This window comes from Pelagerythrobacter marinus (assembly GCF_009827515.1).
Lineage (GTDB): Bacteria > Pseudomonadota > Alphaproteobacteria > Sphingomonadales > Sphingomonadaceae > Pelagerythrobacter > Pelagerythrobacter marinus.
This window is the reverse complement of the sequence record NZ_WTYO01000002.1, coordinates 502713-614985: the sequence shown is the minus strand read 5'-3', so window position 1 is coordinate 614985 and position 112273 is coordinate 502713. Positions and strand designations below refer to the sequence as shown.

The following is a 112273-nucleotide window of genomic DNA, read 5'->3' as shown; positions in this document are numbered from 1 at the left end:
CGAGGACGGCGACCGGTTCATCGAGATCTGGAACCTTGTCTTCATGCAGTTCGAGCAGTCGGCCGATGGCACGCGGGCCGACCTGCCGAAGCCCAGCATCGATACCGGCATGGGCCTGGAACGGATCGCCGCGGTCATGCAGGGCGTCCACGACAACTACGATACCGACACCTTCCGCGAACTGATCGCCGCGAGCGAGAGCCTGACCGGCGTCGCGGCCGAGGGCGATCGCCGCGCCAGCCACCGGGTGATCGCCGACCACCTGCGCTCGAGCGGCTTCCTGATGGCCGACGGCGTCCTGCCCTCGAACGAGGGGCGCGGCTATGTCCTGCGCCGGATCATGCGGCGGGCCATGCGCCACGCCCACCTGCTGGGCGCGCAGGAACCGCTGATGCACCGGCTCGTCCCCGCGCTGGTGACCGAGATGGGCCAGGCCTATCCCGAGCTGCAGCGCGGCCAGGCCCTGATCGAGGAAGTCCTGCAGCGCGAGGAAACGCAGTTCCGCCGCACGCTGGAAAAGGGCCTGCGCCTGCTGGACGAGGAAACCGCCGGGCTGGGCGAGGGCGGCGAACTTGCGGGCGAAACCGCGTTCAAGCTCTACGACACTTACGGTTTCCCCTACGACCTGACCGAGGATGCCTTGCGCGCGCGCGGCATCGGGGTGGACCGCGAGGGCTTCGAAGCGGCGATGGAGCGCCAGAAGGCCGCCGCGCGCGCTGCCTGGAAGGGATCGGGCGAGGCCGCCGACGGCGAGCTGTGGTTCGACATTGCCGAGCGCGAGGGCAGCACCGAGTTCACCGGTTATTCGGCGACCGAGGGCGAGGGCCAGGTGGTCGCGATCGTGCGCGACGGGGCCGAAGTGTCCAGCGCCGCCGCGGGCGACGAGGTGACCATCCTCACCAACCAGACGCCGTTCTACGGCGAGAGCGGCGGCCAGTCGGGCGATGCCGGGACGATCTTCACGCCCGAGGGGCTGAAGATCGCGGTGTCCGACACTTCGAAGCCGCTTGGCCGCCTCCACGCCCACCACGCGCGGGTCGAGAGCGGTGAAGTCGCCGTGGGCGACAGCGTGCACATGGCCGTCGATGCCGAGCGGCGCGACCAGATTCGCGCCAATCACTCGGCCACCCATCTCGTCCACGCCGCCCTGCGCAACCGCCTGGGCAGCCACGTGACGCAGAAGGGTTCGCTGGTCGCCGCCGAAAGGTTCCGGTTCGATTTCTCCCACCCGCGCCCGCTGACCGCGGAAGACATCGCCGCGATCGAGGCCGAAGTGAACGCGGAAATCCGCGCCAACGAGACTGTGCAGACCCGGCTGATGAGCCCCGACGAGGCGGTCGAGGCAGGCGCGCTGGCCTTGTTCGGGGAGAAGTACGGCGAGGAAGTGCGCGTCCTGTCGATGGGCCGCAAGGGCAAGGGCGACGACGGCCGGGAACGCAATTACTCGGTCGAGCTGTGCGGCGGCACCCATGTCGGCGCCACCGGCGACATCGGGCTGTTCCGCATCGTGTCCGAAAGCGCGGTGTCCTCCGGCGTCCGCCGGATCGAGGCGCTGACCGGCGAAGCCGCGCGCCAGTGGTTGGTCGGACGCGAGGAGGCGCTGAAATCGGTCGCCGGCACGCTGAAGGCCGCGCCCGACGAAGTCGAAACGCGGGTCGCCGCGCTGGTGGACGAGCGCAAGCGGCTCGAACGCGAACTGGCCGAGGCGCGCAAGCAGCTCGCGCTCGGCGGTGGCGGCGGCGCAGGTGCGCCGGCGCAGGGTGCCGCTGAAGAAGAAGTGGCCGGGATCAAGTTCTCCGGCCAGGTCCTCGACGGGCTGGATGCCAAGGAACTGCGCGGCCTGCTGGACGAGGCGAAGAAACGCCTCGGCTCAGGGATCGCCGCGGCGGTGGCGGTGAACGGCGGGCGCGCGGCGATCGCCGTGGGCGTGACCGACGACCTGACCGACCGGCACGATGCGATCGCGCTGGTGCGGCGCGGGGTCGAAGCGCTCGGCGGCAAGGGCGGCGGCGGCCGGCCCGACATGGCCCAGGGCGGCGGCCCCGACGGGGCGGCGGCGGGCGCGGCGATTGCCGCTGTGCGCGCCGCGATCGAGGAAACCGTGTCGGCCTGAGGCCGGGCCGGCTCGCCTGTCGGCGGGTTTACCGGCGCAAGTTGCTGGAATCGCGCGTTTCGGGCTCGCTCCCGCGCGGCAGGTCGCGCCCGCCGGTATCGGCCGGACGATCGGCATCGCGGCCCTGGCCGGACTTCGCGCTGCCGGCGACGTTCTGCGGCTTGAACTTCTCGTCGTTGGGGATCGGCTTGGTCGGGTCCTGGTCGCTCATGCTTTCGTCTCCTTTTGCCCCATCAACGAACGAAGCGGGCAAAGGGTTCTCGCATCCGTCGCGGGGCTACGTCGTCTCGACCGGGCCGGTTCGCAGCTTCGGCTTGTGCTCCAGCGCGCCTTCCTTCTGGATCCTTTCGCGCAGCTCGTCGCGCTTGGCATGGATGGATGCGATCACCGGCCCCATCGCCACGCCGATATCGGCCAGGACCGCTTCGGATAGCTGCAGCGAGCTTTCCAGCGTTTCGGGCACCGCGTGGCTCGCGCCGGCGCGGTAGAGCTCGGCCGCGTGGATCGAATCGCGCGCGCGTGCGACGATCAGCAGGTCGGGATAGTGCCGGCGCACCTTGGCCACGATCCGCTGGGCCAGGACCGGCTCGTCCATCGTCAGGACGAGCGCGGTCGCGCGATCGAGCCCGAGCCGTTCGAGCGAGTCGCGGCGCGAGGCGTCGGCAAATATCGCGTAATAGCCTTCGCGCTTGGCGCGCGCGACGATGTCGGCATCGGAATCGATCGCGACATAGGGCTTGTCGTGCACGGTGAGCATCTGCGCCACCAGCCGCCCGACCCGGCCCGCGCCGATGATGATGACGCGCGGTTCGCCGTCGGGCTGGACGGGCATGTCCACCCCCCCATCCACGCGCCGGGCGATTGCCCGGCCCAGCTTGGCGAGGAGGGGGGTGATCGTCAGCCCGATCGCGGTCACGATCTGCCAGAACTGCGCCGTGCCGGGCTGGATCAGCAGCGCCGAGCTGGCGGCCGCGAGCACGATCAGCGTCGTTTCCGAAGGGCTGGCCATCAGCACCCCGGTTTCCGCCGCCGTGCCGCGCCGCGCGCCCATCATCCGCAGCAGGACGCCGGTGACCAGCGCCTTGAATGCGAGGACGAGGACCACGGCGAGTGCGATCGAGCCGAGGTGCTGCCAGATCGTGGCGAGGTCGATGCTCATGCCCACGGTGATCAGGAACACGCCCAGCGCCAGGCCCTTGAACGGTTCCATGATCGCCTCGACCTCGCCATGATACTCGGTCTCGGCGATCAGCAGGCCCGCGATCAGCGCGCCGACGATCGGCGACAGGCCGACCACCGCGGTCGCCAGGCTGGCCCCGATCACGACCAGCAGCGTCGCGGCGAGGAACAGTTCCGGGCTCTTGGTCCGCGCCGCCTGGGCGAAGAGACGGGGCAGGGCGATGCGGCCGGCGACCAGCAGCACGGCCACCACCAGGCCGCCCTGCCACAGGGTATCGACCAGCCCCTCCCACCCTTCGGCCTGGGCATTGGGGGCCATGGCGCCGAGCATGAAGATGATCGGCACGATCGCGATGTCTTCGAACAGGAGCATGGCCAGCGCCGCGCGGCCGACCGGCGTGTGGGTGCCCGAAATGGGCAGGACGATGGCGGTGGAGGAAAGCGCCAGGGCCAGTCCCAGCCCGACCGCGCCGGTCCAGTACTGCCCCATCATCGATAGCGCGATGGCAAGGCAGCTGCCGATGATCAGCAGCTCCAGCGCGCCCAGGCCGAAGACGAGTTTTCGCAATTGCCACAATCGGTTGAACGAAAGTTCGAGACCGATTGAAAAGAGCAGGAGGATGATCCCGAACTCGGCGAAAGGCTCAAGCCCCTCCGGGTCGCTGATCGTTACGTGCCCCAGCCACGGGTATTCGTAGACCAGCTCGCCCAGCCCGAACGGGCCCACCGCGATACCGATCAGGATGAACCCGATCACGGGGGTGACGCGGAAGCGGGTGAAGACGGGGATGACGATGCCCGCCGCGCCCAGGATGACCAGCGCATCCGATAGCGCGGGGGTCGGTGCGATCTCGCCTGCCATTGCCTTGTCCTAGACCGGGCCGGCCGGCTTGTCACGACGGGGGGCCGGGTGGCCCCGCGCGTGGCCGGCCGCGACCCGTCAGCCGCCGCCGACCGTGTGCGGGCCCAGCGGCTCGCGCCGCGGGCGGGGCTTGCCGGGATGCTTCCCGGCCTCGTCCCATTCGATCCGGTAGAGGTCGAACCGCCGGTCGGCGAGGTTGCGCACCGTCCCTTCGGCCCGGGCCCACGACAGGTCGGCCAGGTTGATGTCGCTGATCGTCAGCGTCTCCACGTTCTCGCTCGCTTCCGCCGCGATCCCGTCGCGTGCGAAGGGGAAGTCGCACGGCGTGAGGATGCAGCTTTGCGCATACTGGATATCCATGTTGGCGACGTTGGGCAGGTTGCCGACATTGCCCGACAGCACGACGAAGCACTGGTTCTCGATCGCCCGCGCCTGCCCGCAATAGCGCACGCGCAGGTAACCCTGGCGGCTGTCGGTGCAGAAGGGGACGAAGATGATCCGCGCGCCTTCGTCGGCCAGGCGGCGGGCCAGCTCGGGAAACTCGCTGTCGTAACAGATCAGCACCCCGATCGGCCCGCAGTCGGTCGGGATCACGTCGATCGAATCGCCGCCGCGGATGTTCCACCAATACCGCTCGTTCGGGGTCGGGTGCACTTTCTCCTGCTCGTGCACCGATCCGTCGCGCAGGCAGACGTAGGCGACGTTGTGAATGTCGTCGTCCTCCATCCGCGTAGGGTGCGAACCGCCGACGATGTTGATGTTGTAGCGCATGGCCATGTCCGACAGGTCGGCCTTGATGCGCGGGGTATATTCGGAAAGCCGCTCAATCGCCTCGACCGGCGAGAGCTCGCGCTCCTCGAAGCTCAGCAGCTGGAGCGTGAAGAGCTCGGGAAAGACGATGAAGTCCGATTCGTAATCGCTTGCGACATCGACGAAATACTCGATCGCGCGCAGGAACTCGGCATAGTCGGACACGGCCCGCGCCTGCAGCTGGCAGGTCGCCACCCGCACCGCCTCCACCCCGCGCGGCAGGCGCTTCTTCACCGGCTGGTCGCGCTCGACGTAGGGGTTGCGCCAGACCATCATGACCGCGTTCGCCTCGGACTTCTTGTCCTCCGGCAGGTATCCGCGCATGATCCGTTCCGGCTCGAACCCGTTGGCGAGCTGGAAGCGCAGGACCGGGTCGTGCAGGCGCCCGGCCACGACCTGGTCGAGGTAATCCTCCGGCCCGTCCACCTTGCGCTTGTTGCGGCGATAGTGGGGCATTCGCCCGGCGAAGACGATCCCGGTCAGGTCGCGCTCTTCGGCGAGGGCGCGCCGTTCCTCGTAAAGGCGCCGCCCGATGCGCACACCGCGCACCTTGGGATCGACGCACATCTCGTAGCCGTAGAGCCAGTCGCCGGTCGGATCGTGCCGGCTGCCGAAGCCGTTGCCGGTGATCTCGTCCCAGGTATGGTCCTGGAAGGCGAGCGCTTCCGCGATCTGCATCGTTGCGCAATAGCCGACGACTTCCTCGTCCAGCAGGGCGACGAAGCAGCCTTCGGGAAAATTGTTGATCTGCCCCCGGATCTCGCCGTGGGTATAGGCGGGCATGTCCTCGTAGACGCGGCGGACGAGCGCGGCGATCCCGCGAATGTCCTTCGCCCGCGCGTTGCGGATTTCCAGCCGGCGCCTGCCGAACCGTTCGGGCGCCTTGCGGCGTGCCGCTGGCTTCTTCCTAGGTGCCTTGGCCACTGGCGGGCTTTCCCCCTTCCTTCATTGCCGGGACAATGCCGGAAGGGGGAAATCGTTTCACTTCCAGTTCGCCATCTCGGTTTCGAGGTTGTTCACGATCGCCTCGAAGAACTGCTCGGTCGTCAGCCAGTTCTGGCCCGGGCCGATCAGCAGGGCCAGGTCCTTCGTCATCTGGCCGCGCTCGACCGTGTTGATGCAGACTTTCTCCAGCGTTTCGGCGAACCGCACGACATCGGGCGTGCCGTCGAACTTGCCACGATACATCAGGCCGCGGGTCCAGGCGAAGATGCTGGCGATCGGGTTGGTGCTGGTCGCCTTGCCTTCCTGGTGCTGGCGATAGTGGCGGGTGACGGTGCCGTGCGCGGCCTCGGCCTCCACGGTCTTGCCGTCGGGCGTCATCAGAACGCTGGTCATCAGGCCGAGCGAGCCGAAGCCCTGGGCCACCGTGTCGGACTGCACGTCGCCGTCGTAGTTCTTGCAGGCCCAGACGAACTTGCCGTTCCACTTCAGCGCGGCGGCGACCATGTCGTCGATCAGGCGGTGTTCGTAGGTGATGCCGGCGGCTTCGAACTTGTCCTTGAACTCGTTGTCGAACACTTCCTGGAACAGGTCCTTGAAGCGGCCGTCGTATTTCTTGAGGATCGTGTTCTTGGTCGACAGGTAGACCGGCCACCCGCGATCGAGGCCGTAGTTCATGCTGGCGCGGGCGAAATCGCGGATCGAATCGTCGAGGTTGTACATCGCCATCGCGACGCCGCTGGACTGGAATTCGAACACGTCGAGATCGATCTTCTCGCCGTCATTCCCCTCGAACACCAGGCGCAGCTTGCCCGCGCCGGGGATCAGCGTGTCCTTCGCGCGGTACTGGTCGCCGAAGGCATGGCGGCCGACCACGATCGGATCGGTCCAGCCGGGGACGAGCCGCGGCACGTTGTCGATCACGATCGGTTCGCGGAAGACCACGCCGCCCAGGATGTTGCGGATCGTGCCATTGGGGCTGACCCACATCTTCTTGAGGTCGAATTCCTCGACCCGCGCCTCGTCCGGGGTGATCGTGGCGCACTTCACGCCGACGCCGTGTTGCTTGATCGCGTTGGCCGCATCGACGGTGATCTGGTCGTCGGTCTCGTCGCGCTTCTGGATCGACAGGTCGTAGTATTTCAGGTCGACGTCGAGATAGGGAAGGATCAGCCGTTCGCGGATCCACTTCCAGATGATGCGCGTCATTTCGTCGCCGTCGAGTTCGACGATGGGGTTCTTGACCTGAATTTTCTGCATGTCTGCCCTGTCTGTTGTCCTGGGAAGGTGTCGAATGGATTTGCGCGGGCTTTAGCAGAGGAGGGGGCGCGCGCAAGGGAAGGGCGGGCAGCCCGTCCCTTGCGCCCCCACGCGGCGCGCGCGGTGCCTTCCGGCCGGATACGAAAAAGGCGCCGTTTTCACGGCGCCTCTTGCGTTCGGTAACGGCCGGTACGTTCGGTCGCGGCCGGGGTGCGATGGTGGGCGTAGGAAGAGTTGAACTTCCGACCCCTGCGATGTCAACACAGTGCTCTACCACTGAGCTATACGCCCGAACCATCGGCGTGCCGCGTCGTGCGGCAGGCGCGCCATCTAGCGACTGCTCCGCCCCCGCGCAAGCCCTGAATCGGGCCCTTCAGACAGTGGCGTGAAGCCGGTCTTCGAAGACCCGTTCGACCTCCAGCACGAGATCGCGCAAGTGGAACGGTTTCGACAGGACTTTCGCCTGCGGCTGCTCGCGACTCGCCTTCAGCGTCACCGCCGCGAAACCGGTGATGAACATCACCTTGGTCCGCGGGCTGACCTCGTTGCAGCGCTGGGCCAGTTCGATCCCGTCCATTTCCGGCATCACGATGTCGGACAGGAGGAGGTCGAAATGCTCCGATTCGAGCAGGGGGAGCGCGTCGGTGCCGCGGTCCACCGCGACGACGTCGAAACCGGCGTTCTGCAGTGCGCGGGAAAGGTAGTCGCGCATCGCCTCCTCGTCTTCGGCGAGCAGGATCCTGAGGCGGTTGGTGATCGTCATGCCCGGGCTGTTATCGCACCCCGCTTAAGAAATCTTTCGCCACGTCGAGACTGCCCTGCTTTGACACAGGCCCGGCGATTACCCACAAGGGCGCGATGGACGGCCAGCAACCGGCGGACAATGGGCAGGGCGTCGCCTTCGGCGGCGCGATCCCCGGCGCCGACGGGCCCGCGTTCGAGCTTCACCTGCCGCGCGGCGCGCCGATCCCCGTGCTCGTCGCCGCGCCCCATGCCGGGCGCGTCTATCCGCCGGCCCTGCGCGAGCGGATGCGCGATGCCGATTACAGCGCCCTGCGGCTGGAGGATCGCCACGTCGACCGCCTCGCGCGCGAGATCGCGGCCGCCACCGGGGCCGGGCTGCTGGTCGCCCACGCGCCGCGCGCCATGCTCGACCTCAACCGTGCCTGCGACGACGTGGACTGGTCGATGGTGCGCGGCGGGTCGCCGCGGCCGGTCCGGCACTCGCTGCTCAACCGCCGTTCGCGCAGCGGGCTGGGGCTGGTGCCGCGCCGGCTGAGCGGGTTGGGCGAGATCTGGAAGGCGCCGCTCGAGCGCGGGGAGCTGGAGGCCCGGATCGAGCGGATCCACCGGCCCTATCACGCCGCGCTGGGCGACGCGCTCGACCGGTTGCGCGATCGCTGGGGGGCGGCGCTCCTGCTCGACCTTCATTCGATGCCCCCGCTGCGGCCGCGGGTTCCGGGCGAGCGGACGGCGGAATTCGTCGTCGGCGACCGGTTCGGCGCCTCGTGCGATCCGGCACTGGCGGCGCAGGCGCTGGGCTGGCTGGCCGGGCACGAGCGACGCGCGGCGCACAACCGGCCCTATGCCGGCGGCTATATCCTCGACCGTCACGGCGCGCCGGCGCGCGGGATCCACGCGATCCAGCTGGAGATCTGCCGCACGACCTACCTCGATGCCGCGCTGCGCGAACCCTCGGCCCGGGCGGGGGCGATCGTGCGCCTCGTCACCGGCCTCGTGCGCGAGCTGGGCCAGGCCGTGGCAGGGCTGGGCCGCGCGGGCGCGCAGCCGCTCGCCGCTGAATGACAGGGCTGAATGACGGGGGCGAAGAACGAGGCAGGATGACGGAGACGAATGACGGCGCGCAATAGCGCAGGGTCCGCATGCTGCGGCCAGCCGGGCAAGAAAAAACCACCTCGTGCGAAAATGCACGAGGTGGCCAAGGTTCAGGGAGGAGGTGCATCGAAATGCACCGATCGGGACAGGCCATGAGGGGGAGCGCCGTCCCGACGGGAACAATCTAGGCGCTGGCCGGGGCGGTTTCAACCCCGGCCGGCGCCGCCTGAAACCGGCTCGTCGCCGGTTCAGCCTGCCGCCGCGGGGGCGGGGATTTCCGGGCCCTTGCCCTGCTGCTGCTGGCGCGCGAAGATCGAGCGCATCAGGTCGAGCGAGAACATGTGGGCATTGATCAGGGCCAGCAGGCCGTTCTGGTTCCAGGTCCGCAGGACGTCGCCGCGCACTTCGCGCAGCTTTTCCTGGTTCACCATCTGGAAGCCGCGATAGACGTAGGGGTTGTCCGGGTTGGCCTGGAGCGAGATCGAGATCTCGCCGTCCATCAGCAGGTCGTGCTTCTTCAGTTCATCGACGAAGGCCTTGGTCCGCTGGCCGGCTTCCTCGAAGTGCTGGCAGAATTCCAGCACGCGCTGGGTCGCCTCGGTCGGCTTGCCCTCGTCGTCGAACAGCGCCTCGCCCTCGTCGAATTCGCCGACCGCCTCGGTCGTCGGGTCGAAGCACAGCGAAAGCTCGTCCGAATCCTGCTTCAGCCGCGCGAGCATGAACGGGTAGCGGCGGATATAGGCCGGCAGATAAACCGGATCGTTCACCTTGCCCTGTTCGTCGACGAAAGTGTTCACGCCTTCGTTCAGGCCCATCAGCGCCAGCGGCAGCGGGTTGTCGCCGGAGGAGAAGACGATCGGGAAATCGCGCTGGGCCTGGACGAACTCGTCCACCGTCAGCGGGATCGCGTGCTGGTTGGTGAGCCACTTGGCCGAATCGATGGTGCGCGTGTGCCACTTGGCGTGATCGCGGCTGTTGAGCGGCATCAGGTCGTTGTAAAACAAGGGCAGGTTGGGCTGCGGCGCGCTGGCCATGAAAATCTCTCCGGATCGCTAGGAATGTCTGCTCGGCAGGGAGCGGGCCCCGCGCCCTGCGCGCTTAGTTGCTGGGCGCTGCGGGCGCAAGCGTAACGAGCTTGCCCGGATTGAGCAGGCCGTGCGGGTCGAGCGCCTGCTTCACGCTGCGCATCATGGCCAGCGCGACCGGGTCGCCGAGGCGCGCCAGTTCGTCGCGCTTCATCTGGCCGATCCCGTGTTCGGCGCTGATCGAGCCGCCCCAGTCGGTCACCAGGTCGTGGACGAAGGCGCTGATCGCCTTGCCTTCGCCGTCTTCCCACGCGCCGCGCGCGGTGCCCGGCGGGGCGAGTACGTGGAAATGGACGTTCCCGTCGCCCAGGTGGCCGAAGGCGACCGCGCGGGTGCCGGGGAAGCGCCCTTCCACCGCCGGCACGGCCTGTTCGACGAAGGAGGCCATGCGTGCCACCGGGACGGAGATGTCGTGCTGCATCGCCGGGCCCAGCGCCCGCTCCGCCGGGGAGATCGAATCGCGCAGGAGCCAGAACTGTTCGGCCTGCCCCTCGTTCGCGGCGATCGTTGCGTCTTCGACCAGGCCGGCCTCGAACGCGGCGGTCAGCAGGCTCTCGGCCAGTCCGGCCAGCCCCTCGGCCTCGCCGGGGGCGGCGACCAGTTCGATCAGCGCGTGCCAGGCGTGCTCGCCGGCCAGCGGGCTGCGCGCGTCGGGCAGGTGGTCGAGCACGGCGGCTAGGCTGTGCGCCGGGATCACCTCGAACCCTTCGAGCTCGCCGCCCGCGCGCTCCTCGCAATGAAGCAGGAGACGGCGCGCATCGGCGATCGAGCCGAGCCCGGCCCAGAGCACCGCGCGCCCGCCGGTCTCGGGCAGGAGCCGCAGCGTCGCCGCGGTCACGATGCCCAGCGTCCCTTCCGACCCGATCAGCAACTGCTTGAGGTCGAACCCGCGGTTGTCCTTCTTCAGCGGGGTCAGGGCATCGAACACGCTGCCGTCGGCCAGCACCGCCTCCAGCCCGAGGACCTGCGCGCGCATCGTGCCGTGGCGCAGGACCTGCGTGCCCCCGGCATTGGTAGCGATCAGCCCGCCCACGGTGGCAGAACCCTTGCCGCCCAGGGTGAGGGGGAAGCGCATCCGCGCGGCCGCGGCCCCCTCGTGCAGCGATTGCAGGACCACGCCCGCCTCGCACACGGCCTGCTGCGCGTCGCGCTCGATCGCGCGGATCGCGTCCATCCGGCGCAGCGAAAGCAGCAGGGCGGTGCCGCTGTCGTCGGGCGTCGCCCCGCCGGACATGCCGCTGTTGCCGCCCTGGGGCACGATCGGCACGCGATGCTGCGCGCAGAGGCGCACGAGCGCGGCGACTTGCGCGGTCGAGGCGGGCGAGGCGAGCGCCAGGGCCTTGCCGCGATAGCGGCCGCGCCAGTCGGTCAGCCAGGCGTCCATCAGTTCCGGGTCGCGGGTCAGCCCGCGTTCGCCGAGCAGGTCGGCCGCCGCGGAGAGGAAGGAATCGGGATCGTGCATGGCCCCGCCTATGGCACAGGCGCGTCGCCCTGCGCCACACGTCGCGGCGCTTCGCCCCTGTTCCACCGCGCGCGGGCGGCAGGATTAAGGCTGCATTCAAGCGTTTGCGCTAGGACGCCGGGGCGAATAGGGGCATTGCCCAGGCCCTCTCGCCCCGACGCCCCGCCACGATGACGGAGACCGCGACCCGCGCCGATGACCAGTCCTGCCGTCCTGTTTGCACCGCTGATGCTGCTGTTCACGCCGCCCCTGCCGACCGGCGGGCAGGACGCGCATCTGCTGCCGCGGGCGGAGCAGCGCGATGCGCCGGGCGCGGACCGGGCTGCCCCCGGATGGCTCGCGATCGAGGCGGCACGCAGCGTCCCGGCACAGGCCCAGGTGCGGATCGAACAGCGCGTGATCATCCGCATCGGCCCGCGCAGCGACAGCGGGCGGCAGAACATGAGTTCCTTCGTCGCCCCGCGCGCCGCGCCGAGCCGGCGGGTGGTGGAGCGCGAGGCGGGCGAGTGCCTGCCGGTCGCCGCGATCGGCGCGGTCCAGCCTTCGCGCGACAACCGCCTGATGCTCTACATGCGCGACCGGCGCGTCTATGCCGCGCGGCTGGAGCGGTCGTGCTTCGCGCGCGATTTCTATTCGGGCTTCTACGTGGAGCGCAATTCCGACGGGATGCTGTGCGTCGATCGCGACAAGCTGCAATCGCGCAACGGGGTGAAGTGCGAAGTGCAGAAGCTGCACCGCCTCGTCGCCGAACGCGACTGACCCCCCGCATCGCCACCACATCGCTCCCACACATCGCCCTCACACATCCCCGGCCATTGCCGGGCCGGTGCCGGCAAAGGGCTTTCCTTGACTTTTGCGCGCGTCCCGCGCAAAGGGCGCGGCGATTGTGCAGGTGCGAAGCGCCTGCCAGGCTCTTTGCCCATGACCCGGACAGCACCTAACGCATGACCTTCGCCGATCTCGGCCTATCACCTGAATTGCTCAAGGCAGTCGAAGCCGCCGGCTATACCGAGCCGACGGCGATCCAGGCCCAGGCCATTCCGCCCGTGCTGATGATGAAGGACATCATCGGCATCGCCCAGACCGGCACGGGCAAGACGGCCAGCTTCGTGCTGCCGATGATCGACGTTCTCGCCAGCGGCCGCCGCCGGGCGCTGATGCCGCGCAGCCTGATCCTGGAGCCGACCCGCGAACTGGCCGCGCAGGTGGCGGAAAACTTCGAGAAGTACGGCACCAACCACGATCTCAAGATGGCGCTGCTGATCGGCGGCGTGCAGATGGGCGACCAGGTCAAGGCGCTGAACGAAGGCGTCGACGTGCTGATCGCCACCCCGGGCCGGCTGATGGACCTGTTCGAACGGGGCAAGATCCTGCTCAACGGGTGCGAGCTGCTGGTGATCGACGAGGCCGACCGGATGCTCGACATGGGGTTCATCCCCGATATCGAGTTCATCTGTTCCAAGCTGCCCGACACGCGCCAGACGATGCTGTTCTCGGCCACGATGCCGCCGCCGATCGAGAAGCTGGCCAAGAAGTTCCTCGACAATCCGAAGCGGATCGAGGTCAGCCGCGCGGCCAGCACGAACAAGGACATCACCGCCTTCAAGGTGCCGGTTAAGAGCCGCCAGAAGCGCGAGACGCTGCGCTGGCTGCTGCGCAACGACCTGGTCGAGACGGCGATCATCTTCGCCAACCGCAAGACCACGGTGCGCGAACTGAACAAGAGCCTGCAGAGCCATGGCTTCGCCAGCAGCGAGATCCACGGCGACATGGACCAGACCAGCCGCCTGCGCGAGCTCGACCGGTTCAAGGCGGGCGAGGTCAACATCCTCGTCGCCAGCGACGTCGCTGCGCGCGGGCTCGACATCAAGGGCGTCAGCCACGTGTTCAACTTCGACACGCCGTGGCACCCGGACGATTACGTCCACCGCATCGGCCGCACCGGCCGCGCGGGGGCCAAGGGCCGCGCCTTCACCTTCGTCGCGGAAGAAGATGCCGAGGCGATCGAAAATGTCGAGAAGCTGACCGGCTCCGAGATTCCCGTGTTCGGCAAGAAGGACGTTCGCGTCGAGCTGAAGCCGCCACCGGAAGGCCAGAACTCGGAAGGCAACAGGGCCGAAAGCAGGGACTCCGAGGGCCGCGAGTCCGGTTCCAGGGGCACCCGGAACGACGACGAGAAGCCGCGCCGCGCGCGCCGTTCGCGCGCCGAAGAGCGCGCGGAAGGCGGCGACAGCCCCCGCAAGCCGCGCCGCGAGAAGTCGGCTCCGCGCGGGGAGCGCCCGGAAAAGCGCCGCGGCCGCCGCGAGGACGATACCCCGGTGCCGCCGGGCGAGTGGAACGGGCCGCAGCCCGAGTTCCTGAGCGTGAGCGCCACGATCCGCTGATATTCGCAGCGCCGGCGCGCCCTCGCGTTGCGCCCGCATCCGCGCCTTTCCCGTCGCACAACGGCCCATAGGAAAAATCGAAAGCCCGCGCGCTCAGTGCGTTAGCGGCCGCCCGGGCACCGGCGCTTGCATTTGCCCGCCGGCCGTCCATTCTCTCGCGCCGGGATCAATGGCGGGAGACGAGACGATGCGCGCCGACAATGCGATCACGGTCATCCTGGCAGCGCTGGCCCTGCCCGGCGGGGCGGCTCTGGCCGCGCAGGACAAGCCGCTGACCGCCGTGCTGGCCGAACCGGTCGCCATCGAGCGTGCCGAGCCCGTCGCGGTGGTCCCCTTCACCCGCTCGCGCCACATGCTGGTGATCGAGGCGCGGGCCAACGGCGTCGCGCGCGAATTCGTGTTCGATACCGGTTCCCCCAGCATGATCTCGCGCGAGCTGGCCGATGAACTGGGCCTGCGAACGATCGGGAGCAATACCGGGCGCGATGCCAATGGGGCTCAGGTGACGATGGACTTCGTCGTCCTCGACCGGCTCGAAATCGGCGGGGTGACTTTCCGCGACGTGCCGGTGCTGGTGTTCGATTATGCGGCGATAGAGCTTGGCCCCTGCCTGTTCGACGGCGGCGTGATCGGGTCCGAGATCCTGCCCGGCAGCGCCTGGCGGATCGACGCGGGCGCGGGGGAACTGTCGATCTTCGCGCCCGGCGCCGTGCCCGCGGCGGAAGAGGGGGCCGTTGTCGCGCCGCTGCACCGCTTCGGCTATCCGCACGCGCCGGTGATCGATTACCGCGTGGACGAGATGGCCGACCGGCTCCTGTTCGACACGGGCTCCCCCGACAGCGTCGTGCTCTACGACCGGGCGGCCGCCTCCCGGCCGGTGCGCGCGGCGATCCGGCCCGGCAGCCTGGCGCGGGGCGAGGGCTCGCACGGGGTTTCGGCCGGCGGGCGGGGCGCGCCGGGGCCGCTCGAACGCTTCACCCTCGACAGCTTCGTCATCGGCGGCCGGCAGCTCGCGCCGGTCCGGGCGACCACGCGGGTCGTGCCGCCGAGCCTGGTCGGGACCGGGCTGCTCGCGAGCCATGTCGTGACGCTCGACTACCCGGGCGGGCAAGCGGTCTTTGCGCCCCGCGCCGACCCGGCGCCGGCGGCGGCCGAGGCGGGCTACGCGCTCGCGATCGCCGATGGCGCGGTGCGCGTCGTGCGCCTCTTCGCGCAATCGCCCGCCGCCCGCGCCGGCTTGCGGCTGGGTGACCGGATCGTGGCGATCGACGGCGTGCGCGTGCCGGCGATCGGCCCGGCCAGCCGCTGCGAGGCGATGGAGTGGCTGGCCGGCGCGGCGCGCCCGGGCGAGGCCGAACGGCTCACCGTCGTGCGCGGGGGCAGGGACGTTGTCCTCGCGATCCCTGCCGGCTAGCGATCAGCCGGCGCGCTCGAGGTAGCGGCCGACGTTCTTGGCCATCACGTCCAGCGGGGCATTGCCGCCCAGGACGACGGCATCGTTGAACGCCCTGAAGCTGTAGGCGTCGCCCAGCGCGGCCTGCGCGCGGGCGCGCTGGCGGGCGATCTCGCTGTGGCCGATCTTGTAGGCACAGGCCTGGCCGGGCCACGAGCAGTAGCGATCGACCTCGCTCGCCACTTCGTCGGGCTTGGACCCGTTGCGCTCGACGAAGAAGCGCCGCCCTTCCTCGCGCGTCCAGCGCTTGTGGTGCAACCCGGTATCGACCACCAGGCGGCAGGCGCGGAAGGCCAGGCTCTGCAGGTAGCCGAGGCGCCCGACCTTGAAATCGTCGTAGGCGCCCAGTTCGTCGGCGATCTGTTCGGCATAGAGCGCCCAGCCTTCGGAAAAGGCGCTGAACGACAGGATCGAGCGGATCAGCGGCAGCCGGTTCGAATATTCGCCTTCCCACACGTGGCCGGGGATCGTCTCGTGATAGGTCAGGTCGGCGAGGTCGTACTTGCGGTGCAGGTCGGTCGTGCGCAGGTTGATCCACATGCGGCCGGGGATCGACCCGTCCTTGCTGCCCGCGCCGCCATAGGCGCCCGGCGCGCCGGGTTCTTCGGCGAGCGGCAGGCGGCGAACCTCGAGGTTGGGATCGACCAGCGTGTTGAACGCGCGCGGCATCTGCGCCTTGATCCAGTCGATCCGTTCGTGGATGAAATCCATGATTTCCTTCCGCCCCGGATCGCCTTCGGCAAATTTGTAGCGGGGGTCTTCGGCCAGGGCGCGCATCCGCTCGCCCACGGTGCCCCGGGTATAGCCGATCTCCTTCAGGATCGGGTCCATCTGCCCGTGCAGCGCGGCCAGTTCGTCGAGGCCGATCTGGTGGATCTCGTCCGGCGAAAGCGTGGTCGTGGTCGCCGCGCGCAGGCCCCAGGCGTACCATTCGTCGCCCTGCGGCCGGGCCCACATGCCCGCCTCCGGCGTCGCCACCGCCCGCTGGGCGCGCAGCTCGGCCAGCTGGCGGCGCAGGGCGGCGGTCACCGGCCCGCTGACGAGGGCATGGGCCTGCCCGCGCCAGTCGCCCGCGATCCCTGCCTCGCGCGTGCGGCTGGCGAGCGATTCGACCAGCGTGCCGCCCCCGGCGGTCTCCGCAATGGTCTGTTCCATCTGCGAGATCGCCTGGTCGAGCAGGAAATCGGGCGGGACGAGGCCCATCGCGCGGGCATCGCGGATGCGTGCCAGCTCGCCGTCGAGCACCGCGGGCAGTGCCTCCAGCCGCGCGAGGTAGGCCTGTGCATCGGCGGCGTCGCGCACCGGGTGGGTCGTGTCCATGAAGCGCGGCATGTCGATGTAGGTGCCGACGTTCTGGATCACGACGTAGGGCGAATTGCGCCAGCTGCCGACCGCGACGTCGCCATAGGGCAGGGCGAACCCGTCGAGCGCGGTGGAATAGGCGCTTTCGACCACTTCGAAGCTGGTCCGCGTGTCGGCGTCGAGCGTCGCGGTGTCGAAGGCGCGCACCCGCGCAAGGTCGGCCCGCAGCGTCTCGGCATAGGCGCGCTGGCCGGCCGGCGACTGGTCTTCCAGCTGCGCGCGCAGCGCGGCGTGAACGCCGGTGTCCACGCCCAGCCCGGTCGCTCGCTCCGGCTCGTGCGCGAGGAGGTTGTAGGCCACGTCTTCCAGCAGGGCGGCACCCGTCTGGCCGCCGGTGGCGGGGCCGGCGCTTGCGGCGGTGGCGGAAAGCGCGCGCTGGCAGCCGCCCAGCGCGACCAGCGAGACGCCGGCGCCCACGCCCGCGAGGGCCTGGCGACGGGTGAGCGAAGTGGTGATCCGGGTCATGCCCGAATGTCTGGCCCGGCGGCCCGCGGGTGTCAAACGAACTGGTGCCGCGCGGCCCGCAGCGCTAGGGCCGCAGGCAGGAAATGGAGGGAGAACCCGCGATGGGCACCGTGCTTTCGATCGTCATGCTGGCCGGGATCGCGCTCCTGGTCGGGGCATTCATCCTCTGGCGCAAGGGCGGCTCCCCCCGTCAGGCCCTGCTGATGGTGGTCCTCGCGCTGGTCTGTTTCGCCAATGTCGCGATCTGGACCGTGCCGACATCGGACGGCGAGGCCCCGCTCGACCGGATCGAGCAGGGCGCCGCCGACTAGCCCGCCGTCAGTCCGGGATCTGCCAGACCACCGCGCTGCTGTAGCTGCCCGGCGCGCGGTCGCCCCGGGGGTTGCGCGCGGGATCGAACCGGGCGCGGCGCGTCACCAGGTCGCAGGTCGCCCGGTCCAGCTCGGCATGGCCGCTGGAACCGGTGATCGTGCAGGAACGGACCCGCCCGTCGGCACCGACCTGCAGCCGGAATCGCGCCACCCCGGTCAGCTCGCGGTTGATCCACGAACTGCGATAGTCCGCCTGGGTGATCCAGCGCGCCGGGTCGTTGCGCGGGCTCGCGGCGACCGCGTCCTGCCCTGCGCCGGCGCCCGGGGCGGACGCGGTGGACGGCAGCGGCAGCGGCGCGAGGTCGGTATCGAGCGTGACCGGCGGCAGCTCCACGTCGATCACGGCAATCTCGGTCCGCGTGCGGGGCAGGTCGATCGGCGGGGTCGGCGCGGGCAAGGGGCTGGCGGCCGAAGGCGGGTTCCCGGCCCGGGGTTCCGGCTCGGGCTCGGGCGGCGGGGCGACCGGCACGGTCACCGTGGTCCCGGTCAGGCGCGGCGGCTGCTCGATCACGCCGCTCGCCTGGAGGCCGACGAGCAGGGCATAGCCGAGAGCGCCGTGAACGGCGACGACGCCGGCGATCGACTTTGCGCGGTCCGCGCGCGACTAGTTATCGGTATAGGCCATGGGACATTCCTCTCTCCGGTCTGCCCGCGGCAAGCCGGGGCAGGTCCCTCCCGTGACAGGAATGATACAACGTGACCTGGTCGGTACCCAGCGATTTCGCGTTGCGTGCTGCAACCCGTCGCGCCGCGCGTGGTGCGGCGCCGGCCCCCCGTTACCGCCCGGTCGCGGCGGCAGCGGGGGTGGCGGTCACTTGATCGGGCAGTCGGGATCGAGCCGAAAATCGAGGTAGTTGTCGACCGAGGCCATCAGCTCGTCGATCTCGTTCTCGAAGAAGTGGTTGGCCCGGGGAATTTCCTCGTGGTGGATGGTGATGTGCTTCTGCGTGCGCAGCTTTTCCACCAGCTTGGTCACCGCGGCCGGCTGGACCACGGTGTCGGCCGCGCCCTGCACGAAGATGCCGCTGGCCGGGCACGGGGCGAGGAAGCTGAAATCGTACATGTTGGCCGGCGGCGCGATCGAGATGAAGCCGCGGATCTCGGGCCGGCGCATCAGCAGCTGCATCCCGATCAGCGCGCCGAAGCTGACCCCGGCGACCCATGTCACCTGCGCTTCCTGGTGGATCGACTGGACCCAGTCGAGCGCGGCGGCGGCATCGGACAGTTCGCCCACGCCGTTGTCGAAGCTGCCCTGACTGCGGCCGACGCCGCGGAAGTTGAACCGCAGCGTGGCGAAGCCGCGATCGACGAAAGTCTTGTAGAGGCGCTGCGTGATCCGCTCGTTCATCGTGCCGCCGCCCTGGGGGTGCGGGTGGAGGATCATCGCGACCGGCGCGCGCGGGCGCGGGGGCGGGGAGAAACGACCTTCGAGGCGGCCTTCGGGGCCGGGAAAGATGACTGAGGGCATCGGGGTGGCACCTGCTAGAGCTGACAACCGCGCGGCTGGCGCGCGCGAGGTGCCGGGCTATATAGTGCGCCGGAGCAAAATCGCAATCGCCGCCACGCCGGCCCGACCACGACGAGAGAGCCATCCCCGACCGCATCTACCTCGACCATGCCGCAACCACCCCGCTGCGCCCCGAAGCGCGCGCGGCGATGGAGGACGCCTTCGCCCTCTGGGCCAATCCTTCCAGCCCCCATGCCGAAGGGCGCAAGGCCAAGGCCGCGCTGGAGGACGCGCGCGAACGGGTGAAGCGCGCGCTGGACTGGGAGGGCGAAGTGATCTTCACGTCGGGCGCGAGCGAGGCGCTGGCGATCGCGCTCGGGCGGGCCAGAGCGGATCGCCGGGCCGCGAGCGCGGCCGAACACGACGCGGTGTTCCGTGCCGCCCGCGACGCCGCGATCCTGCCGGCGGACGGGGGGCGCATCGATTCCGCCGCGCTGGCGGCGGCGCTGGCGGGGCAGGGCCCCTGCGTGGTCGCGATCCAGCAGCTGAACCCGGAAACCGGCACGCTGATGCTGCCGGGCGACGGGCTTGCCGCGCAAGTCCGCGCGGGGGGCGGCCTCCTGCTCGCCGATTGCGCCCAGTCGGCGGGCAAGATCGCGTTGCCCGATTGCGACATGGCGGTCGTCTCCGCGCACAAGCTGGGCGGTCCGGTCGGGGTCGGGGCGCTGCTGGTGCGCGATTTCGCGCTGCTGGAACCGGTCGGCGGGCACGAGCGCGGCTATCGCGCGGGGACGGAAAACCTGCCCGCGATCGCCGGGTTCGCCGCCGCGCTGGAACGCGCCGGCGACTGGCGGACCGATGCGGCCGAGCGGCTTGCCTTCGCCGAAACCCTTGCCCCCGCGCGGATCGCGCCCGGCGCGGACCACGCGCCGCATATCCTCGCGCTCGCCCATCCGGCGATGAGCGCGCAGGCGCTGCTGATCCGGCTCGACGCGATGGGCTTTGCCGTTTCGGCCGGCAGCGCCTGTTCTTCCGGCACGCTGAAGAAAAGCCGCGTGCTCGATGCCTTCGGCGTGGCGGACGATGTCGCGGCGCGCACGATCCGGGTCAGCCTGGGCTGGAACACGACCGCCGACGAGCTGGAACGCTTCGCCGCGGCATGGACATCGCTGACGTGAAGGATATGGGCACAACCGAAGCCAGGGGCGCAGCCGGAAGGCCGGGGCGCGGCTGAAAGGCCAGGGCGCGACGGAAAGGAATCGCAGCACGATGATCTATCTCGATTACCAGGCCACGACCCCGCTCGCGCCCGAGGCGCGCGAGGCCATGTTGCGCTGGCTCGACGGGCCCGAAGGCACGGCTTTCGCCAATCCGCACAGTCCGCACCGGATGGGGCGGCAGGCGGCAGCCGCGGTCGAGGTCGCGCGCGAACGGGTCGCGGCGCTGCTGCCGCCGGGCGGGCGGGTGATCTTCACCGGCAATGCCTGCGAGGCGGTCAACCTCGCGATGCGCGGATCGGCCCCGCGGCGCAAGGCGGGCATTGCCTTCACGGCGGTCGAGCACGCGGCCGTGCGCGACACCGCGCTGGCGCTGGGCCAGGCGAGCGCGATTCCCGTGGGGCCGGACGGGGTGGCCGATCCCGATGCCCCGCTGCCCGCCGATGTCGGGCTGGTCGCGGTCATGGCGGTCAACAACGAGATCGGGACGATCCAGCCGGTCGACCAGTGGCGCGAACGCGCGCAGCGGGCCGGCGCGCTGTTCCTGTGCGACGCGGTCCAGGCCTGCGGCAAGATGGACGTGCCGGCGGCCGACATGATCGCGATCAGCGCGCACAAGATGCACGGCCCCAAGGGGATCGGCGCGCTGTGGGTGCGCGACGGGCTGGACCTCGACCCGCAAGTCACCGGCGGGCTGCAGGAGGGGCTGCGTTCGGGCACGCTCAGCCCCGCGCTCTGCGCCGGGTTCGGCGCCGCGGCGCAAGTGGCGCTGGAACGGCGGGCGGAAGATGCCGCCCATGTCGAGGCGCTGTGGAACCGCGCGCGCGAGCTGTTTTCGGGCTGGACGCTGAACGGCAGCGCCGATGCCCGCTGGCACGGCAACCTCAATATCCGGCGCGAGGGGCTGGATGTGGCCCGGCTGATGAGCGAGTGCCGCGAGGTCATGTTCTCCGCCGGCTCGGCCTGCGCCAGCGGGTCGGGCAAGACCAGCCATGTCCTGAGGGCGATCGGCCTGTCCGATGCCGAGGCGAAGACCGCGATCCGCGTCGGCTTCGGCCGCTATACCACGATCGACCAGCTCGAACGCGCGGCGGCGCTGATCGACGCCGCGGCCGAAGGGCAGCGCGCATGAGCGTGCGCGTCCGCTTCGTCTCGCCCCGCGGCGCGGTGACCGAGGCCGAGGGGGAAGAGGGCACGCCGCTGCTCGAACTTGCGCAGGCGGCGGGGATGCCGCTGGAGGGGACCTGCGAAGGGCAGATGGCCTGTTCCACCTGCCACGTGATCGTCGCCGCCGAATGGTTCGCCCGGCTGCCCGAGGCGAGCGAGGAGGAAGAGGACATGCTCGACCTCGCCGCCGGGGTCCAGCGCACGAGCCGCCTGTCCTGCCAGGTCCTGCTGACCCGCGCGCTCGACGGGCTCGAAGTGCGCATTCCCGCCGAGGCGCACGACATGAGCGTGATCTGAGCGGACGCGCGGCGGGGCGCATGCGACGGCTACCGTTATCGGCCGCGACCTGCTAGTCACCGCCGCCATGAGGGCTCAGGACATTCTCGCGCGCAACAACGTGCAGGTGCGCGGCGCTGGGGAGAGGACGATGGTCTTCGCCCACGGTTTCGGCTGCGACCAGACGATGTGGAAAGACGTCGCCAGCGCGTTCGAGGACGATTTCCGCGTCGTCCTGTTCGACTACGTCGGGGCCGGGCAGTCGGACCTCTCGGCCTACGATTCCGCGCGCTACGGCTCGCTCGACGGCTATGCCGCCGACGTGGTGGAAATCGGCCGCGCGCTGGACTTGTCGGGCGCGATCTTCGTCGGCCATTCGGTCAGCGCGATGATCGGCGCCCTCGCCCAGATAGAGGAGCCGGGCATGTTCACCGACCTGGTGATGGTCGGCCCCTCGCCGCGCTACATCGACGACGAGGGCTATACCGGCGGCTTCTCGCACGCGCAGATAGAGGAGCTGCTGGAATTCCTGGCCGAGAACCACCTCGGCTGGGCGGCCACGATGGGCCCCACGATCATGGGCAATGCCGACCGGCCCGAACTGGGCGAGCGGCTGACCAACAGCTTCTGCAGCACCGATCCGGACATCGCGCGCGAATTCGCCGGGGTGACGTTCTTCTCCGACAACCGCGACGACCTGGCCCGCGTCACCGCGCGGACCCTGGTGCTGCAATGCCGCGAAGACGTGATCGCGCCGCCTTGCGTGGGCGAATATGTCCACCGCAACCTGCCGAACAGCAGCTTCGTCATGCTCGACGCCAGCGGCCACTGCCCGAACCTGAGCGCGCCGGACGAGGTGATCAGGGCCATGCGCGCCTTTGTCTGAAGCCGGCCGTCCCCCCGACGATACCCCGGCCGAGGACCTGAAGGACCTCTACGACAACGCGCCGTGCGGTTACCTGTCGCTGTCGCCCGACGGGCGCGTGGTCAAGCTCAACCGTACGCTGTGCGACTGGATCGGCCGCGAGGAGGACGAGATCCTCGGCCGCACGGTCCACGAGATCCTGAGCTTCGGGGGCAAGATCGCGTTCGAGACCCATCTCGCCCCGCTCCTGCGTCTGCAGGGTTTCGTGCATGAGATCGCGCTCGACCTGGTCGATGCGCGGGGCAACAAGATCCCGGTGATCGCCAACGCGGCCGAGCGGCGGGGGGAGGGGGAGCGCCATCTCTTCACCCGTCTCACCGTGTTCAAGGCGGTCGATCGGCGCACGTTCGAACGCAGCCTGATCGAGGCGCGGATCAAGGCCGAGACCCAGGCCCGGGCGGAGCACGAGGCGATCGAGCTGCGCGACCAGTTCATCGCCGTCCTCGGCCACGACTTGCGCAACCCGCTGGCCGCGCTGGAGGCCGGGACCCGGCTGGTCAAGCGGTGCGAGGGGCTGGGGAAGCGCGAGCACCTGATCCTGCGCGAGATGGAAGGCAGCATCGCGCGCGCCAACCGCCTGATCGACGACGTGATGGATTTCGCCCGCGGGCGGCTGGGCGGCGGCCTGGCGGTGCAGAAGACCGCCGATGCGCCGTTGCAGCAGGCGCTGGAACAAGTGGCGGCGGAAAGCCGGGCGATCGCCCCGCGCCGCGAGTTCGACGTCTCGCTGGCGCTCGAGCGCGCGGTGGACTGCGACGCCGACCGCATCGGGCAGCTCGCCTCCAACCTGATGGGCAACGCGATTTCCCACGGCGCGCCCGACCAGCCGGTGCGGCTGGAGGCGCGGACCACGAACGACGAATTCATCCTGTCGGTCGCCAACGGGGGCGACCCGATCCCCGCGGCCGCGCGCGCGCGCCTGTTCGAACCGTTCTACCGCGCCGATTTCCGCGAAGGGCAGAAAGGGCTAGGCCTCGGGCTGTTCATCGCCAGCGAGATTGCGCGGCTGCACGGCGGCACGCTCGACGTCGCCTCGGACGAGCGTGAAACGCGCTTCACCCTGACCATGCCCCGCCGCGACCCCGACGCGGGGGACGCCGCGGCCGACCCGGCCTGAGGGCCACGCCAGACCCGGGCTGAAGGCCGCGCCCGATGCGAAAGGGCCCGCCGCGCGGTGCGACGGGCCCCGTGGGCGCGCTCCGGCAAAGCGGGCGCGCCATGTGCCGCGCAGGCAATCAGGCGGCCGCGCGATCGACGCCCTGGAGCCGCGAGATGATCGCTTCGGAGAAGGCCGGGATGTCGTCGGGGTTGCGGCTGGTGATGAAGTTGCCGTCTTCGGCCACTTCCTGGTCCACCACGTTGGCGCCGGCGTTCTTCAGGTCGGTGCGGATCGAGGGCCAGCTCGTCACCGTCTTGCCTTCGACCAGGCCCGCCTCGGCCAGAAGCCAGGGCGCGTGGCAGATCGCGGCGACGGTCTTGTCCGCCTCGGCGAAGCGGCGCACGAGGGCGACCGCGTCTTCGTCCATCCGCAGGACGTCGGGATTGATCTGGCCGCCGGGCAGGACGATCGCGTCGTAATCGCCGACCTCGACCTCGCCCACGGTGATGTCCACCTTCACGCTCTCGCCCCAGTCCTTCTGGTCCCAGCCGCGGATCTCGCCGTCTTCGAGGCTGGCGATCGTCGTGTCGATGCCCGCCTCTTCCAGGTTGTCGCGCGGGCCGGTCAGCTCGGACTGTTCGAAGCCGTCGGTGGCAAGGATGAGTGCACGTGCCATGGGGTTTCTCCTGTTGATTGCAGTTGCCCCGGCAACGCGTGGGGAAAGCGCGCCGTTCCGCTCTTCTAGCCGGCCCGTGGCGCTGCTAGGACCAGTGGCATGGCCACTCTGGAAGATGAAAAAGATCCCTTCGACGCGATCGTCGATGCACCGTTCGATTCCGCGCTGGAGGAACGGTACCTGGTCTATGCCCTGTCCACCATCACCGCGCGTTCGCTGCCCGACCTGCGCGACGGGCTGAAGCCGGTCCATCGCCGGCTGCTGTGGGCCATGCGCCAGCTGAAGCTCGACCCGGCGAGCGCGTTCAAGAAATCGGCCCGCGTCGTGGGCGACGTGATCGGCAAGTACCACCCGCACGGCGATGCCAGCGTCTATGACGCGATGGTCCGCCTCGCGCAGGATTTCGCCCTGCGCTATCCGCTGGTGGAAGGGCAGGGGAACTTCGGCAATATCGACGGCGATAACGCCGCCGCCTACCGCTACACCGAAGCGCGCCTGACGAAGACCGCCCTGCGCCTGATGGAGGGGCTGGACGAGGGGACGGTCGATTTCATCCCGACCTATAACGGCGAGGAAAGCGAGCCGGAGGTCTTTCCCGGCCTGTTCCCCAACCTGCTGGCCAACGGCGCCAGCGGGATCGCGGTGGGCATGGCGACCAATATCCCCAGCCACAACGTCGCCGAAGTGATCGATGCCACGCTGGAGCTGATCGACAACCCGCATGTCGAACATGCCCGGCTGATGGAGCTTTTCAGGGGCCCGGACTTCGCCACCGGCGGGCTGGTGGTCGATAGCCCGGCGACGATCTCGCACGCTTACGAGACGGGCCGCGGATCGTTCCGCATCCGCGCCCGGTTCCACGCGGCGGAGGCGGAGAAGCCCGAAGACCGCGAGGCGGGGATCGAGCGGCTGGGCGGCGGGCAATGGCAGCTCGTCGTGAGCGAGATCCCCTATCAGGTGCCCAAGGGCAAGCTGATCGAACAGGTCGCCCAGCTGATCGCCGACAAGAAGCTGCCGATCCTGGAGGATATCCGCGACGAGAGCGACGAGAACATCCGCCTCGTCTTCGTCCCGCGCAGCCGCAACGTCGATCCCGAGCTGCTGAAGGAATCGCTCTACAAGCTGAGCGACCTGGAAACGCGCTTCGGCCTCAACCTCAACGTGCTCGACGTCACCGAGGGCATGGGCCGCACGCCCATGGTCATGGGGCTGAAGGAACTGCTGACCCACTGGGTGCAGAGCCAGATCGACGTGCTCCAGCGCCGCAGCCGCCACCGGCTGGACCAGATCGCCCGCCGGCTGGAGCTGGTCGAAGGCTATATCGCCGCCTTCCTCAACCTCGACCGGGTGATCGAGATCATCCGCACCGAGGACGAGCCGAAGCCGGTGATGATGGCCGAGTTCGACCTGACCGAGCGGCAGGCCGAAGCGATCCTCAACATGCGCCTGCGGTCCCTGCGCAAGCTGGAAGAAATGCAGCTGCGGCAGGAAAAGGCCGACCTGCTGAAGGAACAGGACGAGCTGGAAAAACTGCTCGGCAGCCCGGCGCGCCAGCGCACCCGGCTCAAGCGCGACCTCGTGGCCCTGCGCAAGGAATATGCCGAGGATACCCCGCTGGGCCGGCGGCGGACCACCATCCGCGAGGCCGCCCCCGCGGTCGAGTTCAGCATGGACGCGATGATCGAGAAGGAACCGGTGACGGTGATCCTGTCGCAGAAAGGCTGGATCCGCGCGGCCAAGGGGCACGCCGATCTCGACAGCGAATGGAAGTTCAAGGAAGGCGACGGCCCGGCCTTCGCGCTCCACGCGCAGACGACCGACAAGCTGCTGGTCGCCGCGGACAACGGGCGCATCTTCACCCTGGGGGCGGACAAGCTGCCCGGCGCGCGCGGTTTCGGCGAGCCGATCCGCAACATGATCGACATGGACCCGGAGGCGCAAGTCGTCGGCCTGGTCGTCCACCGGCCCAGGGGGCAGCTGCTCCTGGCCGCGACGACGGGCAAGGGCTTTGCCGCCGCGACCGAGGAAATCCTGGCCGAAACGCGCAAGGGGCGCCAGGTCGTCAACCTCAAGGGCGGGGCGAAGCTGCGCGTCGTGCGCGAAATCGCCGAGGCGCACGATCACGTCGCGGTGGTGGGCGACAACCGCAAGCTGGTGGTCTTCAACCTCGAGGAACTGCCGATGCTCGCGCGCGGCCAGGGGGTGACCCTGCAGCGCTACCGCGACGGGGGGCTGAGCGATGCGACCACGTTCACCCTGGCCGACGGGCTGAGCTGGACGATGGGCGGCGAGACCGGGCGCACGCGGACCGAGAACGAGATCTGGCAGTGGAAGGTCGCCCGCGGCGCCGCCGGCCGCCTGCCGCCCCAGGGCTTCCCCAAGGACAACCGCTTCTGACGGGGCGGGACGCCGGCGCGATCGCCGCGCTGGCCCGCCCAGGGAACCGCCGACGAGGAATCGGCCGGCAGGGAAATCGGCCGGCAGGAAGCTGGCCCACACGGAAAAAGGGCCGGTCGCGGCAATCGCGCGACCGGCCCTTTCACGTTTTCTGCCCGGGCGGGGCCGGCGCGCCGGCTCCCGCATCGGGGACTGGCTCAGGCGCCGTCCTGGCCGCCCCGCGCGGCAGCGGTCTGCGCCGCGAGCGCTTCCTGGATCTGCGCCTGGGTGAACAGGACCATGAGCTGGCCGCTCTGGTTCACTGCGAAGTGTTCGCGCAGCAGGTTCAGGTCGCTTTCGGAACCGGTCACAATCACCGCGTCGCCTTCGACGCTCTTGACCACGCCGAGCGGCTGGTTGTCGGCCGTGATGACAGCGGCGGTTTCGACCAGTGCCGCGTCGCGCGCCTCGTTGGCGGCGGCAAGCCGCTGGTCCAGCATCGCGTCGAGATCGCCCTTGGTGACGGTGATCGTCGGGCCCTGCTCGCCTTCGCCGAAGGCATCGGCGGGCAGCGGGGCGCGGTGCTTGCCGGTGTCGACCGTCACGACGCCGTCGGCGACGCTCTCGATCGTGCCGACCGGGTTGCCTTCGGGGCCATAGACGGTCGCGCCCACGGCCACGCCCTGGGCGTGCGCTGCGGTGGCGAGGCCGGCGGCGGCGACGGCGGCGATGGCCATTTTCGAGAACTTCATAAAATCACTCCGTAACAATTCAAATCAAGGGACTTACACGCGCGCACTGGGCCCGCAGGAAATCGACCGTTCTGGAATACGGGGGCGCCGGCGGAGGTAATGCACCTCCCGCGCCGTGCCCCGCCATGAATAGCAGGAACCCCGAAACGCCCGAAAATGGGCGAACGGCTCCATCGCAAGCGTCGCAGGCGATGGCAACCGCCTCTTTATAGGGACGGCGACATTAAACCACGATGAAGCAAGATTCAGAAAGTCTGGAGCATTTTTTCAAGAATACGCTCGACTCTTTCGCGCGGCGGGAAGCCTTCGGCCACCCATTCGCGCTCGACCGCGCGCAGCAGCCGCGCGACTTCGGGCCCGGCGGCGACCCCGCGGGCGACGATCTCCCCGCCCTTGAGCGGCAGGCGCGGCACCTCCCACCCGATCAGCGGGGACGGGTCTTCGCCCGCCAGCAGCAGGCGGTCGATCGCGCATTCGCGCCCCTCGCGATAGGCAAGCGCGCGCGGATCCTCGCGGTCGGCGGCGCTGCGCGCGGCCGCGCAGGCGATCCGCTCGCGCTGGGCCTTTGACAGGCGCAGGCGCGAGGCGACCGTCTCGGCCACCGGCGGCAGGGCGGGCAGCAGCGCGGCGAGGCGCCGCACGGGATCGCGCGCGACGGCCGATGCCCGCTCCGCCGCGACCAGGCGGCGCAGCGCGGCGATCGTGGCGCGTCCGGCCTCGGGCAGGACGACCGGCAGCACGCCCAATCCATGCATCCGCTCGAGCGTGTCGGCGGGATCGGGCAGGGACAGCAGGTTGAGCAGCTCCGCCGCGACACGCTCGCGCGACAGGCCCTTGAGCATCGGCGCCAGCTCGGCGCAGGCCTGCTCCGCCTCCTCGTCCAGCCGCGTGCCGAAACGGGCCTGGAAGCGGAAATAGCGCAGGATGCGCAAGTGGTCCTCGCGAATGCGCTGGCGTGCCTCGCCGATGAAGCGCACGCGGCGCGCGGCGAGATCGTCCAGCCCGCCGAACCAGTCGAAGACCGTGCCGCTGTCGGGCGCGGCGTAGAGCGCGTTGATCGTGAAATCGCGGCGCGCGGCATCCTCGCGCCACTCGGTCGCGAAGGCGACGGTGGCGCGTCGCCCGTCGGTGGAAACGTCGCGCCGCAGGGTCGTGACCTCGACATTGCCGTCGGGCAGGACGGCGGTGACGGTGCCGTGCTCGATCCCGGTGGGGATCGCGCGGATGCCGGCCGCGCGCAGCCGGTCGATCACCGCGTCGGGCGTCAGCGGGGTGGCCGCGTCGACATCGTTCACCGGCTGGCCCAGCAGGGTGTCGCGGACCGCGCCGCCGACCCAGCGCACCTGGTCCGCGCCCAGCGCGGCGACCAGCGCGGCGAGGCCTTCGCGCCGGGTCCAGTCGGCCGGGGGCAGGGTGGAAGGCAGCGGATCAGGCATCGAACAGCGCCCTGTATTCGATCCGGCGCGACAGGTTGGCGATGATCGCCGCGGTCACGCCCCAGATGCGGAAGCCCTGGTGGTGGTATTCGAGATAGCGCCGCGTCGCGCCGCGCCAGAAGACCTCGTGCTCGCTCCAGTTCTCGCGCGCGAGCAGGACGTCGAGCGGGGCCTCGAACCAGGCCTCGACTTCGCCCGGATTGGGTTCCAGCGGAAGGTCGGGCGGGACGACGCCCAGAACCGGCGTGATGTCGAACCCGGTGCCGGTCTGGTAACGGTCGGTCGCGCCGATCACGCGGACATGCGCGGGCTGCATCGCCAGCTCCTCTTCCGCCTCGCGCAGGGCGGCTTCGATCGCGTTCTCGCCCGGGTCGATCTTGCCGCCGGGAAAGGCGACCTGGCCCGGGTGGTCGCGCATCCCGGCGGGCCGCTGGGTCAGGATCACGCCGGGTGCGGGGCGGTCGGTCACCGCGATCAGCACCGCGGCATCGGCCACCCGCTCGGCATCGGCGAAGCGTTCGTCGGACAGGAGATCGGGTATCTCGGCGCGGTGCCCCTGTTCGAACAGGGTCTGAAGCCGGTCGAACAGCGCGCTCATCCGGGCATCAGCGAGAACGTCTCGCCCCCGCTGGTCACGCGCGTGCCGTCGCCTTCGGCCAGCGCGATTTCGGCCAGTTGCAGCCAGGTGCTCCGGTTCAGCCGCGCCTCGCACCCGCGCCGCACGCCGAGGTAGATCGCCGGATTGTCCGCCGTGCCGGCGGCGCGCAGGCGGTGCGCGGGGCCGGCGATCACCAGGTCGTCGGTATTGAGGCGGAAGGCCAGCCCGCCGTCGCGGCGCACGACGTCGGTGGCGATGAAGGCCGCGTCCTCGACCGCGATCGCCAGTTTCTCGAACGGGGTCACGAGCCAGTGCCGGCCCGCGGCATCGCGCGTGAGCAGCCCGGCGAAGGCGCGCACCATCGCCTGGCGCGCGATCGGGCTGCCCTCGTGGAACCAGGTGCCGTCGGCGGCAATGCGCATCGCGCTGTCGCCGGTCTTTTCCGGGCTCCACTGCTCGACCGGCGGCAGCTTGCGCTGCGCGACCTGTTCGGCGACCTGGTCGAGCGTCAGGCCCGCGAGTTCGGGAGGCGGATCGTAAGGCATCGCCATCCGGTTGGCAGATTGCCGGGGGCGACTCAATCCTCGGCGCTCGGAGCCCCCTGCTCCGGCCAGGGCCCCAGCATCCCTTCGGCCGGCAGGATCGCCGGGTTGTCGCACCGCACCAGCAGGCGCGCCGGGTCGTAAGGGCCGGGGCAGCGCCAGCCCACCGTGGGGGCGGCGGAAAAGCCGAAGAAGCGGCCGTAGTACTCCGCATCGCCGATCATCACCTGCGGCAGGGCGCCCGGTTCCAGCGCGCCGAGCGCGGCGAGCATCAGCGCCTTGCCGAACCCTTCCTGCTGCCGCTCGGGCACGACCGCCACCGGGCCGACCATGATCATCGGGTGCGCGCGCCCGGCGGGATCGGTCAGCGCGACCGGCCAGAGCTGGATCGTGCCCACAAGGTATCCGGCATCGTCCGCCGCGGCGAAGCTGAGCGCGGGCAGCCACTGCGTCCCCTCGCGGATGCGATAGGCCGTGCGCGCGTGCCGGTCCGGCCCGAAAGCGCGGTCGAGCAGTTCCTCGACCAGCGCCGGGTCGATGGAGCCAAGGGGGACGATCGTTGCCATTGGCGCGCGCGGTTAGGCGCGCGGGGCGGCGGAGTCGACCAAATTCGCCTTGGGCCAGCCCCGCCCCGGCTTTGCACGCCCCGGCTTTGCACCGCCCCGGCTTTGCGCGCCCCGGCGGCCCGGCAGCCGGGCGGGGGCGGAAGGCGGGCGCGGGATCAGGCCGGCGCGATGCGGATCAGCCGGCCGTCGCCGTCCTCGAGGATCCACAGCGCGCCGTCGGGGCCCTCGACGATCTCGCGGATGCGGTTTTCCGACGGGATGCGGGCGACCTCGCGCGCGCTTTCGCCGTCGATCGCGACGCGCACGATCCCCGCCGGCTTCATCGCCGCGATGATCGCCTGGCCTTCCCATTCCGGCCACAGGCGGCCCGAGTAGAACAGGAAGTCGCCCGGCGCGATCACCGGGGTCCAGCCGATCGCCGGGGCGCGGAATTCGGGCCGGGTGGCGTGGGCGGGGATCGGATCGCCATTGTAATGCTCGCCGTTCGAGACGACCGGCCAGCCGTAGTTGGCGCCGCGTTCGACCAGGTTCAGCTCGTCACCCCCCGCCGGGCCATGCTCGAGATCCCACAGGCGCCCCTGGGCGTCGAACTGCAGGCCCAGGGCATTGCGATGGCCGTAGGACCAGATCTGGTCCGACGGGCTGCCGCGATCGGCGAAGGGATTGCCCGGCGCGGCCTCGCCGTCGAGCGTCAGCCGCAGGATCGAGCCGAGCGTGTTCGACAGGTCCTGCGCCGGCTCCAGTTTCTGCCGGTCGCCCGACGACAGGAACAGGTGCTGCCCGTCGGGCGCGATCGCGATGCGGTGCGAATAGTGGCCGCGCCCGGTCACCTTGGGCTGCTGGCGCCAGATCACCTCCAGCCCTTCGACCGCGCAGGCATCGGCCTGTTCGCAGACCAGCGTGCCCCGGCCCAGGGCCGCGCCGCGGGTGTCGCCTTCCCCGGCCTCGGCCCAGGTCAGGTAAATCGTGCGCCGGCCCAGCGTGTCCGCGCTTTCGGACGGCAGGAAGGCCACGTCGCCCAGGCCGCCCTGGCCGCCGTAATCGACTTGCGGCATCCCTGCGACCGTGCCGGTCCGCCCGGTCGCGGTATCGACGAACTTCATCGTCCCGCTCTTCTCCGTCACGAACAGGGTCGCGGTGCCCGGCGCGAAGGCGGCGGCCCAGGGCTCGTCGAACCTGCCGAAAGAGCGGGTTGCGAAATCGCCGCCTTCCAGCACCGACACCGGTTCCCCGGCGGCGGGGGCGGCGGCGGTCGACCCGGTTTCCCCGGACGGTTCGGCGCTGCAGCTTGCGGAAAGCAGCATGCATGGCGATAGGATAGCGGCAAGGATCGCGGTCTTGGTCATGTTCAGTGCAACTCCCCATCAGTCGTTCGGTGCAACGCCGCTGGTCGTCGGCGTGGACGAGGCCGGGCGCGGCCCCCTGGCCGGACCGGTTGTGGCGGCAGCCGTCGCGCTGTGCAAGCCGCGACCGGCCAGGCTCGACGATTCGAAGCGGCTCTGCGCCGGCTCGCGCGCGCGGATCGACGAGGCGATCCGGCGGCGCTGCGCCTGGGGCGTGGGGGTGGTCGAAGTGGCGGAGATCGACCGGCTCAACATCTTCGGCGCGACGATGCTGGCCATGACCCTGGCGGTCGCCCGCCTGGCCGAGGCGCTGGCGCGCGATCCGGACGAAGTGCTGGTGGACGGCAACCTGACCCCGCACGGCCGCCGGGCCGAATGGCGCTGGCCCGCGCGCGCGATCGTCGGCGGCGATGGCAAGGAGCCGGCGATATCCGCCGCCTCGATCGTGGCCAAGGAATGGCGCGACCGGATGATGGTCGCCGCCGCGCGCGAACACCCGCACTACGGGTGGGAACGCAACAAGGGCTATGGCACGCGCGACCATGTCGAGGCGCTGCGGCTGCACGGGCCGACCCCGCTCCACCGCCGCAGCTTCGCTCCCGTCGCGCAGATGGACCTGTTCGCCGCCCCGGCCTGACGCGCCGCCGGCGTTCGCGAACCCCCGGCTTTCGCGATGCAATTGAGTCCTTCGGGCAACACCCGCAGCATATCGAGTCGGGCCGAATCGCGCGGACTCAATATCTTGTGGGGGACTCCTTTCGTTCTCCGGCAAGGTCGGCACCGGCCGGATGCCACGCGCGAAATCGGTGCTTGACGCCGAGTCCGCTTGGACTCACCCTGTGGATAAATCTGCCAACGGGGGAATGACATGGGGGTCGTCGAGACGACGAAGACACGGGCGCTGCGCCGCGCGAAGCCGGTTGCCGCGCCGCGCGAACTGGCGCCCGCGCTGCCGCTGGGGGAGATCCTCGACGGCGATTGCGTCGAGGCGATGCGCCGCCTGCCCGATGCCAGCATCGACCTCGTCTTCGCCGATCCGCCCTACAACCTCCAGCTCGGCGGCGACCTCAACCGCCCCGACGGCAGCCACGTCGACGCGGTGACCGACGATTGGGACCGGTTCGACAGCTTCAAGGCCTACGACGATTTCACCCGCGCCTGGCTGACCGAGGCGAAGCGCGTGCTGAAGCCCGACGGCGCGCTGTGGGTGATCGGCAGCTATCACAACATCTTCCGCGTCGGCGCGATCCTGCAGGACCTGGGGTTCTGGATCCTCAACGACGTCGTCTGGCGCAAGGCCAACCCGATGCCCAATTTCCGCGGCACGCGCTTCACCAACGCGCACGAGACGCTGATCTGGGCGAGCCAGGGCGAAAAGGCGAAGTATCACTTCAATTACCGCGCGATGAAGACGCTGAACGACGAGCTGCAGATGCGCAGCGACTGGGTCCTGCCGATCTGCGGCGGGCAGGAACGGCTGAAGGAAGGCGGGCACAAGGTCCACCCGACGCAGAAGCCCGAGGCGCTGCTCTACCGCGTCCTGCTCGCCACGACCGAGCGGGGCGACGTCGTGCTCGATCCGTTCTTCGGCACCGGCACGACCGGCGCGGTCGCGCGCCGCCTGGGGCGCGAATGGATCGGGTGCGAGCGAGAGGGCGGCTATCGCCAGGCCGCGCTGAAGCGGATCGCGAAGGAGCTGCCGCTGGACGAAAGCGCGCTGACCACGATGCAGAGCCGCAAGACCGCGCCCAAGGTCGCCTTCGGCGCCCTGGTCGAGAACGGCTATATCGCGCCCGGCACGCAGGTCTTCGACAAGAAACGCCGCTGGACCGCGACCGTGCGCGCCGATGGCTCGCTGGCGTATGAAAAACAGGTCGGCAGCATCCACGGCCTGGGCAAGGACCTGCAGGGCGCGCCGAGCTGCAACGGGTGGACTTTCTGGCACTACGAAGTCGATGGCGAGGTCAAGCCGATCGACGCTGCGCGCCAGCTCTACCTCCTCGCGACCGAGGATTGATGCGCCGGGCGCGGCGCACGCTGTCCTACACGGCTCTCACCCGCTAGGCCGGATGCATGACCGTGATTCGCCCTGCATCGCGCCCGTTTTGCACCTGCTTCGTGCAGCGCGATTCTTTTGGTCCAGGACTGTGTAACATGCGGTCCATGTCTCAACATATCATCGGGCCGGCAGGGCAATGAGCGAACGGGTCTATCTCCAGCCGATCGGCCTTGCGGCGAGCCCGCAGGGGGAGGAAGGCGACTGCATCCGCCTGGGCGGGGGAATGGTCTATGCCCATCGCTTCGCCGCCGTCGTGCGGCGCGAGGGCGCGGTGGTGGAGCGCTGGCGCTTCACGCCCGAAACCGCGGCCGAGACGTTCGCCCGCCTGCCCGCCGGGCTCGACGCCGAGGCGGAGGAGCAATGGGCGAACCTGCGCCTGGCCCATCCGCCGCTGGAACTGGGCGCGCGGACCGTTCGGCTCGACCAGCCGCAAGTGGCGGGCATCCTCAACGTCACGCCCGACAGCTTCTCCGACGGGGGGCAGTTCCTCGACCGGCCCGAACACGGCCGCGACCATGCCGCTGCGATGCTGGAAGCGGGGGCCGCGATCGTCGATATCGGCGGCGAAAGCACGCGCCCGGGCGCGGCGGCGGTGTGGGAAGGGGAGGAGATCGAGCGGGTGATCCCCGCGGTCGAATACTGCGCCGCGATGGGCGCGGCGATCAGCGTCGATACCCGCCGGCCGGCAGTGATGGACGCCGCGCTCCACGCAGGCGCGCACATGGTCAACGACGTATCGGCCCTGCGCCACGATCCGCGCAGCCTCGAACTCGTCGCCGCGCGCGATTGCCCGGTGATCCTGATGCATGCCCCGGGCGAAGGCGACGACCTTCATGCCGGTGGCGATTACGACGCGGTCGTGTTCGACGTGTTCGACTGGCTTCGGGCGCGGCGCGACGCGGTGCTCTCGGCCGGCGTCGCGCGCGAGCGGATCGTGCTCGACCCCGGGATCGGCTTCGGCAAGTCGCTGGCGGAAAACCTCGCGCTGATCAACGCGCTGCCGCTGTTCCACGCGCTGGGCCAACCGCTGATGCTGGGCGCCAGCCGCAAGCGGATGGTCGGCGCGCTCAGCAACGAGGCCCCGGCGCACGAGCGGCTCGGCGGCAGCCTGGCGCTCGCGATCGCGGGGATGGACGCGGGGGTGCAGCTGCTGCGCGTGCACGACGTGGCCGCGACGGTCCAGGCGCGCAACGTCTGGCGCGGCCTGCGCGACGCGGCGCTGACCGACTTCTCGCAATTGCCCGGGGGGGGTGGCTAGGGCGCTATTGCGCCAGCGCGATCCAGCGGTCGAGCAGCGCGCCCGCCTTGCCGCTGTCGAGCGATTCGGCGGCGATCGCCGCGCCCTCTTCCCAGCCGCTCGCCCGGCCGGCGACGATCAGGGTGGCGGCGGCGTTGAACAGCACGGCGTCGCGATAGGGGCCGGGCGTGCCGTCCAGCAGGGCCTTCAGCGCGCGCGCGTTGTGCCGTGCGTCGCCCCCGCGGATCGCCTCCACCGGGGCGCTCGGCAGGCCGGCTTCGGCGGCTTCGACGCGGCGCATCTCGAAGTCGTTGCCGGCGACGTCGGCCAGCTCGTTGCCGCCGGCCAGGCTCAGTTCGTCGAGCCCCTCGTCGCCGGAAGCGATGAAGGTCCGCTCGGTCCCCAGCCGCGCCTTCGCCGCGGCATAGATCGGGACATAGGCGGGCCGGGCGATCCCGATCAGCTGCCGCCGCACCCCGGCGGGGTTGGACAGCGGGCCCATCAGGTTGAAGATCGTGCGCCGGCCCAGCCGCTGGCGGATCGGCTGGATGCGGCCCATCGCGGGATGGTGGTTCTTGGCGAAGAGGAAACAGATGCCGATCTCGGCCAGCGTCTTCTCCGCCGTGCGGCCCGCCGCCTCCATGTCGAGGCCCAGCGCCTCGAGCGTGTCGGCCGCGCCGGACTTGCTGCTCGCCGCGCGGTTGCCGTGCTTGGCGACCGGCACGCCGGCCGATGCGACCACCAGGCTGACGGCGGTGGACACGTTCAGCGTGTGGTGCCCGTCGCCCCCGGTGCCGCAGCAGTCGACCGCGTCTACGGGCGCGGCGACCGGGATCAGGCGGGCGCGCAGCGCGCGGGCGGCGCCGGCGATCTCCTCCGCCGTCTCGCTGCGTTCGGTGATCGCGATCAGGAAACGGGCGATCTCCTCCTCGCTCGTCTCCCCGTCGAGGATCCAGCCGAAGACTTCCTCCGCCTCGGCCTCGCTCAGGTGCGGTTCCGCCTCGGGCAGCGTCCTCATCCCGCGGCCCTTGCCGGCAGGCGGGGCTCGATCCCGCACAGGCGCAGGAAGTTGGCGAGCAGGGCATGGCCGTGATCGGTGGCGATGCTCTCCGGGTGGAACTGGACCCCGTGGATCGGCAGGTCGCGGTGGCGGAAGCCCATCACGCACGTGCCGTCGAGGCCCGGGGTCTCGCTATGCGCGTTGACCGCCAGCGCGTCAGGCACGTCCTCCACCACCAGCGAGTGGTAGCGGGTCGCGGTGAAGGGGCAGGGCAGGCCGGCGAAGACGCCGGTTCCGTCGTGATCGACCGGCGAGGTCTTGCCGTGCATCAGCCCGCCGCGCACCACGCGCCCGCCGAAATGCTGGCCGATCGCCTGGTGGCCGAGGCACACGCCCAGCAGCGGCCGGGCCGCATCGGCACAGGCGGCAACGAGGTCGAGGCTGATCCCGGCCTCGTTCGGGGTGCAGGGGCCGGGAGAGATCAGCACGCCTTTCGCGCCGCTGGCCACCGCCTCGGCCGCGGACAGCGCGTCGTTGCGTTCCACCCGCACCTCGGCGCCCAGCTCCATCAGGTAATGGACCAGGTTGAAGGTGAAGCTGTCGTAGTTGTCGATCACCAGTATCATCGCGCGCCGCCTTCGGCCGTTCGCCCGGCCCGATCAAGCAAGTTTAGGTTTCAGGCCGCCTTCCCGGCGAACCGGTCGGTCGCCCGCACCAGCCCGTCGACGATGCCCGGTTCGCTGGCGGAATGGCCGCCGTCGTGGACGATCCACAGCTCGGCTTCGGGCCAGGCCTTCTTCAGCGCCCAGGCCGAAGTGGGCGGGGTGCAGATGTCGTGCCGGCCCTGGACGATGATCCCGGGGATGCCCTTCAGCCGGTCCGCATTGGCGAGCAGCTGCCCTTCCTCGAGGAAGAAATCTTCCAGGAAGAAGCGGGCGCAGATGCGCGCGAAAGGCAGGGCCTTCGCCGGGTCGGCGAAGGTATCGAGCAGGCTCTCGTCCGGCAGGAGGGTGGCAACGCTGCCTTCCCAAAGCGACCACTCGCGCGCCGCGGCGAGCCGGACGTCCTCGTCGTCGCTCGTCAGCCGCCGGTGATAGGCCGCGACCAGATCGTCGCGTTCCTCGGCGGGAATCAGGCCGGAGAAGGCGTCCCACTGCTCGGCCATGATCTCGCTCGCGCCGTAGGAGTAGAGCCAGGCTTTCTCCTTCCGGCGGCCGAGGAACACGCCGCGCAGGACCAGCTCGCTGGTCCGTTCGGGGTAGGCCTGGGCATAGGCGAGCGCGAGGGTTGCGCCCCAGCTTCCGCCGAACACCTGCCATTCCTCGTGCCCGCACATCGTCCGCAGCCGCTCGATATCCTCGACGATGCGCCAGGTGTCGTTGCGCTCGATCTCGGCGAAAGGCAGCGACTTGCCGCAGCCGCGCTGGTCGAACAGGAGAACGTCGTACAGTTCCGGGTCCCACTGGCGGCGATGGTTGGGGCTCATTCCGCCGCCCGGTCCGCCGTGCAGGAACACGGCCGGCTTGGCGCCCGGCGTGCCGACCCGTTCCCAGTAGAGCGTGTGCCCTTCGCCGACGTCCAGCATGCCGCTGTCGTAAGGCTCGATCTCGGGGTAGAGCGTGCGTTCGTAGTCCATCGGCCTTCAGTCCTTCTCTTCGACCACCAGCATGGGCCCGAACCGGCTGCCGCTGTCCATCCGCTTGCGCGCGGGGTCCCACAGGGCGCTGACATTGCCGTCGAGGAACAGCGCGTCGGGCGTTTCGAGCTCGTCGCGGAAATAGCGGGCGAGCACGCCGAACGAGATCGGCTCTTCCGAAATGACGAAATGCGCCCGCCCGGCGCGGTCGACGCCGACCCCGTTGCGCACGGCCTTGCTCGGACCGTCCTCGGCGATCTTGGGATGGAGCTTGCCGTCGATCACGAGCATCGGGCCGCTCTGGGTGCCGAACTGGGGGCGGTCGGCGACATTGGCGTAGAAATCGTCGGCCGTGCGGATCTGCCACTTGCCGCCCGTGCCGTAGAACACGCCGTTGGGCTTCAGGTGGAAGTTGCCCGGCCCGTCGGCGCGGTTGAGCTCTTTCAGCCGCCGGCCATCCTCCACGTAGTATCCGATCGGCTTGCCTTCGCCGTCGTACATCCCCGCGTTCATCGCGAAGGCGACCGGCGCGGCATCGGCCGCCCGCTTGGCTGCGAGCGCGGCAAAGCCGCGATAGGGCGCGCCATCGGCCGGGCCCAGCACGGTCACGATCCGGTGCCGCGCGGGATCGGCGATGCAGTGGATAAGAGCGGCCCCTTCGAAGGTCGTGCTGTCGCAGGCGGAAGCCATCGCCGGCGTGGGTGTCGGGCTCGGCTCGGCCGCGGGACCAGGCTCGCTGTCGCTTTCGGCGACGCCGCTGCCGATTTCGGTCCGGATCACCGGCTCGCCTTCCGGCTGCGGTCCGCAACCGGTCAGGACAGTGGCCGCGCAGGGCGCCAGAAAGAGGAGGCGCCGCCGCCTCACTGGCCGAACCCCGGCTCCTGCGCAATCCGCGCGGCCTCGCGCGCGGCGGCGAGGAGGGCGCTCGCCTTGGCCTCGCACTCGCGTTGTTCGTAGGCCGGGTCGCTGTCGGCCACGATGCCCGCGCCGGCCTGGACGTGGAGAGTGCCGTCCTTCACCACGCCGGTGCGCAGGACGATGCAACTGTCGACCGAGCCGTCGGGCGCGAAATAGCCGACCCCGCCGGCATAGGCGCCGCGGGTTTCGGGCTCTATCCCGGCAATGATCTCGCAGGCCCGGATCTTGGGCGCGCCGCTGACCGTGCCGGCGGGAAAGCCCGCGAACAGCGCGTCGAGCGCGTCGAGATCGGGATCGAGCCGGCCGACCACGTTGCTGACGATATGCATGACGTGGCTGTAGCGTTCGATGGTGAAGCTGTCGGTCACCTCCACCGTGCCGCGGGCGGCCACCCGCCCGACGTCGTTGCGGCCGAGATCGAGCAGCATCAGGTGCTCGGCCCGTTCCTTCGGATCGGCCAGCAGGCTTGCCTCAGCGGCGCGGTCGGCCTCGACCGTGGCGCCGCGCGGGCGGGTGCCGGCGATCGGCCTGATCGTGACTTCCTTCGGCCCGTCGCCCCCGCCCCTGACGCGCACGAGGATTTCGGGGCTGGAGCCGACCACGGCAAAGCCGGGCAGGTCGAGGAAATAGAGGAACGGCGATGGATTGACCCGGCGCAGCGCGCGGTAGAGCGCGATCGGCGGCAGGGGGAAGGGGCAGGTGAACCGCTGCGCCAGGACGACCTGGAAGATGTCGCCGGCCGCGATGTAGCCCTTCGCGCGGGCCACGCCGGCGGCGTAGTCCTGCGCCGCGACCACCGGGGTCAGCGCCATGTCGGGCAGGTCCGCCGCGCACGCTTCGGCGGGCGGCGGCCCGGAAAGCCGCCGCAGGGTCTCGTCGATCCGCTCGCCAGCGGCCGCGATCGCCGCGTCGGGGGCGTCCTCCCCGGCCCAGAGCGGGGCAATGCAGAACAGCTCGTCGCCGAGGCTGTCGAACACCAGCAGGACCGTGGGGCGCACGAACAGCATGTCGGGCATTTCCAGCGGGCTCGCGGGTGCGCGTGGAAGCTTCTCGACCAGGCCGATCGTCTCGTAGCCGAAATAGCCGACCAGGCAGGCGAGCGCCGGCGGCAGTTCGGCCGGCACGTCGATCCGGCACCGTTCCACCAGCGCGCGCAGTTCGTCCAGCGCGCCGCCGGGGCAGGGCGCAAAGGCCTCGCGGTCGGCCTGCCAGCGGGCGTTGATCGCCGCGCTGTCGCCCTCGGCCCGGAAGACAAGGTCGGGATCGATGCCGAGCAGGCTGTACCGCCCGCGAACCTCGCCCCCTTCGACCGATTCGAGCAGGAAGTCGCCCCGGCCCGGATCGAACAGCTTCAGCGCCGCGCCCACCGGGGTTTCGGTATCGGCGACGACCCGCCGCCAGACGAGCGCGGGCCGGCCGGCCGCCAGCGCGGCGGCCGCGGCCTCGGCGTTGCGGAGACCGGGGGCGACCTGCGCCACCGGCTCAGTTCTGCCCGAGCAGTTGCTTGCGAACCGCCTCGATCGCGGTCTCGTTGCGTTCCACGCCCAGTTCCTGGCGCAGGGCGAGGCGCAACTGGTCGGCGTATTCGCTGCCGATCGCGCTGCCCAGCTCGCGCTTCACCTGGGCGAAGACCGGGTCTTCGCGGTCCACTTCGCCCGCCTCGATCTCGTCCAGGTCGACCACGTACCAGCCGTTGTCGTCGGGCGCCTCGAGCTTCTTGGTCGTGCCCTGGGCCATGCTGAAGAGCAGCGCGAGCGGGGCGGGGAACTGGCCCTGGAGCGCGGCCAGCTGCTGGCGCGTCAGGTTGACCGGTTCGACCCCGGGCAGGGCGGTTTCCTCCGCCTGCACGGCGGCGGCGAGGCTCGTCCCTTCCTTCGCTCGCTCCAGCACGCGATCGGCCGCGGCGCGCGCCGCGGCGGCACCGCGGTCGCGGCGCCAGGCGGCGATCACGTCGTCGCGGATTTCGGCCAGCGGCGCGGCGGCCGATTCGACGATCTGGCCTGCCTCGAAGACAAGATAGGTCTCGCCGCGTTCGATCTCCGCCAACTGGGGCTCGCCCTCGATCATCTGGAACGCGGTCTCGAGCGCCGGGCCGAGAACCTCGGGCGCGGTCTGTCCCGGCGCGCCATAGACATCGCCGCTGGCCAGGAGCGGGCGGGTCGTTTCGACGTCCACGCCGAGCTGGCCGGCGATGTCGCCCAGCGAGACGCCGTCGGTCAGCTGTTCCTCGATACTCGCGGCGAGGTCGGCCAGGGCGCGCTGGCGTTTCTCGGTCCGCAGCGTATCGGCGATTTCGCCGCGAACTTGCGCGAGGCTGCGCGCGGGGGTGCGCTCGACCGCGTCGACGCGCACGACGTGCCAGCCCAGCGCGCTGCGGGCCGGGGCGGCAAGCTCGCCGCGCCCGGCAGCGAAGGCGGCGCGGGCAACCTCGGCGGAAGCCTGCGCGGCATATTCGGCCTGCGACAGGGGGCCGAGGGCGGCAACGTCGAATCCGGCCTCGCGCGCGGCGGCCTCGAGCGATCCGCCGCCCGTCACGCGCGCGCGGATCGCGTTGGCGGCTTCCTGCGTCGGCACGATCAGCTGGCTCAGGCGGCGCGTTTCGCTGGCGGCATAGCGCGCGCCGTCTTCCTCGTAACGCGCGGCGATTTCCTCGTCGGTCGGCTCGATCCGGGCGTCGAGGTCCTCCGGGCCGAACACGGCATAGCGAATCACGCGCCGTTCGGGGCGGATGAAATCGTCGCGATTCTCGTCGTAGAACGCCTTCAGTGCGGCATCGTCGGGCGTGCCCTCGGGGGCGAACGCGCTCGACGGGAGCATGGCGATGCTGCCGCGGCGCCGTTCCTGCAGCAGCGCGGCATAGCGCGTTGCCAGCTTGTCGGGCGCCTGGGCGCCGAACACGACGGGCATCAGCAATTGCTGCGCCAGCAGGCCCTGCGAGATGTCGTTGCGGAAGGTCGCTTCCGAAATGCCGCGCGCGCCCAGCGCCTGGCGGAAGGTCGTGGTGTCGAATTCCCCGTTCGGGCCGCGGAACTGCGGGAAAGTTATGATCTCGCTGTTGACCAGGTTTTCGCCCGCGCGCAGGCCGTGGCGGCGCGCATATTCGGCGATCGCCGCGCGGTCGATCATCTGGTCGAGAACGTCGTCGAGCCCGCCCTGCGCGATGAAGGCTTCCATCGACATGTTCGGGTTCTGCTGGCGCACCTGGTCGAGCGCGTCGCGCGCGCTGGCGACGAGATCGGCCGAATCGATCTTCTGCCCGCCGACCACGGCGACCCGGTCGCCCCCGGCGACCCCGCCGAACGTCCCGGTATTGGCGACATCGCTGCTGGCGAAAGCGAACGCGATCAGCGCGAGGAAGGCCAGCGTCAGCGGAATGCCGAGCTTCGACTGGAAGAATCTGCGGAAGAACTGAAGCATACTGGGGGATGTTCCGTAGGCGAGGTGCGATTAGGGGTTGCGCTGTGCGGCGAGCGCTTTATCCGCCCTGCGACCTCCCGGCAACAGGTCGGCAGCGCTTTTGGCGTTGCAAGATGAAGCATCTGGCAGGCCGGGCCCGTCGCCCCATATTAAACGGCGACCGGAATCGTTGAAATCGGGACCAAGGAAGCGGGATTCGTCATGGCCGAACGGCCCTACATCGTTGGAAACTGGAAGATGAACGGCACGCGGGCCATGCTGGCCCAGGCGCGTGCGATCGACCGTGCGGCGCAGAACATGATGAAGGTCGAGGTCGCTCTGGCGCCGCCCTTCACGCTGGTCCACGCGACCCACCGCGAGGTGGAGCAGATCGGGGTGGGCGCGCAAGATTGCCACCCGGCCGACGACGGTGCCCATACCGGCGACATCTCGGCGACGATGGCCGCCGACGCCGGGGCCAAGTTCGTCATTCTCGGCCACAGCGAACGCCGCCAGAACCACGGCGAGACCGATGCCCTCGTGCGCGCCAAGGCGCAGGCGGCGCTCGCCGCCGGGCTGCGCGTCATCATGTGCTGCGGCGAGACGGAGGACGTGCGCGACGCGGGCAAGGCGGTCGAACATGTCACCGCCCAGCTGCGCGCCTCGCTTCCCGACACGCTGGAGCGCGCGGGCGAGATGCTGACCGTCGCCTACGAACCGGTCTGGGCGATCGGCACGGGCCGCACCCCCACGGTGGAGGATATCGGTGCCATGCACCGCGAGATCCGCGCCCTGCTGGTCGAGCTGTTCGGCGAGGAAGACGGCGCCGCTGTGCGCATCCTCTACGGTGGCTCGGTCAAGGCGGACAACGCGCGCGAACTGCTCGGTGCCGACGAAGTGGGCGGCGCGCTGGTCGGCGGCGCCAGCCTGACGGCGGAAAGCTTCATGGGCATCGTCATCGCCGCTGCCGAAGTGCACGAGGCCTGACCGGATCCGCCGCGCGCGGCAGCCAGCCCCTGCCGGCGCTTGATGCGCGGTCCCGCTGGCCCTAGTCCGCGCGACATGACACGCATTGCCATCTGCGCGCCGGGCAAGCGGCTCGAGCGGGAACACGCCGATGCGGTGGCCGACCTCGCGGCCGACCGCGCGGGCGTCGAACTGGTGTTTCACAAGCAGTGCTTCGCCCGCCATGGCCATTTCGCCGGCGACGACGCCACGCGGCTTGCCGCGCTGACAGAATGTGCCGACGACCCGGCGTTCGACGCGGTCTGGTTCGCCCACGGCGGCTATGGCGCGAACCGGATCGCGGCCGATGCCGTCGCCCGCATGGGGCCGGCCGCGCGCGACAAGGCTTTCCTCGGCTATTCCGACACCGGCTATCTCCTCGCCGCGCTCTACCGCGCGGGCATCGGCCGTCCGGCGCACGGGCCGATGGCGGCGGACATCCGCCGCGACGGGGGAGAAGGCGCAGTGATGCGCGCGCTCGACTGGCTCTGCGGCAAGGACGACGGCCTCGAAGGCGGACTGGAGCGGGGCGGCGAGGGGTCGCCCGCGGTCGCCTTCAACCTGATCACCCTCGCCATGCTGTGCGGCACCGAGCTGATGCCGGATCTTGCCGGGCACGTCGTCATGGTGGAGGAAGTGTCCGAACACCTCTACGCCGTCGATCGCCTGTTCTTCCACGTCACCCAGCACCTGGCGGGCATCGCCGGCCTGCGCCTCGGCCGGATCAGCGACGTGCCGGAGAACGATCGCCCGTTCGGTTCGAGCGAGGAGGATATCGCCCGCTACTGGTGCGACAGGGCCGGCATCCCGTATCTCGGTTTCGCCGATATCGGGCACGACGGCGGCAACAAGATCGTTCCTTTCGGGCTTGCCCGCGCGCCCGGCCGCGCATAGTTGCCCGCCGCGACAAGGAGATCGTTATGCGTGCATTCGTTTTTCCCGGGCAGGGTAGCCAGAAAGTCGGAATGGGGGCGGAACTCGCCGCGGCGAGCGGCGCCGCGCGCGAGGTTTTCGAGGAAGTCGACGAGGCGCTGTCGCAGGGCCTTTCCGCGATCATGCGCGAGGGGCCGGAAGACCAGTTGACCCTGACCGAGAATGCCCAGCCGGCGATCATGGCCAATTCGATCGCCACGCTGCGCGTTCTGGAGCGCGAGTTCGGCATCGTCCTGGCCGAGAAGGGCGACTGCGTCGCCGGGCACTCGCTGGGCGAATACTCGGCGCTCTGCGCGGTCGGGGCCTTCTCGCTTGCCGACACGGCCCGATTGCTGAAGCTGCGCGGGCGCGCGATGCAGGCCGCCGTCCCGGTCGGCGAGGGCGCGATGTGCGCGCTGCTGGGGGCGGATCTCGACAAGGCCCGGGCCCTGGCCGATGCCGCGGCCCAGGGTGAAGTGTGCCAGGTCGCGAACGACAACGATCCGGGCCAGGTCGTCCTCTCGGGCCACAAGGGTGCGATCGAGCGTGCGGTGGCCATGGTGAAGGACCACGGGATCAAGCGCGGCGTCCTGCTGCCGGTCTCGGCACCCTTCCACTGCGATCTCATGCGCCCTGCCGCCGATGCCATGGCCGAGGCCCTGGAGAAGACCGCGCCGGGCCCGTTCGCCCTGCCGCTCTATGCCAACGTCACCGCCGGCGAGGTCAGCGATCCGGCGCAGGAACAGCGCCTGCTGGTCGAACAGGTGACCGGGCGCGTGCGCTGGCGCGAAAGCGTCCTGGCCATGCGCGCTGCCGGGGTCGACGGCTTCGTCGAGCTGGGCGGCAAGGTCCTGGGCCCGATGATCGGCCGCATCGACAAGGAAGCCCCGGCCACCAGCGTGATCACGATGGCCGATATCGAAGCCCTCGCGAAGGAGATCGGATAATGTTTTCGCTCGAAGGAAAGACGGCGCTGGTCACCGGCGCGAGCGGCGGGATCGGTTCCGCCATCGCCTATGCCCTGGCGCGGCAGGGCGCGCGCCTCGCGCTCAGCGGATCGAACAGCGGCAAGCTGCGCGCCTTCCGCGAACAGATCAACGACGAGGTCGGCGGCGACCACGTGGAAATCACCTGCGACCTGTCGAACCCCGAACAGGTCGAGGAACTGGTGCCGGCCACGGTCGATACCTTGGGCCGGATCGACATCCTGGTGAACAATGCCGGCGTCACGCGGGACAACCTGGCCATGCGGATGAAGGACGAGGAGTGGGACGCGGTCATGCGGATCAACCTCGAGGCCGCTTTTCGCCTGATGCGCGCGGCGGCGCGCCCGATGATGAAGGCGCGCGGCGGCCGGATCGTCAGCATCACCAGCGTGGTGGGCGCCACCGGCAATCCCGGCCAGATGAACTATTCCGCCGCCAAGGCGGGCCTCGTCGGCATGTCGAAGAGCCTGGCGCAGGAGCTTGCGAGCCGCGGGATCACCGTCAATTGCGTCGCGCCGGGCTTCATCCGCACCGCCATGACCGACCAGCTGCCCGACGCGCAGAAAGACGCGCTCAACGCCCGCATCCCGATGGGCCGGATGGGCGAGGGCGAGGACATCGGGGCCGCGGTGGCCTATCTCGCCAGCGACGAGGCGGCCTATGTCACCGGGCAGACGCTGCACGTCAACGGCGGCATGGCGATGCTTTCCTGACAGATTTATCCCCAAGGAATCGGGACGGCGGGGCTTTGGTCCTTGCCCCGTCCGGCCTCGGGACTAAGGATATTCGCAACATTCCGGCGCTCGCGGGCGATTCCGGCCGCGGACCCGTCCCCGGGGACCCTGGTCTCCGCCGACTTTCGCCCACCCGGGCGTCGGGCCGTCTGAGAGCGCGACGTCCGTGAGCGCAAAGGGGGAATTGATACGCGATGAAGGCCACTATCGAACGCGCAACGCTCCTCAGGTGCCTCAGCCACGTCCAGTCGGTGGTGGAGCGGCGCAACACGATCCCCATTCTCTCCAACGTGCTGATCGAGGCGGCCGATGGCGGCTCGCTGAAGGTCATGGCGACCGACCTCGACCTGCAGGTGGTGGAGAACATGGCCGCCGCCTCGGTCGAAAGCTCGGGCGCGATCACGGTTTCGGCGCACCTGCTGTTCGATATCGCGCGCAAGCTGCCCGAAGGCAGCCAGGTGAGCCTCGAGACGGCCGAGAACCGGATGACGATCAAGGCCGGCCGCAGCCGGTTCCAGCTTCCGACCCTGCCGCGTGACGATTTCCCGGTCATCGTCGAAGGCGACCTGCCGACCAGTTTCGAGATCCCGGCCAAGACCCTGGCCGAGCTGATCGATCGCACCCGCTTCGCGATCTCGACCGAGGAAACCCGCTATTACCTCAACGGCATCTTCCTCCACGTGTCGGAGGAAGACAAGCCGGTGCTGAAGGCCGCGGCGACCGACGGGCACCGTCTCGCGCGGTTCACGATCGACCAGCCCGACGGCGCGCAGGGGATGCCGGACGTGATCGTGCCGCGCAAGGCCGTGGCCGAACTGCGCAAGCTGCTGGAGGAATCGCTGGACGGCAACGTCCAGGTGGATCTCTCCGCCAGCAAGATCCGCTTCACGCTGGGCGGCGAGGGCGGCGTGGTGCTGACCAGCAAGCTGATCGACGGGACGTTCCCCGACTACAGCCGCGTGATCCCGACCGGGAACGACAAGCTGCTCAAGCTCGATCCGCGCAGTTTCTACGAAGGCGTGGACCGCGTGGCGACCATCGCCACGGAGAAGACCCGCGCGGTCAAGATGGGGCTCGACCAGGACAAGGTGATCCTCTCGGTCACCAGCCCGGACAACGGCACCGCGGCCGAGGAAGTGCCCGCCGACTATTCGGCCGAAGGGTTCGAGATCGGCTTCAACGCCAATTACTTGAAGGACATCCTCAGCCAGATCGACAGCGACACGGTCGAACTGCACCTGGCCGACGCAGGCGCGCCGACGCTGATCCGGCAGGATGCCGGCAGCCCCGCGCTCTATGTCCTGATGCCGATGCGGGTCTGACGGCCCGCGCCCGCCCGCGGGGCGGGCGGCTCAATCGGGATTGGCGCCCGGGCAGGGCCGCGGGCAGCCGGGCCTATTCGCGGGCGCGGATCATCGCCTCGACATCGACGAATTTCTCGCGCGGGGCGCCCTCGCGCGCGGCCCGGGCCTCGGCCTCCTCGATCTTCTTCCAGTCGCGGAAGGTGACGACCTCGATCTCGCGCTCTTCGGCGAGCCGGTCGAACCCGGCGCGCCCTTCCTTGCCGCGCGGTCCGAGCGCGCCGCCGTCCATGTCCTCGGCGATCTTCTCGACCACGCCGAAGCCGTCGGGGCGGTTGGTCCCGATCGTCCCGGTCGGGCCGCGCCGGGCCCAGCCCACGCAATAGAGGCCGGGCAGGATCCGCCCCTCGTCGTTCGCGAAGCGGCCCGCGCGCTCGTCGAACGGGACGCCGGGAATCGGCGAGCTGCGATAGCCGATGCAACTGATCACGAGATCGGCCGGGACGGTGTACGTCTCCCCCGTTCCGACCGCGCGCCCGGCCTCGACCCGGGTGCGCTCCAGCTCGATCGCCTCGACCCTGTCCTTGCCCAGCAGTCGCACCGGGCTGGCGAACATGTCGAAGTCAATCTCCACGCTCTTGTCCGCCCGCTCGCTCTCCGGGAACGCGGCGAAGCTCCGCAAGTGCGCGACGGACTTGCGCAGGCCGGGTTCGAGCAGCGCGTCATCGGCCTCGGGCGGAAGATCGGACGGTGCAACGCGGGGACTGGCGCGTTCCAGGTGCATCAGTTCGCCCAGTTCCTTGGGCGTCATCATGATCTGGTGCGGGCCGCGCCGCCCGACGATGGTAATCGTCGAAATCGCCGCGGCGCGCAGCGCGTCGAGCGCGTGGGCGACAATGTCGGACCCCGCGAATTCCGCCTCGGTCTTGGCGAGGATGCGCGCCACGTCGAGCGCGACGTTGCCCATGCCGATCACGACCGCGTGGCGGCCGGAAAGATCCGGCGCGAGCCCGGCAAACTGCGGGTGGCCGTTGTACCACCCGACGAAGGCCGCGCTGCCGAAGACATTGGGCAGCGCCTCGCCCTCTATCCCCAGCGCGCGATCGTTGGGCGCGCCGGTGGCGAACACGACCGCGTCGTAGAGCGATTGCAACTCGGGCACGGTGACGTCCCGCCCCACCGCGACATTGCCGACGAAGCGCACGTTCTCGGTCAGGGCCGTGGCCTCGTAACGGCGGCTGACGCCCTTGATGGACTGGTGATCGGGGGCGACGCCGGTGCGGATCAGGCCGTAGGGCACCGGCAGCATGTCGAAGATATCGACGCGGATCTCGTCGCCCCAGTGTTTCTGGGCAGCTTCCGCGGTGTAGTAGCCCGCAGGGCCCGAGCCGACGATGGCGAGGTGCCGCATCAGGTGGCGGGCCGCCCGCGGGCCGTGCGTGTCGCGTCTACCGGCTGCGCCCTGGCTGCCATGCACCCTCTTCTTCTTGCCCGTATCCGAACGGGCGATTCATGCACGTGCCCACGCGCCTTGGCAAGCGCGCTCGCGCGGCAGGAAATTGCCGAATCCTGCCCTTCGATTAACCGTTTTTTCAAGGGGTCTGGCGCATGCGGGCGGCATGGTGGTGGCGTCAGCAAGAACCGCGAGTGAGCCCGAGGCGCCCGGTTCGATGCTTTGGGCCGGTCCCGCGACGCATGCCGATGCGCCGGACCGTGCCCAGCCGCCGCTGCGCGCCGTGCCCGATGAACGCCGCCAGCGTCGCGACCGGCGCGAGGTCAAGCGCAACAAGGTTGCCGCGGTGGCGAAAGCGCCGCCGATCGTTCCGCCCCCGTTTGCCTGGATGAGCGTGGCGATCGCCGCCGCTTTCGCGATTTCCGGGGTGATCGCGCTCTCCGCGCCGCCCGCCGCCTGCATCGTCGCCGCGCTGCTCGGCATCGGGACCGCTGCGCTCGGCCGCCCGGTCAATGCCTGGGGCGACGGCGCGGCGCTGCCCGTTCCGGCCCGGCAGGGGCTGGCCGTCGCGCTTGTCCTCCTGTCGTCGGCCGGGGTCGGGTTCGGCCTGGCGGAGTGGATGTATTCGGGATCGCTCGACTGGCGCATCGGCGTCGCCGCGCTGGTCACGGTCAATATCCTGTTCGCCGCCCTTCTCAGCGACCGGATCGTGCTGGTTTTCATGAGCAAGCTCGGCTGCTGGGCCCCTGTGGCGCTTGTGGACGGCTCGTTCTATGCATTTTCCGGCCTGGCGATCGCCGCGATCACGAGCGGGCTCGTGGCCAGTTACCAGCTGCGTTTCGAGCGGGCGCGGGCCGAAGAGGAAGCCGCGCTCGCCCGCGTTCGCGACCGGGCGCAGAGCATTCTCCAGGACTACGAGGAAACGGGGCAGGGCTGGTTCTGGGAAACCGACCGTCGCGGACGGCTCACCTACCTCTCGCCTTCGGTCGCGCGCGCGCTCGGGCGCGCCGAAGACGAACTGGTCGGGCGCGCGTTCTCGCGCCTGTTCGATCTCGGCGACGAGAACCGCGAAGGCGAGCGGACGCTGACGTTCCACTTGTCCTCCCGCTCCTCGTTCGAGGGGCTGGCGGTCAAGGCCGCCGTTCCCGACGAAGAGCGTTGGTGGTCGATCAACGGGCGGCCGGTCTATGACGGTTTCCGCAATTTCTGCGGCTTTCGCGGTTCGGGCACCGACCTGACCGAGAAGAAGCTGAGCGAGGAAAATGCCAAGCGGCTCGCGCGGTACGACTCGCTGACCGGCCTGGCGAACCGTTTCCAGATGTCGCAGACGCTGGAAAAGATCGTCTGCAGCCCGCAGGAAAGGGAGCGCGAGTGCGCGATCTTCCTGCTCGACCTCGACCGGTTCAAGCACGTCAACGACACGCTGGGCCATCCCGCCGGCGACGCCTTGCTCAAGCAGGTCGCCCAGCGGCTGGAACGGGCCGTGGGCAAGCAGGGCCGCGTGGGGCGGCTCGGCGGCGACGAGTTCCAGGTGATCGTCCCCGGCCGGGTCGAACACGAACAACTCGGCCACCTGGCGCAGGAAATCATCCACGCCCTGTCGCAGCCCTATTCGATCGACGGGCAGCGGGTGGTGATCGGATCGTCCATCGGCATTGCCGTCTCGCCCGATCACGGCGTGACCAGCGAGGCGCTGATCCGCAACGCCGACCTCGCGCTGTACGCCGCGAAGGACGCCGGGCGGGGCCGGTGCCATTTCTATTCCAGCGACCTCCACAGCGCGGCGGAGGAACGCAATGCGCTCGAACAGGACCTGCGCGATGCGATCGCCCACGGCGGGCTGGAACTGTTCTACCAGCCGGTGGTGGACGCGAGCAGCGAACGGATTGCCGGGTTCGAGGCGCTGCTGCGCTGGAATCATCCGCGGCGCGGCTGGCTCTCGCCCGACAAGTTCGTGCCGATTGCCGAGGATACCGGCCTCATCGCCGCGATCGGCGAATGGGCGATCCGCACCGCCTGCAGCGCGCTGGCCGAATGGCCGGAGGAAGTGCGCTGCGCCGTCAACGTCTCGCCGCTCCAGTTCGCCAGTCCGCAGCTCCCGGCGATCATCACGAACGCGATCGCCCAGGCCGGCATCGATCCTTCGCGCCTGGAGCTGGAGATTACCGAGAGCGTCTTCCTCAACGACGACGAGGGGACCGAGGCGATGTTCGCCGCGCTCAAGCGCATCGGGGTGCGCCTGGCGCTCGACGATTTCGGGACCGGCTATTCCTCGCTCGGCTATCTGAAGAAGGCGCCCTTCGACAAGATCAAGATCGACCAGAGCTTCGTGCGCGGCGCCACGCGGCCGGGGAGCCGGAACGGCGCGATCATCGCCTCGATCACCAGCCTCGCCCAGGCGCTGGGAATGGACGTCACGGCCGAAGGCGTCGAGACGCTCGACGAGCTGGACCTCGTGCGCCAGCACGGCTGCACCCATGTCCAGGGCTATATCTACGACAAGGCGCTGAGCAGCCAGGCGGTGGAAGAACGGCTCGCGAACGGCCTCGCGATGGAAGCGGTCGGCCCGCGTGCGGCCCGCGCCCCGCGCAAGACGATGCTGCGCAAGGTCGTGCTCGAACACGCGGGGCAGCACTACGCCGGCACCGTCCGCAATGCCTCGACCGAGGGCGCGATGGTGGAGGGGCTGTGGAACGTCCCGGTCGGCACGCGCTTCCGCATTGCCCTGTCCGATACGCTGACGGTCGATGCGACGAGCCGCTGGTGCATCGACAACCGCATGGGCGTGCAGTTCGACCGCCCGATCCCGCTCGACATCGACGGCGCCCGGCCCCCGGCGGAAGAGCCGCGCAAGGCCCGCGCCTGACCGCCATTCCCGCTGCGATGGGGGCGAGCCAACGTCTCCGTCGTTGCAGCTTTCCGGCCGGGGTTATAAGGGGCCGCGATGACTGATCTTGGCCTTATTCGCAATTTCTCGATCATCGCGCATATCGACCATGGCAAGTCGACGCTCGCCGATCGGCTGATCCAGGTCTGCGGCGGGCTGACCGAGCGCGAGATGAGCGCGCAAGTCCTTGATAACATGGACATTGAGCGTGAGCGTGGGATCACGATCAAGGCCCAGACCGTGCGCCTCAACTACACCGCCCGGGACGGCCGGACCTACGAGCTCAACCTGATGGACACCCCCGGCCACGTCGACTTCGCCTACGAGGTCAGCCGCAGCCTCGCCGCGTGCGAGGGCGCGCTGCTGGTGGTCGATGCCGCGCAGGGGGTCGAGGCGCAGACGCTCGCCAATGTCTACCAGTCGATCGAGCACGATCACGAGATCGTCCCCGTCATCAACAAGATCGACCTGCCCGCGGCCGAGCCCGACAAGGTCAAGGCCGAGATCGAGGACATCATCGGCCTCGACGCCAGCGACGCCGTGCTCACCAGCGCGAAGTCCGGCATCGGGATCGAGGACACGCTGGAGGCGATCGTCGCCCGCATCCCGCCGCCCACCGGCGACCGCGACGCAGCCCTCAAAGCCATGCTGGTCGATAGCTGGTACGATCCCTACCTCGGCGTGGTCATCCTCGTGCGGGTGATGGACGGCGTGCTGAAGAAGGGCCTGCAGGTCCGCTTCATGCAGGGCGGCACGCAGCACCTGGTCGACCGGGTCGGCGCCTTCACCCCCAAGCGGGTGGACCTGCCGGAGATCGGCCCGGGCGAGATCGGCTTCATCACCGCGCAGATCAAGGAAGTCGAACAGGCGCGCGTGGGCGACACGATCACCACGGTGAAGGGCGGGGCGGACAAGGCCCTTCCCGGGTACAAGGAAGTCCAGCCCGTGGTCTTCTGCGGCCTCTTCCCCGTCGATGCCGCCGATTTCGAGAAGCTGCGCGAATCGATCGGCAAGCTGCGCCTCAACGATGCGAGCTTCAGCTACGAGATGGAAAGCAGCGCCGCGCTCGGCTTCGGCTTCCGCTGCGGCTTCCTCGGCCTCCTCCACCTGGAGATCATCCAGGAACGGCTGAGCCGCGAATACGATCTGGACCTGATCACGACGGCGCCCAGCGTCGTCTATCGCCTGCGACTGGGCAAGACGAAGAACGAGGAAGCGAAGACGATCGAGCTGCACAACCCGGCCGACTATCCCGATCCCAACCGGATCGAGTGGATCGAGGAGCCGTGGATCAAGGCGACGATCTACACGCCCGACGAATACCTCGGCGCGATCCTCAAGCTGTGCCAGGACCGCCGCGGCATCCAGACCGACCTCACCTATGTCGGCGGCCGCGCGCAGGTGACCTACGAGCTGCCGCTGAACGAGGTGGTGTTCGATTTCTACGACCGCCTGAAATCGATCAGCCGCGGCTACGCCAGCTTCGATTACGAGCAGATCGGCCTGCGCGAGGGCGACCTCGTCAAGATGAACATCCTGGTGAACAACGAGCCGGTCGATGCCCTGTCGCTGATCGTCCACCGCTCGGTCGCCGAAGAGCGCGGCCGCGGCATGTGCGAGCGCCTGAAGGACCTGATCCCGCGCCACCTGTTCAAGATCCCGATCCAGGCCGCGATCGGCGGCAAGGTCATCGCGAGAGAGACGATCGCCGCGCTGCGCAAGGACGTGACGGCGAAATGCTACGGCGGCGACATCACGCGCAAGAAAAAGCTGTTGGAAAAACAGAAGAAGGGGAAGGCGCGGATGCGGGAGTATGGCAATGTGTCGATCCCGCAGGAGGCGTTTATCGCGGCGCTGCGGATGGGGGAGGAGTGAGATCCGGTCTTGTTCCTGACGAGATGGGGGGAAGAGTGTCAGGCCAATCAGACGACAAGAATAGAGCCGTACGTCGGACTATACTTCAGGATAGCCCGACCGAGACAGATCAATTCTCTGGCCGCGGACACGCACGGACCGCCTATGCTCTTGCAAGGGCCATCTCACAGTTTAGGTCCGGCGACCACGCTGTCGGAATCGAAGGCTCATGGGGCTCAGGCAAATCCTCCATCGTCCGAATGGCTAAGACGGCGCTTGCTGAGGTTGATGCGGGACGCACGTATCACATATTTACATTCGATCTTTGGGCGAACCAGACCGGACATTTCCGAAGAGCATTTCTCGAAGCATTGTTGAGCTGGGGTTCGAAGGAGTTCCCTGATAAAGGAAGCGCTATTGACGAATGGCGTAGGAAGATCGAAAGCAAAAATCAAAAGATAGAAACAAACAATTACAAGAAATTCAGTAAGTTTGGACTCTTTACTGTTATATTTCTATACCTGACGCCGCTTTTGTATTTGTGGCTTGCGCCGACAGCGCTCCGAGATTCCACTGGCGCGGTCAAGTTCAACGCGGGTGCCGCAGCGGCGGGCATATTGCTTGGAATCTATGTTGTGTCATTCCTCATAGCCGTCTGGAGGCGCTTGCCTTCAGAGCGGACGTCGGCACGTTGGGTAGAAGCGTTTTCGCAAGTGATCTCGATCTTTTCGCGAGACGCGGAGGTGAGGCGGGTAAATCAGACAATACGGGACGAAGATCCGACTCAATATGAATTTACAAAGATATTCAGAGAGATTTCGGCGAGGCTGCAGGACAATCAGAATCGCTTGATAGTAGTTTTCGACAACATAGACCGGCTGCCATCGAAGCGAATTCCGGACGTATGGTCTGAAGTTCGAGGAGTCTTCTATGGTGAACACTTCGGCGCTGAGACCGATGGAAGCATCATAGCCATCGTGCCGTATGCTGAACGAATTGCGCTCAGCGCTATGGGCGGCGAATGTGCTTCGCCGCCTCCAAGCGAGTCGAGTATCATTGCTGGCGATGTGTTCAGAAAATCGTTCGATATCGTGTTCAATGTTTCGCCTCCGGTACTTTCAGACGCGTCAACGTTCTTTCGAGAAAAGTTCATTGCAAGTGTCGGAGATCAAATCTCTCTAGACTCGATCAAAAGAATTTACCGCATTTTCAATTTAAACATCGAGTCCTCGAATGCACCTCCGACACCACGCCAGGTGATATCGTTTATCAACGATGTAGCAAGCTATTGGGAACAGTGGGAGGGCGCTATCGCACCCGAGTCTGTCGCGGTATTTGTCGCGAACAAGACAAAGCTTCTTTCCGACCCGGGTAGTTTGCGGTCCAGCGATACGATCGATCCTCGGATGGTTCAGCTCGCGAACCAGCCCGACATTTTCCGAGATCTGGCTTCATTAGCGTACAATGTCGATCGCGATTTAGCCTTCCAGGTTCTCTCGCACGTTCAAATCCAACGAGCTTTGACGGTAGATCAGCCGGACTTGCTTCAAGAACTCGCAGATTCCGCATCCGTGAATGGATTTGCGGAGAACTTGAACAGGCTCGTCGATGAATTGAGCCAGGACTGGGGGTCCGAGAATCTGACGGAGCTCAGCGCGGCCATTTCGAATATTGCAGCAGTCAACATCGATCGCACAGACTTGGAGTACAGCCAAAAGACGTTGGCAACAACATTACAGGCGGTGAAGGCCTTCCCCTTCGCTCAGATGCCGAGTTTGTCAGGACTATGGAAGGCTTCTGCCTTCATCGAAGAGGCTACACTGCCCAGCTTCGTGGGAGCCATGGTCCGAGCGATAAATGCTGGACTACCCGCAGAACCCGCGAAGCAGACACTTCAGCATGGGCGGTCTTGGATCAAGATCGTCGCGGCGATCTGTGATGCCGTGAAGTCGGCGAAGGGCACAGACGCGGTGAGCAAGGTGCTGCCGACAATTGTGCTGCCTTCAGGTTCCGCTGCGGTCCTAGGCGCGGCGCTTGATTGTGATGAAACCGACTACCACATTCGCCAGTTCAAAAGACCTGCGAATGAAAAGGACATCGTTGCAGCGCTCGACCAGTATGCAACGGGAAGTGACTTCTTTTCCTACATGTGGGCTGAGCTGTCGCACCTGTTTGATGTAGAGCAATGCGTCCATCTGCTTGAGGTTGCCTTAGAGAACGCAAAGGCGAAGAAGCTCGACATTAGCACAGACGAGTTCAGAGCGCTTATTAAAACAGTGGACGTGCTCCAAAGCGCGGTTCCCATCGGTAACGAGCCCGCCACAACAGCGCTTCAAGACTTCTTCCAATCCGGCGCGCCGATGTATTATGCCTATCATGCCGACAAAGATGGAGGAAAGATTCGAGGTCATGCGACGGCCCTATTCTTCTGGCTGGCCATGCGCGAGTACAAGCACGAACAACCAGGAATGCCGCAACCGCAACAGGCGCCAATCTTCGGGAATATGTTGACTGAGTACAACTGGTTCCGGGCGAAACTAACTACCAGCGAACTCGAGCCAGACTTTGTGAACTCCATTGCGGAAATCGCTAACCGTACAGCGGCCTTCGAATACGTGTTGAAGCATGCATGTTCCGAGGAAGACGGCCGTGAGCTGTTCAAATCGGTGGCTCGAGCCATGCTAGCTCGGAACGAAGCAACTCTGCCTGATGCGACTTTCGTCATTTCAAATTTTCTGAAACTCAGGAAGGCCCTTGGTGAACAGTTTCAGACGCTGTTGTCCTTAGTGGGAACGTCATCTGTAGCAGCATACTGGCAATCGGCAGAGCTCGGGCGCGTTTCCCTGTCAATGCTGAGGGAAGTTGAAGGTCGGACGGAGATTGGATGGGAGAGCTTCACGACCAGTATCGCCGAAATGCTGAAGTCAGTGGGCTCTGCTCGTTGGCAGAAGGAACTCGATGAAGATGGCGCATTGGTGAAGTTGCTGTGCGAGCGAAACACGGTTAAGCCCGTTAAACTTACATCCACAGAATTTTTTGAACCCCTTATGAGTAATGCTTTGAAAGTTATGACGGGGGCGTACGATCCGAAAAAATCGGAGCGGAACTACGGGATACTTTTGAAATCTCTACCGCCGAGCTCGCAAAGAAGATTTGAGAGCGAATTCTTCGATCGGCATAACTCACATACCAGCGCGGTTTCTGCTGCTCTCGAGCATCTCCGATCCATACTAGACCGTTTACCCTATCGAACCAATCCCAACCGGACAGTTGAACGATACTTGCTTCCTCTGGCGAGGGAGAATTCGTCAGAAGCCAAGGCGTTCATTGAGGCAAAGAAGGACATCTTCAAAGATTGCATGCAAGCTGCAGACCGAGACCTTGTCGGCCAACTGAGAGAGTTTGTTGAAGGTCTGGAAGGTGATACAGACGAGGGGCAAGTGTCTATTCGAAAGCTCTTGGGCTTCCCTGTTAACAAGACGGAAGCAGAACAGCCGGAATAGGCAGGCCATTAGCATGGCCGCATCTGGAAACCAGCACCGCGCACTGGATGTTCGACCGGGGGCTGATCGGCCTGTCGGACGATCTTGACATCCTGATCTCGCGGCAGGTCAACGACCGCCCGAGCGTGGAGGCTATCATCAACAAGTCCGGGAAGGCGCTCGCGCGCGACCGGCTGGCGATGCGGCCGCATCCGGCGTTTCTCGGGTGGCATCGGGAGCATTGCTTCAAGCGATAGCTGGATTTTTTGTTTGCGCCCTCAAACGCCGACCGGGGCTTTTCAGGCGTCGTGGGTGGGGGGCAGGCCCGCCGCAGACCCCTCCCGCTGGCGGGAGGGGTGGGTCACCACTCGCCGTCCTTTAGCGTCCTGATGCGGGGGCCTGTTTCGGGGGGCGGGGGTTCGGCTTCGCTGTTCTCGTCGCCCGCCTCCTCCGCCGGGGCTGGGAGTTCGGGGAGCGGGGTGGGGGCTTGTGCGTTTCGCTCGATATAGGCCGGGTGTTCCGGGTCTTCGTAGGGGTTGTAGCCGTTCGCCTCGTCTTCGCGGTGGGCGGCTTCGTAGGCTTCGAGCAGGGCGCGGGTGCGGGGGCTCATGTGGAACAGGCGGCGTTCGCGCATCTGGCCCAGCTTGCGGTCGATGCTGGCGAGCACCTCGTCCTCGTGCTCGTAAGTGCCCTCGCGCCGCTTCTCCTCCTCCCACTCGGCGCGCCACTGCTTCTTCAGCCGCTCCAGCTCCATCTTGCCGATCGCGTTCAGGCCTTTCGCCTTGCCTTCCGCAAAGCGGCCGGGGGCGCGGTTTCGCAGCATGAACATCAGCAGCCGGTCGTTGTAACTGCGCCGGGTGCCGACCAGCTTGCCGTAGGAATAGACCGGCACTTCCACCCCGTGCAGCGCGCGCTGCATCGCGACGTCCTCGATCCGCCGGACGCCGAGGTCGAGCGCGGCCTCCCACGCCTTGCGGAAGCTCTCGGCGCCGGGCTGGCGGCGCAAGTGATAGGCGCCGACCGTGCTCATGTTCACCGCGCGGCAGGCGGCATCGACGCTGCCGGTATCGGCCAGGGCCTCGATGAAGCGGCGCTGGCGCGTCTCGGTCCAGCCGTCGTGGCGGCGGCACTTGCGCGGAACGGGGGTGAAGGCGGGCAGCTCGCCCCCGCCGGCGACGATCTCGTCCAGCGGCAGGCGCGTCTCGCGGTTGTCGGTGCGGCGGGTCATCCGGCAGGGTGGAGCAAAATTCCGCCGTGTAGGAAAATGAATTTTTGCCCGCGCGGGGCAGGAGGGGGGGAGCGCCGGGGGGAGGGCTATGGTGCCCAGGGACGGAATCGAACCGCCGACACTGCGATTTTCAGTCGCATGCTCTACCAACTGAGCTACCTGGGCGCACTCTGCGAACGACCCTTCGGAAAAGGCCGGCGAGCGGTTGGAAGCGGCCCTATGGCGAAGGCTGCCGGGCTTGGCAAGGGGGGAATCAGTCCTCGCGCGCGATCTCGTCCGGGGACGCCGGGCGGCCCGGGACGGCATAGCCATCGTTGAACCACTGGGCGAGGTCGCGGTCGCGGCAGCGGGCGGAGCAGAAGGGGGCGAATTCCTCGCGCCGCGGCTTCTTGCAGATCGGGCAGGGGCGGGGCTTGGTCATGCCGCCACCGCCTGCGCGAAACCGGCCTCCGGGGCAAGGGTGGCGTCGGATTCGATCCGCACCGCGCGGCCCGTGCGGCGGGTCAGCTCCTCCAGCCAGGGCGGGGCAAGCTGCGCGGCCACCGCCGGGTGGCAGGCGAGCAGCAGCGCGCCCGGCTCCGCCACCCGTTCCGCCCGGCGAAGCAGGCGCCGCGCGGCAAGGGCGGCGGGCGCGACATGCGCGAGGTGGAGGAGCGAGGGCCGTTCGAGCCGCGCGACGATCTGGACGAGGCCGAAGCCGTTCATCGCCGTGCGCTCGTGCGGCCAGCCTTCCAGCGCCGCGCCCAGCGCCGCGTCGACCGCGCGGCGATCCTCCCGCGCGGAGAGGGTGGGGAAATCGATCGCCACCGTCCCGCCCAGCCCGAAACGGCGCAGCGCGGCGGCGATCGGGGCGCAGGCGGCGAGCGCGAGTTCGCGCGGCGGCAAGGCCCCGTCGATGTCGATCACGGTCATGCCCGGCGTCGGGGCGAGGAGCAGGGTGCCGCCGGCGAAGTCGATCCGCGCGTCGAACGCCTCGCCGACGAGCTCGTCCCAGTCGCAGGGGGGGAAGGCGTGGACCACGCGCACCGCGCGGCCGGCGGCGGAAAGGCGCTCGGCCAGCGTGGGCGCGGCCGGTTCCGCGGCGCTCGGCCGGGCCTGCGCCAGCTTGCTGCGGCCCCGTTCCCCGATCGCGGCGCGCACGATCTCGACCCGCAGGCCGGCCCCTTCGGCCGCGTCGCGCGGCAGGCGGCCGACGAGCGCCTCTTCGCCGCCGGGCAGGGCCACTCTCCCACGCGATCCGCCGGCGTTGCGCGCGAGCAGGCGGCCCTCGAGCACCTGGCCCGGCATCGCCCGGCCGGGCCATTCGACGTGCGCCTCGACGATCCGGCCATCGGCGATCCGCACCGCGCGGTGTTCGCTGATCCCTTCCTCGACCAGCCAGTCAGCCAAGGGCGAACCCTGCCGCCTTGAGCAGCGCGCGCGTTTCGAACAGCGGCAGGCCGACCACGCCCGAATGGCTGCCCTGAATCCACGCCACCAGCCCTTCGGCCGCGCCCTGGATCGCGTAGCCGCCGGCTTTTCCGTGCCATTCGCCGCCGGCGATATAGGCGTCGACCTCTTCGCGCGAGAGGCGCTTGAAGCGCACGCTCGTCTCGCTCAGCCGTTCGCGCAGGGTCCCGTCGGGGTGGAGCAGCGCGACCGAGGAGAAGACCCGGTGCCGCCGGCCCGACAGAAGCTGCAGGCAGGCGCGCGCGGTCGCCTCGTCCTCCGCCTTGGGCAGGATGCGCCGCCCGGCCGCGACGACGGTGTCGCCGGCGAGGACGTGGCGCGTGCCATCGGCCGCGGCCAGCGCCTTTTCCCGCGCCATGCGCGCGGCATAGCGGCGCGGCAGTTCGCCGGGCAGGGGGCTTTCGTCGATATCGGCAGGGGCGATCCCGGCCGGCTCCACCCCCAGGCGGGCCAGCAGCTCGCGCCGGCGCGGGCTGGCGGAGGCGAGGAGGAGCGCAGGCAGCGCGCGGTCGCCCGCCGCCCGGCGCGGAGAGGAGAAATCGGTCATCGGGTCGGCATCCGGGCCCGGGCCCCCGTCGCGTGCCCCATCGCGGCTCTCGTCGCGGCCCCGGTAGCGGCCCCAGGGCGGCCTTTCATGGCAGCCCCCGCGCCTGCGGGCGGCGTTCGCCGGGCCGGGGCAGGGGCGGCACCGCTTACTGCGGCCCCGGGCCGCCGCGTCCGGGCATGAAGCGATAGGTGATGCGCGCCTTGGTCAGGTCGTAAGGCGTCAGCTCGCACAGAACCTCGTCCCCCACGAGCACGCGGATGCGGTTCTTGCGCATCTTGCCGGCGGTATGGCCGAGTACCTCGTGACCGTTTTCGAGCTCCACCCGGAACATCGCGTTGGGCAGCAGTTCGACCACCTTGCCGCGCATTTCGAGGAGTTCTTCCTTGGCCATCCAGTAATCGTTCCGTTTGCAAGAGTGTGGGGATCGGGCGCGCGCTTTAGCGGCGCGGGCGGCAAAAGGGAAGCCTTCTCCGCGATCGGGCGCAGGGGCGGTGCATTCGCGTCAATCGCCCGGAAAGCTTCGTGCGACAATTCGTTACGCGTCCGGGGATTGCGCGCCGGCCGCCGCCTTGGCACTTCGCCGCTGCGGGGGAGAGGGCCAACGACACGAGGAAAGAGCACCTTGCCGAGACTGTCCACGACCGCATCCTTTCTCGCCATTGCCGCCTTCACCGCCGCCCCGGCCGCCGCGCAGGTCGATCCCGCCCCTGCCGGCGCGATCGCGCAGGACGGCGCCGCCCCGGGCGTGGAGGAAGGCGTGGAAGAGGGCGAGGCCGAGATCGTCGTCACGGCGGAGCGGCTGCGCGGCCAGGTCGATACCGACGTGCCGCCGGTGCTCGAACTCGATGCCGAGGAGATCGCGTCCTACGGCGCGGGTTCGATCGAGGAACTGATCGAACAGCTCGCGCCGCAGACCGGATCGGGCCGCGGGCGCGGATCGGGCCGCCCGGTGTTCCTCGTCAACGGCCAGCGCGTCGGCGGCTTTCGCGAGTTTCGCCGCTACCCGCCCGAGGCAATCCAGAAAGTCGAGGTCCTGCCCGAGGAAGTGGCGCTGCAGTTCGGCTATCCGGCCGACCAGCGGGTGATCAACTTCATCCTGAAGGACAACTTCGCCTCGCGCGAGGTGGAGCTGGAATATGGCGGCCCCGACCGCGGCGGCACGGCCAATGGCGAGATCGAGCTGTCGCAGCTGACGATCGACGGTTCGCGCCGGACCAATATCGGTTTCGAGTTCAACACCAATTCGATGCTGACCGAGGCGGAGCGCGACATCGTCCAGACCCCGGGCAGCACGCCGACGGTCGCGGGCGACCCCGATCCGGCGGCCTTCCGCAGCCTGCGCGCCGATGCCGAGTCCTGGGAACTCGACGCGACGATCAACGACACGCTGGGCGATGCCCCCGGCACGGGCACATACTCGCTCAACGCCGGGATCGAACGCGGCTTCAGCCGTTCGCTTTCGGGTCTCGACGTCGTGACGCTGACCGACGGGGGCGCAAGCGCGGTGCGCACGATCGACGACGATCCGCTCGAACGGCGGCGGCGCGCGACGACGTATTCGCTCGGCGGGTCGCTCAACAAGCCGGTCGGCGACTGGATGCTCGACGCGACGCTCGACGGCAGCCGCGCCGACACGACCACGCTGATCGATGCGCGGCGCGATACCGGCGTGCTGCAGGACATGGTCGATGCCGGCGAGCTGGCGATCGACGGCCCGCTGCCCGCGCTCGCCCCGGGTGGAACCGACCGGGCCGACAGCACGACCTACAGCGCCGATTTCAAGACCACGCTGCGCGGCACCCCCTTCACGCTGCCCGCGGGTGAGGTGCGGGCGACGTTCGATGCCGGCTATTCCTGGAACCGGATCGAGAGCACCGATACCCGTTCCGACGCCGGCGAACTGGCGCAGACGCGCGGCAACCTGACCGCCGGGGTCAACCTGGGCCTGCCGATCGCCAGCGCGCGCGAGGGGTTCCTGGGCGCGCTGGGCGAAGTGAACCTGAACCTGGCCGCCGGGGTCGATCGCCTGTCCGATTTCGGCACGCTCGCCGATGCCACCGCGGGCCTCGCCTGGCGCCCGACCGAGGCGCTGACCCTGCAGGCCAGCTATATCTGGCGCGAGGCCGCCCCCAGCCTGTCGCAACTGGGCGATCCGGTGGTCACCGACTACAACGTGCCGGTCTACGATTTCAGCCGCGGCGAAAGCGTGCTGGCGACGATCGTGACCGGCGGCAATCCCGACCTGGCCGCCGAAACGCAGCGCGACATCAAGCTGGCGGCCAATTACGAGCTGGAGCTGTTCAGCCGCACCAACATCGTGGTCGAGTACTTCCGCAACCGCTCGGACGACGTGACCCAGTCGTTCCCGCTGCTGACCCCGGCGATCGAGGAAGCCTTCCCCGACCGGGTCGTGCGCGACGGGGCGGGCAACCTGGTCTCGATCGACCGCCGGCCGGTGACTTTCGCCGGCACGCGCAGCGCGCGCCTGCGCTACGGCATCAACATGTTCGGCCGGGTCGGCAAGGAAGCGACCGACGGCGAGAGCGACAGGCGCGGCGGCGCGCGCGCCGGCGGGCGGGCGCGGGCGGGCGCGGGCGAGGGCGCGCAGCCGCCGGCCAATGGCGGCGAAGGGCCGCCGGCACCCGCGGGCACCGCGCGGCAGGCGGGGCCGGGCGCGCAGGATGGCCGCGGCCAGGCGCGCGGGCGGTTCGACCCGGCGCGCATGGCCGAGCTGCGCGAGCGGTTCTGCGCCGCGCCCGAAGGCGAAGTGCCCGACCTTTCCGGCCTGCCCGAACGGATGCTCGCGCGCCTGAAGGGGGCCGACGGGCAGGTCGATCCCGCGCGGGTCGCCATGTTGCGCGAACGGTTCTGCAGCGAGGAAGGCGCCGCCGCCGGGGGGCAGTTCGGCCGGATGGACCCCGAACGCTTTGCCGCCCTGCGCCGGGCGCTCTGCGCCGATCCGGCCGCGCCGGTCGATCTCGATGCCCTGCCCGAACGGGTGCGCGCGCGCCTCGCCGGCGCCGACGGGCAGGTCGATCCCGCGCGCCTGGCCGCCTTCCGCGAACGGATCTGCGCCATGCCGGCCCCGCCTGCCGGGGGCGAGGCACGCCAGGGGGGCGAGGGCACCCAGGGGGCCGGCCGCAGCGGTGGCGGCGGGCGCGGCGGCGGCGCAGGTCGCTTCGGCCGGCACGGCGACGGGCAGGGGCGCTGGAACCTGGGCCTCTATCACTCGATCGAGTTCGAGAACGAAGTGCTCGTCGCGCCCGGCGGCCCGGTGCTCGACCAGCTCGACGGGCAGGCGATCGGCAGCGGCATCCCGCGCCACAAGATCGAGCTGGAAGGCGGGCTGTTCTACAAGGGGCTGGGCCTGCGCCTTTCGGGCGATTACCAGTCGGCCACGCGGATCGACGGCACCGGCCTGCCCGGATCGCAGGACCTGTTCTTCGACGATATCGCGACGTTCGACTTGCGCGCCTTCGTCAACCTCGAACAGCAGGAATGGCTGGCCGGCGAGCCCGGCTTCTGGAAGGGCGCGCGGCTTTCGCTGCGGGTCGACAACCTGTTCGACGCGCGCCAGCGGGTGACCGATGCCAGCGGCGCCGTACCGGTGAGCTACCAGCCGCTGCTGACCGACCCGCTGGGCCGCACGTTCGAGATCGAGTTCCGCAAGCTGTTCTAGGCTCGTCTCCGGCAGGGCCGAAGCGGGCCGTCAGCCGCGCAGTTCGGCGAGCGCGTTGCCGGCGGCGACCGCGCTCGCCCAGGCCCACTGGAAGTTGTAGCCGCCGAGCCAGCCGGTCACGTCCACCGCCTCGCCGATCGCGTAGAGGCCGGGGACCGCCTTCGCCTCCATCGTGCGCGACGACAGCTCGCTGGTGGCGATCCCGCCCAGCGTCACCTCGGCCTTGGCGAAGCCCTCGCTCCCGTTCGGGTGGAAGTGCCAGTCGGACAGCGCCTGCCCGGCCGCGCGCAGGCGCTTGTCGGGCAGGTTGCCGAGATCGCCGGACAGGCCGATCCGCTCGGCCAGCGTGGCGGCGAGCCGGTCGGGCAGGCGCTCGCCCAGCACGGTCCGCAGGTGCGCGCGCGGGGTCCGGCGTTTGGCCTCGACCAGCCACTCGGGCGCGGTGCCGGGCAGGAAATCGATCGCGACCGCGTCGCCCGGGCGCCAGTAGGAGGAAACCTGCAGGATCGCCGGGCCCGACAGGCCGCGATGGGTGAACAGCGCCGCCTCGCGAAAGGCGGCGCGGCCGCAGCGCGCCTCGACCGGGGCGGAAACGCCCGAAAGCTCGCGGAACAGGACGTCCTCGCCGCCCAGCGTCAGCGGCACGAGCGCGGGGCGCGGCTCGACGATCCGCAGGCCGAAACGCCGTGCGAGGCGATAGGCGAAATCGCTCGCGCCCATCTTGGGAATGGAAGGCCCGCCGGTGGCGATCACGAGCGCGGGGGCGGATTGGGTGCCGCCTGGCGTCGTGACGTCAAACCGGCCGTCGACGTGCGCGACATCGCCGATCTCTTCCCCGCAGCGAACATCCACCTGGCCGCCGGCGGCCTGCGCCGCTGCGCATTCGTCCAGCAACATGGCGACGATCTGGCGCGCCGACCCGTCGCAGAACAGCTGGCCCAGCGTCTTTTCGTGCCAGGCGATCGCGTGGCGTTCGACCAGCGCCAGGAAATCGTGCGCGGTGTACCGGCTCAGCGCCGACTTGGCGAAATGCGGATTGGCGGAAAGATAGCGGTCGGGGGCGGTGTGGATATTGGTGAAATTGCACCGTCCGCCGCCCGAAATCAGGATCTTGCGCCCGACCTCGGCCGCGCGTTCCAGCACCAGCACGCGGCGGCCCCGCTGCCCGGCGACGGCGGCGCACATCAGCCCGGCGGCCCCTCCGCCCAGCACGATGATGTCGTAATCCTGCATCCCGGGCGCGGTAGAGAAGCCGGCCGGAATGGCAAGCGCGGTCAGATCGCGCGGTCGCCCGCTTCGCCGACCGATTCGATGTCGCGGCCGAGGCCCTTGACCGTGTTGCAGGCGGCCAGCGTCACGACCGAGGCGCCCAGGGCCACGATGGCGATCGTCTTCTTCAGCATCTGTCGAACTCCTGATTCCCGTGTTTGCCAGCATAGTCGCTGGCGCCGGCGCGCGCGATAGCCGTGCGGACCTGAACCGGCGCTGTTGCGCCTGCCGGTTCCCATTTCCGGCGCAGCGATTATGTCAGGCCCATGTCGCGAACCCCCGCCGGAACCCCGCACGACCCGAGAGGCGCCGAGCGCTTCAACGAGGAGCGCGCCACCTATACCGTCAAGGGCGGCACCCGGCCGGACATCGAGGCGGGGGTGGCCGCGATCCGCGACACGGTGAAGACGCTGCGGCCCAAGCCGGGGGTCTACCGGATGCTCGATGCCCGCGGCGACGTGCTCTACGTCGGCAAGGCGCGCGCGCTGCGCAACCGGGTGGCGAACTACACCCAGGTCGCGAACCTTTCGAACCGGCTGCGGCGCATGGTCAGCCAGACCCGGCGGATGGAAATCGTCACGACCAATTCGGAGGCCGAGGCGCTCCTGCTCGAAGCGCAGCTGATCAAGCGCTTCCGCCCGCCGTACAATGTCCTGCTGCGCGACGATAAATCCTTTCCTTTCATTCTCTTGCGCGCCGATCATGAATATCCGCGCATCATGAAGCACCGCGGCGCGCGGCGGGCGAAAGGCAATTACTACGGCCCCTTCGCCAGCGCCGGATCGGTCAATACGACAATCAATGCGCTGCAGAAGCTGTTCCTGCTAAGATCCTGCACGGACAGCTTTTTTGCCCGCCGCGACCGGCCGTGCCTGCTCTACCAGATCAAGCGCTGCTCCGCCCCCTGCGTGGGCCGGATCGGGCCGGAGGCCTACGGCGAACTGGTGCAGGAGGCGAAGGATTTCCTCTCGGGCCGGTCGGGCGCGGTGCAGAAGAAGATCGAGGCGCAGATGGCCCAGGCCGCCGAAGACCTCGATTTCGAGCGCGCGGCCATGCTGCGCGACCGGCTGCGCGCGGCGACCGCGATCCAGGCGAGCCAGGCGGTCAATGCCGCCGGGGTCGGCGACGCCGATGTCTTCGCGCTCGCGGCCAAGGGCGGCCAGGTCGGCATCCAGGCCTTCTTCGTCCGCGGCGGGCAGAACTGGGGCCACCGCGCGTTCTTCCCCACCCATACCCAGGACGTGGAGGAAGCGGACGTGCTCGCCGGCGTTCTCGCCCAGTTCTACGAGGAAGTGCCGCCCCCGCGCACGGTGCTGGTCGACCGCGCGCTGCCCGAACAGGCGCTGCTGGCCCAGGCGCTGGGCGAAAGCGCGGGCCACCGGGTTGAGATCAGCGTGCCCCAGCGCGGCGAGCGCCGCCGGCTGATGGCGCAGGCGAGCCGCAACGCGGTCGAGGCGCTCGACCGGCGCCTGGCCGAAAGCGGCACCCGGGCGAAGATCAACCGCGAGCTGGCCGAGTTCTTCGAACTGGCCGAGCCGCCCCGCCGGATCGAGGTTTACGACAACAGCCATATCCAGGGTGCGAAAGCCGTGGGTGCGATGATCGTCGCCGGGCCCGAGGGGTTCCTCAAGAGCCAGTATCGCAAGTTCAACATCCGCACGGCGCAAAGCAACGACGATTTCGGGATGATGCGCGAAGTCATGACCCGCCGCTTCGCCCGCGCGCTGGAGGAAGACCCGGACCGCGACGGCGACACCTGGCCCGACCTGGTGCTGATCGACGGGGGCAAGGGCCAGATGTCGGCGGTGCGCGACGCGCTGGAGGAACTGGGGATCGAGGACGTGCCCCTGATCGCCATCGCCAAGGGCCCGCACCACGGACGCGAGGGGCGCGAGGTGTTTCATTTCCCCGACGGGCGCGAGAAGACCCTGCCGACCAATTCCCCCCTGCTGTTCCACCTCCAGACGCTGCGCGACGAAGTGCACCGCTTCGCCATCGGCGCCCACCGGGCGAAGCGCAGCCGGGCGATCAGCGCCTCCCCGCTCGACGAGATCCCGGGCATCGGCCCGAGCCGCAAGCGCGCGCTGCTGCTGCGGTTCGGCACTGCGGGCAAAGTGCGCGCGGCCGCGCTGGAAGACCTGAAACGGACCCCGGGGATCAGCGCCGCCGTGGCGCAGAAGATCTACGATTTCTATCACCCCGCCGGCTGACCGGGGCGAGCGCGCGCAGCGCGCGGATTTGGGGCGGCCGTTAACCCGCGTTAAAGCATTGGCGCCGACAGTTCGGTCCGTGGCGGATGCCGCGCGGGGGCTTCGATACCGGTCGGGATCGCACTTGCTCGCGCGCCGCGAAGGCCGCCGATGCGAGGAGACGACACATGCACAGGATTGCCGCCATTATCGCGCTGGGCCTGGGACTATCGGCTTGCGCCACCGGAGGGCCGGGCAAGCACGGGTATTTCGATTGCAGCGATGGCTCGGTGCTGAAAGTGAACTTCACCCACGGCGGGGCGACCGTCGTCAGGAACAACGGCGTGCCGATCTACGTCCGCTCGGTCCAGTCGGTCGGCGCCTCGGTGTTCGAGAACCGCGCCGGCTACCGGCTCCAGGTTTCCGGCGACACCGTGACCTGGAGCGGCAAGACGCGCGAGGCGCCGCTGACCTGCCGCCGCGTGACCCTGCCCCGCTAGGCGCGAAAAGGCATTCGCCTGCGCCCGCCGGCCCCGATGCGGCTCGTGCCTTCGCGCGGCTATCGTGTATAGTCGCCGGGGCGCCGCTTCGCTGCCGGAGGGCGTAGCCGTTCGCGGGCCCCGGCCCGCACGGCGTTTACCAATGGATGGCAGCAGTCAGGCGGCGTTCACGCCCCGATCGGCCGGTGCCGGAAACACCATCTTTACGATGTTCCCCTATGGCAGCGGCGAACAAGGGATGCTGCATTGTTGCCACTGGCACGAAACCTGATCGCATCCGAGAGGTTGCGCCATGCGGCAATCGCCGTAGGCATCGCCGTGCTCGTCGCGGTCACGACGATCCTGCGCCCGCTCGACATCACCGTCTGGTCGCTCCAGGCCAAGCTGTTCGATCATCGGCCCAGCGGCGAGATCGTGTTCGTGGAGGCGGAACGCGGAGCCGGGGCGGATGCGCTGGTCACCGCCAACCGGCGCCTTGCCGGGACGCTCGAGGCCGTGGATGCCGCCGGTGCAGCGCGCATATTCATCGACCTGCCGATCCAGCGAAGCGGCGATGACGCCGTGGACGAGCGGCTGCGCGGCGAGCTCCTGCGCCTGCGCGACAAGACCGTGCTCACGCGTTCGCTTCGCACGGACTTCCTGAACGGGCGCGGCGTTGCCGAGACCGATCCCTTCTTCGCTCGCGGGCTGCGAATGGTCAGCAATGACTACAAGACCGATTTCCTCGGCTATGTCTGGGGTATCGATGCGGTTCATGGCGATGGCCGACGGACCCTGCCGGCATTGTGGACCGAGCTGGCCGGGAATTCCGGCCCCAAGGCGGAACTCGCGCCCGACTACGCGGTGAACGTCGAAGCCATCCCGTCCTTCGAAGCTGTAAACCTGGGAACAGACGCCCTGTCGGCCTCAATTCGCGATAGAGCGGTTGTTCTGGGCCAAGCCGGTCAGAGTCGTCGCGTGGTGAAAATCCCGGGCAGCGGCGTCGTCAATCCCAGCCTTGTTCACATCGTTGCCGCAGAAACCGCGCTACGTGGCGGCGGACAGCCGGTGAATTGGCCGTGGACAACCGCATTCTTTGGCCTGTTGCTGGCTCTGGCGGCGAGCGCTTCGGTCCGGGCGCGTCGTCGGCGTTTGCTTTACGGTCTTCTTGTGGTTTCGCTGGTGGCGACCGTCGTGGTCACAGCAGCCTCCGGGGTCAGGGCGATCTTTGCGTCGTCAATCGCACTCTTTATCGTCTACGCGTGTTTGCGGCTCATTGTTCGATTCAAACGTCGGCACCTCCTGGTCGAGCCGCGCAGCAAGCTGCCCAATTTTGTCGCCTTGAGACGCGATCTCAGCGACGATCCGCCCGACGGAGCGGCGGCCATCGTCGTGGCGAAGATCGCGCGCCTCGATGCCGTGTTCGCGACGCTGACCCCGGCCGACCAGGGCCGATACCTGCGCCAGCTCGCCTCGCGGCTGGCGCTCGGCGATCCCGAAGCGCGCATCTATTACGACGGCGGCAAGTACTTCGCCCTGATCCTCGCCGCGGCCAAGTACGAGGACCTGCAAGGGCATCTGGAGGGTCTGCGCGCCATCGCATCGCAGTCGGTGACCGTATCGGACAGGGTGCTGGACGTTTCGATGACGATCGGCGTCGATCGATCGGCCGAGAAGTCGGGGCCCAGCCGGTTGAGCTCTGCCATTGCCGCCGCCGACCAGGCGCGCGAGGCCTATCGCCCGGTCTTCATCATCTCCGACACGGTCGACGATGCGGAAGAGTGGGACTATTCGCTGCAGGCGCGGCTGGAGAGCGCGCTCTCGCAGGATCGGATCTCGATCAAGTTGCAGCCGCAGGCCGATCTTCGCACTGGACAGATCATCGGTGCCGAGGCGCTGGCGCGGTGGGTGGACGAGGAGCGGGGCGAGATCCCGCCGGCCCGATTCATCCTCCAGTGCGAACGCGTCGGCCGGCTGGACGAGCTGACCAAGCGCATCCTGATGAAGAGCCTGAGTGCAGCGGAAACACTGCGACAGGCCGGTCATACGCCGCGCATCTCGGTGAATGTCTCGGCGATCCAGTTCGTCGATACCCGGATCGCCGAGCTGATCGAGCGCTGTCTGGCAGTTCGGCCAGCCGATCCATCTCGCCTCACGATCGAACTGACGGAAACCGCGCGCATCGAGGACTTTTCATCTGCCCGATCGGTAATTGAAGAGATCAAGGCGCTCGGAGTTTCGTTTTCCATGGACGATTTCGGGGTTGCCAGCGCGAACCTGGAGGCGATGTTCGAACTGCCTTTCGATGAGATCAAGATCGACCAGTTGTTTGTGCAACGCATTCACTCATCGCCGATGGCACGAGCTATCGTGGCCAATGTTTCGCGGCTTGCGAGAGAGACGGGGTTGACCTCAGTGGCCGAGGGAATCGAGGATCAACAGACCTTTACCGCACTGCGGGAGATGGGTGTCGACATCGGTCAAGGTTACCACATTGCGCGCCCGATCGTCCTTTCGGAGCTAGAAAAAACGCTTTCTTTACAAAAGGATGCCATCGCTCCTTTTGAAAATCGTGGTTAACAATTTACAAACGGACATGGTTAACGTATTTCTCCGTAGCAGGCAGCAACAGGAGATTAACCATGTTTGGTTCGATCTGGGACTGGATCTTCAACTGAGATCCTGAATACCGACAGTTTCGAAAAGGCCCCCTCGCGGGGCCTTTTCTTTTGCCCGCGCCGCACCTCTGTCGGCGCGAGTCACGTCTCTCGCCGCCCTATTCGCTCGCTGCCCTATTCGCTCGCCGTCAGCCCTTGCGCCGGCGGATCATGCCTTCCTGGGCCACGCTCGCCACCAGGTTGCCCGCGCGGTCGAAGATGCGCCCGCGGTTGAAGCCGCGGCCGTTGCCGCTCCACGGGCTGTCGGTGGCGTAGAGCAGCCATTCGTCGGCCCGCGCGGGGCGGTGGAACCAGATCGCGTGGTCGAGGCTCGCCCCCACCATCTCGCCGCGCGCCCAGCTTATGCCGTGGGGCAGGGCGCTGGTGCCGAGCAGCGTATAGTCGCTGGCATAGGCGATCACCGCGCGGTGCAGCGCGGCATCGTCGGGCAGCGGCGCGGCCGCGCGGAACCAGGAATGGGCATGCGGCGGGCGCGGTTCGCTGTTCATCCAGTGCAGGCTGTCGGCCGTGCGCATCTCGATCGCGCGCGGGCGCAGCATCAGCGCGCGCTGCGCCTCGCCCAGCCCGGGCATGGCATCGACGAAGCGGCGCCGCTGCTCCATGTCCGGCGGCAGGTCTTCCGGCGGGGCGACGTCGGGCATCGCGTAGTCGTCGTGCGACAGCCCTTCCTCCGGCCGCTGGAAACTGGCGGTGAGGTTCAGGATCGGCGTCTCCCCGCGCTCCGGGTCGTCCTGGCTGGCGACGACGCGGCGATTGGCGAAGCTGCGCCCGTCGAAGTCGGCCTCCACCCGGTAGGCGATCGGTGCGCCTTCGCGCCCGCCGCGCAGGAAATAGGCGTGGAGCGAGTGGGCGACCATCGCCTCGGGCGCGCTCGCCTGCGCGGCCTGGAGCGCCTGGGCCACGACCTGCCCGCCGAAGACCCGGCCGACGCCGCCCTTCTGCGCGCGCCCTTCGAACCGGCCGCCGCCGTGCGGCGCGACGGTGAGGAGTTCGACGAGGTCGGCGACGAGGCTCTGGGCGCTGGGCTGGTCGGTCATGGCCGCGCTTTGCGGCCCCGGCACGCCGCGGTCAACCGGCCAGGCCGAGCCGCCGCAGCGCGCGATAGGCGAGCGCCTTGCCCTTGTTCCCGGCCGGCCAGCGCCCCGGCGGCGCGGGCCGGAGGCCGATCCGGCGCAGCAGGCGGTTGAAGCCGCGGGCGTCGGCCTCGGCGAAGCTCCACTCGCTGCGCCAGGTGATCGACAGCGAGATCGAGCTGTCGGGGCCGTTGCGGACGAAGTGCGGGGCCATGACCGGCACGTAGACCGCCTCGCCCGGGCCGATCGCGAATTCGCGCCCGCCGGCGAGCAGTTCGTCGCGCCAGGTCAGCTCGCGCGCGCCGCCCGCGTGGTAGGATTCGTGGATCGTGTCGGGGGCATAGCGATCGTCGCCTGCCGGGAACTGGGTCATCGTCTTGCGGCCGACCAGCTGCAGCAGGATATTGTGCTCCGGGTCGAAGTGATAGGGCGTCACCGCGTCCGGGCTGGAGATGAAGACGAAGCCCTGGGGTCGCAGCATGGCGCCGGTGCGCGCCTCTATCTCCGGGCGGATCTCGTCCAGCAGCGCCATCAGCAGGTCCGCGTACTCGGGCGCCTGCTCGATGTTCTTGAGCACGGCCCAGCTATTGCTGCGCGCGATGTGCCGGATCGTGTCCTCGATCGCGAGGCCGGTGCCCTCGGGCTTGCCGTCCACCCCGATCGGCAGGTCGCCGCGGTTGTACTCGATCGAGCGTTCGGGGAGCCGCGCGGCGAGCGCGGCCAGCGCGTCGAGCGTGAGCAGCGCGTTCTGCCCCAGGCCGTGCGCGAGGACGTGCGGCTCCTCGGGATAGGACCGGGCGAAGGCCGCGCGGGCCTCCTCCCCGAAAACGGGGGCGGGCCGTGCCTCGTCGGCGGGCAGGTCGATCGGGGTCTGGACGCCCATCGTTCACGTACTCCTGGTCTGGCGGGCCAGCTCGGCCCGCAGGATCCGGCGAAAGGCCGCGCGGCGAAGCCTCCCGCCGATGGCCACGTTGACGCGCACCATTGCGCGCTTCTCGCGCCAGATCCGCTCGATCATCGGGTGGTCGGCGGCCGCGCAGCTGTCGCACCAGGCAATGTCCTCGCGCGCCAGCAGGTCGAGGTTCTCGCGCTGGAGCAGGACGCCGGGCGAATAGCGGGCGTACCGTTCGTCGTAAGCGGTCTTGAAACTGAACGCGCCGGGCGGGGCGATGAAATTGGCCAGCATGGCGACGGGCGCGCCGTCGAGCGTCAGGCTCAGCCGTTCGAGCCGCCCGCGCGCCGCGGCCCCGTGCAGCGTCGCGGCGAACCAGCCGGCGGTGCGCGGGTTGTCGGCGAGCGCGGAGCCGTTGCGCCCCTTCCACCCGGCCTGCTCGAGCGCGAGGAACTGCTCGATCCAGCGCTCCAGCCCCGCGCCGTCGCTGCGGCGTTCGAACCCTTTCGCGCCTTCTTCGGCCAGGCGCTTGTCCTGCCGGCGCAGTTCCTTGCGCTTCTTGCCGTTCAGCGAGCGCTCGAAATAGGCCTGCGGCGACAGGCCCGATCGCAGCATCGCGCGTTCCTCGCGCTGGACCACGCCCCAGGCGCGCCCGTCCCCGTCCGCCACGCGGGCAAGGGCGGCGAACAGCGGGCCATTCGCGTCGAGCCGGTCGAGGTGGAGGAAGAGCGCCCTGCCGGTCGCCGCGTCGAGATGGCCGAACAGTGCGCGCCAGAACCGCTCCTCGAACCCGCTGCGGACCAGCGGGCTGCCGACGAAGAGGTTATCGTGGCTCCAGTTGACGCGATGGGGCAGGGGGTAGCCGTAATAGGCCGCCGCGCGCCCGAGCGGGACGAGCGCGCAGAGCCGCCCGCCGCACCGCAGCGCCATGATCGTGCAGTCGGCCCCCGCGCCGAGCCGCTCCAGCGCCGGCAGCAGGGCCCAGCGCTCGTAGAACGGATTGGGCTCCGCCACGGCATCGGCAAGCTCGTCCCACTCGGCGGCGAATTCGGCGCTGCGCACAAGGGCTGGGGCGACCGGGCGCAGCGAGGGGACGTCCCGCGACGCGATGTCGCGGGACGGTTCTCCAAGAGATGCGCGCCGATCGGGCAGGCTCGCCAAGAGTTAACCTTCGCTACCGCGGTCCAAGGTGCCGCGGCGCCTGCGATAGCAATGCCCCGGTTAAGATTTCCTAGAACGCGCCACCGTCCAGGATCGTCCCGCCTCAGATCCCCGTGATGTTCAGCCGCTGCGCCATGCGGCTGGCGGCGGGATCGAGTGGCGGGCGCTGGTCGTAGTCGGCATCGCCGGCCACGTAGGCGGGGTTGTGTTTCGCCAGCCATGCCGTCGCGCCGGCCAGCCACTCCAGCCGCTCTTCCTTGGTGAAATAGGGGCTGTGATGCCCGTTCTTCGGTTGTTCGAGATAGGCGTAGTCCACGCCTTCGCGCTTGCCGGCCCGCTTCAGTGCATCGCGCAGGACCCGTGCCTGTTCGATCGGGACGCGCGGATCGCGCACGCCGTGGACGATCAGGATCGGCGACCAGTCGCCTTCCGCGTTGCGCGCCGGGCTCACGTCGGTGAGCGAACTGGCCCCTTCCGCCAGGTAGTTCGCCCCGAAGCTGCCGAGATAGCTCTGGTCGTAGGCTTTCATGCGCGGAAGGTCGTAGACCCCGGCCCCCGCGATCGTGCAATTCCAGCGGTCGGGATCGCGCTGGGCCGCGCGCGCGGAGGCATAGCCGCCGTAGGACCAGCCCATCATGCAGGCGCGGTCCTTGTCGACCAGTCCCTGAGCGTCAAGGTGATCGACGACGTCGTTGAGATCGTCCTGCATCCGGGTGCCGAAGCCGTCCTTGCGCCCTTCCTTGACGAACTCGGTGCCGTACCCGCCCGATCCGCGATAGTTGGGCTGGATGACGACATAACCCTGTTCGGCAATGGCCTGGGCCCACTGGTCGTACGTGGCATAGTCGCGCACACCATAAGGGCCGCCGTGCGTGAGCACCACGACCGGCAGGTCGCCCTGGCCTTCGCGCAGGCGCGGCCGGGTAACGATCGCCTCGATCTCCAGCCCGTCGCTGGCCTTGTATCGGATGGCCTCGACCGGGTTCATCACGCCGTCGCGGATCGCGTCGCTTTCATAGCCGATCACGCGGAAATCGCCGGTCGGCACGTCGTAGAGGTAATAGGAAGCCAGCTGGTTCGGCCGCGAGAGCGACACGATCATCCTGCTGTTGTCGTCGCTGCGGCTGACGATGCGGGCGTTGGCCTCGCCGAACTCTTCCTCCAAGAACGCGGAAATCTGCGCGAAGACCGGGTCCGTCCAGCTGCGGCGCGGGCGATCGGTGGCGTAGGCGAAGCCCAGGATGCCGTTTTCGTCCTCGTTCGCAATCGCCGACGAAACGTCGTAGCCTTCGACGGAGAAGAGCTTTTCCCCGATCTCCATCGTCGCCAGGTTGGCCTTGTAGATCGCGCGATAGCCCTCGTGGTTGCTGGAGACGATGGCCATGTCGGGTTCGTCGAGGAACACGATCGGCCGAATCCCCTTGCCTACGAAGTTTTCATCCCGCACCTTCTGCACGGTACGGAAGTTCTCGTCCGGGCCGGACCGATAGAGGTAGCGTTCCTCGCCGCTATCCGGGTCGGAGGCGAAACCCATCCGCACGACGCCCTTGCCGTCCGCTGCCCAGCCATCGACGATCGGGTTCGGCCGCTGGACCAGTTCGATCACCTTCCCGGTCGCTAGATCGACCCATTCGACCTGGTAGCGGAAAGCCCGCTCGGTATTGCCGTCGTTGACCATGCGGGCGAGGAGAATGCGGTTGTTGTCCCCGTCGGTCATCAGGAGCGCGCCGGCATCCGACGTGGCGTCGCGCCATGCGAGCGGCGTCGTTTCCCCGGTCTGCGTGTCGTAGGAGGCGAGACGACGGACGGTCGCCCGGAACCCGTAGGCGTTCTGGACCGAGTGGAGTTCGAACAGGACGTAGCGGTCGTTGGCCCATTCGTAATCCCACAGGATGCGGTCGCCGGTATCTTTCAGCGTTTCGGCGGTGGCGAAGACCTGGGGCTTGCCGCCCTTGTCGAGATCGATGATCGCATAGGCGAAGTTGTCTCCGGCGCCGATCGTCGCCAGGGCTCGGGTGCCGTCGGGCGAAAGCGTCAGGTTGCTGAGCGCCGGCAGCGCGGCGATCGTGTCGAGCGGGACCTTTTCCGCAACCGGATCGCCGGGCGTGGTCTGGGCCGCCGCGGGCAATGCGAACGCCGTTCCCAGCGCGGAAAGGGCAAGGGTGAAAATGCTGGCGCCACGGATCGTGCGCGATTTCGAAAACATCTGGTGTCCCCCCAAAAAATCGGCGGGAGACGCCGGCACCGAGGCAATGCCCCGAGGCCCGGTGCGCTCGGTCGCGGCTGCCGACGATCCCCCTTTGAATGCGTCGATCTTGGCATAAAGGGCCGCGACTGCAAGAAAAAACCCCGCCCGGCTGGTTACGGGCGGGGTCTGTGATCGTTTCGCAACGACCGGTCCGGTCGGCCCGTCCTCAGCCGGCGGCGAGGGCTGCCAGGAGGAGGAGGGCGACGATGTTGGTGATCTTGATCATCGGGTTCACCGCCGGGCCGGCGGTGTCCTTGTAGGGATCGCCCACCGTGTCGCCGGTCACCGCGGCCTTGTGCGCTTCCGAGCCCTTGCCGCCGTGATTGCCGTCCTCGATGTATTTCTTCGCGTTGTCCCACGCGCCGCCGCCCGCGGTCATCGACAGGGCGACGAACAGGCCGCCCACGATCACGCCGAGCAGGAGCGCGCCGAGCGCGGCGAAGCCGTTCGCCTCGCCCGCGACCCAGGTGATCGCGAAATAGACTACGATCGGGGCGAGCACCGGCAGCAGCGAGGGGACGATCATCTCCTTGATCGCCGCCTTGGTCACCAGGTCCACCGTCTTGGCATAGTCGGGGCGGCTGGTGCCGGCCATGATGCCCGGGTCGTTGCGGAACTGGTCGCGCACGTCCACCACCACGTCGCCGGCCGCGCGGCCGACCGCCGTCATGCCCAGCGCCCCGAACAGGTAGGGCAGGAGCGCGCCGAGCAGCAGGCCGACGATGACGTAGGGGTTCTCGAGGCTGAAATCGACCGTCACGTCGGGGAAGAAGATCCCGAGATCGGTCGTGTAGGCGGCGAACAGGACGAGGGCGGCGAGCCCGGCCGAGCCGATCGCATAGCCCTTGGTCACGGCCTTGGTCGTATTGCCGACCGCGTCGAGCAGGTCGGTCTTCTCGCGCACGCTGTCGTCCAGCCCGGCCATTTCGGCGATGCCCCCGGCATTGTCGGTGACGGGGCCGTAGGCGTCGAGCGCCACGACCATGCCGGCCAGCGCCAGCATCGCGGTCGCGCCGTAGGCCAGCCCGATCAGGCCCGCGAGCTGGTAGGCGCCGACGATCGCGGCGACGATCGCCAGCGTGGGCAGGGCGGTCGATTCGAGGCTGATCGCCAGGCCCTGGATCACGTTGGTGCCGTGGCCGGTTTCGGAAGCCTTGGCGATCGACCGCACCGGGCGGAAGCCGGTGCCGGTGTAATACTCGGTGATCCAGATGATGATGCCGGTCAGCACGAGGCCGATGATCGAGCACAGGAACAGGTCGGTCCCGGTGAAGGCGACCATCCCGGTGCCCGGGTTGAGCACGGTGTTCATGTCCGATCCCGCGGTGCCCAGGGCATGGCTGGTGACGAACCAGATCAGCGGCACGGCCAGGACGGCGGTGACGATGAAGCCCTTGTACATCGCGCCCATCACGTTCGTGCCGCCGCCGAGGCGCACGAAGTAGGTGCCGATGATCGAGGTGACGATGCAGGCCCCGCCGATCAGCAGGGGCAGCGCCATCAGCGGCAGGAGCAGGTCGCCCACCGCGGTCAGCAGGAGCGCGGTGAGAACCATCGTCGCGCCCACGGTGACGACATAGGTTTCGAACAGGTCGGCGGCCATGCCGGCGCAGTCGCCGACATTGTCGCCCACGTTGTCGGCGATCACCGCCGGGTTGCGCGGATCGTCCTCCGGAATGCCCGCCTCGACCTTGCCGACGAGGTCGGCGCCGACGTCGGCGGCCTTGGTGAAGATCCCGCCGCCCAGGCGCGCGAAGATCGAGATCAGCGAGGCGCCGAAGGCGAGGGCGACGAGCGCGTCGATCACCTCGCGCCCATTGGGCTCGAGCGCCATCGGGCCGATCAGGACGTAGAAGAAGACCGCGATCGCCAGCAGCGCCAGCCCGGCCACCAGCATCCCGGTGATCGCGCCCGCGCGGAAGGCGATGGTCAGGCCCTGTTGCAGCCCGGTCTGCGCGGCCGCCGCGGTGCGCACGTTCGACCGGACCGAGATGTTCATCCCGATGAACCCGGCCACGCCCGACAGGATCGCGCCGATGACGAAGCCGATGGCCGAGATCGGGCCGAGGAAGACGCCGACGATGATCGCCACGGCCAGGCCGACGACGCCGATCGTCGTATATTGCCGGTTGAGATAGGCTCGCGCCCCTTCCTGGATGGCGCCGGCGATTTCCTGCATCTTCTCGTTGCCGGCATCTGCGCCGAGCACCTGGCGGCTGGTGACGAAGCCGTAAATAACGGCCAGCAGCCCCAGGCCAATTGCGATCATGACTAGATCCACGCGCCTTTCCCCTCTTCTTCCCAGATATTGTTCTTTTGCTGCGGCCCGCGTTTTCGCAGTGCCGTTCACTTCGCGAGGTATAGGGGGTGCGGCGCGGCGCGCAAGGGCTTGCGGGCGCCGCCCGCGACCGGGGCGAAGGGCGGCCGCCCCCGGGCGGGTGACCCGAAATGCGACGGCGGCGCGGCCCGTTCGCCGCCGCGCTTGCGACTTGCCATGGTTAAGTTTAAGTAAACGGCCATGCAAAGCGCGGTCCAGGCCCTGTTCAAGATCATGCCGTTCCTGTTCGGCATAGGTTTTATCGCGCCGCTGATCGCGCAGACGATGGCCTATTGGGGCTGGTCGCCCCCGCTCGGCCTTTCGCCGATCGGCTTCGGCCTGCTGATCGGCGGGCCATGGGGCCTTTACGCGACCGTGCGGGGGCGCTGGATATGACCGACGGCATCGGCAACCCGCGCGATCTCGCGCTGTCCGGCGCGGCGGCCCCCGCGGCCCCCGCTGCCGACACCTCGCCGGCGCTCGACACCCCGCGCACGCGCGGCGACGGGCCTGCGATCCCGCTGGGCGGCGACGCGACGCTGGACAGGCACACCCGCATCGCCCTGCTGAAAGAGGAACGGGCCATCGCGCGGCGGTTCGAAGGCGGGAAGATGTGGATCTACCCCGCCGCCGCCTTCACCTGCTACGCGATCTGGCTCAGCTTCTTCCCGCTCGCGATCATGGGCTGGCTGAACCTTCCGCTCGCCTTCGTCCTGTCGACCGTCTTCGCGGTCGGCGGCTATGTCACCAGCCACGAGGCCATGCATTCGAACATCGCCCGGCACGGCACGAAGTGGCGCTGGCTGAACGAATGGACGGGCAAGGTCTCGACCATCATCATCGTCTTCCCGTTCTCGATGGCGCGGCTGATGCACCTCGAGCATCACTATCACTGCAACCACCCGGAAAAGGACCCCGACTATCCGGACCGGGCGAACGGGCCATGGCACGCGATCTACAAGACCTGGCTCAACCGCCAGCCGGGGGTGGACGGGTCGATCCACATCTACAAGCGCATCCTCGCCGAAATGGGGACCAGGGAAGCCGCCGACGCGCTGAAGGACACGGTGCGCCTGCAACTGATCTTCATGGCCGTGCTGTTCGCCATGGCGTGGAGCGGATATGCGATAGAGGCGGCTTTGATCTGGTGGCTGCCGCGCCATATCGGCCTCAGCTATATCCGCTTCTACCTCAGCTGGGCCCCGCACCACCCGCGCGAGGACCAGGGCCGCTACGGCAATACCCGCCTGTTCAAGAGCCGGCTGGGCCAGATCGGATCGATCGGGATGGAAACCCACCTGGTCCACCACCTCTATCCCTCGATCCCGAACCACCGGACGAAGGAAGCCTACTACGCGCTGCGCCCGATCCTGGAGAAACGCGGCGTCCATTGCCCCGAGATCTGACCGGCGCGCGCGGCTGCACCCGGGAACGCCTTGCCGCGGCTTTCAAGACGTTACGACAACGAACCTCGCCGTTCGAACGGGCGCCCGGTGCCGCGGCCTAGTGGCTGTAGCCGAGGCCGTCGGGGGAGGCGATCGGCCGGCCGTCGAGGATGAGCGCGCCGCCGCCATCGCTGTCCCCGTCGCTGCCCCCGTCGCCCCTGCTGTCGGGCGATTCGACCGTCCCGATGCGGGTCGCGCGGACCGGCGGGGCCAGGCCGGCGGGGAGGGCGAACAGCAGCTGGTAGTCGTCGCCCCAGCGCAGCGCCTCGTCGCGCCGTGCCTCGGGCAGCGCGATGGGCACCGCGGCGCTTTCCAGCACGAGGTTCGCCCCGCTCGCGCGCGCCATGCGCCAGGCATCGAGCAGCAGGCTGTCGGAAACGTCCATCATCGCGGTCGCCACCGGGGCGAGGGCCAGGCCTTCTTCGATCAGCGCTTGCGGGCGTAGATAGGCGCGGGCTCCGTCGCGGTCGCCGGCGGTCAAGGCCTCGAACCCGGCGAGCGCCGCGCCGAGCGTCCCGGTCACCCAGACCGCGTCGCCCGGCCGCGCTCCGCCGCGCGACGGGACGGGGACGTGGCTCGCTCGTCCGATCGCGGTGAGGCCGTGGCTGCGCGGCGGGCCGCCCGATACCGTGTCGCCGCCGAGCAGGGGCACGCCGTAATGCCGCAGCGCGGCCTCCAGTCCGGCAACGAAGCGCGCCTCGTCCTTGCCGCGGGTGAAGCCGACGAGGACGCCGACCGGCCGCGCGCCTTTGGCCGCGAGGTCGGAGAGGTTGGTCGCGACGAGTTTCCACGCCACGTCGGCGGCGTCCTGCCCCCGCGCGGTGTGCACCCCTTCGACCAGCATGTCGTGGGTCAGCACCAGCGTTTCGCCCCCAATCTCGAGCACGGCCGCGTCGTCGTCGAGATTTCGCGCCCCTTCGTGCAGCGGAAGGGCGCGCAGGCGCTCGATCAGGTCGAGCTCCCCGCTCACCGCACCTGCCTGGCCACCGCGTCGAGTATGCCGTTGACGAACTTCGCCTCGCGGTCGTCGAAGAAGGCCTTGGCCACGTCGACATATTCGCTGATCGCGGTGCCCACAGGCACGTCGGCCCGGGCGATCAGCTCGTAAGCGCCCGCGCGCAGGATCTGCAGCATGGTCTTGTCCAGCCGGGCGAGGTTCCAGCCCTGGGCCAGCCGTTCGCTCAGCAGCAGGTCGATCTCGTCGCAGCGCGCGTCCACGCCCGACACGACGTCGTCGAAGAAGGCGACTTCGGCATCGGCGTAGTGCTCGTCCTCGATCACCGCGCCCAGGCGGTGCTGGTGGAACTCGTCGAGCAGGCGGACGAGGGCCGTGCCTTCCATTTCGCGCTGGTAGAGCGCCTGGACCGCCGCGAGGCGCGCGGCCGAACGGGCGATCGAGCGCCGGGGCGAAGGTGCGGATGTCATTTGAGCCTCATGGAAACCGAATTTGCATGCGCGGGCAGGCCCTCTGCCTCGGCCAGGGCGACCGCGGCCGGGCCGATTGCCGCCAGCGCGCCGGGGCCGCACTCGATGAAGCTGGTGCGCTTCATGAAATCGAGCACCGAGAGTCCGCTGGCGAAACGGGCGCGCCGCCCGGTCGGCAGGACGTGGTTGGGGCCGGCGACGTAATCGCCGACCGCCTCGGGCGTATGGCGGCCCAGGAACACGCTGCCGGCGTGGCGCAGGCCGGCGAACAGGGGGGCGGGATCTGCCACCGCCAGCTCGACGTGCTCGGCCGCCAGCCGGTTGGCGAGCGGGATCGCCTGGTCGAGCGTCTCGACCACGATCATCACCCCGTTGTCGCGCCAGCTCGCCTGCGCGGTCGTGCGCGTGGCCAGCTGGGCGGACTGGGTATCGACCCGGTCCTCCACCTGGTCCGCGAAGGCGGCATCGTCGGTGATCAGGATCGATTGCGAGGTCGGGTCGTGCTCCGCCTGGCTAAGAAGGTCGGCGGCGATCCAGTCCGGGTCGTTGTCGCCGTCGGCGATCACCAGGATCTCGCTCGGCCCGGCGACCATGTCGATGCCGACCACGCCGTAGAGCTGGCGCTTGGCCTCCGCCACCCAGGCATTGCCCGGGCCGGTGACGACATCGACGCGGGCGATCCGCTCGGTGCCATAGGCGAGCGCGGCGATCGCCTGCGCCCCGCCGATGCGCCAGATCTCGTCCACCCCGGCGACATGGGCCGCGGCCAGGACCAGCGGGTTGTTTTCCCCGCCGCGGGTCGGGGTCACGACCACCAGCCGCCCGACGCCGGCCACGCGCGCGGGGATCGCGTTCATCAGCAGCGAGGAGGGATAGGCCGCGCGCCCCCCGGGAACGTAGAGGCCGGCGGCATCGACCGGCTGCCAGCGCGCGCCGAGCCGCACGCCGTCGCTATCGGTGAAGTCCCTGTCCGCCGGCAACTGGTCGCGGTGATAGGCCTCTATCCGCCGGGCGGCGAGGTCGAGCGCCTCGCGCAGCGCCGGTTCCAGCCCCTCGTAGGCCGCGCGGCACGCCTCCGGCGCGATGCGCCAGTCGCTGTCCTGCGTCAGCGCGTGCTTGTCGAAACGCTGCGTGTATTCGACCAGCGCGGCATCGCCCTTGCGGCGCACGCGCTCCACGATCGTCGCGACATCCTGCGACACCGCGATGTCGCTTTCGCGCCGCCCGTCGACGATCCGGGCGAAGGCCTTTTCGAAGCCGGGATCGGTGATGGCCAGCCGCCGCATCAGGCGCCTTCCGGCCCGCTTGCGATCGCACGGAACCGTTCGACCAGCTCGCCGACGCGCGGATCGGTCTTGAGCGCGGCGCGGTTGACGATCAGCCGCGCGGAAACCTGCATGATGACGTCGCGCTCCTCCAGCCCGTTCTCGGCCAGCGTGCGGCCGGTGGAAACGAGATCGACGATCCGCCGCGCGAGGCCCAGCGCGGGGGCGATTTCCATCGCGCCGTTCAGCTTGACGCACTCGGCCTGGATGCCCTGGCGTTCGAACCAGCGACGCGTGAGGTTCGGGTATTTCGTCGCCACGCGCATGTGGCTCGCCCCCGCGCCCGCCTCGGGCACGTCGGCCGGGGCGGCGAGCGACAGGCGGCAATGGCCGATGTCGAGATCGACCGGCGCGTAGAGATCGGAATAGTCGAATTCCTCGATCACGTCCGATCCCACGATGCCCGCCTGCGCCGCACCGTGGGCGACGAAAGTGGCGACGTCGAAGGCGCGCACCCGGATCAGGCGCAGGTCTTCGCGCGTGGTCGCGAAAGTAAGGCTGCGGTTGCCCTTGTCGTGGAACGCGCGTTCCGGCACGACGCCGGCGCGTTCCATCACGGGCAGAGCCTCGTCGAGAATACGCCCCTTGGGGATGGCGAAGGTCAGCGGTGTTGCCATTGCGCCGCGGCACTTAGGCAAGGGGCGAGGAAAGGGCAATGGAGATGGCCGAAAGGCAGGAGATGAAAATCGGGCGGGAAGATCCGCAGGCGCGGGGGCCGGAGGCGGTGCGCCGCGCCTTCGCCAACCAGGTCGCCTATTGCCGGTCGAACGGCGCGCCGGTGACTGCCGGCATCTGCGAGGGGCTGCACCGGCTGCTGGAGGGCGAGCGGGGCGGGGCGGTAATGCGGCGGGTGCGCAAGTGGCAGGGGCCGCCGCTCGCCGACGCCCTGCCGCTGCGGATCGCGGGCGGGCTGCACGCGCTTCACCTCGACGGGGCGGAACCGGACCTCGAGCCGGTCTATGCCGGCCAGCGCACGACGCGCATGGCCGACCTGCTGGCCGATGTCATCGAACGGCACGAACCTTTCCTCATGCCCTGGCTCGACGGGCCGCCGCAGACCAACGAGGCGGGGCGCTCCGCCGCCTTCGCCGCGGCTTTGCTTTGGCTTCGCGCCCGGGGGCTGCCGGGGCAATTTGCGCTGCACGAGATCGGGGCCAGCGCCGGTATCAACCTGATGATGCGCCGCTATCGCTACGACCTGGGCGGGGTGCGCGTCGGTCCCCCGCGGGCGCGGATGCGGATCGCCCCCGAATGGCGCGGCGACCCGCCGCCCGCCGGCGATTTCGACATTGTCGGCGCGCAAGGCTGCGACATCGCGCCGGTGGACCTGGCGGACCCGCGCCAGGCCCTGCGGCTGCGCGCCTATATCTGGCCCGAGTTCACCGAGCGGTTCGCCCGGCTCGACGCGGCGATCGCCGCCGCCCGCACGTTCCCGCCCGAGATAGAGCGCAGCGCCGCGGCCGATTTCGTCGAGCGGACCCTGGCCGCCGCGCCCGAGGCGGGGGTGACGCGCGTGGTCATGCATTCGGTCGTCTGGCAATACCTGCCGCCGGCGGAGCGCGAGCGGATCGAGGCGGCGATGGCCGAAGCCGGCGCGCGGGCCAGCGCCGAAAGCCCGCTTGCCTGGGTGGCGCTGGAGGCGAACCGCGAGAGCCACCGGCACGAGTTGTCGGTGCGCCACTGGCCCGGCGGGCCCGAGTGGACCCGGCTGGCGGTCGCCCATCCGCACGGCGAATGGATCGAGTGGAGCGGCTAGCCGGCCCGGCGCTCAGCCCGTCCGGCCGAGGAAATCGTCGAGCGCGGCATTGACCTTCTCGGGCGCCTCCCACGGCACGAAGTGGCCGCAATCGGGCACTTCGACGAGGGCAAGATCCTCGATCAGCTCGTCCATCCCCTCGAGGTTTTCGGGCGGGAGGGCGCGGTCGTCCATGGCCCAGATCACCAGGGTCGGGATCGTCAGGCGGGGCAGGGGCGGCGGGGTCCAGCCCCGTGGCGGCTCGTAAGGGGCGTCGAGCGGGGGCACGTCGATCGGGCTGGCCCGGTACCAGTTGAGCATTCCGAAGGCCGCCTCGCGGTCCTGCCAGTCGCGCAGCAGCGCCTCGCGCTCTTCCGGCTCCATCTCGCTCGGCCGGTCCCATTTCACTTCCTGCATCAGCAGGGCGGCCAGGCCGTGTTCGCGCACCAGCGCATCGTTCGCGCGGTCACGGAAACCGCGGATATACTGGCTGGAGCGGCGCTGGTTCTCGTCGGTGTAGAGCAGTTTCTGGAAGATCGCCGGGTGCGGGGCATTGGCCACGACCGCGCGCGTCACCCGCCCGTTCGCCTGCCCGGCCAGCGCGGTGCCCCAGGCGATCGCCCCGCCCCAGTCGTGCCCGACGATGGTGAAGCGTTCGACCCCCAGCGCATCGGCCAGCAGGAAGATGTCGCCGATCAGCTTGTCGGGCGTATAGGCCTCCACCTCCTGCGGCTTCGACGATCCGCGATAGCCGCGCTGGTCCGGCGCGATGCACCGGAACCGGTCCGAAAGGTGCGCGATCTGGTGCCGCCAGGTCCGGTGGCTTTCGGGAAAGCCATGGAGGAAGACCAGAACCGGGGCGTCGCGCGGGCCCGTGTCCACCGTGTCCAGTTCGATCCCGTTCGCCAGCGTGACGCGCGTCTGTTCCATCTGCCTACCCCTCCGCTTCCATCTTTTCCATGTATCCACCGGCGACCATCGCCGCGACCTGGTCGAACACCTGGTCGGGCGTCTGGCGCAGCTTGCCCAGTGCCTCTTCCATCCCGCGCGCGACGATGATCTCGCGCTGGTTGAGCGCGATCGCGTCGACCATTTCGCGGGCTGCCTCGTCCGGCGGGATCCCGTTGTCGATCGCCGGGTCGCTTTTGCCGCGTCGCGAGCCGTCGGCGGTCAGCGCATTGCGGCTGACGTCGGTCGCGACCGAGCCGGGCGCGACGACGTGGACTTCGACCCCCGATTGGGACAGCTCGGCGCGCAGCGCGTCGGCATAACCGACGAGGCCGAACTTGGCCGCGCAATAGGCGGTGCGCATCGGCACGCCGACCTTGCCGGCGATCGACGATATGAACACCAGCCGCCCGCTGCCCCGGTCGGCCATGTGCGGCACCAGCCCCTGCGCGAAGGCGATCTGCTGGACGAGGTCGATCGCGACGATCTCGCGATAGACGTGCATTTCGGTCTTGCGCGCGGCGCCGCGCTGCGAGACGCCGGCATTGGCGACCGCGATGTCCACCCCGCCGCGCCAGTCGATCGCCGCGCGCGTGGCGGCGGCCATGGCATCGTCGTCGCGCACGTCGAAGGGGAGGCACAGGCTCTCGGTCGCCAGCCCCTCGGCCACGGCGGCCAGCCGCGCCTCGTCGCGCCCGGAAAGAACGACGTGCGCCCCGCGGGATGCCAGCTCGCGCGCGAGGGCCGCGCCGATGCCCGAAGATGCGCCCGTGATCCAGGCGACCCGGTTTTCGAAACTCATGGATAGCTCACCGTCGTTGCTTTTTCAGGAAGGGGAATGAACTCGTCCTCGTCGCCCGGCACCGCCGGGAAGCGACCGTCCTTCCAGTCGCGCTTCGCCTGGTCGATCCGCTCGCGGTCGGAACTGACGAAGTTCCACCACACGTGGCGCCTGGTGGCGAAAGCCTCGCCGCCCAGCAGCATGACCCGGCCCCCGCGCTCGCTCGCCAGCGTCATCGCAGCGCCGGGGGCGAGCACGGTCAGCTCGAACAGGGTCAGCGGCTGCCCGCCCACGCTCGCTTCGCCATCGACCAGCATGACGGCACGTTCGTCCGCCTCGGCCTCGACCGGGATCGTCCCGCCGGGGGCGAGCGCGATCTCGGCATAGATCGTGCCGGCATGGGTCGTCGTCGGCGCGCGCCGGCCCCAGAGCTCGCCCATGACCACGATCGCGCGGGCCGGGCCGTCCTCCACCACCGGCAGGTCGGTCTGCGCCTCGAACGCGGGGGCGATCTCCTCCTGCCCGTCGGGCAGGGCCAGCCATGTCTGCATGCCATAGAGGCGCGCCCCGCGCTCCCGCTCGTCCTGCGGGCTGCGTTCGGAATGGACGATGCCGCTGCCCGCCGTCATCAGGTTGACCTGGCCCGGGCGGATCGTGGCGAAAGTGCCCAGGCTGTCGCGGTGATCGATCGCCCCTTCGAACAGCCAGGTGACCGTGGCGAGGTTGATGTGCGGGTGGGGCCGCACGTCCATGCCCGCGCCGATGTCGAGCTGCGCCGGCCCGAACTGGTCAACGAAGATGAACGGGCCGACCATCGATCGCTCGCGCGAGGGGATGGCGCGGCGGACCTCGAACTGGCCGAGGTCGTGGGTGACGGGGGTTATCGCTTGTTCGATCATGGGCCGTCGAGCTCCGGGTAATGGCGGAAGATGCCGTCTTCGTTGAACGCGATGCAGCGGGACGAGGCGCGATAGGCGGCCACGCCCTCGATCGCGCCGACCGCCGCGTGGCAGGCGGCGAGCCGCGGATAGCCGCCGAAGACCGCGGCCATCCGCCGGGGGAACATGTATTGCAGCCCCTCGACCAGCTGGAACAGCGAGGTGTCCACGTGGCTCCAGCGGTCGCCGAGCACGAAGGGCCCGCCGTTCTCGCCCAGGGCATCCTCGAAATAGTCGAGGAACCTGGTCAGCCGGCCGGCGCGGAACTCGGCAGCGGCGCGCGCGGCGGCGTCCTCCTGCTCGCGGTAGTAGAGGCCGGTCGCGACCGGGTGGTGGACGGCATGGACTTCGGCGACCATGTCGCTGACGGTCAGCTGGACGGTGATCAGTTCCAGGTCGCGCGCGAGCGTGCCGGCGCCGAAGCCGTGCCGGTCGGCGAGCCAGGCGAGGATATGCGCGACTTGCGCGATCGCGAAGTCGCCATCGACGAGATAGGGCGGCGCGAAAGGGCGCAGGCCCTTGCGCGCCGCGAGGTCGGCGGCCAGCGCATCGGCCCCCTCCTCGCGCGCGCGGTCGCGATAGGTAATGCCGGCAGCCTCCAGCGCCAGCCGCACGAATTCCCCGCGCCCGGGGATCTGCGGCCAGTACCAGAGGTCGTAGGCCATCAGCCGTCGCCGGGTGCGAAGGCGCGAATGGCAAGGGCGTGAACGCGCTCGCCCGGGATGTCGCCCAGCGCCCGGTTGACCATGCGCTGGCGTTCGAGCCGGCCCTTGCCGGCAAAGGCCGCGCTCTCGATCACGACGGTGAAGTGCGATTCGCCGCTGCCGTCGTCGCCCGCGTGGCCCCGGTGGCTGGCGCTGTCGTTGATGACGTCCAGCCGGCTGGGGGAGAATGCCTGTTCGAGACGCGTCTCGATCTCGGATTGCAACGGAGTCGTCATAGGCCCGGTTTGGGGGTTCCCATCGCGCTTGTCCATGCCCATCCTAATGGGGTGAAGCAGACGAAGTTCCATGGACGATACGAGGGCAGCGGGCGGGAATGCGAGCGGCCGGGATGCCGCGAAAGGGGCGAGTTCCGCGCCCCCGGCAGGCGTGGCAATTCGTTCGACGGGCCGGGCGAATGGCGCTGGTTCTGCCTCGACCACGTGCGCGAGTTCAATGCCGGGTACGATTGGTTCGAGGGGATGAGCGCGGAGGAGATCCTGGCCGCCCAGGCCCCCGGCGCCGGCTGGCGCACCGAAACTCACGCCTACCGCCCGCCCGGCGGGGTGGACGGAATGCCGCGCTGGTCCGATTTCGACGACCCGCTCGACGCGATTTCCGCCCGCGCGGGCGGAATCCGGAGCCGGGCCGAGCGCGAGGCGCGCATGGCGATGGATGCCCGTTTCAGCGCCGAGGAGGCGAGGGCGCTGGAAACGATGGGGCTGGGCCTCGATACCGACCTTCGCCGCCTGCGCCGCCGCTATTCGGAACTGGTCCGCCGCTATCACCCCGATCGCAACGGGGGCGACCGCCGGCACGAGGCGCGCCTCGGCCGCGTGGTCGAGGCCTACCAGCTCCTGCGCAAGAGCGCGGTCTTCGCCTAGAACGACGCGCCGTCCACGGCGGTGAGCTTCAACCGGTCGAGATCGCAATCTTCCACGCATCGCAGGTTGACCGCGACCATGGCGTTGCCCTGCGGATCGGTGCCGGTGGCAAACGGCGTGCAGCCGCAGTCCATGCAGAAATGGTGGTGGATCGCGTTCTTGCCGAACCGGTAATCGCCCAGCTTGTCCGCCGGCGCGTGGAGGCTTGCCGCGTCTGCCGGAACGAAGTGCAGCACGGTCCCCTTGCGCCGGCAGATCGAACAGTTGCAGGTCATCGCCTCGGCCGGCAGGTCGCCCGCGATCGTCGCCCCGATCGTGCCGCAATGGCATGTGCTCGTGTAACTCATCCCGCGCCCCCTTCGCCCTGCATTTCGGCCATCAGCCGGCCGTCGATCGCCTTGCCTTCGCGATAGGCCGGACGCTCGCGGCAGCGCGCGGCATAGGCTTCGAAGACGTCGCGCGGCGGGATGGAGCCGAACTGGAGCCCCCAGTCGATCGCGCTGCCGACATAGACATCGGCCATGGTGAACCGTCCGCCGCAGACATGGTCGCGATCCGCCAGCCAGCCCGCGATCGCGTCCAGCGCGCGCTCGTAACTGCCGAACCCGGCGCTCCTTTCCTGATCGGGCGACAGTTCCCAGCCGAACATCCGCGCCGTCACCGCCTGTTCCAGCGGGCCGGCGGCGAAGAACATCCAGCGGAAATAGTCGGCCTTCTCGTGCGCGCGCGGCAGCAGTTCGGGCGCCGACATCTCGGCCAGGTAGTGGCAGATTGCCGCGGCCTCGGTCACGACGTGATCGTGGCCGGCGTGGTGATGGACCACCGTCGGCAGCTTGCCCAGCGAATTGGCCGCCAGCAGCGCCGCCGGGGGGTTGTCGAACGGCACGAAGACCGGCTCGTAATCGACGGCCGCCTCGTGCAGCGCCCAGCGGGCGATCTGCGCCCGGCTCATCGGATTGAAGAAGAACGTATACTCGGCCATGGCGCAGCCTCTCCTTGAACGGGTAGGAACAATACAGGAACATCGGCGGCGGTCAACCGCGACCGGTCGATCGCACCCGCTCAGTCGCGATCGGGCGCGCCCAGCGGGAACAGGTCGCGGAAAGGGCGTGCATCCTCGACGCAGCGGGCGACCGGCGGCAGGGCCAACAGTTCGCGCCGCAGCTCAAGAAGACGCGGACAATCGGCCGGAATCCGTTCGACCCAGTCGGCGTAGAACAGCGATGGCGCCGCCGCGCAGGTGACGAGCGAGACGTGTTTGGGCAGCGCGTTCCGCGCCAGCCACCCTTCGAGCCAGGCATAGGCGCGCCGGAGCGTTTCCCCGCCCTGCCGCACCGCCCCCGGATCGGGGTTCGCGCTGTCGGCGAGGTAAGCGTAGACCACCTGTTGCACGCCGCCCATCAGGTAGTTGTCGAACACCCGGTCCAGCATCCGGGTCGTGACCGCCGCGGCCGGATCGGCCGGGATCAGCGGCGCACGGCCCGGATGGTGCTGCGCGAGGTGCTCGACGATCGCCGTCGCCTCGATCACCGTGGTCCCGCCATCGACCAGCACCGGGAACTTGCCCGTCGGGTGGGCGCGCTCGACGAAAGCCGCGTGCTCGGGATGATCGGGCCCGACCTCGCGAAATTCGTACGGCGTGCCGTTGGCATGGAGCGGGATCAGCGCCTTCCAGGTATAGGACGAGAAAAGATGGCCGTAGAGTATCGGCATCACTAGGTCCCCTCGGCCATGCGGCGACGCCGCGCGATCTCGGCCTCGCTCGGTTCCTGCGCGGCGAAGCTGCCCACGTCGGGCGGCCCGTTCGGCTCGTAAGTGGACATGACGCAGCCGCCGGGGCCGATGCGCTGTTCCACCATGCGGAACGTGCGCGCCGGCGTGCCTTCGCCGAACAGGCGCTTGCCCTTGCCCAGCGTGACCGGCACCGTCATCAGCACGAGCCGGTCGAGCAGCTTGCGTTCGAGCAGCTGCGGATAGAGCGTCGAACTGCCCTGGACCACGAGGTCCGGCCCTTCCTGCCGCTTGAGCCGCGCCAGCGCGTCGAGATCGGCCAGGCGATGGCTCCCCTCCCACTCGGCCTGCAGGTCGGAGGTGGAGAGCACGTACTTGCGCGCGCGGGCGAACATCGCGGCGACCGGATCGTCCTGCGGCTGGTAAGGCCAGTGGCCGGCGAAGATATCGTAAGTGCGCCGGCCCAGCAGGAGGTCGAACGGCATCGACAGCAGCGTGTCGACCTGGTTGGCGATCGTTTCCTCGAACAGGTTCGCCAGCCAGCCGCCCAGCGCGAAATCGCCGGTCGTGTCTTCCTCCGGCCCGCCCGGGGCCTGGACAATGCCGTCGAGGGAGATGAAGGCCCCGCCGATAATGCGCCTACCCATCCGTCAGGCCCCCTTGCGAGCGGCTTCGATCGCGGCGACGTCGATCTTGCGCATCGTCATCATCGCCTCGAAAGCGCGGGACGCTTCCTCGCCGCCAGCGGCCATCGCCTCGGTCAGGACGCGGGGCGTGATCTGCCAGTTGAGGCCCCACTTGTCGCGGCACCAGCCGCAAGCCGATTCCTCGCCCCCGTTGCCGACGATCGCGTTCCAGTAGCGGTCGGTTTCCTCCTGGTCCTCGGTCGCGATCTGGAACGAGAACGCCTCGGTCTGCGGGAAGGAAGGGCCGCCGTTCAGGCCGAGGCACGGAATGCCGCAGACCGTGAATTCGACCGTGAGCACGTCGCCTTCCTTGCCGCCGGGGAAATCGCTCGGTGCCGTGCGCACGGCGGTCACTTCGCTGTCGGGGAACGTCGCGGCATAGAACCGCGCGGCTTCTTCGGCGTCCCGATCGAACCACAGGCAGATGGTGTTCTTGTTCATTGCGATCTCCTTCGCGCTTCTTTTCTTTTCCGGCCCTGTCTTTTCGGGGCCTTGTTTCCGGTGGCCTTGTCGGTTCGGGCGTCGTCGTCCTGTCGGGCCTTGGTTTCGGGAGCCGGGCCCTATCGCCGGCGCGGGCCGATCAGGCCGACGATCGCCCCTTGCGGGTCCGTGCACTGGAGCGCGAACTCGCCGCCGGGGATCTCGGTGATCTCGTCCAGGTGCCGCCCGCCGCGGTCGGTGACGGCGCGGGCCGCCCGGTCGATGTCGTCCACGCCGAGGTAGAAGGTCCAGCCCGTGCGGGGCGCGGCCGGCAGGTGCGGCATGATCGCGCCGATCATCGCGTCGCCGCGATGGAGGAAGCGGTAGGCGCCCATCTCGCCCATCGGCATGGTTTCCTTCTGCTCCCAGCCGAAGACCTCGCCGTAGAGCGCGGCCGCCGCCTGCGGCTCGCGCGTCTGCAATTCGTTCCAGCGCACGTGCTGCGCGCGGGCGTCATCGAAGACGTCGCTTTTCGCGTCGGGCTGCCTCGGGGGCGGACCCGGGGGCGGCGCAGGCCGCATGACGTAGATCGCGGCCCCCTGCGGGTCCTGCACCAGCGCGATGCGGCCGACGCCTTCCATGTCGTGCGGGGCGACGTGCACGCTGCCGCCCGCCTCGACGATCCGGGCCACCGCGCGATCGACGTCGGGGTGATGGACATAGCCAAGCCAGCCGGGGGCGGCGCCGGCTTCGCACATCGCTTCGGTCAGGGTCAGGACGCCGCCCGCCCGGCCGCCGTCGGCGCGCAGGATCATGCGGTAATCGGGCCCGCCCGGCGGGGCCGTGCTTTCCTGCGCGAAAGTCCAGCCGACGACTTCGCGATAGAAGTCGGCCGCACTTTCGCGGTCGGTGGTCATCAGTTCGTACCAGATGAAGGCGCCGCGATCGCTGGCCATCGCTCAGGCCTCTTTCCACACGAGCGGTTCGAAACCGCCGTAGACCATGCGCTTGCCGTCGAACGGCATGTCGCTCCCGTCGCCGAAGAACGCCTCCATCCGCTCGTCCGCCATCATCTTGTCGTGGCTGGCGTCGGCGGTTTCCTTGTCGTCCCAGGTGACCCAGGAGAAAACGATCTTCTCGCCTTCGCGGCACTGGACCGCGCGGCGGAAATCGGTCGCCTCGCCGTCGGGCACGTCGACTTCCCAGCACTCGATCTGCGATTTCGCGCCGTAGTCCCTGACGATTTCCCAGAACTTCTCGGCCACCTGCTTGTAAGCGGCCTTGTTCGCTTCCGGCACGGCCAGGATGAATCCGTTCACGTACATCGCGCTTTCTCCTTTTTTTACGGGCCCGGCCGGCGGTCGCGCGGCTCTCAGAGGTCCAGGATCGGGCGGAATCCGCCCCAGAACATGCGTTTCCCGTCGAAAGGCATGTGCTCGCCCGGCTGCATATCGGGATCGGCCATCAGCGCTTCCCATGCCTTGTCGCGGGTCTGCTTGTCGGGCCAGGCGATGTAGGAGAATACCACGTTTTCGCCGTCCTCCAGCCTGACCGCGCGGCGGAAATCGGTCGTCTCGCCTTCGGCCACGTCGTCGCCCCAGGCCTCGACCACGCGGACCGCGCCGGCATCGATGAACTTGCCGGCCATCTTGCGCGCCATTTCGCCATAGGCTTCCCGGTTCGCCGCGGGGACGGGGGTGAACATGCCGTCGAAATAGGCCGGCGCGCCATCGCCGCGCTCGTCCACGATCGCGGCGAACCCGCCGAAGATCATGCGCTTGCCATCGAACGGCATGGTTTCGCCGAGGGCGTGCATCCGCTCGTCGTTCACGATCCGCTCGTTCGCCGCGTCGCGGGCGGCCCGGTCCGGATATTCGAACCACGAGAAGACGGGCGTTTCCTCGTCGGTGGCGGCGACCGCGCGGTAGAAATCGGTCACCTCGCCGCGCGGCACGTCGTCGCCCCAGGCCTCGACCATGCGGGTGGCCCCGAACTCGCTGAACAGGGGAAAGGCCTCGCGCGCGTGGGCGGCATAGGCATCTTCGTTCGCGGTCGGCACCGCGGCAACAAATCCTTCGAAATAGGTCATGCGATCTCTTCCTCTTGCTGGGCGGCGGCCCATTCGGCCGGCGGGGCGCCGGTGAAGCCGGCCATCTGGTCTTCCAGCGCGCGGCGATAGGCCGGCCGGGCCTCGCCCCGCGCGCGGTAGGCGGCGAGATTGGGGTAGCGCTCGAGCAGGTCCGCCAGCTCGCCGCTGACGAGCTGGAGCACGGCGATCATCGTCAGGTCGCCGACGCAGAAACGCCCTTCGAGCCACTCGTCGTCCCCCAGCCGGGCCGAAAGTTCGCCCAGGCGTTCGTCGATCCGTTCGCGGATCGCGGGCTTGCGCGGGGCGGACCAGGGCTTGTCGGCTTCGAACAGCGTGGCCATGGACCAGTCGCCGAGCGGCGGCTCGACGGTGTTGAGCGCGGCGATCACCCATTGCGCCGCGCGGGCGCGGGCATTGTCGCCTTCGGGCAGGAGAGCGGGGGCCTGGTCCGCGATATGGAGCGCGATGGCCCCCGATTCGAACAGGGTGACCGCGCCGTCTTCGTAAGTCGGCAGCTGGCCGAACGGCTGGCGCCTGCGGTGCCGGGGCAGCTTCTGCGTCCCCTGGGGCAGGTACTCGTCCCGGTAGTCGAGCCCGGCCTCTTCGAGCGCCCAGCGCACGCGAAGATCGCGCACCAGGCCGCGGGCGAAATCGGGCACCCAGTCGAAGGCGGTTACCGTGATCGCGGCATCGGGATTGAGGGGCATCGTCGATCCTTCTCGCTGTTGAAAGGACGGAGACGATCGCCTGCAGCCTTTTGGGAGAGGGCCTAGCAGGCGATCGCTCGGTCGCGTGGCGAGATGGCTCCGTTACAGAGCCATCTGCGGGTATTGCGGCGCGTCAGGCCGCCTCGGTGGGCATCGGTTCGCCCTGGTCCATTGCCGCCATGTCCATGAAGGTGTTTTCCCAGATATGGCCGTCGGGATCCTCGAAGCTGCGGCCGTACATGAAGCCGTGATCCTGCCGCGGCGTGGGATCGGCCCTGCCGCCGGCCGCGGTCGCGCGGGCGACGATCGCGTCGACATCGGCCGTGCTCTCCTGGCTCAGCGCCAGCAGGACCTGCGCCGTCGTCTGCGCGTCGGGGATCGTCTTGCTGGTGAAGGTTTTCCAGAAACCATGCGTCAGCAGCATGACATTGATCGCGTCGGACCAGACCATGCAGGCGGCATCGTCGTTGGTGAAGCGCGGTTCGTTGCGGAAGCCGACCGCTTCGTAGAACGCCTTCGACCGTTCGAGATCGGAAACGGGCAGGTTGATGAAGATCATTCGGCTCACGGTGTCATCTCCCGGTTCGGTGTCGAATCACTGCTTGCATTTTCTGGACCAATAAGTTACCAAAGGCAACCATGAAGTTACAAAAAGAAACCAAGGAAAATCAGGCAATTCACGGAAAGTGGTATCGCGATGCCTGCGGCACGGCCTTCGCGATGGAGCTGGTGGGCGAGCGCTGGTCGCTGCTGATCGTGCGCGAGCTGATGTTCGGCCCGCTGCGCTTTTCCGACATTCGCGCCAGCCTGCCGGGGATCAGCGCGAAAGTGCTGACCGAACGGCTCGCCTCGCTGGAAGAAGCGAGCGTGCTGGAGAAGCGCCAGCTTCCCCCGCCGGGCAAGGCGCAGGTCTATGAACTCACGCGCTGGGGTTACGCGGCCGAGCCGCTGATCCAGGAGGCCGGGCGCTGGGCCGCGCAGTCGAGCGCGCACGATCCGCGCCTGCCGCTGTCCGCGGTGTCGCTGATGCTATCGCTGCGCACGATGGTGGACAAGTCGCGCGTGGGCGGGGTCGCCGGTGCTGTCGGCTTCGCGATCGGGGGCGATCGCTTCGTGGCCGAGCCGCGCGAAGGCGAACTGCCGATCCGTCGCGACCAGGCGGTCGGGGACGGCGCGGACGGGGTCGATGCCCTGTTCCGCGCGCCCGACGCCGCCGTCGTCGCGGCCGGGCTCTACGCGGGTGTGCCGTGGGAAGATCTCGAGCGCGATGCCGGGCTGGCGATTGAGGGGGATCGCGCGCTCGCGCTCGAATTCGCGTCGCTCTTCGCACTGCCGCCCAAGCTCGCCTGACGCCGCGCGCGGCCGCGCGGCCCGCCTGCAGATAGCCGTTGACCCGGCGCCCCGTTTCTCGCTAATGAAAATCACTCGCAACTAAGCAAGTGGGTGAACAGCATGGCATCGGGACGAGAGAGATTTGCGCAGGGGCTGATCGTGCGGTTGTTCCGCGCCTGGGCCGCCGCGCGCAGCGCCGGCCGCGGCGGGCTGCACCGAATGCGCGAGATCGTCGTACCGCTGGGCCTTCCGGACGAGACCGCGCCGGCCTGCGCCAGCCTGTTCGAACTGGTCGAGGCCCACCTGGGGCGGGCATTGCAGGCGGAGCGCAGCTGCAGCGCGCGGCTTTCGGCCGACGAGCGCGCGCTGCTCGGCATCGTGTCGCTGGCGCCCGCCCTGCACGGCGGGGCGACGATCCGGCAGGTCCCGCACGGGCTGCCGGGGGCGATCTGCTGGGCGGCGATGGTCGTGCGCCGCGCTTTCTCGATCGCCGAAGGCGCGGGCCTGCCCGCCGCGGCGGACGCGGGGCGCGGCGGGTGCCCGTTCGGCACGCGCGGCGTTGCGCGGGAGGCGCACCATGGCCTTTGACCTGGCGCAGCTGACACGCACGCCCGATCTCAGGGCGGTCACCCCGCTCCACGCGCGGCTGGTCTGCGCGATGCGCTACACCCATGTCGCGCGGCGGGTGGGCGATTACTCGCATCGCCGGTTGGCGAGCCACCTCGGCTCCTTCTGCGCCGTGCACAGTTTCCACGTCTTCATGGACGAGGCCGGGCACGCCTGGCCCGAGCGGATCGTGCTGAACCCGCCGTGCCAGTCCGCCTTCAGCTACGACGAGATGCTGCTGGTCGATCTCCTGACCGCCGCGGCGCGGGGCGAGCGCGCGCGGTTCGACGATTTCGTGCGCGACATGATCGGCGCCGGCGCGCGCCACGCGATCTGGTCCGCCGCCCGCCGGCTCATGCGGCACATGGCGACCGGCGTCAGCTGACCCGCCGCGCGCCGGCCCGGTAGGGGAAGCGGCGAGGGCAGGGGTTGCCAGCACGCTGCCGCCCGCCCTGCGCCGCCCTTTCGCCTGCCGGCCCGGGCTTCAACCGGTTTCGGCGCGCACCAGCCGCGCGGCGGCGACCATGTTGGCCAGCGCCGGCTCGACATCTTCCCACCGGCGCGTCTTCAGCCCGCAATCGGGGTTGACCCACAGCTGCCCCGGGTCGAACGCGCCGCGCGCCTTCACCAGCAGCGCGCGCATTTCATCGGTCGAGGGGACGCGGGGCGAATGGATGTCGTAGACCCCGGGGCCGATCTGCGCGGGGTAGCGGCAGGTGGCGAAGGCATCGAGCAGTTCCATCTTCGAGCGCGCCGTCTCGATCGAGATCACGTCGGCATCCATCGCGCCGATCGCATCGATGATGTCGTTGAACTCCGAATAGCACATATGGGTGTGGATCTGCGTCTCGGGCGCAGCGACCGCGGCGGCCAGGCGGAAGCACGCGACCGCCCAGCCGAGATAGTCGTTCCAGTCCGCGCGCCGCAGGGGCAGCCCTTCGCGCAGGGCGGCCTCGTCGATCTGGACGATCCGCGCGCCGGCCTTCTCCAGGTCGGCCACCTCGTCCCTGATCGCCAGCGCGATCTGGCGGCAGGTTTCGGCGCGCGGCTGGTCGTCGCGAACGAACGACCATTGCAGGATCGTGACCGGGCCGGTCAGCATTCCCTTCACCGGCCGTTCGGTCAGGCCCTGGGCATGGCGCCACCAGTTCACCGTCATCGCCCGGGGCCGTGCCACGTCGCCGTAGAGGATCGGCGGCCGCACGCAGCGCGAGCCGTAGCTCTGGACCCATCCGGCGCGGGTGAAGGCGAAGCCCGAGAGGCGTTCGCCGAAGTACTGGACCATGTCGTTGCGCTCGAACTCGCCGTGCACCAGAACGTCGAGGCCGAGGCTTTCCTGCCGGCGGATCGCCCGCTCGGTCTCGGCCCGCAGGAAGGCGTCGTAACCCGCCTGGTCGAGCGTGCCCTTGCGGTGTTCGGCGCGGGCCTTGCGGACCGCTTCGGTCTGGGGGAACGAGCCGATCGTCGTGGTCGGCAGCGAGGGAAGGCGCAGGCGCTCGCGCTGGCGCGCCAGCCGCCGCTCCACCGGCAGTGCGCGCCGGGTCCAGTCGGGCGCGACCTCGGCGACCCGCGCGCGCACCGCGGGATCGTTGGTCAGCGCGGAGCCGCGGCGCGCGGCGATGGCATCGGCATTGGCCGCCAGTTCGTCGGCGATGACGTAAGGGCCATGTTCGAGCCCGAGGCGCAGCAGCGCCAGTTCCTCCAGCTTCTGCACCGCGAAGGCGAGCCATTCGGCCAATTGGGGGTCGAGCTCGGTCTCGAGCGCCAGGTCGATCGGCGCGTGGAGCAGCGAGCAGGAAGGGGCAAGCTGGATCTCGCGCCGCGCCCGTGCCGCCGGGCCGAGCCGGTCGAGCAGGGCCGCCAGGTCGCATTTCCACACGTTGCGCCCGTCGATCGCCCCGGCCGAGACGACGAGGTCTTCGCGCGCGCCGTCGAGCACCGGTTCGAGCTGTTCGGGCGCGCGCACCAGATCGAGGTGAAGCCCGTCCACCGGCAGCGACAGGGCCAGTTCGCGGTTGTCCGCCAGCCCGCCGAAATATGTCGCGAGCATGATCCGCGGGCTATCGGGGCCGCACAGCGCGGCATAGGCGGTGCGCAGGGCCGACCGCGCGCGCTCGTCGAGATCGAGGACCAGCGCCGGCTCGTCGATCTGCACCCATTGCGCGCCGGCCGCGCGCAGCCGCGACAGCAGCTCGCGATAGAGCGGCAGGATCGCGGGCAGCAGGGTGAGCGGATCGAAGCCCGCCTGGTTCGACTTGGCCAGCAGCAGCCAGGTCACCGGGCCGAGCAGCACCGGCCGGGTGCGGTGGCCGAGCGCCAGTGCCTCGGCGAATTCGCCCAGCGGCTTGGCGGCGCAGAGGGTGAAATCCTGGTCCGGCCCGACCTCGGGGACCACGAAGTGGTAATTGGTGTCGAACCACTTGGTCATTTCCTGCGCGGGCAGGTCGCCGCCCTGATCGGAACGGGTGCCGCGCGCCATTGCGAAATAGACCGCCAGCGAATCCTGCGGCCCGAGGGCGCGATAGGGCGCGGGGATCGCGCCGAGCATGACGCTGGTGTCGAGCACCTGGTCGTAGAGCGAGAAATCGTTGCTGGGTATCACGTCGATCCCCGCGTCGCGCTGGCGCGCCCAGTTCGCGGCACGCAGCCTGCGCGCGGTGTCGCGCAGCGCGCCCTCGTCGATCCGGCCGGCCCAGAAGGCTTCCAGCGCCTTCTTGAGCTCGCGGCGCGGGCCGATGCGGGGAAAGCCGAGATTGGCGGTCGTGACAGGCATGAATCGTCTCCTCCGGCCGCGCGCGTAGCCCCGGCCGTTGCTGGTGAAACAAGATGGATCGGTTGGTCGCTGGGGCGCGCGCCGCGTCAGGAAGACCCGGCGCGCCTGGTCATTCGGCCCGGCGGGAGCGTTCGGCCGGGCGGGGCCATCCGGAGGGGCAGGGTCCTGCGTGCCGGCAAGGTCGCGCGAACCGGCAGGGGCGCGATGGGGGAAATCGTCGTGGTCGGCATTGTCCGCGCACCTTTCGCATCGGGGGACGAAGGGCCGGTCGGCGGGCGCGCAGGGGGCGGCGCGGCGCACCCCGGGGCAGGGGCGCCGCACCTTGCGCGTCCGCCGGAGGAACCCCCGTCCGGAGAACGTTATCGCGTCGCAGGCAGGTCTCCTGGCTCGCGGGTCGTCGCGCCGGCCCCGGCCTTCCCGGCCCTGCACGGGGCAGGTCCAGTGGCTTGGTGGGGCTGCCGCTCGCCGCTCACAGTTGCGGGGGCAGCGCCGGATTCCATTCGCGGAGGAATGTCACCGGCTTCCCGTCTTAGCCCCACCGCGCGGCACGGGCCGCGGGCGGGGAACCTCGACAGCGCGGACAAGAGCCGACGGGCATCGCCGTGTCAAGTGCAATATAAAGAGTTCTTTATGTCTTGATGTCGGCATGTCTTGATGTCGGTCGTGCGGAACGAAATCGAGGTTGCCACCGCAGCGGGCAGGGCGCACAATCGGCAAATGTCCGAAAGGGATGGCGAAATTCGCCGCGAGGAACGGCACGGCGTAACGGTGGAAGGCCGTTACCGGACGGGTCGCGGCGTGCCCAAGGACATCCGCGTGCTCGACCTTTCCGAGCACGGCTGTCGTTTCTACGACAAGTTCGGATCGCTGACGGCCGGCACGCGCATTTCCATCCGTATCGGCCCGATCGGCCCGATCATCGCGGTCGTCCGCTGGTCGCAGGGGCAGACGGTGGGGGTGGAATTCGACGACCCGATCTACGGCCCGGTGCTCGACCACATTCGCAGCCAGCTGGCCGGCGAAGGCTAGGCCCCTTCGCCTTCCGCCCCGGTAGCTGTCGAGCTTGGCCGAACATGCGCGTCGCCCGCGTTTTCTTCCAGCCAGTGCATTTCCTCGTCGGAAAAGCCGAAGTGGTGGCCGGCCTCGTGGATCACGACGTGGCGCACGAGGTCGCCGAAATCGACCCCGGTCTCGCGCCATTCGCGCACCAGCGGCTGGCGGAACAGGCTGATGACCGGGGGCAGGTCGCCCGGGTCCCAGATCGACTGTTCGTCCAGCGGGCGGCCTTCGTAGAGGCCGGTCAGGTCCCACTTGCTGCGAATGCCGACCGAATCGAGCTGTTCGCGGGTGGCAAACTCCTCCACCCGCACCACGACCGCGCGCATCGGCTCGCGGAATTCCTCCGGCAGGCCCGCGACGACGGCGCCGGCCATGCGTTCCATCTCCGCAGCGGAGGGCGGCTCGCGAAATCGCTCCATGCGCCGCATATGGGGCGGAGCGGCGCGATAGTCACCCCCGGGCGCGCGCGGAACAAAGCACCGGTTCGCCCATTCCATCCGGCAGGCAACAGGAGGAAACCGCCCATGGCCGCCGAGGCAATCTTCGCGCGACTGAAACAGGATCACGATCGCCACCGCGAGCTGCTCGACCGGCTGCTCGAAACCGAGGGCGAGAGCGAGGAACGCCGGCGGCTCTTCACCGAGCTGACCAAGGAACTGAAGAGCCACGCCGCGGCCGAGGAGCAGGCGCTCTACTCGACAATGCTGCGCAAGCCCGACACGACCGACGAAACGCGCCATTCGGTGGCCGAGCATCACGAGATCGACGAGATGCTGAACGACCTAGCGGCCACCGACATGTCCTCCGGCGCCTGGCTGTCCAAGTTCAAGGAACTCGAGCACCGCTATCGCCATCACATCGACGAGGAAGAGGAAGACCACTTCCCCGATTTCGAGGATCACCTTACCCGGGAGGACGAGGAACACATGGAATCGGTGTTCGAACGCCGCAAGCGCGAGGAGAAGGCCGATGCCGAAGTCACGCCGGAGAAGCTGGAAGACGCCAAGGAATAAAGCGTCGGGGGCGGGGTGACAGCACGGGAAACGGAGGCGGCCGAACCGGAGTTCGACGACGAGCCGGAGGAACCCGGCGTCTGGCGCTATGCCCATGCCGACCGGGCGAGCGTGATCGTCGACGCGGCCGATTATTTCGCGCTGATGCAGCAGGCGATGCTGAAGGCGCGCCACCGCATCTTCCTGGTCGGTTGGGATTTCGACACCCGCATTCACCTGGCCCTGGGCCGCAGGTGGTTTCACCGCATCCTGCGCCGCAACTATCCCCGCCGCCTGGGCAGTTTCCTGATGTGGCTCGCCCGCCATCGCGACGGGCTGGAAATCCGGGTGCTGAAATGGAGCCTTGGCCTGTTCCAGTTTTTCGCGCGCGGATACATGCTCGTGGACCTGGCGCGGATGGCCGCGCACAAGGGGATTACCTTCAAGTTCGATACCCACCACCCGGTCGGCTGTTCGCACCACCAGAAGATCGCCGTGATCGACGACAAGCTGGCCGTGTGCGGCGGCATCGACATGACGCAGGACCGGTGGGACACGCGCGAGCACCTCGAACGCGATCGCCGCCGCCGCCGGCCGCACGGCAGGCGCTATGGCCCGTGGCACGACGCGACGATGATGTTCGAGGGGGAAGCCGCCCGGGTCCTGGGCATCCTCAGCCGTGAGCGGTGGGAGCGGGCCGGGGGCGAGAACCTCGACCAGGTGTCGATACCCGGCGAAAGCCTGTGGCCCGATGCCCTCTCGGTCCAGTTCGAGGACGTCGAGCTGGGCATTGCCCGCACCCGCGCCCGCTACGACGGGCTGGAACGGGTGTGCGAGATCGAGGAACTCCTGCTCGCGCAGATCGCCCGCGCGCGCCGGTTCATCTACAGTGAGAACCAGTATTTCACCTCGCGCCGCATCGCCGAGGCGATCGGAGAGCGGCTGAGCGAAGACGACCCGCCCGAAATCGTGATGGTCCAGCCCAAGACGGCCGAGGGCTGGCTGGAACAGCAGGCGATGGACCACGCCCGGGTGCGGATGATCGAATGCCTGGCGGAGTTCGACCACAAGGACCGTTTCCGCATCTACGTGCCCCATACCGGCGACACGCCGATCTACGTCCACGCCAAGGTGACGATCATCGACGACGAGATCCTGCGGATCGGCTCGGCCAACTTCAACAACCGATCGATGGGGCTCGACAGCGAATGCGACGTCTTCATCGATTGCCGGCGGCCGGCCAACGGCCACGCCGGCCCCGCGATCGCCGCGCTGCGCCATTCGCTGCTGGGCGAGCATTGCGGGCTCGAGGCGGAGGAGGTCGCCCGCCTGCTGGAGCGCGACCCGTCGATGCACCGCCTGATCGCCGAGCACGGCCAGGGGGAAGACCGTTCGCTGCGCGCCTACGACGTGCCGGACCTCAACGGGGTGGAAGATACCCTGGCCGAATCGGGCATGCTCGACCCCGAACGGCCGGACGAGATGTTCGAGCCGTTTGCCAAGGGCGGACTTTTCCGCAAGGGGAGCATGCTGCGGCGCGCCGCGCGCCGCGCGAAACGGACACGAAAGAGGATCGGATTATGAGCAGCCTGGTCGGGCCGGACGAAGACGTATCGCGGGGCAAGCCCCCCGTTCCCGACGAGGTGCAGGAGGCGATTCGCACGCTGATCCGCTGGGCCGGCGACGATCCGGAGCGCGAGGGGCTGCTCGACACGCCGAGCCGGGTCGCCCGCGCGTGGAAGGAATATTGCCTCGGCTATGCCGAAGATCCCGCGATCCACCTCAGCCGCGTGTTCGAGGAAGTGGGCGGATACAACGAGATCGTCCTGCTCAAGGACATCCCCTTCCAGAGCCACTGCGAACACCACATGGCGCCGATCATCGGCAAGGCGGCGATCGCCTACCTGCCGACCGACCGCGTGGTCGGCATCTCGAAGCTCGCCCGCGTCCTCCACGGGTTTGCGCGCCGGCTCCAGGTGCAGGAACGGCTGACCGCCGAAGTGGCCGACTGCATCTGGGAACATCTCCAGCCCCAGGGCGTGGCGGTCGTGATCGAGGCGAGCCACAGCTGCATGACCGCGCGCGGCGTTCGCACCCCAGGGGTGACGATGACCACCAGCCGCATGATGGGCACGTTCCTCGACGACCCGCGCAGCCGCGAGGAAGTGCTCAAGCTGATGGGATACTGAACGGCAGCGGGCGGCCTTCGCGGTTCACGCTGACGAGGGTGAACAGCGCGCTCGCCGCGCACCGGCGTTCGCCCGTCAGCACGCCTTCCGACCACAGTTCCACCGCCACGCGGACCGAGCTGCGCCCGGTCATCTTCACCTGCGCCACCAGTTCCACGATGTCGCCTTCGACGATCGGTGCGACGAAATCGATCCGGTCGGAGGAGGCCATGACGAGCACCTGGCGCACGTGGCGGGTGGCGGCGATGAAGGCCGCCTTGCCCATCATCCGCAGCGCGTCGCCGCCATAGAGCGTGCCGTAATGGTTGGTCTGCCCCGGGAAGACCATGTCGAGGATGCGCAGCGGCGCCCCGCCATGGCCATCCACGTCCTCTTTCGCGTCGCCGTGCGCCCCGGGGGGCGCGGCGAGCGGGGGCAGGGGAAGGCGCGTGTCCGGCCCCTTGCGCGCGACCATCGCGAACCGTCCGCGCGTGCACAGCCGCCGTTCGCCGCTGACCGGCGCTTCGGCCACGAGCTCCACCTCGACGTCGAGCGAGGACGCCCCGACCCGCACGACGCGCCCGGTCACCTCGACCATGTCGCCTTCGTGCGCGGGCGCGGCGAAGTCGATCTTCTCCGATGCCGCGGTGACGAACGGCGCCCGGCCATGACGCGAAGCGGCGAGGAAGGCGACCTTGTCCATGTGCGCCAGGGCGACCCCGCCGAACAGCGTGCCGTGATGGTTGGTGTCGCCGGGAAACACCATGTCCACCAGGCGCACGGGCGGGCCGGGTTGGGCGGCCGGTTCTGCTGGCGTGATCTGCCCGGGTGTCATCGTCGTCGCCTCCTTCGCATGGCGGCGACGCGTCGACCGGGCACGTGCAGCCGGCCGCGCGGGCGCGCGCTCCGGCTGCCAGCGACCCGACCGGACACCCCGCCGGTGGTTCGTTTGCAGCGCCCGGGCAGGTCTCCTGGCTTGCGGGTCGTCGCGATCGTCCTGGCCTTCCCGGGGTGGGCCCGGTGGCGCTTCGTCGGCCGTCGCTCTCCGCCTACAGTTGCGGGGGCAGCGCCGGATTCGGACCGGCTTCCCGTCTTCGCCCCGGCGCGCGGCCGGGGAACCTGGGCGCGTGTTTCGGTTCGGATCGGGCCGGCGCCACGGCCGGCCCGTCCCCCGTTGCGGTCAGAGCTGGCCGAGCATGTGCTCCGCGCTCGAGACCGAGAAATCGCCCGGCTGCTCGACGTTGAGTTCCTTCACCACGCCGTCTTCGACGATCATCGAATAGCGCTGGCCCCGCTGGCCGAGGCCGAAACCGCTGCCGTCCATCGTCAGCCCGGTGGCCTGGGCGAACTCGCCGTTGCCGTCGGCCAGCATGGTCACGTCGGACGAACCGGCCTGGTTGTTCCAGGCGCCCATGACGAAGGCGTCGTTGACCGCGGTGCAGGCGATCTCGTCGATGCCCTTGGCTTTCAGGTCGCCGGCCTTTTCGACATAACCGGGCAGGTGGCGCGCCGAGCAGGTCGGGGTGAACGCGCCCGGCACCGAGAACAGCGCAACTTTCTTGCCCTTGAAGTATTCGCCCGCCTGGACTTTCTCGGGACCCTCGTCGGTCGCCTTCACCAGCGTCACATCGGGAATCCTGTCGCCAACCGAAATCGTCATCTCGCAATATCCTTTCGTCGTCCCGTCCGTTCGCGTGCCGATATAGAGCCTGCGGTGCGCGCGGCAACGGCAAAGGATATAAAGATCGCTTTATATTTGCTTCGCGACAGGGCCGTCGCTACATCCGCGGGCAGGAAAACGGGCGCGCCCCCGCGCGCCGCCAGACAGCAGATTTCAGGAGAATTCCGTGGCCGACGCCAAGCAGGATTACATCGTCAAGGACATCAGCCTCGCCGATTACGGCCGCGACGAGATCGCGATCGCCGAAACCGAGATGCCCGGCCTGATGGCCCTGCGCGAGGAATATGGCGAGGCGCAGCCGCTGAAGGGCGCGCGCATCACCGGCTCGCTGCACATGACGATCCAGACCGCGGTGCTGATCGAAACGCTCACCGCGCTGGGCGCCGAGGTCCGCTGGGCGACCTGCAACATCTTCTCGACGCAGGATCACGCCGCCGCGGCGATGGCGGCCAACGGCGTGCCGGTCTTCGCGGTGAAGGGCGAAAGCCTGGCCGATTACTGGGACTACGTCGGCAAGATCTTCGACTGGTCGAGCGAGGACGATCCCGACTGCACGGCCAACATGATCCTCGACGACGGCGGCGATGCGACGATGTTCGCGCTCTGGGGCGCGCGGATCGAGGCGGGCGAGGAAATGCCCGCGCCGCAGAACGCCGAAGAGATCGAGATGCAGCGCGCGCTCAAGGCTTTCGTCAAGGCCAAGCCGGGCTATCTCACCAAGTCGGTCCAGGCGATCAAGGGCGTTTCCGAAGAAACGACCACCGGCGTCATGCGGCTGTACCAGATCGCCAAGCAGGGCAAGCTGCCGTTCCCGGCGATCAACGTGAACGACAGCGTCACGAAGTCGAAGTTCGACAATCTCTATGGCTGCAAGGAATCGCTGGTCGACGCGATCCGCCGGGCGACCGACGTCATGCTGGCGGGCAAGGTCGCCTGCGTGGCGGGCTACGGCGACGTGGGCAAGGGCTCGGCCGCCTCGCTGCGCGACGGCGGTGCGCGGGTGATGGTGACCGAGATCGACCCGATCTGCGCGCTCCAGGCGGCGATGGACGGGTTCGAAGTCGTGACGATGGAAGAAGCGGTCGGCCGCTGCGACATCTTCGTGACCGCGACCGGCAACGAGGACGTGATCACGGCCGAGCACATGAAGGCGATGAAGCACATGGCGATCGTGTGCAACATCGGCCACTTCGACAGCGAGATCCAGATTTCCGCGCTCGACAACTACACCTGGAAGGAAATCAAGCCCGGCACCGACCTGGTGACCTTCCCCGATGGCAAGTCGATCCTGGTCCTCGCCAAGGGCCGCCTCGTCAACCTCGGCTGCGCCACCGGCCACCCGAGCTTCGTGATGAGCTCCAGCTTCACCAACCAGACGCTGGCCCAGATCGAGCTGTTCACCAAGTCGGACGAATACCGCAACGAGGTCTACGTCCTGCCCAAGCACCTCGACGAGAAAGTCGCCGCGCTGCACCTGGAGAAGCTCGGCGTCACGCTGACCAGGCTGAGCCGGAAGCAGGCCGACTATATCGGCGTCCCGCAGGAAGGGCCGTTCAAGCCCGAGCACTACCGCTACTGACGCGCGCTGGCGCCCGGCGGCCCCTGCCGCCGGGCCGCCCGCCGGGGCCGCCGGGAGTACCTGGGGCGGCCGCGTGCGGCAGGATTGGCGTTGCATCGCGGGCGCTTGCCGCATAGCTGACCGGCATGGACCTTTCCCCCACCGCGCTGGCGCTGATCGGGCTGCTCCTGGCAGCATGGACCGCCGGCGCCGCATGGCTGATGATCGCGGCGGCGGCCAAGGCGCGGGCGGCGGAAACGAGCCGCAAGGCGGCCCGCAGGCTCGCCCGGATGATCGACGAGGCGCCGGCGATCCCGCTGCTGGTCCGTGCCGACATGCGGATCGAGGCGTCCGAACGGCTGGCCGGCTGGTTCGGCCTCGACCGCCTGCCGGCCTATCTCAGCGAACTGTCGGGCAGCGGGGGCGAGGGCCTCTCGCGCGATCAGCTGGAAGACCTGACCCGGCACGTTCGCCGCGCGCAGAAGACCGCCGCGCCGTTCCGCATGGCCCTGACCCCGCCGGGATCGCAGCGCAGCCTGGCCCTGCGTGGCGCGCTGGCCGACCCGCAGGTCTCGCCCGGCGGGGCGGCGCTGATCTGGGTGTTCGATTTCAGCGAGAGCGAAAGCGAACTGGCCCGCCTGCGCGAGGAGGCGGCGCGGGCGCAGGGCGATTTCGCCGCGCTCGTCGGCCTGATCGAGGCCGCGCCGATGCCGATGTGGTTCCGCGGCACCGACGCGCGGCTGCGGCTGGTCAACGGCGCCTATGTCGAGGCGGTCGGCGCGGCCAATGCCGCCGACGCGGTCGACCGGCAGCTCGAACTGGTCGAGCCGGTGGACGGTCTTTCCGCGGCGCAGGTGGCCCTGCAGTCGGCCGAGCACGACGCCCCGATAGAGCGGATCGTGACGGCGACCGTCGCCGGCGAGCGGCGCTCGCTGCGGGTCAGCGACCTGCCGCTGGGGCGCGAGGGCATTGCCGGATACGCGATCGATATCGAGGACATGGAGGAACTGGCCCGCGAATTCCGCGCCTTCCGCGAGGCGCAGCGTTCGATCCTCGACCAGCTTTCGGTCGGGGTCGCGCAGTTCGACGCGCGCCGCCGCCTGACGTTCGCCAACCAGCCGTTCCGGCGCATTTTCGGGGTCACCCCGGGCACGGTCGCCGCGGGTCTCGATTTCGAACGGTTCCTCAGCGATGCCCGCGATGCCGGGAAGACCCCGGTCGTGCGCGATTTTCCCGCCTGGCGGCGCGAACATGCCGAGTGGTTCAGCGCCGACGAGCCGCGCGAGGAAGCCTGGCCGCTGGCGGACAAGACGCACTTGCGCGTGGTCGGCAACCCGATGCCCGACGGGGGGCTGGTGCTGGTGGCGGAAGACCGGACCGAACAGCTCGCGCTATCTGCCACGCGCGACACCCTGCTGCGCACGCGCACGGCCACGTTCGACAGCCTGTTCGAAGCGCTCGCCGTCTTCGCGCCCGACGGGCACCTGCAGCTGTGGAACCGCAGCTTCGCCGGGACCTGGGGGCTGGACCCGGACCTGATGGACCGGCACCCGGCCGCCGACCGCCTGATCGAGGCGCTGGCCCCCAATCTTGCCCGGCCGGCCCAGGCCAGGGCCGTGGGCGAGGTGATCCGCGCCGCCACGCTCGACCGCAAGGAAAAGGGCGGGCGCATCCAGCTGGCGGACGGGCGCACGCTGGAATTCGCCGGCGTCCCGCTGCCCGATGGCAACGGCCTGCTGACCGTGCTCGACATCACCGACTCGGTGAAGGCGGAAGAGGCGCTGCGCGAACGCAACATGGCGCTGGAAGAGGCGGACCAGGTCAAGACGCGCTTCCTTGCGAACATGAGCTATGAATTCCGCACCCCGCTGACCTCGATCGGCGGCTTTGCCGAACTGCTCGACAGCGGAGCCGCGGGCGAGCTTTCGGAGCAGGGGAAGGACTATGTCCGCGCGATCCTCGATTCGGTCGCCCGCCTGACCGACCAGGTGGAGGACGTGCTCGACCTCTCGCAGAGCGAGGCGGGCCTGCTGCCGGTGACGAAGGAGCGGATCGCCCTGATGCCCTTCGTCACGCGGATCGTGCGCGAGCGCGAGCAGGCGATCCTTGCCGGCGGCCTCAATCTCGATCTGGAAGGCAGCTCGGTCGGCAAGGTCGATGCCGATCCGCGCCAGCTCGGCCGGGCGATCGGCCACCTGCTCGACAACGCGATCGCCGCGACCGACAAGGGCGGGCGGATCCTCGTCAACCTGACGCGCGAGCCGGACGGGGTGAAAGTGGTCATATCGGACAACGGCCGGGGGATGACCGCGGGTGAACTGGCCCATGCGCTCGACGGCCTGCGCAAGACCCGCGACGGCAGCGGGCTGGAGCGGCGGCAGGGGCTGGGCATTCCGCTGGCGCGCGAACTGGTCGAGGCGCAGGGCGGCACGCTCGACATGGCCTCGCGCAAGGGCGCGGGCACGACGGCGACGATCCGCCTGCCATGACCGGCCCGGCGACCCTGGACCTCCCCGATCTCGCGGCGATGGAGCGGCTGGGGCAGGGGATCGCGCGCCAGCTGCGGGCCGGCGACGTCGTCGCGCTCTCGGGCGGGCTGGGGGCGGGCAAGACCACGCTGGCCCGCGCGATCATCGCCGCGCTGGGCCACCGCGGCGAGGTTCCGTCGCCCACTTTCACGATCGTCGAAACCTACGACACGCTGGACCCGCCGCTGGTCCATGCCGATTTCTATCGCCTCGACGATCCGGCGGAGGCGGAGGAGATCGGGCTCGACGATTACCGGGCAGGGGCCGCGCTGCTGGCCGAATGGCCGGAAAACGCCGGCGGTTTCACGTACGAGGCGGGGTGCCTGTCGATCGCGCTCGAAATCGCGGATAGCGGGCGCAAGGCGATTGTCGTGCCGGGCGACGATTGGCTAGGGCGCATGCCATGAATGCGCTGCCCGATGGCCTGATTCCCTTTCTCGACAATGCCGGCTGGCAAGGGGCGGCGGTGGAGCCGCTCGAAGGCGACGCCTCCTTCCGCCGCTATTTCCGCGTCCGCCACGGCGATCGCCGCGCCATGCTGATGCATGCGCCGCCCCCGCACGAGGACCCGCGCCCGTTCTTAGACGTCGCGCACTGGCTGTCCGCCAATGGCCAGCGCGCGCCGGAAGTCCATGCCGAAGACGCCGCAGCAGGCTGGGTCCTGCTGGAGGATTTCGGCACGGACCGGATGCGCGACTGGCTCGAAGCCAATCCGGACGGGGAAGCGAACGCCTATGCCTGCGCGATCGACGCACTGGTGGCGCTGCATCGCCTGCCGCCCGGTCCCTTCGCCCCCTACGACCTCGCCGCCTACCGCCGCGAACTGGCGCTGTTTACCGACTGGTACTGCCCGGCCATGGGGCTGGCGGTCGATCGCGAAGGCTATCTCGCCGCGTGGGACGAAGTCATGGCCCCGGTGCTGGATCGGCAGCGGCCGGGCGTCACGGTGCTGCGCGATTACCACGCGGAAAACATCATGCTGCTCGACCCCGCGCCCGACGGCAGCGGGCCGCAGGGGCTGATCGATTTCCAGGACGCGCTGGTCGGCCACCCGGCTTACGACCTCGTGTCCCTGCTCCAGGACGCACGGCGCGACGTTGCGCCCGAACTGGAGCGCGCGATGATCGAACGCTATGTCGCCGCCGCCGGGCCGGGGGATGGCTTCGCGGCCGACTACGCCCGGCTCGGCGCGCAGCGCAACGCGAAGATCGTCGGCATTTTCACCCGCCTGTGGAAGCGCGACGGCAAGGCGCGGTACCTCGCCATGATTCCGCGCGTGTGGGAGGCGCTGGAGCGCGACCTGGCCGATCCCGCCCTGGCCCCGGTCGCCCGCTGGTTCGATGGCAACGTCCCGCGCAATATCCGCGATACCTTCGGTGGAGAACTGATGTGAGCAGGCTCGCTGCGGATACGGCGATGGTCATGGCGGCGGGCCTGGGCAAGCGGATGCGCCCGCTGACCGCGAGCCAGCCGAAGCCGATGGTGCGCGTCGCCGGCAAGCCGCTGATCGATCATGCGCTCGACCGGCTGGCAGAGGCAGGGGTCGAACGCGCCGTGGTCAATGTCCATTACTATGCCGATGCGCTGGAAGCGCACCTGAAGGAACGCGCGCGCCCGGCGGTGACGATTTCCGACGAGCGCGCGGAACTGCTGGAAACAGGCGGGGGGATGAAGAAGGCCCTGCCGCATCTTCCCGATCCCTTCTTCTGCCTCAATTCCGACAACATATGGCTGGACGGGCCGCGCGACGCCTTCACCGACCTTTCCGAACGGTGGGACCCGGAACGGATGGACGCGCTGCTGCTGGTCGTGCCCCATGCCCGCGCGCGCAATTTCCGCGGGCTGGGCGACTTTCACATGGACCCGCACGGGCGGCTGAAACGCCGCCTGGCGGGGCGGGTGGCGCCCTTCATCTACACCGGGATCCAGCTCGTGTCGCACCGCCTCCTGCGCGATTCGCCGGAGGGGCGCTTCGGCACGATGGAACTGTGGGAGCGCGCGATCGCCGAGGGCCGATTGTTCGGGGCGAGCTTCACCGGCTGCTGGTACGAAGTGGGCACCCCGCAGGCCATCGCACCCACCGAAGAAGCGTTGCAGGGTGGCTGACCGGCCCGGCCCGGCCGTCTTTTCGATCGCCGCGCACCGCGGCTTCGCCGATGCGCTGGTGGCGGGGCTGGTGCCGCGCTACGGCGAGGACGATCTCGGCCTCGCTCGCCTGACGCTCCTGCTGCCCAGCACCCGCGCAGTGCGCACGGTGACCGAGGCGTTCATCCGCCACTTCGGCGCCGAGGAGCGCGGCGGAATGCTGATGCCGCGCATGGCGGCGGTCGGCGACCTCGACTTGGACGAGGCGATCGGGCCGCTGCTCGACCCGCTCGGCGCGAACGCGATCCCGCCCGCGGTCGAGCCGACGCGGCGCTGGCTGACCCTGGCCGAATTGCTCGACCGGGCGATGGACGCGCTGGGCCGCAACCCGCGCCCGTCACCCGCAGGGCGCCTGCGGCTGGCGCGCGAGATCGGCCAGACGATGGACCGGCTGCTGGTGGAAGGGATCGCCCCCGACGACCTCTGGGGCGAACCGGTGATGCAGGCCCTGGCCGAAGTCGCCGCGCACTGGAGCGAGAACACCAAGCTGTTCTACGCCGTCCAGGCGATGTGGCGCGCCGAGCTGGAAGACCTTGGCATGGTCGATGCGGCCACGCGGCGAAACATGCTGTTCGCCCGCGCCGCCCGCCAGTGGCGCGATGCGCCGCCCGCCACCCCCGTCGTCGCCGCCGGCGTGACCAGCGCCGCCCCCGAGCTGGCGCGGATGCTGCGGGTCATCTCCGAGCTGCCGCGCGGCGCGGTGATCCTGCCCGATCTCGACCTGACGCTGGCGGACGAGGTCTGGGACGAGCTGGGCCGCGCCGGCCATGCGGACGAGGCGGGCGCGAGCCCCTTCGCGCGCGACGACGCGGTCACGCACCCGCAATACCATCTCAAGCTGCTGCTCAACCGCATGGGCGTGGCGCGCGGCGAAGTGCGTCCGTGGCACCGGCGCGGCATGGGCGCGGCGGAGCCCGAGCGCAGCCACGCGATCTCCAGCCTTTTCATGCCGCCGCAGGCGAGCACGCGCTGGGTCGACCTGCCGGCGGAGAAGCGCCGCATGGCCGGAGTGCGGATCATGGAAAGCGCCAACCCGGAAGAGGAAGCCCAGGCGATCGCCCTGCTGGTGCGCCGGGCGCTGGAAGGGGCGGAGCGGCGGATCGCCGTCGTCACGCCCGATCGCGGGCTGGCCGCGCGGGTCGCGGCCCACTTGCGCCGCTGGAACATCGAGGCGGACGATTCGGCCGGCCGCCCGCTGTCGCAAACCGCCGCCGGGCGTTTCCTCCTCCTCCTGGCCGAAGTCATGGCCGACGATGCCGCGCCGGTGCCGCTGATCGCCATGCTCGAACACCCGCTGGCGGGCGAGCCGTTCGGGCGGGCGGCCTGGCTCGACCATGCCCGCCAGCTCGAGCTGGAGTTGCGCGGGCCGCGCCCTGCGCCGGCCCTGGCCGCCCTGCGCGAGCGCATCGGGCGCCTGGCGCGCCGGACGGCGGGGATCGGCGACTGGTGGCAGGTGGTGGAAGCCGCGCTGGCCCCGCTGTTCGTGCGCGATGTCGCCGCCGGGGACGGGGCCGAGAGCGAGGCGCCCGCGCGCCCGCTGGGC

At 69.2% G+C, this 112273-nt stretch carries 104 protein-coding genes, 2 tRNA genes and 2 riboswitches (2 of these 108 only partly in view); of the genes, 45 read left to right on the top strand and 61 right to left on the bottom strand.

From position 1 onward, the window contains the following. Positions 1-2113, top strand: the 3' portion of a protein-coding gene (gene alaS, locus GRI72_RS06770; protein WP_160733152.1) for an alanine--tRNA ligase. It extends 575 nt beyond the left edge of the window; 2113 of the gene's 2688 nt are visible here — the last part of the coding sequence; its start codon lies off the left edge, out of view; the stop codon is at positions 2111-2113. Between the two features lie 28 nt (positions 2114-2141). Here the strand turns inward: alaS and GRI72_RS06765 are convergent, their stop codons facing one another. The 6 genes from GRI72_RS06765 to cpdR all read right to left on the bottom strand — a co-directional run bounded on the left by GRI72_RS06765 (position 2142) and on the right by cpdR (position 7929). Further along, entirely contained in the window at positions 2142-2324 is a 183-nt protein-coding gene (locus GRI72_RS06765; RefSeq protein ID WP_160733151.1) for a hypothetical protein, read from the bottom strand. A gap of 66 nt (positions 2325-2390) precedes the next feature. Beyond that, a complete protein-coding gene (locus GRI72_RS06760; RefSeq protein WP_160733150.1) occupies positions 2391-4154 on the bottom strand; it encodes a cation:proton antiporter domain-containing protein in 1764 nt (587 codons plus the stop codon). A 78-nt stretch (positions 4155-4232) separates the two neighbouring features. Then, positions 4233-5888: a GNAT family N-acetyltransferase gene (locus GRI72_RS06755; RefSeq protein ID WP_160733149.1), complete on the bottom strand. Its 1656-nt coding sequence runs from the start codon at positions 5886-5888 to the stop codon at positions 4233-4235. A gap of 57 nt (positions 5889-5945) precedes the next feature. Next, positions 5946-7166, bottom strand: a complete 1221-nt coding sequence (locus tag GRI72_RS06750) for an NADP-dependent isocitrate dehydrogenase (protein WP_160733148.1) — start codon at positions 7164-7166, stop codon at positions 5946-5948. 216 nt (positions 7167-7382) lie between these two features. Next, a tRNA-Val gene (locus GRI72_RS06745) sits at positions 7383-7457 on the bottom strand. Between the two features lie 82 nt (positions 7458-7539). Beyond that, positions 7540-7929: a cell cycle two-component system response regulator CpdR gene (cpdR, locus tag GRI72_RS06740; protein WP_160733147.1), complete on the bottom strand. Its 390-nt coding sequence runs from the start codon at positions 7927-7929 to the stop codon at positions 7540-7542. A gap of 95 nt (positions 7930-8024) precedes the next feature. On the opposite strand from cpdR, the gene GRI72_RS06735 reads away from it, so the two are divergent. Beyond that, positions 8025-8972 (top strand): N-formylglutamate amidohydrolase, encoded by a 948-nt coding sequence (locus tag GRI72_RS06735; protein ID WP_160733146.1) that lies wholly within the window; start codon positions 8025-8027, stop codon positions 8970-8972. 278 nt (positions 8973-9250) lie between these two features. Here the strand turns inward: GRI72_RS06735 and GRI72_RS06730 are convergent, their stop codons facing one another. Both GRI72_RS06730 and GRI72_RS06725 read right to left on the bottom strand, forming a co-directional pair. Further along, positions 9251-10036 (bottom strand): SapC family protein, encoded by a 786-nt coding sequence (locus GRI72_RS06730; RefSeq protein WP_160733145.1) that lies wholly within the window; start codon positions 10034-10036, stop codon positions 9251-9253. Between the two features lie 64 nt (positions 10037-10100). Further along, positions 10101-11549, bottom strand: coding sequence for an FAD-binding oxidoreductase (locus GRI72_RS06725; protein WP_160733144.1), 1449 nt, complete (start codon positions 11547-11549; stop codon positions 10101-10103). A 195-nt stretch (positions 11550-11744) separates the two neighbouring features. On the opposite strand from GRI72_RS06725, the gene GRI72_RS06720 reads away from it, so the two are divergent. From GRI72_RS06720 to GRI72_RS06710, 3 genes are all read left to right on the top strand, one after another. Beyond that, the gene (locus GRI72_RS06720) at positions 11745-12308 is read left to right on the top strand and encodes a hypothetical protein (protein WP_160733143.1); all 564 of its coding nucleotides are present in this window, start codon (positions 11745-11747) and stop codon (positions 12306-12308) included. 185 nt (positions 12309-12493) lie between these two features. Then, positions 12494-13933, top strand: coding sequence for a DEAD/DEAH box helicase (locus GRI72_RS06715; protein WP_160733142.1), 1440 nt, complete (start codon positions 12494-12496; stop codon positions 13931-13933). 169 nt (positions 13934-14102) lie between these two features. After that, positions 14103-15347, top strand: a complete 1245-nt coding sequence (locus tag GRI72_RS06710; protein WP_160733141.1) for an aspartyl protease family protein — start codon at positions 14103-14105, stop codon at positions 15345-15347. 3 nt (positions 15348-15350) lie between these two features. On the opposite strand, the gene GRI72_RS06705 is transcribed toward GRI72_RS06710, so the two are convergent. Beyond that, on the bottom strand, positions 15351-17213 hold the full coding sequence (locus GRI72_RS06705; RefSeq protein ID WP_160733140.1) for a DUF885 domain-containing protein: 1863 nt from the start codon (positions 17211-17213) through the stop codon (positions 15351-15353). An 83-nt stretch (positions 17214-17296) separates the two neighbouring features. Here GRI72_RS06705 and GRI72_RS06700 point away from each other — a divergent pair, with 83 nt between their 5' ends. Further along, positions 17297-17524 carry a hypothetical protein gene (locus GRI72_RS06700; RefSeq protein WP_237486829.1) on the top strand — a complete coding sequence of 76 codons (228 nt, stop codon included), beginning with the start codon at positions 17297-17299 and terminating at the stop codon, positions 17522-17524. Positions 17525-17531: 7 nt separating this feature from the next. On the opposite strand, the gene GRI72_RS06695 is transcribed toward GRI72_RS06700, so the two are convergent. Both GRI72_RS06695 and GRI72_RS06690 read right to left on the bottom strand, forming a co-directional pair. Further along, positions 17532-18095, bottom strand: coding sequence for an energy transducer TonB (locus GRI72_RS06695; protein ID WP_337191149.1), 564 nt, complete (start codon positions 18093-18095; stop codon positions 17532-17534). Between the two features lie 300 nt (positions 18096-18395). Next, on the bottom strand, positions 18396-19052 hold the full coding sequence (locus GRI72_RS06690; protein WP_160733139.1) for an alpha/beta hydrolase: 657 nt from the start codon (positions 19050-19052) through the stop codon (positions 18396-18398). A gap of 188 nt (positions 19053-19240) precedes the next feature. Here GRI72_RS06690 and GRI72_RS06685 point away from each other — a divergent pair, with 188 nt between their 5' ends. From GRI72_RS06685 to GRI72_RS06665, 5 genes are all read left to right on the top strand, one after another. Next, positions 19241-20209 (top strand): cysteine desulfurase family protein, encoded by a 969-nt coding sequence (locus GRI72_RS06685; RefSeq protein WP_237486827.1) that lies wholly within the window; start codon positions 19241-19243, stop codon positions 20207-20209. A 91-nt stretch (positions 20210-20300) separates the two neighbouring features. Continuing rightward, the gene (locus GRI72_RS06680) at positions 20301-21380 is read left to right on the top strand and encodes a cysteine desulfurase family protein (RefSeq protein ID WP_160733138.1); all 1080 of its coding nucleotides are present in this window, start codon (positions 20301-20303) and stop codon (positions 21378-21380) included. Further along, positions 21377-21712 (top strand): 2Fe-2S iron-sulfur cluster-binding protein, encoded by a 336-nt coding sequence (locus tag GRI72_RS06675; protein WP_160733137.1) that lies wholly within the window; start codon positions 21377-21379, stop codon positions 21710-21712. Before GRI72_RS06680 ends, GRI72_RS06675 begins: the two co-directional genes overlap by 4 nt. A 67-nt stretch (positions 21713-21779) precedes the next feature. Next, positions 21780-22577: an alpha/beta fold hydrolase gene (locus GRI72_RS06670; RefSeq protein WP_160733136.1), complete on the top strand. Its 798-nt coding sequence runs from the start codon at positions 21780-21782 to the stop codon at positions 22575-22577. Beyond that, complete coding sequence (locus GRI72_RS06665) at positions 22570-23733, top strand: PAS domain-containing sensor histidine kinase (protein WP_160733135.1); 1164 nt, start codon at positions 22570-22572, stop codon at positions 23731-23733. The genes GRI72_RS06670 and GRI72_RS06665 overlap by 8 nt, the downstream gene beginning before the upstream one ends. 118 nt (positions 23734-23851) lie before the next feature. Here the strand turns inward: GRI72_RS06665 and GRI72_RS06660 are convergent, their stop codons facing one another. Further along, positions 23852-24391, bottom strand: coding sequence for a type 1 glutamine amidotransferase domain-containing protein (locus GRI72_RS06660; RefSeq protein ID WP_160733134.1), 540 nt, complete (start codon positions 24389-24391; stop codon positions 23852-23854). Positions 24392-24490: 99 nt separating this feature from the next. Here GRI72_RS06660 and parC point away from each other — a divergent pair, with 99 nt between their 5' ends. Then, positions 24491-26788 (top strand): DNA topoisomerase IV subunit A, encoded by a 2298-nt coding sequence (parC, locus tag GRI72_RS06655; protein ID WP_160733133.1) that lies wholly within the window; start codon positions 24491-24493, stop codon positions 26786-26788. A 197-nt stretch (positions 26789-26985) separates the two neighbouring features. On the opposite strand, the gene GRI72_RS06650 is transcribed toward parC, so the two are convergent. The 6 genes from GRI72_RS06650 to GRI72_RS06625 all read right to left on the bottom strand — a co-directional run bounded on the left by GRI72_RS06650 (position 26986) and on the right by GRI72_RS06625 (position 31965). Beyond that, complete coding sequence (locus GRI72_RS06650; protein ID WP_160733132.1) at positions 26986-27519, bottom strand: hypothetical protein; 534 nt, start codon at positions 27517-27519, stop codon at positions 26986-26988. A 245-nt stretch (positions 27520-27764) separates the two neighbouring features. Then, positions 27765-28955: a CCA tRNA nucleotidyltransferase gene (locus GRI72_RS06645; protein WP_160733131.1), complete on the bottom strand. Its 1191-nt coding sequence runs from the start codon at positions 28953-28955 to the stop codon at positions 27765-27767. Next, a complete protein-coding gene (locus tag GRI72_RS06640; RefSeq protein ID WP_160733130.1) occupies positions 28948-29553 on the bottom strand; it encodes a CoA pyrophosphatase in 606 nt (201 codons plus the stop codon). The genes GRI72_RS06645 and GRI72_RS06640 overlap by 8 nt, the downstream gene beginning before the upstream one ends. Then, positions 29550-30098, bottom strand: coding sequence for a DUF1285 domain-containing protein (locus GRI72_RS06635; RefSeq protein WP_160733129.1), 549 nt, complete (start codon positions 30096-30098; stop codon positions 29550-29552). The genes GRI72_RS06640 and GRI72_RS06635 overlap by 4 nt, the downstream gene beginning before the upstream one ends. A 32-nt stretch (positions 30099-30130) precedes the next feature. Then, positions 30131-30661: a GNAT family N-acetyltransferase gene (locus GRI72_RS06630; protein ID WP_160733128.1), complete on the bottom strand. Its 531-nt coding sequence runs from the start codon at positions 30659-30661 to the stop codon at positions 30131-30133. A gap of 155 nt (positions 30662-30816) precedes the next feature. Continuing rightward, positions 30817-31965 carry a PQQ-dependent sugar dehydrogenase gene (locus tag GRI72_RS06625; RefSeq protein ID WP_237486825.1) on the bottom strand — a complete coding sequence of 383 codons (1149 nt, stop codon included), beginning with the start codon at positions 31963-31965 and terminating at the stop codon, positions 30817-30819. Positions 31966-32005: 40 nt separating this feature from the next. On the opposite strand from GRI72_RS06625, the gene GRI72_RS06620 reads away from it, so the two are divergent. From GRI72_RS06620 to folP, 3 genes are all read left to right on the top strand, one after another. Beyond that, the gene (locus GRI72_RS06620; RefSeq protein ID WP_160733126.1) at positions 32006-32641 is read left to right on the top strand and encodes a ribonuclease HII; all 636 of its coding nucleotides are present in this window, start codon (positions 32006-32008) and stop codon (positions 32639-32641) included. A gap of 231 nt (positions 32642-32872) precedes the next feature. Beyond that, positions 32873-34021: a site-specific DNA-methyltransferase gene (locus GRI72_RS06615; RefSeq protein ID WP_160733125.1), complete on the top strand. Its 1149-nt coding sequence runs from the start codon at positions 32873-32875 to the stop codon at positions 34019-34021. 178 nt (positions 34022-34199) lie between these two features. Next, positions 34200-35321: a dihydropteroate synthase gene (folP, locus tag GRI72_RS06610; RefSeq protein ID WP_160733124.1), complete on the top strand. Its 1122-nt coding sequence runs from the start codon at positions 34200-34202 to the stop codon at positions 35319-35321. A 4-nt stretch (positions 35322-35325) separates the two neighbouring features. On the opposite strand, the gene trpD is transcribed toward folP, so the two are convergent. The 6 genes from trpD to GRI72_RS06580 all read right to left on the bottom strand — a co-directional run bounded on the left by trpD (position 35326) and on the right by GRI72_RS06580 (position 42271). Beyond that, complete coding sequence (trpD, locus tag GRI72_RS06605) at positions 35326-36318, bottom strand: anthranilate phosphoribosyltransferase (RefSeq protein ID WP_160733123.1); 993 nt, start codon at positions 36316-36318, stop codon at positions 35326-35328. Then, positions 36315-36926, bottom strand: a complete 612-nt coding sequence (locus tag GRI72_RS06600) for an anthranilate synthase component II (RefSeq protein ID WP_160733122.1) — start codon at positions 36924-36926, stop codon at positions 36315-36317. Before GRI72_RS06600 ends, trpD begins: the two co-directional genes overlap by 4 nt. A gap of 50 nt (positions 36927-36976) precedes the next feature. Continuing rightward, positions 36977-37936 (bottom strand): prolyl aminopeptidase, encoded by a 960-nt coding sequence (gene pip, locus GRI72_RS06595; protein WP_160733121.1) that lies wholly within the window; start codon positions 37934-37936, stop codon positions 36977-36979. A 6-nt stretch (positions 37937-37942) separates the two neighbouring features. Further along, positions 37943-38716 (bottom strand): phosphodiester glycosidase family protein, encoded by a 774-nt coding sequence (locus tag GRI72_RS06590; RefSeq protein WP_322295657.1) that lies wholly within the window; start codon positions 38714-38716, stop codon positions 37943-37945. Between the two features lie 80 nt (positions 38717-38796). Further along, positions 38797-40332, bottom strand: coding sequence for a chorismate-binding protein (locus GRI72_RS06585; protein WP_160733120.1), 1536 nt, complete (start codon positions 40330-40332; stop codon positions 38797-38799). Between the two features lie 4 nt (positions 40333-40336). After that, positions 40337-42271, bottom strand: coding sequence for a peptidylprolyl isomerase (locus GRI72_RS06580; RefSeq protein WP_160733119.1), 1935 nt, complete (start codon positions 42269-42271; stop codon positions 40337-40339). A 201-nt stretch (positions 42272-42472) separates the two neighbouring features. Between GRI72_RS06580 and tpiA the strand changes: the two genes are divergently transcribed. The 5 genes from tpiA to dnaN all read left to right on the top strand — a co-directional run bounded on the left by tpiA (position 42473) and on the right by dnaN (position 47209). Beyond that, the gene (gene tpiA / locus GRI72_RS06575) at positions 42473-43237 is read left to right on the top strand and encodes a triose-phosphate isomerase (protein ID WP_160733118.1); all 765 of its coding nucleotides are present in this window, start codon (positions 42473-42475) and stop codon (positions 43235-43237) included. A gap of 75 nt (positions 43238-43312) precedes the next feature. Further along, on the top strand, positions 43313-44149 hold the full coding sequence (locus GRI72_RS06570; RefSeq protein ID WP_160733117.1) for an LD-carboxypeptidase: 837 nt from the start codon (positions 43313-43315) through the stop codon (positions 44147-44149). Positions 44150-44175: 26 nt separating this feature from the next. Further along, a complete protein-coding gene (fabD, locus tag GRI72_RS06565) occupies positions 44176-45114 on the top strand; it encodes an ACP S-malonyltransferase (protein WP_160733116.1) in 939 nt (312 codons plus the stop codon). Next, on the top strand, positions 45114-45866 hold the full coding sequence (gene fabG, locus GRI72_RS06560; RefSeq protein ID WP_160733115.1) for a 3-oxoacyl-[acyl-carrier-protein] reductase: 753 nt from the start codon (positions 45114-45116) through the stop codon (positions 45864-45866). Before fabD ends, fabG begins: the two co-directional genes overlap by 1 nt. 215 nt (positions 45867-46081) lie before the next feature. Beyond that, positions 46082-47209: a DNA polymerase III subunit beta gene (gene dnaN, locus GRI72_RS06555; protein WP_160733114.1), complete on the top strand. Its 1128-nt coding sequence runs from the start codon at positions 46082-46084 to the stop codon at positions 47207-47209. A gap of 73 nt (positions 47210-47282) precedes the next feature. Here the strand turns inward: dnaN and GRI72_RS06550 are convergent, their stop codons facing one another. After that, a complete protein-coding gene (locus tag GRI72_RS06550) occupies positions 47283-48599 on the bottom strand; it encodes an FAD-dependent oxidoreductase (RefSeq protein WP_160733113.1) in 1317 nt (438 codons plus the stop codon). A 259-nt stretch (positions 48600-48858) separates the two neighbouring features. Between GRI72_RS06550 and GRI72_RS06545 the strand changes: the two genes are divergently transcribed. The 4 genes from GRI72_RS06545 (at position 48859) to GRI72_RS06530 (ending at position 57121) form a co-directional block, all read left to right on the top strand. Continuing rightward, complete coding sequence (locus GRI72_RS06545; RefSeq protein WP_160733112.1) at positions 48859-51507, top strand: EAL domain-containing protein; 2649 nt, start codon at positions 48859-48861, stop codon at positions 51505-51507. A gap of 78 nt (positions 51508-51585) precedes the next feature. Next, positions 51586-53403 carry a translation elongation factor 4 gene (lepA, locus tag GRI72_RS06540; RefSeq protein ID WP_160733111.1) on the top strand — a complete coding sequence of 606 codons (1818 nt, stop codon included), beginning with the start codon at positions 51586-51588 and terminating at the stop codon, positions 53401-53403. 23 nt (positions 53404-53426) lie between these two features. After that, on the top strand, positions 53427-56885 hold the full coding sequence (locus tag GRI72_RS06535; RefSeq protein ID WP_237486912.1) for a P-loop NTPase fold protein: 3459 nt from the start codon (positions 53427-53429) through the stop codon (positions 56883-56885). A gap of 47 nt (positions 56886-56932) precedes the next feature. Continuing rightward, positions 56933-57121 (top strand): hypothetical protein, encoded by a 189-nt coding sequence (locus tag GRI72_RS06530; RefSeq protein WP_160733109.1) that lies wholly within the window; start codon positions 56933-56935, stop codon positions 57119-57121. A gap of 104 nt (positions 57122-57225) precedes the next feature. Here the strand turns inward: GRI72_RS06530 and GRI72_RS06525 are convergent, their stop codons facing one another. From GRI72_RS06525 to infA, 6 genes are all read right to left on the bottom strand, one after another. Next, entirely contained in the window at positions 57226-58092 is an 867-nt protein-coding gene (locus tag GRI72_RS06525; protein ID WP_160733108.1) for a hypothetical protein, read from the bottom strand. 89 nt (positions 58093-58181) lie between these two features. Next, positions 58182-58257: transfer RNA gene (locus GRI72_RS06520), tRNA-Phe, on the bottom strand. 88 nt (positions 58258-58345) lie between these two features. Then, the gene (locus GRI72_RS06515) at positions 58346-58513 is read right to left on the bottom strand and encodes a DNA gyrase inhibitor YacG (protein WP_160733107.1); all 168 of its coding nucleotides are present in this window, start codon (positions 58511-58513) and stop codon (positions 58346-58348) included. Next, the gene (locus GRI72_RS06510; RefSeq protein ID WP_160733106.1) at positions 58510-59481 is read right to left on the bottom strand and encodes an Rne/Rng family ribonuclease; all 972 of its coding nucleotides are present in this window, start codon (positions 59479-59481) and stop codon (positions 58510-58512) included. Before GRI72_RS06510 ends, GRI72_RS06515 begins: the two co-directional genes overlap by 4 nt. Beyond that, on the bottom strand, positions 59474-60088 hold the full coding sequence (locus GRI72_RS06505; RefSeq protein ID WP_160733105.1) for a Maf family protein: 615 nt from the start codon (positions 60086-60088) through the stop codon (positions 59474-59476). The genes GRI72_RS06510 and GRI72_RS06505 overlap by 8 nt, the downstream gene beginning before the upstream one ends. A 145-nt stretch (positions 60089-60233) precedes the next feature. After that, positions 60234-60479: a translation initiation factor IF-1 gene (gene infA, locus GRI72_RS06500; RefSeq protein ID WP_047806247.1), complete on the bottom strand. Its 246-nt coding sequence runs from the start codon at positions 60477-60479 to the stop codon at positions 60234-60236. 231 nt (positions 60480-60710) lie between these two features. Between infA and GRI72_RS14840 the strand changes: the two genes are divergently transcribed. After that, complete coding sequence (locus tag GRI72_RS14840; protein ID WP_160733104.1) at positions 60711-63767, top strand: TonB-dependent receptor domain-containing protein; 3057 nt, start codon at positions 60711-60713, stop codon at positions 63765-63767. Between the two features lie 30 nt (positions 63768-63797). Here the strand turns inward: GRI72_RS14840 and GRI72_RS06490 are convergent, their stop codons facing one another. Next, entirely contained in the window at positions 63798-65000 is a 1203-nt protein-coding gene (locus GRI72_RS06490) for a BaiN/RdsA family NAD(P)/FAD-dependent oxidoreductase (RefSeq protein WP_160733103.1), read from the bottom strand. Between the two features lie 41 nt (positions 65001-65041). After that, a complete protein-coding gene (locus GRI72_RS06485; protein WP_160733102.1) occupies positions 65042-65170 on the bottom strand; it encodes an entericidin A/B family lipoprotein in 129 nt (42 codons plus the stop codon). 132 nt (positions 65171-65302) lie between these two features. Between GRI72_RS06485 and uvrC the strand changes: the two genes are divergently transcribed. The 3 genes from uvrC to GRI72_RS06470 all read left to right on the top strand — a co-directional run bounded on the left by uvrC (position 65303) and on the right by GRI72_RS06470 (position 70284). Then, positions 65303-67246, top strand: coding sequence for an excinuclease ABC subunit UvrC (gene uvrC, locus GRI72_RS06480; RefSeq protein WP_160733101.1), 1944 nt, complete (start codon positions 65303-65305; stop codon positions 67244-67246). Between the two features lie 167 nt (positions 67247-67413). Continuing rightward, a complete protein-coding gene (locus GRI72_RS06475) occupies positions 67414-67725 on the top strand; it encodes a hypothetical protein (RefSeq protein WP_160733100.1) in 312 nt (103 codons plus the stop codon). 246 nt (positions 67726-67971) lie between these two features. Continuing rightward, on the top strand, positions 67972-70284 hold the full coding sequence (locus GRI72_RS06470) for an EAL domain-containing protein (protein WP_160733099.1): 2313 nt from the start codon (positions 67972-67974) through the stop codon (positions 70282-70284). Between the two features lie 226 nt (positions 70285-70510). On the opposite strand, the gene GRI72_RS06465 is transcribed toward GRI72_RS06470, so the two are convergent. The 5 genes from GRI72_RS06465 to GRI72_RS06445 all read right to left on the bottom strand — a co-directional run bounded on the left by GRI72_RS06465 (position 70511) and on the right by GRI72_RS06445 (position 78037). Then, positions 70511-71419 (bottom strand): acyl-CoA thioesterase, encoded by a 909-nt coding sequence (locus GRI72_RS06465; protein WP_160733098.1) that lies wholly within the window; start codon positions 71417-71419, stop codon positions 70511-70513. Positions 71420-71450: 31 nt separating this feature from the next. After that, positions 71451-72338: a cupin domain-containing protein gene (locus GRI72_RS06460; RefSeq protein ID WP_202388954.1), complete on the bottom strand. Its 888-nt coding sequence runs from the start codon at positions 72336-72338 to the stop codon at positions 71451-71453. A gap of 3 nt (positions 72339-72341) precedes the next feature. Then, positions 72342-73409, bottom strand: a complete 1068-nt coding sequence (locus GRI72_RS06455) for a GNAT family N-acetyltransferase (protein ID WP_337191148.1) — start codon at positions 73407-73409, stop codon at positions 72342-72344. A 202-nt stretch (positions 73410-73611) separates the two neighbouring features. Beyond that, positions 73612-75714 carry an alpha/beta hydrolase family protein gene (locus GRI72_RS06450; protein WP_160733097.1) on the bottom strand — a complete coding sequence of 701 codons (2103 nt, stop codon included), beginning with the start codon at positions 75712-75714 and terminating at the stop codon, positions 73612-73614. A 208-nt stretch (positions 75715-75922) separates the two neighbouring features. Further along, a complete protein-coding gene (locus GRI72_RS06445; protein ID WP_160733096.1) occupies positions 75923-78037 on the bottom strand; it encodes a sodium-translocating pyrophosphatase in 2115 nt (704 codons plus the stop codon). A 237-nt stretch (positions 78038-78274) separates the two neighbouring features. On the opposite strand from GRI72_RS06445, the gene GRI72_RS06440 reads away from it, so the two are divergent. Both GRI72_RS06440 and GRI72_RS06435 read left to right on the top strand, forming a co-directional pair. Beyond that, on the top strand, positions 78275-78469 hold the full coding sequence (locus GRI72_RS06440) for a hypothetical protein (RefSeq protein ID WP_160733095.1): 195 nt from the start codon (positions 78275-78277) through the stop codon (positions 78467-78469). Beyond that, positions 78466-79479 (top strand): fatty acid desaturase, encoded by a 1014-nt coding sequence (locus GRI72_RS06435; protein WP_160733094.1) that lies wholly within the window; start codon positions 78466-78468, stop codon positions 79477-79479. The genes GRI72_RS06440 and GRI72_RS06435 overlap by 4 nt, the downstream gene beginning before the upstream one ends. A 97-nt stretch (positions 79480-79576) precedes the next feature. Here the strand turns inward: GRI72_RS06435 and thiL are convergent, their stop codons facing one another. Genes thiL through hisG form a run of 4 tightly spaced genes read right to left on the bottom strand, consistent with a single transcriptional unit; the run spans position 79577 to position 82885 of the window. Then, positions 79577-80488 carry a thiamine-phosphate kinase gene (gene thiL, locus GRI72_RS06430; protein WP_160733093.1) on the bottom strand — a complete coding sequence of 304 codons (912 nt, stop codon included), beginning with the start codon at positions 80486-80488 and terminating at the stop codon, positions 79577-79579. After that, positions 80485-80943, bottom strand: coding sequence for a transcription antitermination factor NusB (gene nusB / locus GRI72_RS06425; RefSeq protein ID WP_160733092.1), 459 nt, complete (start codon positions 80941-80943; stop codon positions 80485-80487). The genes thiL and nusB overlap by 4 nt, the downstream gene beginning before the upstream one ends. After that, positions 80940-82229: a histidinol dehydrogenase gene (hisD, locus tag GRI72_RS06420; protein WP_160733091.1), complete on the bottom strand. Its 1290-nt coding sequence runs from the start codon at positions 82227-82229 to the stop codon at positions 80940-80942. Before hisD ends, nusB begins: the two co-directional genes overlap by 4 nt. Further along, a complete protein-coding gene (hisG, locus tag GRI72_RS06415) occupies positions 82229-82885 on the bottom strand; it encodes an ATP phosphoribosyltransferase (protein WP_160733090.1) in 657 nt (218 codons plus the stop codon). The genes hisD and hisG overlap by 1 nt, the downstream gene beginning before the upstream one ends. Before the next feature lie 38 nt (positions 82886-82923). On the opposite strand from hisG, the gene GRI72_RS06410 reads away from it, so the two are divergent. Further along, positions 82924-84024 (top strand): DUF2332 domain-containing protein, encoded by a 1101-nt coding sequence (locus GRI72_RS06410; protein WP_237486822.1) that lies wholly within the window; start codon positions 82924-82926, stop codon positions 84022-84024. 12 nt (positions 84025-84036) lie between these two features. Here the strand turns inward: GRI72_RS06410 and GRI72_RS06405 are convergent, their stop codons facing one another. From GRI72_RS06405 to GRI72_RS06385, 5 genes are read right to left on the bottom strand one after another with little or no spacing between them, the layout of a single operon-like run. Continuing rightward, complete coding sequence (locus tag GRI72_RS06405) at positions 84037-84933, bottom strand: alpha/beta fold hydrolase (protein WP_160733089.1); 897 nt, start codon at positions 84931-84933, stop codon at positions 84037-84039. Between the two features lie 4 nt (positions 84934-84937). After that, positions 84938-85753, bottom strand: coding sequence for an SDR family NAD(P)-dependent oxidoreductase (locus GRI72_RS06400; protein ID WP_160733088.1), 816 nt, complete (start codon positions 85751-85753; stop codon positions 84938-84940). Continuing rightward, positions 85750-86631, bottom strand: coding sequence for a pirin family protein (locus GRI72_RS06395; protein ID WP_160733087.1), 882 nt, complete (start codon positions 86629-86631; stop codon positions 85750-85752). The genes GRI72_RS06400 and GRI72_RS06395 overlap by 4 nt, the downstream gene beginning before the upstream one ends. Continuing rightward, entirely contained in the window at positions 86628-87335 is a 708-nt protein-coding gene (locus GRI72_RS06390) for a glutathione S-transferase (protein WP_160733086.1), read from the bottom strand. Before GRI72_RS06390 ends, GRI72_RS06395 begins: the two co-directional genes overlap by 4 nt. Then, entirely contained in the window at positions 87335-87610 is a 276-nt protein-coding gene (locus GRI72_RS06385) for a BolA family protein (protein ID WP_160733085.1), read from the bottom strand. The genes GRI72_RS06390 and GRI72_RS06385 overlap by 1 nt, the downstream gene beginning before the upstream one ends. Before the next feature lie 51 nt (positions 87611-87661). Between GRI72_RS06385 and GRI72_RS06380 the strand changes: the two genes are divergently transcribed. Continuing rightward, a complete protein-coding gene (locus GRI72_RS06380; protein WP_160733084.1) occupies positions 87662-88255 on the top strand; it encodes a DnaJ domain-containing protein in 594 nt (197 codons plus the stop codon). Here GRI72_RS06380 and GRI72_RS06375 read toward each other — a convergent pair. From GRI72_RS06375 to GRI72_RS06330, 10 genes are all read right to left on the bottom strand, one after another. Further along, on the bottom strand, positions 88252-88602 hold the full coding sequence (locus tag GRI72_RS06375) for a GFA family protein (RefSeq protein WP_160733083.1): 351 nt from the start codon (positions 88600-88602) through the stop codon (positions 88252-88254). The two genes, GRI72_RS06380 and GRI72_RS06375, sit on opposite strands and share 4 nt — an antisense overlap. Beyond that, positions 88599-89237, bottom strand: a complete 639-nt coding sequence (locus tag GRI72_RS06370; RefSeq protein WP_160733082.1) for a glutathione S-transferase family protein — start codon at positions 89235-89237, stop codon at positions 88599-88601. Before GRI72_RS06370 ends, GRI72_RS06375 begins: the two co-directional genes overlap by 4 nt. 80 nt (positions 89238-89317) lie before the next feature. Continuing rightward, positions 89318-89968 (bottom strand): glutathione S-transferase family protein, encoded by a 651-nt coding sequence (locus GRI72_RS06365; RefSeq protein WP_202388951.1) that lies wholly within the window; start codon positions 89966-89968, stop codon positions 89318-89320. Positions 89969-89970: 2 nt separating this feature from the next. Next, positions 89971-90633, bottom strand: a complete 663-nt coding sequence (locus GRI72_RS06360) for a dihydrofolate reductase family protein (protein WP_160733080.1) — start codon at positions 90631-90633, stop codon at positions 89971-89973. A 3-nt stretch (positions 90634-90636) separates the two neighbouring features. After that, positions 90637-91113 carry a VOC family protein gene (locus tag GRI72_RS06355; protein ID WP_202388950.1) on the bottom strand — a complete coding sequence of 159 codons (477 nt, stop codon included), beginning with the start codon at positions 91111-91113 and terminating at the stop codon, positions 90637-90639. Between the two features lie 119 nt (positions 91114-91232). Next, positions 91233-92048 carry a VOC family protein gene (locus GRI72_RS06350; RefSeq protein ID WP_160733079.1) on the bottom strand — a complete coding sequence of 272 codons (816 nt, stop codon included), beginning with the start codon at positions 92046-92048 and terminating at the stop codon, positions 91233-91235. Positions 92049-92051: 3 nt separating this feature from the next. Next, positions 92052-92417 carry a DUF1428 domain-containing protein gene (locus tag GRI72_RS06345; protein ID WP_160733078.1) on the bottom strand — a complete coding sequence of 122 codons (366 nt, stop codon included), beginning with the start codon at positions 92415-92417 and terminating at the stop codon, positions 92052-92054. A gap of 47 nt (positions 92418-92464) precedes the next feature. Continuing rightward, the gene (locus tag GRI72_RS14910) at positions 92465-93181 is read right to left on the bottom strand and encodes a DUF1428 domain-containing protein (protein WP_160733077.1); all 717 of its coding nucleotides are present in this window, start codon (positions 93179-93181) and stop codon (positions 92465-92467) included. Then, positions 93178-93888 (bottom strand): glutathione S-transferase family protein, encoded by a 711-nt coding sequence (locus GRI72_RS06335; protein WP_160733076.1) that lies wholly within the window; start codon positions 93886-93888, stop codon positions 93178-93180. Before GRI72_RS06335 ends, GRI72_RS14910 begins: the two co-directional genes overlap by 4 nt. Positions 93889-94021: 133 nt before the next feature. Continuing rightward, entirely contained in the window at positions 94022-94456 is a 435-nt protein-coding gene (locus GRI72_RS06330) for a VOC family protein (protein WP_160733075.1), read from the bottom strand. A gap of 71 nt (positions 94457-94527) precedes the next feature. Between GRI72_RS06330 and GRI72_RS06325 the strand changes: the two genes are divergently transcribed. The 3 genes from GRI72_RS06325 (at position 94528) to GRI72_RS06315 (ending at position 96211) form a co-directional block, all read left to right on the top strand. Then, the gene (locus GRI72_RS06325; protein ID WP_160733074.1) at positions 94528-95238 is read left to right on the top strand and encodes a winged helix-turn-helix transcriptional regulator; all 711 of its coding nucleotides are present in this window, start codon (positions 94528-94530) and stop codon (positions 95236-95238) included. A 102-nt stretch (positions 95239-95340) separates the two neighbouring features. Then, entirely contained in the window at positions 95341-95808 is a 468-nt protein-coding gene (locus GRI72_RS06320) for a hypothetical protein (RefSeq protein WP_160733073.1), read from the top strand. After that, the gene (locus GRI72_RS06315) at positions 95798-96211 is read left to right on the top strand and encodes a hypothetical protein (protein WP_160733072.1); all 414 of its coding nucleotides are present in this window, start codon (positions 95798-95800) and stop codon (positions 96209-96211) included. Before GRI72_RS06320 ends, GRI72_RS06315 begins: the two co-directional genes overlap by 11 nt. A gap of 99 nt (positions 96212-96310) precedes the next feature. Here the strand turns inward: GRI72_RS06315 and metE are convergent, their stop codons facing one another. Then, positions 96311-98599, bottom strand: coding sequence for a 5-methyltetrahydropteroyltriglutamate--homocysteine S-methyltransferase (gene metE / locus GRI72_RS06310; protein WP_160733071.1), 2289 nt, complete (start codon positions 98597-98599; stop codon positions 96311-96313). A gap of 355 nt (positions 98600-98954) precedes the next feature. Beyond that, positions 98955-99185: riboswitch (cobalamin riboswitch) on the bottom strand. A gap of 131 nt (positions 99186-99316) precedes the next feature. Here metE and GRI72_RS06305 point away from each other — a divergent pair. Further along, positions 99317-99628, top strand: coding sequence for a PilZ domain-containing protein (locus GRI72_RS06305; RefSeq protein WP_160733070.1), 312 nt, complete (start codon positions 99317-99319; stop codon positions 99626-99628). Here GRI72_RS06305 and GRI72_RS06300 read toward each other — a convergent pair. After that, positions 99625-100032 (bottom strand): metallopeptidase family protein, encoded by a 408-nt coding sequence (locus GRI72_RS06300; RefSeq protein WP_237486821.1) that lies wholly within the window; start codon positions 100030-100032, stop codon positions 99625-99627. The two genes, GRI72_RS06305 and GRI72_RS06300, sit on opposite strands and share 4 nt — an antisense overlap. A 150-nt stretch (positions 100033-100182) precedes the next feature. Between GRI72_RS06300 and GRI72_RS06295 the strand changes: the two genes are divergently transcribed. From GRI72_RS06295 to folE, 3 genes are read left to right on the top strand one after another with little or no spacing between them, the layout of a single operon-like run. Then, positions 100183-100671 carry a hemerythrin domain-containing protein gene (locus GRI72_RS06295; protein WP_160733068.1) on the top strand — a complete coding sequence of 163 codons (489 nt, stop codon included), beginning with the start codon at positions 100183-100185 and terminating at the stop codon, positions 100669-100671. Positions 100672-100686: 15 nt separating this feature from the next. Further along, the gene (locus GRI72_RS14905) at positions 100687-102234 is read left to right on the top strand and encodes a phospholipase D-like domain-containing protein (RefSeq protein WP_337191147.1); all 1548 of its coding nucleotides are present in this window, start codon (positions 100687-100689) and stop codon (positions 102232-102234) included. Next, a complete protein-coding gene (gene folE, locus GRI72_RS06285; RefSeq protein WP_160733067.1) occupies positions 102231-102839 on the top strand; it encodes a GTP cyclohydrolase I FolE in 609 nt (202 codons plus the stop codon). Before GRI72_RS14905 ends, folE begins: the two co-directional genes overlap by 4 nt. Here folE and GRI72_RS06280 read toward each other — a convergent pair. Continuing rightward, complete coding sequence (locus tag GRI72_RS06280) at positions 102820-103653, bottom strand: acyl-CoA thioesterase (protein WP_202388949.1); 834 nt, start codon at positions 103651-103653, stop codon at positions 102820-102822. The genes folE and GRI72_RS06280 overlap by 20 nt on opposite strands. 109 nt (positions 103654-103762) lie before the next feature. Then, positions 103763-103956: riboswitch (cobalamin riboswitch) on the bottom strand. Between the two features lie 42 nt (positions 103957-103998). Beyond that, positions 103999-104478 (bottom strand): peroxiredoxin, encoded by a 480-nt coding sequence (locus tag GRI72_RS06275; RefSeq protein WP_160733066.1) that lies wholly within the window; start codon positions 104476-104478, stop codon positions 103999-104001. 187 nt (positions 104479-104665) lie between these two features. Between GRI72_RS06275 and ahcY the strand changes: the two genes are divergently transcribed. The 6 genes from ahcY to addB all read left to right on the top strand — a co-directional run. Beyond that, complete coding sequence (gene ahcY, locus GRI72_RS06270; RefSeq protein WP_160733065.1) at positions 104666-106078, top strand: adenosylhomocysteinase; 1413 nt, start codon at positions 104666-104668, stop codon at positions 106076-106078. A 125-nt stretch (positions 106079-106203) separates the two neighbouring features. Next, positions 106204-108546: a sensor histidine kinase gene (locus GRI72_RS06265; protein WP_160733064.1), complete on the top strand. Its 2343-nt coding sequence runs from the start codon at positions 106204-106206 to the stop codon at positions 108544-108546. Continuing rightward, on the top strand, positions 108543-108992 hold the full coding sequence (tsaE, locus tag GRI72_RS06260; protein WP_160733063.1) for a tRNA (adenosine(37)-N6)-threonylcarbamoyltransferase complex ATPase subunit type 1 TsaE: 450 nt from the start codon (positions 108543-108545) through the stop codon (positions 108990-108992). The genes GRI72_RS06265 and tsaE overlap by 4 nt, the downstream gene beginning before the upstream one ends. Next, the gene (locus GRI72_RS06255; protein WP_160733062.1) at positions 108989-109978 is read left to right on the top strand and encodes an aminoglycoside phosphotransferase family protein; all 990 of its coding nucleotides are present in this window, start codon (positions 108989-108991) and stop codon (positions 109976-109978) included. Before tsaE ends, GRI72_RS06255 begins: the two co-directional genes overlap by 4 nt. Further along, the gene (locus tag GRI72_RS06250) at positions 109975-110691 is read left to right on the top strand and encodes a nucleotidyltransferase family protein (RefSeq protein WP_337191146.1); all 717 of its coding nucleotides are present in this window, start codon (positions 109975-109977) and stop codon (positions 110689-110691) included. Before GRI72_RS06255 ends, GRI72_RS06250 begins: the two co-directional genes overlap by 4 nt. Continuing rightward, positions 110684-112273, top strand: partial view of a double-strand break repair protein AddB gene (gene addB, locus GRI72_RS06245; RefSeq protein WP_160733061.1) — the 5' portion only. The gene runs 1467 nt beyond the window's last position; only the first 1590 of its 3057 coding nucleotides appear in the window; it begins with the start codon at positions 110684-110686; its stop codon lies off the right edge, out of view. Before GRI72_RS06250 ends, addB begins: the two co-directional genes overlap by 8 nt.

Bases quoted from the DNA above. Each gene is read 5' to 3' on its own strand.
- GRI72_RS06765 (WP_160733151.1), bottom strand. From the start codon at position 2,324: ATGAGCGACCAGGACCCGACCAAGCCGATCCCCAACGACGAGAAGTTC.
- GRI72_RS06750 (WP_160733148.1), bottom strand. From the start codon at position 7,166: ATGCAGAAAATTCAGGTCAAGAACCCCATCGTCGAACTCGACGGCGAC.
- GRI72_RS06725 (WP_160733144.1), bottom strand. From the start codon at position 11,549: ATGCACGATCCCGATTCCTTCCTCTCCGCGGCGGCCGACCTGCTCGGC.
- GRI72_RS06550 (WP_160733113.1), bottom strand. From the start codon at position 48,599: ATGCGGCACCTCGCCATCGTCGGCTCGGGCCCTGCGGGCTACTACACC.
- GRI72_RS06730 (WP_160733145.1), bottom strand. From the start codon at position 10,036: ATGGCCAGCGCGCCGCAGCCCAACCTGCCCTTGTTTTACAACGACCTG.
- uvrC (WP_160733101.1), top strand. From the start codon at position 65,303: ATGTCGCGAACCCCCGCCGGAACCCCGCACGACCCGAGAGGCGCCGAG.
- GRI72_RS06625 (WP_237486825.1), bottom strand. From the start codon at position 31,965: ATGCTGCTTTCCGCAAGCTGCAGCGCCGAACCGTCCGGGGAAACCGGG.
- GRI72_RS06685 (WP_237486827.1), top strand. From the start codon at position 19,241: ATGGAGGACGCCTTCGCCCTCTGGGCCAATCCTTCCAGCCCCCATGCC.
- GRI72_RS06710 (WP_160733141.1), top strand. From the start codon at position 14,103: ATGGCGGGAGACGAGACGATGCGCGCCGACAATGCGATCACGGTCATC.
- lepA (WP_160733111.1), top strand. From the start codon at position 51,586: ATGACTGATCTTGGCCTTATTCGCAATTTCTCGATCATCGCGCATATC.
- GRI72_RS06465 (WP_160733098.1), bottom strand. From the start codon at position 71,419: ATGACCGACCAGCCCAGCGCCCAGAGCCTCGTCGCCGACCTCGTCGAA.
- GRI72_RS06360 (WP_160733080.1), bottom strand. From the start codon at position 90,633: ATGGGTAGGCGCATTATCGGCGGGGCCTTCATCTCCCTCGACGGCATT.
- GRI72_RS06370 (WP_160733082.1), bottom strand. From the start codon at position 89,237: ATGGCCGAGTATACGTTCTTCTTCAATCCGATGAGCCGGGCGCAGATC.
- GRI72_RS06715 (WP_160733142.1), top strand. From the start codon at position 12,494: ATGACCTTCGCCGATCTCGGCCTATCACCTGAATTGCTCAAGGCAGTC.
- GRI72_RS06440 (WP_160733095.1), top strand. From the start codon at position 78,275: ATGCAAAGCGCGGTCCAGGCCCTGTTCAAGATCATGCCGTTCCTGTTC.
- GRI72_RS06295 (WP_160733068.1), top strand. From the start codon at position 100,183: ATGGCCGCCGAGGCAATCTTCGCGCGACTGAAACAGGATCACGATCGC.
- GRI72_RS06320 (WP_160733073.1), top strand. From the start codon at position 95,341: ATGGCATCGGGACGAGAGAGATTTGCGCAGGGGCTGATCGTGCGGTTG.
- fabG (WP_160733115.1), top strand. From the start codon at position 45,114: ATGTTTTCGCTCGAAGGAAAGACGGCGCTGGTCACCGGCGCGAGCGGC.
- GRI72_RS06395 (WP_160733087.1), bottom strand. From the start codon at position 86,631: ATGATCGAACAAGCGATAACCCCCGTCACCCACGACCTCGGCCAGTTC.
- GRI72_RS06405 (WP_160733089.1), bottom strand. From the start codon at position 84,933: ATGGAACAGACGCGCGTCACGCTGGCGAACGGGATCGAACTGGACACG.
- GRI72_RS06650 (WP_160733132.1), bottom strand. From the start codon at position 27,519: ATGAAGTTCTCGAAAATGGCCATCGCCGCCGTCGCCGCCGCCGGCCTC.
- GRI72_RS06335 (WP_160733076.1), bottom strand. From the start codon at position 93,888: ATGCCCCTCAATCCCGATGCCGCGATCACGGTAACCGCCTTCGACTGG.
- GRI72_RS06680 (WP_160733138.1), top strand. From the start codon at position 20,301: ATGATCTATCTCGATTACCAGGCCACGACCCCGCTCGCGCCCGAGGCG.
- GRI72_RS06675 (WP_160733137.1), top strand. From the start codon at position 21,377: ATGAGCGTGCGCGTCCGCTTCGTCTCGCCCCGCGGCGCGGTGACCGAG.
- parC (WP_160733133.1), top strand. From the start codon at position 24,491: ATGGCCACTCTGGAAGATGAAAAAGATCCCTTCGACGCGATCGTCGAT.
- GRI72_RS06535 (WP_237486912.1), top strand. From the start codon at position 53,427: ATGGGGGGAAGAGTGTCAGGCCAATCAGACGACAAGAATAGAGCCGTA.
- GRI72_RS06490 (WP_160733103.1), bottom strand. From the start codon at position 65,000: ATGCAGGATTACGACATCATCGTGCTGGGCGGAGGGGCCGCCGGGCTG.
- GRI72_RS06645 (WP_160733131.1), bottom strand. From the start codon at position 28,955: ATGCCTGATCCGCTGCCTTCCACCCTGCCCCCGGCCGACTGGACCCGG.
- GRI72_RS06305 (WP_160733070.1), top strand. From the start codon at position 99,317: ATGTCCGAAAGGGATGGCGAAATTCGCCGCGAGGAACGGCACGGCGTA.
- GRI72_RS06450 (WP_160733097.1), bottom strand. From the start codon at position 75,714: ATGTTTTCGAAATCGCGCACGATCCGTGGCGCCAGCATTTTCACCCTT.
- GRI72_RS06620 (WP_160733126.1), top strand. From the start codon at position 32,006: ATGTTCAGTGCAACTCCCCATCAGTCGTTCGGTGCAACGCCGCTGGTC.
- infA (WP_047806247.1), bottom strand. From the start codon at position 60,479: ATGGCCAAGGAAGAACTCCTCGAAATGCGCGGCAAGGTGGTCGAACTG.
- GRI72_RS06265 (WP_160733064.1), top strand. From the start codon at position 106,204: ATGGACCTTTCCCCCACCGCGCTGGCGCTGATCGGGCTGCTCCTGGCA.
- cpdR (WP_160733147.1), bottom strand. From the start codon at position 7,929: ATGACGATCACCAACCGCCTCAGGATCCTGCTCGCCGAAGACGAGGAG.
- GRI72_RS06485 (WP_160733102.1), bottom strand. From the start codon at position 65,170: ATGCTGAAGAAGACGATCGCCATCGTGGCCCTGGGCGCCTCGGTCGTG.
- GRI72_RS06700 (WP_237486829.1), top strand. From the start codon at position 17,297: ATGGAGGGAGAACCCGCGATGGGCACCGTGCTTTCGATCGTCATGCTG.
- GRI72_RS06350 (WP_160733079.1), bottom strand. From the start codon at position 92,048: ATGGCCAGCGATCGCGGCGCCTTCATCTGGTACGAACTGATGACCACC.
- GRI72_RS06635 (WP_160733129.1), bottom strand. From the start codon at position 30,098: ATGCCTTACGATCCGCCTCCCGAACTCGCGGGCCTGACGCTCGACCAG.
- GRI72_RS06760 (WP_160733150.1), bottom strand. From the start codon at position 4,154: ATGGCAGGCGAGATCGCACCGACCCCCGCGCTATCGGATGCGCTGGTC.
- GRI72_RS06705 (WP_160733140.1), bottom strand. From the start codon at position 17,213: ATGACCCGGATCACCACTTCGCTCACCCGTCGCCAGGCCCTCGCGGGC.
- metE (WP_160733071.1), bottom strand. From the start codon at position 98,599: ATGCCTGTCACGACCGCCAATCTCGGCTTTCCCCGCATCGGCCCGCGC.
- GRI72_RS06515 (WP_160733107.1), bottom strand. From the start codon at position 58,513: ATGACCAAGCCCCGCCCCTGCCCGATCTGCAAGAAGCCGCGGCGCGAG.
- GRI72_RS06410 (WP_237486822.1), top strand. From the start codon at position 82,924: ATGGAGATGGCCGAAAGGCAGGAGATGAAAATCGGGCGGGAAGATCCG.
- GRI72_RS06545 (WP_160733112.1), top strand. From the start codon at position 48,859: ATGCTTTGGGCCGGTCCCGCGACGCATGCCGATGCGCCGGACCGTGCC.
- GRI72_RS06375 (WP_160733083.1), bottom strand. From the start codon at position 88,602: ATGAGTTACACGAGCACATGCCATTGCGGCACGATCGGGGCGACGATC.
- GRI72_RS06570 (WP_160733117.1), top strand. From the start codon at position 43,313: ATGACACGCATTGCCATCTGCGCGCCGGGCAAGCGGCTCGAGCGGGAA.
- fabD (WP_160733116.1), top strand. From the start codon at position 44,176: ATGCGTGCATTCGTTTTTCCCGGGCAGGGTAGCCAGAAAGTCGGAATG.
- GRI72_RS06460 (WP_202388954.1), bottom strand. From the start codon at position 72,338: ATGGGCGTCCAGACCCCGATCGACCTGCCCGCCGACGAGGCACGGCCC.
- GRI72_RS06630 (WP_160733128.1), bottom strand. From the start codon at position 30,661: ATGGCAACGATCGTCCCCCTTGGCTCCATCGACCCGGCGCTGGTCGAG.
- GRI72_RS06325 (WP_160733074.1), top strand. From the start codon at position 94,528: ATGAAGTTACAAAAAGAAACCAAGGAAAATCAGGCAATTCACGGAAAG.
- pip (WP_160733121.1), bottom strand. From the start codon at position 37,936: ATGGACTACGAACGCACGCTCTACCCCGAGATCGAGCCTTACGACAGC.
- GRI72_RS06525 (WP_160733108.1), bottom strand. From the start codon at position 58,092: ATGACCCGCCGCACCGACAACCGCGAGACGCGCCTGCCGCTGGACGAG.
- GRI72_RS06315 (WP_160733072.1), top strand. From the start codon at position 95,798: ATGGCCTTTGACCTGGCGCAGCTGACACGCACGCCCGATCTCAGGGCG.
- GRI72_RS06615 (WP_160733125.1), top strand. From the start codon at position 32,873: ATGGGGGTCGTCGAGACGACGAAGACACGGGCGCTGCGCCGCGCGAAG.
- GRI72_RS06735 (WP_160733146.1), top strand. From the start codon at position 8,025: ATGGACGGCCAGCAACCGGCGGACAATGGGCAGGGCGTCGCCTTCGGC.
- tpiA (WP_160733118.1), top strand. From the start codon at position 42,473: ATGGCCGAACGGCCCTACATCGTTGGAAACTGGAAGATGAACGGCACG.
- GRI72_RS06670 (WP_160733136.1), top strand. From the start codon at position 21,780: ATGAGGGCTCAGGACATTCTCGCGCGCAACAACGTGCAGGTGCGCGGC.
- GRI72_RS06600 (WP_160733122.1), bottom strand. From the start codon at position 36,926: ATGATACTGGTGATCGACAACTACGACAGCTTCACCTTCAACCTGGTC.
- GRI72_RS06720 (WP_160733143.1), top strand. From the start codon at position 11,745: ATGACCAGTCCTGCCGTCCTGTTTGCACCGCTGATGCTGCTGTTCACG.
- hisD (WP_160733091.1), bottom strand. From the start codon at position 82,229: ATGCGGCGGCTGGCCATCACCGATCCCGGCTTCGAAAAGGCCTTCGCC.
- GRI72_RS06345 (WP_160733078.1), bottom strand. From the start codon at position 92,417: ATGTACGTGAACGGATTCATCCTGGCCGTGCCGGAAGCGAACAAGGCC.
- GRI72_RS06530 (WP_160733109.1), top strand. From the start codon at position 56,933: ATGTTCGACCGGGGGCTGATCGGCCTGTCGGACGATCTTGACATCCTG.
- GRI72_RS06690 (WP_160733139.1), bottom strand. From the start codon at position 19,052: ATGCCCTCAGTCATCTTTCCCGGCCCCGAAGGCCGCCTCGAAGGTCGT.
- GRI72_RS14910 (WP_160733077.1), bottom strand. From the start codon at position 93,181: ATGACCTATTTCGAAGGATTTGTTGCCGCGGTGCCGACCGCGAACGAA.
- GRI72_RS06435 (WP_160733094.1), top strand. From the start codon at position 78,466: ATGACCGACGGCATCGGCAACCCGCGCGATCTCGCGCTGTCCGGCGCG.
- GRI72_RS06640 (WP_160733130.1), bottom strand. From the start codon at position 29,553: ATGAGCGCGCTGTTCGACCGGCTTCAGACCCTGTTCGAACAGGGGCAC.
- GRI72_RS06390 (WP_160733086.1), bottom strand. From the start codon at position 87,335: ATGGCCTACGACCTCTGGTACTGGCCGCAGATCCCCGGGCGCGGGGAA.
- dnaN (WP_160733114.1), top strand. From the start codon at position 46,082: ATGAAGGCCACTATCGAACGCGCAACGCTCCTCAGGTGCCTCAGCCAC.
- GRI72_RS06475 (WP_160733100.1), top strand. From the start codon at position 67,414: ATGCACAGGATTGCCGCCATTATCGCGCTGGGCCTGGGACTATCGGCT.
- GRI72_RS06580 (WP_160733119.1), bottom strand. From the start codon at position 42,271: ATGCTTCAGTTCTTCCGCAGATTCTTCCAGTCGAAGCTCGGCATTCCG.
- hisG (WP_160733090.1), bottom strand. From the start codon at position 82,885: ATGGCAACACCGCTGACCTTCGCCATCCCCAAGGGGCGTATTCTCGAC.
- tsaE (WP_160733063.1), top strand. From the start codon at position 108,543: ATGACCGGCCCGGCGACCCTGGACCTCCCCGATCTCGCGGCGATGGAG.
- GRI72_RS06275 (WP_160733066.1), bottom strand. From the start codon at position 104,478: ATGACGATTTCGGTTGGCGACAGGATTCCCGATGTGACGCTGGTGAAG.
- GRI72_RS06365 (WP_202388951.1), bottom strand. From the start codon at position 89,968: ATGCCGATACTCTACGGCCATCTTTTCTCGTCCTATACCTGGAAGGCG.
- folE (WP_160733067.1), top strand. From the start codon at position 102,231: ATGAGCAGCCTGGTCGGGCCGGACGAAGACGTATCGCGGGGCAAGCCC.
- GRI72_RS06280 (WP_202388949.1), bottom strand. From the start codon at position 103,653: ATGACACCCGGGCAGATCACGCCAGCAGAACCGGCCGCCCAACCCGGC.
- GRI72_RS06505 (WP_160733105.1), bottom strand. From the start codon at position 60,088: ATGACCGATTTCTCCTCTCCGCGCCGGGCGGCGGGCGACCGCGCGCTG.
- GRI72_RS06355 (WP_202388950.1), bottom strand. From the start codon at position 91,113: ATGAACAAGAACACCATCTGCCTGTGGTTCGATCGGGACGCCGAAGAA.
- GRI72_RS06255 (WP_160733062.1), top strand. From the start codon at position 108,989: ATGAATGCGCTGCCCGATGGCCTGATTCCCTTTCTCGACAATGCCGGC.
- trpD (WP_160733123.1), bottom strand. From the start codon at position 36,318: ATGAGGACGCTGCCCGAGGCGGAACCGCACCTGAGCGAGGCCGAGGCG.
- folP (WP_160733124.1), top strand. From the start codon at position 34,200: ATGAGCGAACGGGTCTATCTCCAGCCGATCGGCCTTGCGGCGAGCCCG.
- GRI72_RS06660 (WP_160733134.1), bottom strand. From the start codon at position 24,391: ATGGCACGTGCACTCATCCTTGCCACCGACGGCTTCGAACAGTCCGAG.
- GRI72_RS06400 (WP_160733088.1), bottom strand. From the start codon at position 85,753: ATGAGTTTCGAAAACCGGGTCGCCTGGATCACGGGCGCATCTTCGGGC.
- nusB (WP_160733092.1), bottom strand. From the start codon at position 80,943: ATGACATCCGCACCTTCGCCCCGGCGCTCGATCGCCCGTTCGGCCGCG.
- GRI72_RS06385 (WP_160733085.1), bottom strand. From the start codon at position 87,610: ATGACGACTCCGTTGCAATCCGAGATCGAGACGCGTCTCGAACAGGCA.
- GRI72_RS06300 (WP_237486821.1), bottom strand. From the start codon at position 100,032: ATGGCCGGCGCCGTCGTCGCGGGCCTGCCGGAGGAATTCCGCGAGCCG.